Below are 115343 nucleotides of genomic sequence, written 5' to 3' on the forward strand. Positions count from 1 at the left end.
CTTACCGAGACATGGGTTGGATTAGTCAGTGATACGTCCGACCCGCTGAACGAACTCTCCCATGAGCGCTCGGGGGGTTCCACGAAACTCGTCTCGGTACTGAAGGCAATTCCAGGTTTGTTCTCTCAAAGGACCTTCAGTAGAGGGTCTATGTGGCGCATTCACTCTAAACTCCGCTCTATCGATGCTTGGCGGCGGTCAACGATATGGATGCCATCGTCTCGGCGGTCAACATGTTTAACGATACGGACAGGGTGAGCGAGCTCGATAGAGCAATCGCCGGTGTTTGCTTTGAGGCGGCGGCACTCGGGAACGGTACTGTTCTGAACTCGATCGATACGAGGAACTTGCCGGCGAACTTGCAGCATTTCAATAACAGGCTGCATGTGGTTAGTCAGAGGGCAAATATGGCGGTCAAACAAGGGGTACGATCGGTTTAGATTGTCGGTTCCTATGACTGTGAAACATCAGTGGCGCACTATACACGATTTTATCGCCCTTTGAAGGGTGCAGGGCGATCAGACCAATGCCAGAGAGTAACACCGAGTACCTCGGCTACTATCCGCCTGGTTGGACCGAGTACTGTATCGACGACCGACTCGTTGAGTGGGCCCTTGATCGAGATGTGGCAATCCGTATCCGCGTCGATGGTACCCTCGAAGCAGACCGATTCACTGTCCAATCGGTTACAGGCGTAAACGAACACGGTGAAGAATTCATTGTGGGTTCGTTTGACACCTCGTCGGAACAAATCGCGTACCAGATCGCGAGGCTATTGCTGTATGCAATGAACGGCACGGTCGGACGGATTACCGGTGATGATCAGTATCGAGGAGATCAATCGTAACGAGGGAGATTTTATCGCCCCCGAGAGGGGTGCGGGGGATTCCGAACTCCCGCGGAGTACTAATGGCACATCGCGCACTCATCGCCTACGAACGACCGGATAGTACCTACAACCTGCACTACTCGCACATGGGCGGCCGGAACCTCCGTCTCAAACGAGCCATCAGCGAGGAGACGCCGTTCGGGAGCGACAACCCGTCGGAGACGCTCCGGACGGTACACGATCAACTCCTCGAATCGAATTCACACGGAGAAGCCGGTCGCATCCTCGAACGACACGACTGCCCGTCGCCCCAAGTCGACATTGAACCGCGCGGGCTCGACTGGACGCTCGACGAGATCGTCACCGACCTGCTGGACTATCAGCACTACGACGCGTGCTACGTCGTCGACAGCAACTACCGGGTGACCGCCTACCGCACCCACTGGTTTGGCCTGCAGCACGACTGCGAGACGATCGACGACTCACCTGCAGTCGGCCACGGTGCCCTTCGAACCGTCCGGTGGCACGACGGCGAGCCGGTCGGTGACGGATTCGCACAGGGAGAGTTCCACGGGCTCCGCGCGACGGTCGGCGACATGCTCGATCGCGGTGTCTTCACCCACCTCGAAGCGGTCGTGTACATGGCCCGGAAACTCGACGAGTGGACCACGGAGACACAGGCACTGATCGTTCGACATCCGCATCTGAATCTGTAACGCAGGCGGCTTCAGCGGCTCACCCGTCACTTGAGCCGTTGGGTACCCTATTCGAACAGACCCACTTTTGATCCCTTCGACGGGGCAGTTCACCGAAAGACATAGACAGAACATGCACGTACATGCATACATGGGGACGACGACGATCTCACTCAAGGACGAAGCGTACGAACGGCTCAAGGAAGCCAAGCAGGAGGGCGAAAGTTTCAGTGATGTCGTCCTTCGACTAACCGATTCGCCGAATACCGAAGCACAGATCGCCGAACTCGCGGGCGGGCTCGGTACCGAGTTCGCCGAGGCGGTCGAAGGCTCCTCGGCCGAGGTACGCGACTCACTCGACATGGAGTCGGGTACCGACGAATGAGACTCTTGGATACGAACGTCCTCGCCAAGTGGGGGAATCCGGAGGCGAGCGACGAGGTCGTTCCCTACCTGCAGGACCACGCGGACGAGCAGTTCGTCACCTCGTCGTTCGTCCTGTTCGAGTTTTTCCGGCCCGCGAAGCGGCGGGACAACTCCCGCGAAGTCCACGCGTGGCTGGGCCGAGTCTTGGACGGCGTCGAGCCGTTCACTCAGAGCGCGAGCCTCACAGCGGCGAGCGTCGAGGCGCAACTCCAGACACAGGACAGGTCACTCCCGATGCGGGATCTCCTGATCGCGTCCCACGCCAAGGACCTTGAAGCGACGTTCGTCACCGTCGACAAGGGGGACTTCGCGAACCAGCCCGTCCAACAGCTGCTCGATATCGACATCATTCGGTAAGTCGCCGGCCGATGGCTACCGGTCACGCTCGACGACTGTCGTGCGTAGCGCGATACCAACCTGAACGACCGAGAGCCAAACAGCATGGGAACTGGGCAACCCGATTCACTCGGAATCCGGTGTGCGACGACCCGGTTCGTTTGTCGCCCCCGAGAGGGGTGCGGGGGCTCCCGAACTCCCGCGGAATACAATGGGACATCGCGCACTCATCGCCTACGAACGACCGGACAGTACCTACAACCTGCACTATTCGCACTGGGGTGCCCAGGACCTCAGACTCAAACAGGCCATCACCGAGGAGACCCCTTTCGGTGGCGACTACCCGGACGAGACGCTCCGAAACGTTCACCGACGACTCCGTGAAGCGACGACCGACAGCGGTGTTGACCGCGTTCTCGCCGCTTCCGATTTCCCGTCAAGACAGATCGACATCGAACCGTGGACGATCCGCCTGACTATCGACGAGATCATCGCCGAGTATCTGGACTATCTGCACCACGAAGCCATCTACGTCGTCGACACCGACTTCCGAGTTACCGCGTACCGGACCCACTGGTTCGGCCTGCAGTTCGATTGCAAGGCCATCGAAGGCGCTCCCACGGTCGGCAACGGCGCACTCAGAACCGTGCGCTGGTACGACGGCGAACCAGTCGGTGACGGGTTCGCACAGGGCGAGTTCCGGGCGCTCAAAGACGTCGCCGGCGACCTGATCGACCGCGGCGTGTTCACCCACGCCGATGCCATCGACTATCTGGAGACGAAGCTCGGCGAGTGGGTCGAAGACCAAGAAGAACTCATCGTCCGCAGACCGCAACTCGTCGAATAACGGTCGACAATTCACTCGAAACCCGGTGTGCGAGGTCACGTGATTTTGTTTCCCCCTGAGTGGGGTGCGGGGGGCATTAAACGAGGCCTCGCGCTGACCTTCGATGACAACGATAGAATGCACAGTCATCTATGTCATACGGATTATAATAGCTGTAAAATTACTGTGCCACTGTCTGCTCGGAGAACGACAGTGACGCGATGCCATCTTCTGCAGGCCGGGCTATCGTCCCGAGGTACGTATAATATCCACTCGGATTCAAAAACATTGGTTACGTCGGAATTACAACGGATGGCGCACGGTCGATTCTCTAGCGACTCTCAGACGCGACGGTGATCGGTATCGACCACCCGAAGCACGATTATCTTCCTCCGCATGGGAGTCGACGTGGGATGGGTGAGGTCCTCGTTCGCGCTTCGACTATACCGTTGCAGCGCGATATCTCGATAATTCAGAGAAGAAGGTACAGGAGCGGGACGCACATTTTGAAGCAGAAGAACTCGGGGACGTCGCGACGGAGGCACTCAACGAAATCGAACCACGATCTCAGGGTTACCCAACTGAAATTAGCTTTCACTTCTTGTTCGACGAGACCCCTCGTAGAGGGCTGGTAGGCCGAGAGGGAGGGCTAGTATGCCGAAGCCGATGAGTGCATACTTGGTTCCGCGTGTTCGCTGGACGATGAGAATCGTTGCGATGGCACCGAGGAGCGCGATCACGTACGCTGCGTTACTCCAGATGACATCGTAGGTCGAACAGTACAGCCAGCAAACGAACGTGTAGGCCGGGGCGTTCCAGGTCGGGGGATACAGCTTCGGCCAGAGGAACCGGCAGTACGTAGTCCAGCCCAGCATCGCGACCGTCGGCAACCCAACGAGCCAAACCGCTGCCCCCTGATGCAAGTCGCCGTATCGCCGGTATCCAGCGAGGAAGAGGACGGGAAAGCAGAAGACCAACAGCCAGATGCCGATGGTGTAGGTTACCGGCCAATGCTCGATTCGAGGCTGTTCAACGGGAAGCCGTAATGACGCGGGAAGCGTCGCCCACGGAAATGAGGGGTCAGGAACTGGATTCGTGAGGAACGCGACTAGACAAAGTGCCGTTCCGACAACGAGGCCGTGCAGTCCCAGCGTCGTGTATTGGTCGAGCCAGGCTGGAAGTGACGGACGCGCTGTCCAGTGACGACGGTCGGAGATTCTGGTCATTTCTCAGTGTCGTCGGATCGTGATTAGGTATCCCCTTCGAGCGCCTCGCGTCGCTGTTCGTATTCCTCGTCGGTCAACTCTCCGCGAGCGTAGGCGAGGCGGAGCTCTTCGAGTGCCTGGTCCGCGTCACTCGAATCACTCATGACTGTGCGGTAGATGAGGTAGCCACCGCCGACGATGAAAGCCAGGAATAGGGCCTGCATCACGATTCCGACGATGAACATCCACCCCGACATCGTTCCGCCGCCCCACATTCCTCCGCTCCACATCCCGCCCATCATCGACCCGTATCCCATCATCCCGAAGCCCATGAAGAACATCGGGAAGATGACGAACGCACCGATGATAATGAGGAGAATCGTAACCAGCCGTGTGTCGTCAGTTTGTTTTGGCATATGTGTGCCCTCCGTGAGTCCGTCTCTAGTATCAAGTACGTAATTATGATTCAATGCGATTTCGCCTTCGAACCATCTAGAATCGAACTCTGTGAGTTTTGAATCCATCGGAATTAGTCCTCTGAATGGCTTCATCGTAAGGAATGTCGCAATAGATAATCCTTAGATACTGTTTCGTCTCCGGGGAACAACACGTTAGCAGTTCAGAATCAGGGCCAAGCCCTTGCAGTTGCAGACTGATTGTTAATCCAGCTATCGAACCATCCCTTGAATAGAATGTCTCTCTCAGAAACTGTCTCGAAGATCGAGAGTCTGAACGACGAGCAACGCGACTGCATAGAGAACTGTAACGAGGCCGCCCAGGTCTGTGAATGGTGTGCGGACGAATGTCTCGGGAGCGAGGAGATGGAGGAGTGCGCCCGGCTCTGCCGGGACGTCGCCGACCTCACGTCGATGCACGCGCGCTTCATGGCACGGGACTCGAACTACAGTTCGCAGCTCGCCCAGGCCTGTGCCGGCGCCTGTGAAGAATGCGCTGAGGAATGTGAACGTCACGACGCAGAACACTGCCAGATCTGTGCCGAGGTACTCCGCGACTGTGCGGAGACCTGCCGAGAGATGGCTTCGTAAACGCAGAGTTCTGTAACTACCCCTTTTTGCTACACCAGTTTTCATGGATACAGCAACGAAATCGATTACAGTCCTCACGGGGGCCCTCGGAGTCTGGCTCATGGCGTTCCCGTTTATAGTGGAATCTCCATCTCTTGACACATGGAACGACGTCGTCGTAGGTGGAATGATCGTCACCTTAGCGGGGTATAATTACTCCCGTGAGTGGATACAGGGTGGGCCCAGCAAGGGTATCTCTGGGATACTTGTGCTACTCGGCGGGTGGCTTCTATTCGCTCCGTTTATCACCGGAGTCACTGGAGGCCTTCTTTGGAATGACGTGGCCATCGGCGTGCTTGTGACAGCGTTTGCAGGATACAACGTGTACGTAGCTCCGTCTGAAGAACAGACGGTTACTCATATGCCAACCAATGATACCTGAATTCCCAGCTACAACCTGTAGTGCAGATACCTTTCAGACAATATTCACCCACACTGGTGGCGTTCGAAAGCAGTGGGGGGTGAGTTAGTGCAATGAATATCTGGAAATCAGTAGCGGTTGTGACCGCTGCCATTGTCGCGATTCTCGTGGCTACGCAACCGGTCTTCGTCGCCGGACTGACATTGTTCGATTACGGACAGGCGCCGAGCGAATCGTACACCACGATGCAGACCAAAGACGTGAGCAGATTCCCCGTTGATGACCCACAGCGCCAGAGTGAACTCACTGCCCGGGCCGCACGTCCGCCTAACTCTGGATTAAACTACTCAACTGTAGTTCGTGTTCCCGAGAATAACTGGCAGACAGCTATGGCGGCATCTCGCCTACGGGCAAGCGAAGACGCCCTTCTCCTCTTCGGGAACGCCACTCCGCCCAATAGCGCAAATGGAACAAATACGTCTAGCGTCTCTACTGTCGATATCTCTGGTGGGAATCCCGCCGAGACAGCTGCTTCTGTCGCCACCCGTGGGAACGGATCTGATGACATTAGTCCGAACAACGTCATCATTGTGAATTCTGACGAACCTCAGTGGGCACTACCCGCTGCCGCCTGGAGCGCCTACTCTGGTGACCCGATTCTATACGCGAACGAAGACGGAGTCCCAGATGCCACGCAAGAGGCAATTGAGGAACTGAACGCCTCTCACGCCTATGTCCTCGCACCACCTGGCCTTGTGAGCGACGATGCGCTCTCTGAGCTAGATGTCAAGTGGACACGAGTCTCAGGAGACACACCGCAGGACCACGCCATTGAGGTCGCAGAGTTCCGTGACGAATCGCGAGATTTCGGCTGGGGAATCCATGAACGCGATAAAGTCGGTTATTACAACTTCATGCTCGTCAACCCCAGTGAGCCCGAGCACGCAATCTCATCGACAAATCTTCAGTGGGGGAAAGCTGGCCCGATCCTACTCGTCAACGATGATGGGAGCCTGCCAGCTGTGACTGAAAACTACGCGTGGCAGTCTCAGCCAGCCTGGTTCTCGACCCCCGCAGAAGGGCCGTTTAACCACCTCTTCGCAATGGGGTCGACGGATCAGGTTTCCTGGGTTTCCCAGGGCCGCCTCGACTATGCAGTTGAGATCACACAGTACCGTCATCAGGGGGCTGGCCTCAGCCCGCTCGAGTCGCTCGCTGCGGTCTGGGCCGGGTTCAGCATCCTCGGGGCGTCGTTCGTGTTCGCCCATGCACGTCACCGACTACCTGAGATGAACGACTGGACGACGATGGTCTGGCCACTATTGACCCTTGTTCTGGGCCCATTTGGGCTGACACTCTACTGGCTCTCCTACAGGGGGAGGCAGATCGTTACAACTGATCAGGGACCACGCGTCCTCCGCCCGTACTGGCTTCGAGCAGCCACAGCGACTGCGATGGGTGTTGGATTCGCAGGAAGCACGATGATTGCGACGGGATTCCTCCTCAACTACCTCGGTATCCCGATGTTCGTCTTCAACGGACCACTATTCTGGTTCGGGAATGCAATGACGATTCTCATCGTGCTCGTATACATCATCGCGTTTCTCGTGTCGTGGCTCCTCTTCCACATTCCAATGTTGAAAGACTCCCAAGGTCTTGACACCGGATCGGCAGCGAAGAAAGGTGCGAAGATCGTCGCCGTGAGCATGACGAGCGTTTCTGTCGGGATGATGGGTGGAATGTGGGTAATCATGATGCTTAACCTGCCAATGATGCCAGGAGACGACAACATCCTCTGGTTCGGCGTGATGGTGTTCGCTACGCTGATCGGGTTTCTCATTGCCTGGCCAGTGAATGGACTCCTCGTTCGGAAAAACCTCAAACCGGGTGGTGCGCTATGAGCGACCGTAGTCGTCGGAAGTTCCTGCGTGATCTCGCCGCGCTACCGGTTGGAGCGACTCTTGGAGGGGCCGCACTCACGTATCGAGAAGTCCGATCATCCAGTCAGCAAACCCAAGGTGGGCCAGAATCGGCTGATTTCGACGAGGGGACCGTCACGAGCATGACGACTCGTCTTGCCGGGAGTAACGACTACGAGACGGCGACCGCGTTCACACAGAACGTCTATCCTGCCATTAACGATCACACTCGGCCGGGTGCAGCGATTCTCATCAACGACAGCGAGCTCGCTGCAGCACTCCCTGGCGTGACTTTCATCCATCATCCAATCGACGGCGCGCTCCTCCTGACGGAACAGGGCTCCTTGCCAGCGGTGACGCGTGAGGAGATCGAGCGACTTCATCCAGAAGGTGTTCACGTCGACGGAAATATGCAGGTGTACATCGTTGGTGGTGAGCGATACATCAGCAATGATGTTCAGCAGACCGTCGAAGAGATGGGTCTGAAAACCAGACGTATTCAGGGAGACACACCGGTTGAAGTCGCGGCCAACACAGATCAGTACCTCAGTACGATTCACGCGAATCACCGGGACACCACATTCATCGCCGACCTTGGCGATCTCCAGACTGCCATCCCGGCACAATCCTGGAACGCTCACGGTGGCGATGGTTTCCTCTACATCGACGGTGATCGCATCCCAGAGGCAACCCAGCAACAACTCGAAGCTCGCTTCGACGAGGCGTACATGTATCTCCTCGGCGATGAAAGCAAGGTTAGCGAACAAGTAGCCCGTAATCTCGCACGGTTCGGCCACGTACAGCGAATCCCGAGAGGATCTGATCCATACGAACTAAGCGTCGGGTTCGCTGGGTACAAGGACATCGGCCGGAATCAGGGCTGGATATTCGGCGAGTGGCCCCGTAACATCGGTTGGGGCATCGCTGAAAGCGGTCACAACTTCATCTTCGCGAACCCGGACAACTGGCAGACGGCACTCCCTGCATCCGTCGAAAGTCATCGCGGGAAACACGGTCCGATGCTCCACGTCGAGCAGGACACGGTTCCGGACGCTGTCGAGAACTATCTCACGAATCTCATTCGCCCACACGACGCCGCACCCTACGACCGGAAGTACAATCATGGGTGGATCGTTGGTGACACAGATCAGATTAGTCAGCGAGTCCAAGCCCAGCTCCACGCAATGCTCCAGGAACCACGAGGTGACCAATGAGACGTATCGTCGCTACATTCGATGACACTGAGGAAATAGGAGAGGCCAAGCAAGCGCTTCGTGACGCGGGCTTAGAACCCGACGAACCGGATATCGACAATCCATTCTTCGATCCAGCGACGACGATGCCAGAACGGCGGGGACTCCTCTGGGGTGGATTAGTCGGCGGACTAATTGGCGCTGTACTGCTATTCATGATGGACCAGAATATATTCTGGATTCCTCGTGTCAGTCCAATCATGACCGCTGGCCAGTACATGCTTATGTTCCTCGGGTTCGGGCTCGGTGCCGTAATCGGTGGTTTTCTTGGAGGTGTGATTGGCACGTCTCACCAGGTTTCTGAACTAGATCAACTCAGAGTCGTTGTCATGGTCCCGGATAACCGTGTTAGTGAAACGGAGGATATCCTCCGTGCGCAGGGTGCGACAGCAGTCGATAGTACCGTAACCCACCACGAGCATCCTCACCGGACAGAAGTGACTGGAGCTAATACACCTCCTGAATAAACTCACCAATATAATCAGAACTCCAACATGGTACCTTGGTTACGTTCCTGATGGGTCAAATTAGCGCCTAAGCAGCCAATATATGGATAACCACGATCACTCCAAAGACACCGAGAAGTCGTCGGATCAACCACTCGTTCGCGGTGACCACCACGACCACAATCGTGAAAGTGATGCCACCTCCGATGAGGTGGGATCGAGATGCGGTCGGTGCGACGGGCCTCGAGCGCTGTTAACGAGCTGGCGAAGCTGATGCCCGACACCGCCGAGCGGATCACCGAGTCCGGTGATACCGAGGAAGTCCCTATCAGTGAACTCTCCGAGGGCGACCTCGTACTCGTCCGGCCGGGTGCGAGTGTCCCTGCTGACGGCATCGTTGAAGAGGGTGATTCAGATGTCGAGGAGTCGATGATCACGGGCGAGTCGAAACCGGTCTCGAAGGAACCCGGCGACGAGGTCATCGGCGGGACGATCAACGGCGACGGTAGTCTCCACGTGAGTGTCGGGGCAACAGGCGAGGAGACGACGCTCGCAGGCATCATGCGGCTGGTCGAGGAAGCCCAGCAGAGCAAGTCTCAAACGCAAGTGCTAGCCGACCGGGCTGCCGGTTGGCTGTTCTACGTCGCCCTCGCGGCGGCAGTCGTGACAGCAATCGCCTGGACGATTGCAGTCTCGTTCAACGCAACGGTTATCGAGCGCGTCGTAACGGTACTCGTCATCGCCTGCCCGCATGCCCTCGGACTCGCGATCCCGCTGGTCGTCGCGATTAACACGTCACTCGCCGCTCGGAACGGAGTGCTCGTCCGCGACCGCATCGCGATGGAAGAAGCGAGGAATTTGGACGCCATCATCTTCGACAAGACGGGGACGCTCACCGAAGGCGAACACGGCGTCGTTGACATGGCGACCGTCGACGGTGTCGACGAGGACGAGGTGCTCACACTGGCGGCGGCCGTCGAGAGCGACTCCGAACACATGATTGCACGAGCCATCCGCGAAGCCGCTGAAGAGGGAGACCTCACCGCTCCTGACGCGACTGGCTTCGAGGCGATCAAAGGCAGGGGCGTCCGAGCAAACGTCGATGGTAACGAGGTGCACGTCGGCGGCCCGAATCTACTTACTCAACTCGATCTGAATGTTCCCGATCATCCCCAGCGCTTCGCTGACGAAGCTGGCCAGAATGCCCAGACTGTGGTGTATCTCGTTCGCGAGGGAGAGCTGATCGCCGCGTTTGCGATGGCCGACGTGATCCGGGAAGAGAGTTTCCGTGTCGTCGACGCCCTGCACAACCTGAGCATCGAGGTAGCTATGCTAACTGGTGACTCCCAGGACGTCGCTAACGCCGTGGCGGCCGAACTGGGAATCGACACTGTGTTCGCGGAGGTCCTTCCCGAAGACAAGGACAAGAAAGTCCAGGAACTCCACGACCAGGCTAAACTCGTTGGAATGGTCGGCGATGGCGTGAATGACGCACCGGCGCTGACACGATCAGACGTTGGAATCGCTATCGGGAGCGGCACCGACGTCGCGGTCCAATCGGCCGACGTCATCCTCGTCCAGAACAACCCGATGGACGTCGTTCGCCTGGTGAAGCTGAGCAAGGCAAGTTACCGGAAGATGCAGGAGAATATCGTCTGGGCGGCGGGATACAACGTGTTCGCGATCCCCCTCGCAGCGGGCGTCCTCGCCCCGTTCGGGATCCTGCTCTCGCCTGCCGTCGGCGCGCTCCTGATGTCGCTAAGTACGGTTATCGTCGCGATCAACGCACAGTTACTTCGGCGTGTTGACCTCTCAATACCCGACCTTCCGGGGATGTCACAGCCCGCCGACGTACAATCTGCGGATTGAGAACCGATCGGAGAGATTGCGAACGGGGGCACTCCAGTATGATCGCCTGCGAACTGTCTGATGGAACTGTCTGACCGCTGGGGAGACATATCCGCGAGGATCAGCCGCCGTCGAAGCTGCTTGGTTTTACCTCCTCAGTCGACGGGTGAGTTCTCTGTCAGTGCGAGTTTCACTGAAACTCCGGTGTGCGCTACCGTGTGATTTTGTTTCCCCCTGAGAGGGGCGCGGGGGGCAACAAACAGAGCCTCGCGCTGACCTTCGATGGCGACGACAGAACCCTACCAGAGCGACTTTGACGAACAGCCCGACCAAACGATCCCTGCCGACCAGTGTCCCGAGTGCGAGGGGCGACTCACCACGGACGGCGGCGAAACCCGGTGTACGGAGTGTGGCCTCGTCGTCGAGGCGTGTCGCCTCGATCGACGTGGTCCACGCATCTTCGACGAAGACGAGACGAACCGGAAACGGACGGGCGCGCCGCTCACCGAAGCCCGTCACGACCGCGGGCTCTCCACAGAGATCGGGAGCAAAATCGACGGGCAGGGGAACGAACTCTCCGGACAGAAGCGACGGCAGCTGGGCCGCTTACGCCGCGAACACACTCGTGCGAAGTGGCGCTCGAAAGCGGAACGCAACCTCGCCCACGGCTGTACGGAGATCGCGCGCATGACTGGCGCGCTCGACCTCGATCAGGACGACCGCGAGCAGGCCAGCGCGCTCTTCCGCTCGGCCCAGAACGAGGACTTACTCCATGGTCGGTCGATAGAGGCATTCGCAGCGGCCGCAATCTACGCGGTCTGTCGCTGTACGAACGCGACTCGGACACTCGGCGAGGTCGCGTCGGTCGCGCAGGTCGACCGCGAACGCGTCACCAATGCCTACGACGTGATTAACGATGAACTCGGTCTCCCCGCGCCACCACAGCGACCGCGGGAATTCATTCCCGGCCTCGCATCAACGATGGACGTTCCGACGGACACGGAGTGTCACGCTCGCGCACTCGCCGAGCGGGCCTGGCAGGCCCAGGAGAGCATCGGCGTCCATCCAGCGGGCTTCGCCGCGGCGTGTCTCGCGGTCGCTTGTCGCGACCACGGCGTGGACATCACACAACTCGACCTCGCCGCAGCAGCGGACGTGAGCCCGGCGACGGTCCGCGACCATCGCGATACGATCGAGGCCGAACGGGAGGCGTGGGACCGATGAGATTCGTCTGGTTTCGTGGACGCGTCCCCGGTCTCGATCCGAATATCGAGCGCGTTCACGAGTGTCGCCACTGCGGGACGTCCGTCGAGTCAGCGGCGGAGTCGTGCCTAGCCTGCGGACGGTCGACCATCGCGACATACGAGATCGGATAGGTACTGTGGGTCTAGAGAGATTCGGACGGACAACTGGCTCAGCCGAGCGCGATCAGTCGTTCCCCAGTGACGTCCCCGTCTGCCTGACGGTCAGAGACGACGGTCAGATAGACCGTTCCCCCGGCGATCACGAGCCCTTCGGCGTGGTCTTCGAAATGCAGATCCCACAGTCGATCCCCGTTCGTGAGGTCGAATGCAGCTACTGTTGCGTGTTCGGCCCCGGTCGTCTCGACAGACGGGTCGTGGGTAGCTGCGAGGACCGTCTCACCGGCTCCGACAAGTTCCATCACGTCGTAGTCCAGTTCCGTCGTCCACTCCGCTTCTCCCCCGTGTGTGACCGCCTGGATGCGCCGGTCACCGAGCGATGTCACGACGAGATCCGGAGTCACAACAGGTGCAACAGGCTGTCCAACCGGGTCCGGAGCGTCTTCGGGTTCCTCCCCGATCTGCCGCGTAGGTGGTGATGCAATCGCCCACCGCTCTTCGCCGTCAGTCCGAGCTAACGCCCGTAGTTCTCCACCAGGTCGGCCTTCGTATTCGAGAGTCGCGTAGATGGTTGCACCGGCGACGGCTGGGCTCTGGTATATCCGCGGTCCGGTAATCCGTGACTCCGGTGGAACCGACCACTTCGTCGCCGCATCCTTGTCGGCGTGGGCCGGTTCGTCGTCGTCACGGTCTTCCCACGGCCATTCTGTTGCGTTGGCCGACAAATCGACCGCCTCGACGGTGAACGCCGTGGCGACGTAGGCCGTCTGTTCGGTGACGGCCGGTGACCCGTGAGCATCATGGGTCGATGCCCACGTGATCTGTCCCGTCTCATCGAGTGCCGAAAAGTATCCCCCGTACTCTAGATACAGTCGTCCGTTCGCGAGCGTCCCGCTCGCCGTGTTTGCCCCGTGACAGGGCCGACCGTGCCAGGTTTCCTCGCCGGTGTCGAGGTCGACACCGAAGACGCAGTCCGTGCCGGTGGCGTACGCCCGATCGGTTCCGAGCGTCGGCGTTTCGTATCCCCAGGGTTCGGAGTCGGACTCCCAGAGGCGGTCTCCGTCGGTTGCTCGGAGCCCGACGGTCGAATCGTCGGTGTTCACGACGACACGCGTACCACGAACGACTGGTTGGTGGCAGAACGAAAATTCCCGGGTCCACCGGGCGTCCGGTGCCGACCGGGGTGGTGTAGCGTCGGTGTTGTACCGGGTATTACGGGCGTCGTAGCCGCTCGACGGCCAATCGTCCGGGCCTGGGGATCCGTCCGAGATGGGATCCGCACCGGAATCTTCCCGGAGTGCCGAGCACCCCCCAACTCCGACTGCCGCAGCGACGGCAGTCCCCTGGAGTAGGCTACGTCTCGAGTATCGTGTGGAGGGCATCGGCCAAACTGCGGATGGTTTTCACAAACCAGTTCCGGATCGTGGAGTTTCGGCGTCGGTGAGGCGATGCCACGAAGTCGAGCTACGGTCCAAGATTAGAGAGACGCACCGCGTGGTCGTTTTTTCCGCGCCCTGAGGGGCGGGGCGCTCGTGTCCGGGCGCTCCGGAGACCCATGCACCCACTCGAACAACTCGACTTTCCGACCCGAGTCGCCAGGCGCGCTCAGTACGAAGCCTTCGAGTTCGTCCTCATGACAGAGGGCATCCTCGTCCGGAACTGCAGTCATCCCGACCCCAGCGAACACGAGTATCTCGTGACTGTCGTGGATGGACTCCCGACCGAGTGTGAGTGCCCGGCAGACGAACACTACGAGAGTGCGTGCAAACACCGCGTCGCAGTCGCGATCCGGCGGCCACTCCTCGATGCGATGTCGCCGACCAGTCGGCCTGTCGTCACGGATGGTGGACGGGTCGAATCATCCACGACGCTGTCGGACTTCGAGGAAGTGACGGACCAGCGCAGTGGAACAGATAACTCAGACGAGTCGAACGAGGACTGCGAGGAATGCATCGGCGAGTTCCCGTGCTGGGAGTGCGTGCTGTCCGGTCGCAAAGAACTTCCCGAGTAGCAGCCCTCTACTGTGGATCCGATGGCGGAGATCGCGAAGAAGCGAGCGTTGATTGCAGCCAATCCTGATAGTCCGAATCGTGTCTTGCAATCGTCCGAGTAACTGCCTCTACTGCTTTCGATGCTCGACAAGACCGGCAATTCCTTCCCAAGAGTGAAAACACATACTCGCCAATGACAGTAACGAGACTTGTAGATAATGAGAGTAGGACGAAAAAGCTCAGATCACGACTGGCACGCTTTAGACGATGAGTTTTGTGGACACTCTTGGCAGTATCAGAAAGACGACGAGATCTCGAAAACGAAGGAGGTAGATGATCCGAAGGACCTGAAAGACGCGTATTGCGGACAATGCGAAGCCCAGCGGCGTGCCCAGGGTGTAGAGCCATAGTGCTCACTCGTATCACCGTCTGGTAGAGTGAACCGTTTGAAACCCCGTTGATTGGCGCGGTATTCTCCATAATATGCCCGAACAGAGTGGTCGTTCGGATGCCGTTTCACTCGCCGTTTGATCGGTTACCGTCGTACTGTTCTAGTATTTCTGAGCCAATAGACCCCCGCCGTTCTGCACTCAGATCTACTCGGACGTTAACTATTATCGCAACAAAGTAACAACCAAAAGTAAAGTATATGTAACGAGGCATTTCAACCAGGCAATAGACACTGGCCGCGGCCTCGTTCCCGGGGGGGAACGGGGGCACGGCGAGTGGCAACACTGGAAATATGCACCCAGTTGGTGATATCGACGACGCGGGGGAATCGATTCACAAAGCAGTCCGGAGCCTGCGGGGGGCCGTCCCGAAACTCGGTGCCCTGACGATCGCACTCGCCATGTTCGCCGTCGAACCAGCGAGCGCGCAGTCCGTCGGCGAATCGTTCTGTGAGACGGACATGGCCACGACGATCAAGAACCTCTTCACGCTCATCCAGTTCGGCGGCCCGCTCGTTGGTGGCCTCGTCGCCCTCGGGGCGACCGTCGCGCTCCCGCTGTTCAGACGGGCAGATACGAAAAAGGAGTTGAAGTCGATGCGCGGACAGGCGCTCGTCTGGGGCGTCATCGCGGCGCCGCTCGGGACGACCATCCTGCAGTTCCTGCTCACGTCCGTCGTGGCGGGTGGGTCGAGTTGCAGCTTCTGATCCGGCCGCTGGGCGTCACCACGGCGGTCGCGCTCGCCATCGCCGTGGGTGCGCTCGTCGCGACGCAGTCGGTCGCACGCCCAGTGGCCGATCAGCGATTCGGCCCGAACGAAACCGGACACCACCACGACAGCGACAGGAGCCTGTGGTCGCGTGACCGTGACACCGTCAACCGGTCGACGCTCCGGAACTGGACGGGGAGCGGCGCGACGGAGCGGTCGCTCGCCGCAACGACCGACGTTCCGTTCAATCGGCCGCCCGGTGCCGTCGAGGAATGGAATCGAGACATCGTGTCCGAGTTCCCGCAGTTCAGGACGGACAGGTCGGTCTACCCCGCTACTGCGTCGCCGAAAGACGGGACGTTCATTCGCGACGCCTACATCGAGATTTTCACCGTCCAGCCGTCGACGATCGTCCGAGCGACGTCCGATCAGCAACCGCGGTACGTAGCCCCGGAGGGCGACCTCTTCGCGACGCTCGACTATCGGCTCGTCGTACCCCGGAATTCGAGTACACCGAATTCGACCGAAACCTGGCAGCTACAATCGCACAACGTCACGGCGGTCGAGCTGCTCGTCGACGGTGAATCCGAAGCCGAGCAGGGGGGAACGAGTGTGCCAACACTGGAATTCGACCTCGCCGATCATGCTGGGACAGACCACACGCTCACGGTCGAGACCACCGTCACCGCCTCGCTCCAGTACCGCCACGAGTGGTGTTCGAACTTCTCAGCAGCAGCGGGCAACTGCACGTCGTGGTCGTCCGAGACGACGACGCTCACGGAGAACGTCACCGTCTCGGACTCGATCGACGTAACGGAGTACAATCTCGACGTATCCGGTTCCTACGCACGGTTCCCGGACGGCGACCTCGGTATCTTCGCGTTCAAGCACGATCCCTGGTTGGGTTACGAACTCCCCGGAGGTCGTATCAACGGCATCTGGCGCTTCTACTCCGCCCGGGATCCCGGATGGGACAATCTCGTGACGGCGACGGCCGAGGGCGTGTCGGTCAACCATTCGACGGTCCACCCGTTGCAGGTCTCGGCGTACCCGATCAAAACCGGGCCGACTGCGTCGCCGGCTGACACAGTCTCGATCCAGGATGCATACGGCTGGGAGTACGACCCACCGTCGCTGCCGTCGACGGTCCACCTCGACGTCCTCGACCAGCCGTACCAGGGGAGTTTCATGATCGCAGCGCGCTTCCAGACGCCCAACCAGACTGTCGCGGATCTGACCGCCTACGGGCTCGTCAACGGTGTGAAGACCGAGACCGATCCGGACGCGTACGACGAGATCCCGATCCACCGGAGCAATCTCACGCTCGACGTGCTGAACACGACTTCGAAGAATGCGACCGTTCGCGTCACGCTCACCGATGCACAGACGGGCGCTCCTATCGCGACCGAGGAGCGTGAAGGGTACGTCGTGCTCGCCGGCGAGCCCGTCCAGACTGGTTCCGATGGGACGCTCACGAAGACCATAGACCGGCCTGCCGGTGCCATTAACGCTCGCTACGAGCCCAAGAGCTGGTGGCTACATTCGACCGGCTACGTCGGTGACTCGGACGCCTCGTCCGTCCAAGGGACAGTACTCACGCTCGTCCGGTGGTTCTACCGGGCTGGCGTGCCGGTGGCGCTGTTCTTGCTGGCGGTCTTCTTCATCGACCGGATTGCTGGGATGCCCGTCTGGCCTCCATGGAGGGGACTATGACGGGTGAACGCTTCTCTCGACGGCGATTCATCCAAAGCGGACTGGCGCTTTCAGGAATCGGTGTTGCGGGGTGCGCGAAACTCGGTTCAGTGGGCAGTACCGGGAATTCCGTCATCTCGGATACGTCGATCTCTGGTTCGAAGTTGGTCGTGGAACTGCAAGACGACCACAACGTCTCGAAGATCAACTTGATAGATTCATCGGGGAGTTCATTCCAGTCGGCCCAGGTTTCGACCGGCGCGTCCAGAGTCTCTATCGAACTTTTCAATCTCAGTCGGGGTTGGAGCTATCGACCTGGGGAGTATTCTATAGTCGCAGTAGCTGATAATGAGGAAGTTGCATCAACCACAGTCCATCTTCAACCAGATCTGAAGATAACGGGTATCCAGCAATACACCAATGGTCGTCCCACCCCGTCAAACAGAGCAAATCTTCTTGTCACGGTTGAAAACGTCGGAACAGGGCCAACTTGGGTATACTACGTCGGGTACAAGAATGCGCTTCATCCGCCAGCAAATCGGATTCCCACAAATGAGTATGCTCGAACAAATCCGTTACTGAACTTTGATAGGCCTGAATCAAAAGAAGACCTTATTCTAGATCCAGAAGCTTCGGTAACACTCCTTGGAACAGACTCGCCATTACTACTCTCTGAGGACGATCACTGCGAAAACCTCCAAGTTGAAATGTCAGTCATTGTCTCTGCTGGTATTGGTGAAAGCGCTCAAAAAGAGTTCCAAGCGGTACTTGATGGAGAACCTGAACGAGCAAACTTTCGGGGAACATGTAGCGAAATTCAGCTTCAATCTGATGGGGGTGAGTAGTGATGGTTGGTCGGTCTCGATGGGTTTCGATCTTCGGTCTCTCTATCGGTCTTCAATACTGCGTAGGCGTCGTTTCTGCTCAAAGTGGCAGTGATGGTGGTGGCGCTCTCGGCGATACCATTGTCTGGGCCATTAAGAAAGCTGTCAGGGTCCTCTTTCAACCACTCAAAGGAATCATCCAGAATCACGCAAACGACGTAGTTAGAGTGATAATTGGGACTCCCCACCCGAATGCGGTGTTTGCGGCGCCTACAAACAGCACTTGGCCGAGTCTCTATGATTATTTTTGGGACGAGATGGTGCCGTTAGCATTGTTGCTATGGGCATTATCCGTTGGTATCGTGATTTTTCTAGAGTCTACTAGTTACCTCTTCAGTAGCTACCACCAAGCGAAACTCAAGCGTAGGGGATTTTCTGGGTTACTCGGTATCTTGGCATGGTGGTGGATGGACGCGCTTTCTAGACAGTTCACTAACGAGCTTGCGATCTTTATTGCCCCTGACCTCTCAACGATATCTCTGTTTGAGACTCTATCAATTGGGAGCGTAGGTGCGTTAATTACAGCAATCACCTACTCTGTCGACTTCTTCTTGCTTGCACTTGTCGTGCTTATCTACTTTATTCGAGAGATAGTTCTGTATCTCTTCACACTCTTGATGCCGGTCTTGATTGCACTGTGGATTCCGGGAGTAGGTCCATTTAGTCTCGTCTCGAAGTTCATGAAACGTCTCGCTGGATTCTACGTCCCGTTTTTGTTTATGACTATACCTGTAGCAACGCTATTCAGGTTGGGTCAGCTTCTCGGCGAGAATTTTGGTTTTTCTACACAAGGGCTTGGTCTCTGGCTCACAGCCCTAATCATTCCTGTTGTCGCTATCGTCTCACCATTCATCCTCTTCTGGCAGGCCGGGTCGATCTTCTTCATGGCCCAGAGTGCCTCGCGGCACGCATCAACACGGCGAGCCCGGTCGCGGGTAAACCGTACCAGGGACACCGGGAGTTCCGCACTCCACAGCGGGCGGAACTTCGTCCGGGGTGTCCGCGGCCAAGCCGCAATCAGATCTGACGGGCAAGCGGTCTTCGACTCCGGGAATTCACGGGCACACGCCGCTGGATCGCGGCTCAACGACACGGGGTCGCGCCTCCGTGGGACATTCCGTCGCACTACCAGCACGGATGCCCGTTCAGACGGTGGCTCCACGGGTAGACCGGGGAGTTCTGACTCGGCCGAGTCCACGAACAGCCGGGCCGATTCGGACGATGGGGACGACTCTGCCCGTCAGTTCGACGCTCTCCGTGATCCAGCGCGGACTGGCAGCCGTTCGAGTAGCGAGTCGAGTGACGACAGCAAGCGCAGTGCGATCGACGACGACCCACGGTACATCCGCTAACCATGGACGACGAGGCAACGAAACGGATTCCGAAGTCGCTCGGTACAGACACGAAACTGCTCGGGCAGTACACGATGACTGACCTCGCGGTTGCCCTCTTCCCGGGCGTACTCACCGTGCTCATCCTGCAGCTAGTTCTACCCACAAAGGCCACCGTTTTCGGCTACCAAATTGACTCACTAACGCTCCCGATCGCTGGCGTAATGATCGCGCTCGGTGCCATCTTCGTCTACCTCACGCCGGCTTACACGACCAGCATCGACTGGGTCACGTCGATGCTAACCTTCCATCGCCGCTCGGACCAACTCGGCCACGAGGAAGCCACGGAGTACACCCAGATCGAACGGGTGTATCCCGACCGCGGTGCGATCGAGCGCACCGATGGCGCGGTCATCGGCATGGTCCAGGTCATCCCACCGACGATGGCGCTCGCGACCAGCGAGGAGTGGGCGACGAAGGCCGAAGCGTTCCAGGACTTCCTGAACACGACCGTCGAGTTCCCCATCCAGATCTACTCGACCACCCAGCCGTTTCCCGTCGACGAGCACCTTGCCCAGTACGAGTCACGCCTCGACGATCCGGACGTCGAGGCGAACCCACGGCTGGAATCGCTGATCGAGAACTACGTCCAGTGGTACGAGGCGGAACTCGAAGAGCGCCGGATGACGATCCGCGACCACTACGTCGTGGTCCCGGTGACGCCGGCCGAAGTGCAGTTCGACGAGACGAGTATCGCGCAGAAACTCGCGGAAGTGCCGATACTTGGCCTGTTCATCCGGGAGCTGTACGCACCGCGGAAGGCTGTCGAACGAGCGGCACTCATCGACGAACTCGACGACCGCCTATCCCGGGTCCAGTCGGGACTGCGGTCGATCGACGGCTGTACGGCTCACCGCATCGACGCCACTGAGGCGACGAAGATCGTAGGCGAGTACTGGAGCGACGAGTCACAGAACTACGGCCAGCTTGACCAGGTGCTTCGCACTCGCGGGATCGTCAGAGGTGGAGAGGCATGATCGAATCACTTCTGTCGGTCCTTCCAACGCGAGAGCAAGCCGACGAGGAGGCGGACTCAGACGAAGAAACTGGCCAGGAGACGACCGAGACCGATACAGCCGAGGAAGAAGACGCAGCCCGACCAGCCGAGAGTCCCACAGCGGGGGTCAGTGTCGAGTACGACGGCGCGAACTCGGAGCTACCCTCAGTCCCGGATATCCATCAGACGGTGGTCACACCGTCGAGCATCGAGCGGTATCCCGACGCCGTCCGGACGGGCGACCAGTGGACGCGCACCCTGTGGGTCGGCGAGTACCCGGACACGCCGATGGACGGGCTCTTCGAGACGCTGTATTCCACGGCGGATTCACGGCGGACGGACATCAGCCTCCACATCAGCCCGCGGGATACGAACGCGACGCTCGACACCCTCGAACACAAGATCGAGGACCTGGAGGCCGACCGAGAGTACTTGACCGAAAAACGACGGGCGGGCGCCCGCGGCGTCGAGAAAGACCTGCAGGACTACCAGGACCTCTACGACGCCCTGCGGAACACGTCGATGCAGGCCTTCGACGTCTCGATGTATCTCGCGGTGCAGGGCGACGCTCGCGACGACCTCAACGCGAACGACGTAATGAACACGGCCCGGCAGTCGCCGACGAACCTGACGCCCGTGATGCCGCGGTGGACACAGCTCGATTCGTTCATTTCGGCCAGCCCGGTCGGCATCGACAAACTCAACGAATCGCTGGACACGACGACGCCGATGCTCGCCCGTGCCGTCGGCGCGATGTTCCCCTTCGTCGCCGGCGCCTTCGCCGAACTGGGCATCGAGTACGGCACCTACGCGCTCAACGAGAGTCCGCTCATTCTCGACCGATTCGAGCGCGAGACGGGCTACTGTTCGATGGTCATCGGCCAGCTCGGTGCCGGGAAGTCATTCTCGACGAAACTCCAGTTGCTTCGGCGGGCGATGTACGACCGGGATACGGTGATCATCATGCTCGACCCGCTGGAAGGGTTCGCCGGCGTGAACGAGGCGCTCGGCGGGGAGCGCATCACGGTAGGAGGCACGCGCGGGTTCAACCCGCTCGAAATCAAGGCCACGCCCGCGGATATTCTGCGAGCGGTCCCCGACCTCGATCCGTGGTCCGAGCAGATTTCGTGGGTCCTCTCCTTCTTCGAGACCTTTTTCGCCCACGTCGCGTCGAACCCGCTCGAAGAGCGCAAGCAGACGCTTCGGCGGGCGATTCAGGAAGCATACGAACGCCAGGGGATCACGCGGGACCCGTCGACCCACGACCGAGAGTCGCCGACGATTCGTGACGTGATTGCCGTCCTCGAAGACCTGCTGGAGGGCCCCGAGGAGTTCGGCTACGCGACCGAGGGCGAACAGGAGAAAGTCCAGAGCGACGCCCAGACATTGCTGACGGACCTTCGACCATCGTTCCGCGAGGGCGGCGAACTTGCGAACCTCGCCCAGCCGACGGAGTTCGATCTCGACTCGCCCGTGCTGTATCTGGACCTCCACCAGGAAGAGGGGGCGACCGGTCGCTCGGAGACGAGTCTCATGATGCAGGTGCTGTTCAACGCGGTCTACGAGCGCGCCAAAGGGACCGACAAGAAGGTCGTCTTCGCCGTCGACGAGGCCCATTACCTGTTGAACGATGCGACGTCGCTGGAGTTCCTGGAGACGGCGGTGCGCCACAGCAGGCACTACGACCTATCGCTGCACTTCATCACGCAGACTGGCGGCGAGTTCGCGCTGACGCCCGAGGCACGGACGATCGCGAACCTCTGCTCGCTCACGCTGATTCACCGGGTCCAGGAAGAGGCCGAGAAGCTATCCGAGTGGTTCGGCCTGACCGAGCGCGAGGTGGAGTGGATCCGGACGGCGAAAGCCGGCAACGATGAGGACGGATTCTCCGAGGCGTTACTCGGGATCGACGAAGAGGGGTGGTTCCCGCTTCGAGTGCGGGCGAGCGAGTTCGAGGTTGATTCGATTCACATGCGAGAGCGGTAGCTCACTCCTTTGTCGTAATCAACTACGAACAGACGGTGTAACACTGATAGTGTTTTGTGGTATGTCGGCAGTGACTGAGGTGAGTGCGACTTTTAGCCTCTGTTTCGGACGATCAGAAGAACAGCAAAGAGTAAGAGAATCGGATTTAGACTACTTGTGTGAGTCTGCCCGTCTCCGAGTGAGGAGAGAGCGTCACCAAGCACTGCTAGATCGGTATCTGCGAACAGTTGGTTCGCCTCTGTCGGTGCAGGTTCCGTGGCGGTCGCCATTGGTGTCGGCGTGGAAGTCGGAGTCGGAGTCGGTGTTGGGGATGCAGTCGGCGTCATTGTTTCTGTTGGGGTCGGAGTTGGCGTTGGTGTTGGTGCGGGTGTAGGAGTTGGTGTCGGTGTGGAAGTTTGCGTTGCAGTCGGCGTAGGTGTAGCTGTCGGCGTCTGGGTCGGAGTTTGCGTGGGAGTCAGAGTTGCTGTTGGCGTGGCTGTCGGTGTTGGAGCGGACGTCGGGGTGGGTGTTGGAGCGGACGTCGGGGTGGGTGTTGGAGCGGACGTCGGGGTGGGTGTTGGAGCGGACGTCGGGGTGGGTGTTGGAGCGGACGTCGGGGTGGGTGTTGGAGCGGACGTCGGGGTGGGTGTCGGTGAGGGGCTTGCCGTCAATGTCGCGCTCGCCGTTTGAGTTGGGCTACTGGTTGGAACCGAAGTCGGCTCTTGAGTCGGTTTGGCAGTCGGGGTTGGTGATGCAGTGGGGGCGGGAGTTGCAGGCGATGTAATTACCGACTCTGGTTCCGTGACTTGGATGTTCCTCACCGTGGTATAATTTTCAGTCCGGAAGGTGAGATTGAGGCTCCCGATATCAGCCATCGTCGTGTTATACGACAGGGTTACTGACTGAGAGTCGTTGCCGGGGAGCGTTACCGAGTGCGAATCAACGCTACTGTCGCCATCTACATCCAGCGTTACAGTTCGTGTGACCGAATTCGCGAATGGATTCTCAACTGTAACCGGGACGTTCACCGACTGTCCAGCTGTGACCGTCTCGTTGATCTCTCCAATTTTCAGCGAGACCTGACTCACTTCGACAAACCATCCAGGAAGCCTCGCCAATGCACCATTTTCATCGACGACCCAGGCCCCGACGTGACCGGTGAGGAATCCCTCTTTCTCGATTGATTCTCGAACAGTACTACCGCTAATATTCGTCATCCCGAGAATCTCGTCGTTGTGGAAGTCCCACCAAATGATTCGGTGGAGATCCCCGTTGGTATCGCTCGCTTCGAGCGTCATGGTTCGGGTAGCTTCGCTAGGGATCACGATTCTGGACTCAGACGGACTCTCTCGACTCGCAGTTGGTGCGTCGTTCGCCCCTTCTTCGACAGTTACGGTCCACTCGGCGGTTCCCAGTTCTGAATTTCCATCCGCCCCATAGACGGTTACTTGGATATCGTACGTTCCGGACGATGAGAAATTGACGATATTGTAGTCCATCCCTTCTTGGTGATAGACCGCCCGATGTGGTCCATATTGGGTATCCCCGAGATTCCACTCGGTTTCGAAGAATTCTCGTGATCCGTTTCGAAGCGCCGCTTCGAAGAGGACCTCCGTTCCAGGTGAAACCGTAATGGAGCCATCCGCAGGAGTCACTCGTTCAATCGATGAAGTTGAATCGTGGACGTTAACGGATCTCGTAACAGTCTCATCTTCACTGTGGACAGACAGATCAAATGTTCCATTCAGATTCTCGGGAACTTGATAGGCGAGATCGACGACTCGCGATTCCCCTGATGCAAGTGCGATGTCCCAGGTTTGTTCGCTCTTATTTCCGATCCCGACGGCTATTTCCTGTGAATCCGTTCTCGTTCCTGCATTTTTGATATCCAATCGGATATCCACCGTTTCACCGGCCTGAAGAGTCCTGTTCAGAGAGACGGAACGGATGTTAAACTCATGAAGTGGTTCAGAGCGACCTGCATTCAGATCGGCGATCGATGTCTCATTCCCATCGATCTGGATACTCACATTTGCATCACCGGAGATACGAGTAAAGTTCACGATGGATCCATCGAATCTATAGGCATCTCCGTAGCCTCTATTTCCGGTGTAACCCTCGATTATCGTCATTCCATCCTCTGTCCGGCGAATCTCATCATTTGCCGCGGCCTTGATCCGATCGGAGACGTTTGCCTTTTCGACAGTGCCGTTCACCGTGATTTCGTACTCGAACTCACCGTCCTCGGTAGCGATAATCTCGAGTAGGGACTTCCGGGGCGTCTGGACTTCAGACGGCTCTAAGACTCGGAAATTATCGTAGATCCACCGATCGCCTTCGCCATGACCAAACATACCGATCCCGCCGCTCGTAGGTGCAGAATCTGGTTCAGGCGCAATAATCGTCCCCAAGGGAGAACTCGCATTCGCGATCGGCTCTTCGTACACTCGCAGTTGGATATCGTCACTTGAGGCCGCCCAGTCCACTTCAACGGTGTAGAAGGTATCGTGCTGGAAGTCCACAGTAGTCGTTCCCAGAGTCTGGTCAGAGCCATCTGCCGGGTCATACTGTAGTCGGACTGTGTCTGTGTCTGGATCCAACTCAACTTCATACCGTTCGTGAAAGCCACTGTTTGGTTGTTGCCCGAACTGGAACGTTGTCCGGAATTCCCAGTCTCCGAACGTCCCGACATCAAATCGGAGTACATCCCCCTTCTCGGGGTACGACGAGAGTCCTTCCATCGAGGTGATCTCAGATGCGTCAGAGCTGCCCGAATACTCCAGTGCAGTGGACCCTTCAGTCGAAACCGTTGAGTTCAGTTTCCAGACGTCTTTTGAGCCCGCGAGAGCGAGATATTCGGAAAGGTCTCCGTCCTCGAAGCCGTCGACAGTTTCCGGGTCAACTCGATCGGAGGCATTCGAGATATCGATCTCTTCCGTGAGAACATCAGTTGCTCCACACCCCTTCTCAACGGCGAGTCGCGCCTGGTACGTACTACTGTTTCCATAGGAATGCGTTGCATTCTGTCCAACTGCATCGACAACGCCATCGTTGTCGAAGTCCCAACGGTACTCGACGATCGCGCCACCGTTGGGCCGGCTTGGGCTCCCATCGAACGAGACCTGTTCTCCAGACCCAGGGGAACTCGGTGTGTAGTTGAATGCGGCGTCCGGAAGTGGAGCGCAGGGTGCCTCATACATCCCGGTTCCGGATCCAGTTGTTCCATTGTGCGCTGCGATGAGCCTGACCGACCGATTCGTACCATCCGTAGCCGTGTTAGATGTTCGATACGTAATCCTGTATTCGTCAGTGAGACTTTGGCGAATATCCTCGTAAATTGCCGCGAGATCGGAACTGTCTGGAGATTTATAGTAGCTCCCGCCGGTTTCCTCTGCAAGACGCCGAAGATTCGCAACATCTACAGCTGGCCCCAACCCGATGGTATAAACAGGGACTCCAGCAGCCTGTGCCTTCTCAATTGCTGCATCGACGTTTGGCGGTGGTTCGTTATTCTTCCCATCCGTGAGAACGATCACTGCCGACCGACCGAGTCTTGATTCGGCTTCGGTGACACCGGTTTCCGTCGCACGCCAGAGGGCGGTGTTTCCAGTGGTTCTAATCCGATTGATCGCGTTCGTGAGTCGTTCCGAATCAGTCGTCCATCGTTGTCGAAACGTGATCTGGTTCCCGAATTCGATGACTAGCCCCTCATCCTCTGCACTGAGCTGGCTGATGAATTGCGTAGCGGCCCCTCTAGCATTCTCGATTTTTGTTCCATCCATACTTCCGCTTCTGTCAATCACCAATGCAGTACTGACATTTGATCCGCCAGTAGTGGACGCGGGTTCTATGGATTCGATCGTCTGATTCGTCGTATTTTCAAGCACGTTAAACGCATCAGCAGAGAGGCCTGTGAGCGGCTCACCGTCAGCATTTTGGACGCTAGCGTAGACGCTTACTTCCGGGAATTCTGGTCGATTAACCTGTCTGACAGTGGTTTGTAACTGCCCGTCAGTGGATTCTGACGTGTTTGTAGGCGAAGTGACTGTAATTGTCTTCGCGACGGTACGTTCACGACCATTGACATCAGTTATCGAATGAACGATCTGGTACGACCCCGGCTGATTGAAGGAGGTGGTCGCCGATCTCCCACTCTTCTCGTACGTTCCATTGCCACCAATATCCCACTGATATTCGACGATCGACTCGTCATCATCTACTACTGAATTTAGGGTGATCGACTCGCCGACGACAGGATCCGAGGGTTGGTATGTCCAGTCGATCGGTTGCTGATCCGATCCCTCTGGGTCCGTGCGATTTGGAGTATTGGATTCATCTCCGCCGTTTTCAGGAGGAGTTGCCAGTACGAGATCGATAGTTGGGGGATGATAGAGAGTCGTAGGCGCTTCAGCCGCTGCATTCGCCAGTTCTACGTACTGGGTTCGCTGGTCTTCTATTGTAGTCCCTTCGCGTCGATTAAACTGATCCGCAAACTCATCGACCCACGTCGCGTTCAGCAGTTCGCTATTTGCCTCCCAGTATACACTATATGCTGAATGATGGAGTGAATCGATCGCGGCGTACTCATTGATATGGGTGAACTGTCGGTCTCCAACGTTAGTTCGTCGATATGTATCTGCAAACTCGTCAAATTCTTGGGCAGTCCTGTGGGCGTACTTGGCCTTCACTGCTGCTTTGTACATCCCGCCCATGTTATACAGAAAATCACTTACAACGAGTCCAGAAAGGATTCCACTCGCTGCACTACCGACGGCTGTGGTCATCGCTGAGGCGGAACTTGCACCGACTTGGGCGCTTGCCGTCTGTGAGAGATAGCTACCAAACTTATTAACGAGTATCTTTGACGAAGCTGTCGCTGCATCGAATGTTCCTTGCTCAATTTGGTCTCTGAGAAAGCTCTGGAGTCGATTGATAACCTTCTGATTTGTCTCTTCATGTTCGTCAATAACTGTCTCCATCGCTCGCCGGAGATCCGGATTCAGGTTTACATCCGGATCTGACGCCGCCAACTGAAGCGTCCGATTGAGTCGTGCTACTCGCCGATCTGAGTAAACCTGATACTCCGAGAATCGAAGTACGAAGTCCAAGATCTTTGTAGTCCGAGATCCATACTCAGAAACCTCATCTAGTGTTTCAATATTGTCGCTATATTTGTTGAGCACTCGTCGGACTCGCTGTTTATCCGAGGACTGTATGGCTTCGTCAACAACAGAGAGTGCTTCGTCTGTCGTATCAGCAGTAGTAAGACCCTCTCGTAGGTTCTCAGGGATAATTGATTCGTGACCCGTACTAACCATTGCTCGAACAGTGACTAGATACCGGTCATACGGCGTCTGTGCCCACGACTCTTCAATCCGCTGCTTCACAAACACCTCTCCATTTATCACTTCCTCAATGTTGTCATAGGAGTCATTTGAGGGAGTATAGTAGTCGTTATAGCTGTCGTTGTAGACGAACGAATGTTGTTCCATCCCATTTGCAAATGGTGTGGTCCCCGGCGCATACATCGATACGACGCGGCGCGCTGTCTCTTCCTTGGTAACTGCATCGTACTCACTACCGGTTGCTCTGAAAGCAATGACCTTGTTCAGATTGAACTTCTTGATGCGTCGCTCAAGCCGTAGAATGAGACTGAGGACGTTCTTTTGCTCGATCCCTTTCCAATCGAGATATTCTGAAGAATTGAAATATGCTGCCACGTAGTATCGGTCACCCTGATAAATTGCCGGCTCCGAAACAGCGACAGTAGTTTCGTTGTTGAGTTGGAATTCCTCTACCGCCTCAGTGAGGTCAGTAGTGAGACTGCCACTAGCCGTTTGGACCACACGAAATACACCGGTCTTCCAGGAGGTCCTATCGATCGCCGTATCACCGGTTGAGGGACGCTGGTACCAGACCGCGGAGATTATATCGTACGTCCCGTTTAGCGCATGCTCTGGGACAGTCCACGAAAGCGGTACCACTTCAGTCTCTCCTGCTTCCACCATGACATAGCCACCAGTCGACCCATCGCCGGAGTACGTTACTCCATTGCTATCTCGAACGGAGAATCCAATAAAGAACTCATAGTCTTCCTCCCCGGTGTTCTGTACCGTGACATTTGCGACTATCTTTTCATTCGGTGATAGCGTCCGTGTCTCGTTTTGGACGCGGATTTCGTCTTGGACAATCTCAGCGCTTACGTTCGGTAGATCACTTGTGTTTGGCTGATCGATAGCCACTTCAGCATCTCTCGGAGATGGATCCGTACTCGCGGTCTCTTTTGAGAGGTCCGATGAGATTGATGCCCCGACAACTGGTGCGATGGTTCCCACAATCAGTAGAATTGAAGTGCTGATGACTGCACACCGGTAAATTATCGAAATACTGGTTTGATTCTGTGGAGAGAGTTTGTCGAGTACTTTCATCCCGATACTCCCCCCACTCGCCCACCTTGCCATGACATAACTTACCTAGGGAAGTTGTGGTTGAAGAGTATAATTTCGAGAAACGATTCTTGGGACCAATTTCACTTGCCACCTACGGATACGATTTGTTTCCCTTGAACCCGGCAATGCTATCGGTTCCAACGAAGGGTCTGATCAGAAAGATGCGCTCCGTTTCTGCGAAGAAAAACTAACGAGTTTCGGATTTCGGGGTAAGCCCAAGGTGTCCAAGAAAACTCTGTTTGAGCACACTCATCCGTCGGGTCCAAGAAGAGACAGAGAAGCGCTCCGAGTGGTTCGGTCTGACAGAGCGCGAGGTGGAGTGGATTCGGACGGTGAAAGCCGACAGCGACGACGATAGTTGGTTCCCGTTGCGGGCGAGTGAATCCGAGGTCGATACTCTTGACCAATCGGATGGTTACCGTCCGGTCGCGCGTTTGACCCGACTTACGAATCGGTACCTCTCTTCAATTGTAGCCGATTGACGCGGTACCTCGACTGTGCCGGCTCACGAATGAGACTCAATACCGGGACACAACCCTATTCACCGATGCTACCGTACGTTTCCCTGTGACTCGCGGGCACTCATTTACCATCGCTGCGGTCGTCGTCCTTGTCGTCTTCGCCGGCTGTACAGGCGTCGTCGAGAACAATGCTGCGCCACTTTCGACGGACGCGCCGGAGGCGACTGCGAGTGACTCGCCTACCACCGAGGACACAACTGCTTCGTCCCCGTCGCCAGCGACTGACGACTCCACTACAACAGGGACAGCGGCGTCAGTAAACGGAACCGTCGAGGTCCACTTCATCAACGTCGGCCAATCCGTGAGTACGCTAATCGTCGGTCCGACCAACGAGACGATGCTGATCGACTCGGGTGACTTCACTAACGACGGTGAGTACGTCCTCCAGTATCTCGAACGGCACAACATAACCCGGATCGACCACTTCGTCGTCACCCACGCCGACGCAGACCACATCGGTGGGAACGCGGCCGTCATCGACTACTACGAGACCGAGGCGAACGGGATCGGGGCCGTCTACGACCCCGGGATCGCTGCGAGTACACAGACCTACGAGGAGTACCTCGACGCCGTCGAAACACACAACGTCACGCTGTACGAGACACGCGAGGGTGACCCGCTGCCGTTCGACGGTGCCGATGTCGACGTGCTCGGCCCACCAGAGCCGTACCTGGAGAATCGCGACCGGAACGAGAACAGTATCGTCCTGCAACTCAGCTACGGGAATACGAGCTTCCTGTTCACTGGCGACGCCGAGGACGATCAGGAGGCGTACCTCGTCGACACGTACGGGGCAGCGCTCCAGTCGACGATCCTCAAAGCCGGCCACCACGGGAGTAAAAGTAGCACCAGCAGTGCCATCCTCGATGCGGTCGGTCCGAAGGCGGTCGTGATCTCCAGCGCGTACGATTCGCAGTACGGCCATCCCCAGGAAGAAGTCCTCCAACGGCTGGCTGACCGGTCGATTCCGGCCTACTGGACGGCGACCCACGGCAACACGGTCCTCGTCAGCAACGGGACGCACGTCACCGTCGAGACGCAGCAAGCCGCGCCCACGGACCCGACCGAACTCCGGACAGGGTCGTCGATAGAACCTGGCACGGCAGACCCAGTGGAGGCCCGGACGACGATCGCCGGGTCAGGGAACGGGTCCACGCAGACGCCTGTCGCGACTGACGGCGGAACCGAGACTGCCTCTGAGGGTACGTCACTCGTCGTCGACGAGATTCACGCCGACGCCGAGGGTGACGACCGGGAGAACCTGAACGACGAGTATGTCGTCTTCAGAAACACCGGGACCGAACCGCTCGACCTGAGCGGCTGGACCGTCGCAGACGCAGCCGACCACACGTGCACGTTCCCAGATGGATTCACGCTCGATTCCGACGCGACCGTGACGCTCCACACCGGCAGTGGTTCTGACTCCGACACCGATCTCTACTGGGGTTCCGGGAGTCCGATCTGGAACAACGGCGGCGATACCGTGATCGTAACTAACCGGGCCGGTGACGAAGTCATCAGGGAGGAGTACTCGTGATCCCCGACGGAACCTACACGGCGGTCGTCGACCGCATCGAAGACACGCTGGCCACGTTGCAACTCGAAGACAACGACGACCTGTACAATCTCGTCGTCGGCGAGGAGGAACTCCCGGAGCCCGCTCGCCATGCTGATGCGATCCTCGACGTCGAACTCGAAGACGACGAACTCGTTCGAGTTGAGTATGATGAAGCCGAGACCGAGGCGCGCAGTGATGAGGCACAGCGCCGGTTCGACCGACTTTCGGAGCGTCCCTCTCGTGACGATAGAGAGAATCGTTCCAACTGATTGATCCCGAGTAGGGCGCTCTCAGATCTGCCGAAGGGCGTTCTCATCTCAGTGATCACTTGATCTCCGAGATGAGCTCCACGTCGGGACTCAGACAGTTTGTCTTGGTTCTGAGGTCAGCGATCGCCACTCGGTTGTACTCGTACTGGTGTTCCCGGGTCGTCAGCGAGATGCCCGTCTCGTGGGGCAGCCAGACCCCCCGATCCCTCGTCGATGCTTACGGCCGGTCGCGGAAACCGACGAACGACATGTGGGCGTTCCACATTCAGTTACTACTAGTAGGACCCATTACACCCAAACCATCAAAACTGAATAATTTACAAATAATAATGATATGACCCCCTATCATAGATGGTAGGATTGTTGAATACAAGGGATTCGTTCGGCAGAACAGCCCCTTATCTCAAGGTAAGATTGCTGAACCGGTGGCCACTATACTTGATGATAAATGCGACAATCTATTGGTATACGGACATATAAGTGTCAAATAGCACTATTTGGAATCGGAGAATTCGTATTGCTTGTTCACTTCCTCATTGGCAGTTTGATAAGTGAAATTAAATCCGTTCAAAGCAGACGGAATATCGTCTGGATCATTAGCATTTTCGCCGATTTGTTTTATCAGCTCATCAGCTTCCGACGTTATTTTTGAGTTGGGTCCATCGGGTTCATTCTTCACGTCTAAAAACAGACCTAAAAGTTTTGAAGTTACACCACTTGTTGCCCCCGTAACTATGGAATATATCGCGTCTATCATGATTCACCACCAGTTTGATTGTATTCTTGAATGAGCGTAGATGCAATTACATTTGCAGTAGCCTCTTTCATCTCGTTACTCATGGTCATCTTTTCATTTTCGAGCCGAGTTTCAATCAGTTCAGAAATGAGGTTTCTTAGCATACTGACCTCATCTTCTGGCATATCTAGCTCGTCGCTCATTCTCTCAAATTCACCTTCCAATTCCGAATCTGTTACGTTAATATGTACAGTTTCAGCATCATCCGGAGCGTGTGTCTGAAGAAAACTTGTTATCTCAGAAGTTGTTTCCTCTACAAATGCATCGTCAGCGCCTTGTTCCGGAAGAGAACCCGCTGATACAACATTTGCCGCTCTTATTCCTCCTTCACTACTTTGAGTAATATCGAATTCTACCTCTTGCCCCTCTTCTATGTCCCGTTCACTGACATCTTCCATGTGGAAGAAAACATCGTCCTCTGTATCATCGGTGTCAATAAATCCGTATCCACCTTTATCATTAAAGAAGTCAACTTTACCTTTGGCCATTTGGCTGATGATCTGGTACGAGGGCATTTAATCCTTTCATACATACCAGATTTTACTCGTGTGACGAAAGAAGCGAATTGTGTAACGGTACTCTGCCAGCTAATTCAGAAACTGAAGCGCGAATTAAATTGACTCTGTATAGCCGCTGAATTCTCCTTATTTCGCACGTCGTTCTTGCTAGGTATTCAATACGCATCTGATGCGTCGCCGGTGGTGACCTAATAGTGGTTTTCAGGTATCGTGACTACCATCCTTGGAGAGAGACTTCTCGGGAAACGGCGTTCCACATTCCGAAACTACTAGTAGGCTCTATTGTGTCGAAAACCGCTATGCGACAGACGACTACATTAGTGTAGTGTCATATAACTGATTGTGTATGTCAGAACTGCTGGATTAGAGTGGATCTCAGTAGAGCATCCTTTATTTCACGTCGAAGTTACTGAATCCGCCGGTCAATTCATACTGCGATCTGACCACTAAAATCACTACCAGATGCAGAGGTTGTTCGTAGGATCGTGCAAGATCCAGAGCGCATATTCAGCAGATTGTAGTCTGTAATCTTGTGCGTATTGAAGGCAGGAGAACGCCTGATAAGATCACTACCGCAAAAACATATGCTGAACTAGTCTTGAGCAACTGTTTTGATCGGTTGCTCTGCAGCAGGTTCGGGAGGCTCGTGCGTCCCGAAGTCTGGGTGTGTCTCTTCCATCCAGATATAAACGACTGCACCAGAGACGAACATCAGGATTGCAGTCATGTAGAATGCGGCTTCGGCGTTCACGAACTCCATCGAGAGTCCGATCAGGATCGCGCCGACAGCGTAGCCGGAATCGCGCCACATCCGGTAAACACCCATCCCCGCAGATCGCCACGTCGGGTGAGCGGCGTCGCTCGGCACGGTCATCAGGTTCGGATACAATAACGCCATGCCAAGACCGGAGAGAGCGGCCAATATAGCCCACGCCAGATACCCTTCCACGAGTACCATTCCGAGGACACCGGCTCCTGCGAGGAACATCCCCCAAATGACGGGCGGTCGGCGACCAATACGGTCAGCAAGTCCACCGGTCGCAATCTGGAGGAAGTACATCGCGCTGTGGACGCCGACAACGACACCGACAGCCGCAATACCAAGGCCCTGGCTTATCAGATACAGCGGGACGGCGATCCAGAACAGCGTGTCCACGAAGTTTTCGATGTGACCAGCCTGAGCCGCAGCGAACAGCGTCCTGTCACCGTAGGTCGCTCGCTTTACTACCTCGTTGAATGGCAGGTTCGCGTCGTGGTGGTCGTCGTCACCTTCGGCCTGGGCGTACTGGACGGTCTCTTTGATCAGGAAGATCGAGATGAGGAACGCCAGTACGACGACGATGGCGAGGAAGTAGAACGGCTCCGGCCGGAGGCTCCACTGACCGGCAATAACGCCTGTAATCCATGCCCCGACGGCAACGCCAGTGTAGCCGAACGACTCGTCGATGCCGACCGCGAGGCCACGCTGCTCAGGTCCTGCGAGATCGATCTTCGCGTTGATCGCCATACTCCACGTCAACGCTTGGTTGATACCCAGCAGGATGTTCCCAACCGTGATCCAACCCCAGCTGGGGGCGAAGATGAGAATGAGCGGCAGGGGAAGTGCCGTCGCCCACCCGGCGACGAGTACTGGCTTGCGGCCGTACTCCTCGCCCCATTTGCCAGCGTAGAGATTGAGGATTGACTTCACGATTCCGAACGAGACGACGAACGAACCGATAACGAGGAACGACTTGACGCCGAGGACCTCCTCTCCCAGAACGGGGACGACGGTCCGCTCGGACCCGATTGTCAATCCGGTGGCGAACACGAGCAGGACGTGCAGCGAGAACTGCCTGAGGTGTTCGCGGATTCCCTGTTTGATTTCAGTTCCCGTACTCATGGATTCATTCGGCAGCGCAATTGTTGGGGCCCAGTTCTAGCTCAGCCACCTCATCTGCAGGAACCGACTCTTGGCCAACATTCGTTCGCTTGACGCGCTCGAAGTTCGGGGGGTGATCCGGGATATCCGACGCGAGTTCTTTGACGAACTCCTCGCGGTCGCGGCCGAGATCATCATTCCAGTCTCTGACTTCTGCAAGGCTCGCGGTCACAGGCGGTTCAGGCGAGCCAGGGTCATGAGCTGGCAGGACTAGCGCGTCTTCCGTCCTATCCAGCAGCCGCTGGAGACTCTCGTAGAGCGTCGCGGCGTTCTGTTCAACGTCAGAGTCTTCGATTCCAGCTTCAACGCCGAGTTCGACACGCCCCACGCTCTCATGGAAGAGCGTATCTCCCGTGATCAGCGCTACGCCGTCGATGTCGAACGAAACACTCCCCTCGCTGTGTCCTGGCGTGTGGATGACCTCGACATCGAGACTGCCGACCATTACGGTCTGTCCATCCTCGGCCGGCGTCGCGTCGATGGCGAGCGCGTCTTTCGGGTGGAGGTAGTAGGGGACGCCGTGTCGGTCGGCGAGCTCCGCAGCGCCGGAGACGTGGTCGGCGTGGGCGTGTGTGTCGAAGACACCGACGAGTTCGGCCTCATATTCATCCAGAATCGCCTCGTACTTGTCGAGGTAATGTGACGGGTCGAATACTACGGCTACCCCGTCCGAGATGAGGACATGTGAGAGGCAGCCCTTCCCCGGTCGTGCGACCTGAATGAGTGTGCCATCAAGGTCGGCTGGCACTTCTGCGTGCCGGTGGACACGGCTCCAGCCGTTCATTCCGTCCGTGAGTGTCACCGCGTCGTAGTCCAGTTCTTGGAGCACTTCCGTCGCGGTCTCCGAGACGACACCGGCAGCACAGACAGTGACGATCTGTTCGTTACGGGGGAGATCTGAGAGGGGTCCCTTGGCTTGGTCAGAGCCTTCGGTTAGTTCGTCGTAGACATCGACGTTGATACTACCCGGGATATGCCACTCTTCGAAATCCTCTTCGTGGCGAATATCGAGGACGAGCGGGTCCTCGTCGCCATTTTGTAACTGTTCGCTGAGTTCCTTCGGCGTTATCTCCTGCATCGGTATTCCTGAATAGCAGGTATATTCGCATATAGGCGCTGCCGGACATGACCGGCACTGTTAATTCTGACCAGTTCAAAGTTATTCGTATGAGTCTGTACGAGGCCTCGATTCGGGTCAAACATGAGTGTCCATACCGGGAGATCTCGGAACGGCACCCTGATTTGACTATCCGTGAGTGGCCGCTGAGCGACTGCCAAGTGCTGGAAATCACATCAGAGGCAACACCGACGGACGAGTTGCTTGACGACATCAACCAACTCGGAACCATTCTACACGAATCGAAGGACGACGACGGATATCACGTCGTCACGCAGTCCTGTCTCTGTTCACTTGAACAGTCGATCATCGACCGCTTCGAGGAACATAACTGCCTGTATCAGTCGCCAACGATCTACCGCCAGGGCTGGGAGCACTACACGGTGGTCGCGTTCGACGGTGAAGACATTCGAGACTTGCTCGGTGATCTGCGATCCGACAGAGAGATCGAGTTGCTCTCGAAAACCTCGATTTCGGAGAAGCAGATCCCCCACAGTATGCTGGCTCCGGCGAATCAACTGTTCGAGAACATCACTGACCGGCAGTTAGCAGCACTCCAATTAGCACTGGAAAATGGGTACTACGAGCAACCACGGAAGACATCGCTGCGGGATCTGGCCGATCAGACTGCTGTCGCTCGCTCGACGTACGAAGAACACCTCCGGAAGGCAGAGAACAAACTCCTCACGAACGCGGGACAGTTCTTGCGCCTAGTCACTGCGACATCAACGGCTGATCCGTTGCAAGTGGAAAAGACAGGGCAGGCTGAACAGGTTGCTGATTAACTGCCAGTACTCCACTGGGAATGGGTCCGAAGTTTGTACCGGAGCTTGGTCAGTTGGTGACTTGTATCTCGTGGGGATTCTCCAATAGAAAGAACCACGACCACTGATTATGGTAGAGGCTCGTTTCAGTTCGATTGACGCGTTTGATAACTGACGTTGCGTCCCGAGGACTACGACACATGATCTACTTGGACCACGCCGCTACAACGAAACCGCACGAGGAGGTTACCGCATCGATGCAGCCGTATCTCGAAGACCACTACTGCAACCCATCGGCAGTCTATGCGACCGCCGAGGATGAGGCGGTCCGCAACGCCCGGGCGGCCGTCGCTGATCTTCTCAATGCGAGCGCCCAGAACATCGTGTTCACTGGTGGGGGAAGCGAAGCAGACAACCTCTCACTCAAGGGGGCTATCGAGGTAGCTGATGGACAGCACGTCGTCACCACGACTATTGAACACTCGGCGGTGATCGAGACGGCCAACTGGCTCGAAGACCACGATACCGACGTAACGCGAGTAGCTCCCGGTCAAGACGGTCGCATCGATCCAGCTGACATCGCAGATGCGATTCGCCCGGACACGGCGCTCGTTTCAGTGATGCACGCCAACAACGAAACCGGGATCATCCAGCCGCTCGAAGCCATCGGCAAGATAACCGACGAGTACCATGGTTTGTATGAGCCGTGACTCTCTCAAAATCAAAGAAACAACTCGGGACACATGGACATGGTCTATTAGATCTACTCGGTGGAGAGTGTGTGCTGACTACAGAGAATATACTGAGCGAACTACTCTCCACTAGATCAGCCGAATCGCTGCTAGTAGAAACTCAGTATTGTGACTGCATAGCTGTAGAGGGACTTCTTGGGAAACGGCGTTCATCAATGTCGTCTTCCCCACACCGGTCGGGCCACAGAACAGGACGGCGCCGTGGTTCTTGTAAAGCTGCCACAGCAGGGCGGCGAGTTCGGTCGGGAGACTGTTCCGTTCGAACAGGTCGACAGGCGTCATGACGTCGGGGGCCTGCTTGCGGATGGAGATGTGCAGGCGTCCTTACTGATGGTGAACCACACGAACAGGGAGTTGATGGTTTCCGTACTCCGCGGCAGACTGGGTTAGTTTTCGCGGTACGACTGGCGAACATTGAAGTACCAGAGTGGGACCAACCAGTCTCGGAGTAATGACCCGAAGTACAGGGTTTCGACCACGGTTGTGTTTTTCGCGCCGGCGAAGGGTGCCGGCGCTCCAATCGGAGGTTCCGGGAATCAGGAGTGAATAGCCCATGCACTACAACTACAAGTATCGACTCGCTCCCTCAGAGTCCGTCCAAATAGAACTCAGCTGGCACATTGATACGTGCCGGCAGCTGTATAATCACGTCCTCTACCTGCTCAACGAATCCGACGACATTCCTGCCCGGAGTGAGGTGCAGGGACGACTCCCCGACCTCAAATCGTGGTGGGACGATCTCGGAAAGGTCCACTCGAAGGTGTTGCAGATGGTCGTCAAGCGCGTCTACGACAATCTCGCCACGCTCAAAGCACAGAAAGAGAACGGACGTGCCGTGGGGATGCTCAAGTGGAAACGTCCTCGGGATTTCCGATCGCTGACCTACAACCAGTCCGGCTTCGAACTCAAGAATACGAGTGGTCGGCCGACGTTGTGGGTGAGCAAAATCGGAGAGATGCCGATTCACCTCCACCGCGATATCCCCGAGAACGGGACCATCAAGCAAGTCAGCATCAAACAGGAACCCACGGGGGAATGGTTCGCCACGTTCAGTATCGAAGTTACCGAAGAGACTCCCGACAAGCCCGAGACGCCTGAGAAGGTCGTCGGCATCGACGTGGGGATTCTCACGTATGCTCACGACACCGATGGCTGCGCTATCGAGAGTCCCGATTTCAGCGAAGAACGCGACCGCATTGACCGTGCTCAACGTGCCCTCTCACGAAAAGAACACGGCTCCAAGAGTTGGGAGCACCAGCGGATAGTCGTTGCTCGACGGTACGCCGAACTGAAGCGAAAGCGTCGGGACTTCCTGCACAAACTCTCGAACTACTACGCTCGGGAGTATGACCTGGTGGCAGTCGAGGACTTGGATGCAAAGGGATTGGTCGAACTCCCCGGCAACTCCCGGAACCGAGCAGGAGCGGCATGGGGAACGTTCCGTCAGATGCTCGAATACAAGTGTGAGCGAGAAGGAACGCACTTCGTCGCCGTGAATCCGCGGGGGACCACCAAGGAGTGCGCGTCGTGTGGCGTCGAGACAGACAAGCCACTGTGGGTTCGTGAACACTCCTGTCCTTCGTGTGGATTCGAGGCGGACAGGGATGCGAACGCGGCGTGGAACATCCTCTCTCGCGGTCTTGAGAAACTAGGAGTGGGTCACTCCGAATCAACGCCTGTGGAGACTGCGCTCCCTGTGGACACCCCTGTGTCTGCAAAGCGCGTCATGGAATCAGGAAGCCCCGCCCGCAAGGAGCGAACTTAGCCAGCGGTGAGCGAGTAGGGCAGGGTAGTCCACAGTATTGCACGGTCTCTCTCCTACCTGGTGCTAGCGGCGAGCCATACACCCTCGAGATTACAGGTGACGTTCGCCTCCCTGAAAGGTACACGACGCTCTCGTCAGTGGCCAGGTCGTTCTGACTCTCGCCGTCGGGTTCGTGGACCCACTGCGACTCACTGGTCGACCGGTCGCGTGCGACGAGCGTTAGATCCACGCTCGGATATCGGTTCGGGGTGCGTCGTTCGCGGCGGCGTTCTCATCTCGACTCGACGTCGTCGTTGGGTCGCTCCGATGACTGGGGCCCCGGAGTCCGTCCAATTGCGCACGGACGAGTCCGTACGGGCTCAGAGTAGCGTCTCGATGTCGGTGCTCCGGTCCGACATATTCCGATTCACTTCGATGATGTTTGCGGTCTCCATGACGCGGTCGGGGAGGGCTTCGGAGAACGTGTCCCCGTCGATCAGGCTCGTGGGGCCGGAAATACTGATCGAGCCGAGGACGCCGCCGTCGCGATCTCTGATCGGCGCGCCGACCGCGCGGAGGCCTTCGATCTCTTCTTCGTCGTTGACGGCGTACCCCCGTTCGCGGACGGTCGCGAGGTGGTCGAACAGTTCCTCGCGGTCGGTGATCGTGTTCGCAGTCCGCCGGGGGAGCCCGTGGCGATCGACTATCGCTTCGACGCGGGTCTGCGGGAGGAACGCGAGGATCGCTTTCCCCGAAGCGGTGATGTGAAGGAAGTCACGGTGCTGTCGTTTCGCTCGCTGGTAGTCGTCGCCGACGGCCGCCTCGCCTTTCCCCTTGTACAGGTTGATACCGCGGCCGTTCTCCTCGGTCACGAAGTGGGTGTAGTGCTCCGTCTCGGCGGCCAGGTCGTCGAGTTCCCGGATGATCATCTCGTCCAGGACGCTCCGGTTTCGGACGTACTCGCCGAGCACGAAGAACATGAGCGAGAGCTCGTATCGGCCGTCTCGGCCGACGAGAAAGCCCGACTGTTCGAGCGTCGCGAGGTAGGCGTGGGCCGAACTCTTCGAGATGTCGAGTCGGTCGGCCAGCTCAGTGACTCCCGTGCCGTCCGAGGCCTCGATCGCCTTCACCACCTCCATCGCGGTCGAGACGGTCGACAGCGTCCGTGGAGAACCGCCCTCGGAGTCCCCGGTCATGGGACCGCGTAGTCGCTCGTGTGTCTTCAGTGTTCGCAACGCCGCAATTGACATCCTGGGCATAAATATGCACAGAGTTGAATATATTGGGGGTCCGACGCCATTGTGTTTCGGGATCGGGCGCAGAATCGGGGAGTTTCGAAACAGCGGTGACGACCGTCTGGTCCGCGAACACGATGGGCCGTTCGGGAAACGAGAACGGTCGGCCCGTGGTTCGGTTATCGTTCGTCGGCGCGTCCGCTCTGGTCCAGCCGGCCGATCGCATCGCAGACGAGGTCGACGGCCAGCGGGATCGTCTCCTCGTCGACGTCGAATGTCGCGGTGTGGTGGCCAGTCGGGTGGTCGGTGCCGACGATGGCGTAGGTCGCGGTTCCGCCGGCGGTCTGGACCGCCCGCATGAGGTGGGAGTAGTCGTCGCTCGCGCCGAACGCCCCGCGTTCCCGCGGGGTATCGACGCCGTCGGTCGCTCGGGCGGCCGCGTACACAGTCTCCGCGAGTTCGGGGTCGCTGTCGGCCCGCGGGGCGTCGGTGACCGTCTCGTACCGGACGTCACAGCCGTGCATCGCGGCGGCGGCTTCGAGGCGGTCACGCACTTGCGACCGCATCCACTCGACGAGGTCGGTGGTCTCGCCGCGGACCTCCCCCTCCAGGTGGGCCTCGGCGGGGACGACGTTGTGTTCGGTCCCGCCCGCGACGGTCCCGACGTTGATCCGGGTCATGCCGTCGGCGTGACGCGGGATCGCCGAAAGGCTCCGGACCGCCGCGGCGAGCGCCTGGACGGCGTCGCGACCCTCGTTCGGTGCCTTCCCGGCGTGGGCAGGCCGTCCGCTGAACGTCGCCTCGAACCTGGCTTTGGCGAGGATCTCGGTCGCGCCGGCGACGACCGTCCCGTGCGGGTGGTCCAGCCCCACGTGGATGCCGAGGAGGTGGTCGACGTCGTCGAGGTGTCGAGAGGCGGCCATCGCGCGCGCGCCATGGCCCGGTTCCTCGGCCGGCTGGAAGAACACTTTCAGCGTGCCCGAGAACTCGCTCGCTTTCACGGCTGCGAGGACGCCGAGGGCGACGGCGACGTGGGCGTCGTGGCCGCAGGCGTGCATCACGTCCGGGTGGGCAGACGCGAACCCCTCGGCGGCGGGCTCGTGGTTCGGGGCCGTGGACTCGGCCTGAAACAGCGCGTCGATGTCAGCGCGGTACCCGACGACGGGGCCGTCACCGCGTTCGAGGACGGCGACGGCACCGGTCTCGCCGCCCGCGGTCAAATCGAGCACGTCCGCACGCGCGCCCGCGGAAGCGGCGCGCTCGCGCCAGGTGGCCAGCTCGTCCTCGCTCGGAACACCACGGCACTCCGACGCGGGATAGGCTTCGGGGCCGACGGCGAGTCGGTCGACGCCGATGCGTTCGACGGCGTCGACGATGCGACTGGTCGTGTGGAACTCGCGCCAGGCCGGTTCCGCGCGCCGGTGAACGTCGCGCCGGACGGCGATCAGGTCCTCGTCGGTGAGGTCAGCCATTGCGCATCGCCTCCCGGCGATCCAGGGTGGCCTGCCGGTCGAGGTCGCCCCCGGGCGTGACGACGACACCGTAGGTCTCGCGCGCGGCCGCGCGCGAAAGGTACCCGTCACGCACGTCTTCGCGGACGGCTTCGGGCGGGCGGTCGAGGGGGTCGCCGTATCCGCCACCGCCTCCGGAGCGGACCGAGATCGCGTCGCCGGGCTCGTACTCCCCGCGGTGGAGCGCGGTCCAGTGGCGCTCGGCGTCCGGTTTCCAGTCCGGGACGGTGTCGAGGTAGGTGTCGGCGAGGTCGTCGTTGTCGACGAGCAGGTCGATCCGGTCGTCCAGGTCGCCTCGCTCGGGGTCGCCGTAAACGACGACCACGTTCTTCGCGCCGGGCTCGCCGCCGCCGATGCCCCAGTTTTCGGTCTTCGTCTTCTGCATCGTGGTGAGGGCGCCGACGGGCTCCGTGAACTCGATGTCGCGCCGCAGGCCGAGCCCGCCCCGGTATCGTCCGGCCCCGCCCGAGTCCCGTCTGATCCCGTAGCGCTCGACCCTGAGGGTCCCGGTCTTCGACTCCAGCACTTCCACGGGCGTGTTCTGCGTGTTGGGCTGGTTCGGGTGCAACAGCGCGGTGTTGCCGTCTCGTTCGACCGCGGCGCCCCAGCCGACGGCCTCGTTGCTGGCTTCGACGAACGAGTCGCCGGTCCGCGGGTTGGTCCCGTAGACGAACACGTTACACAGGTCGCCGCCGGTCGCCGCGATGACCCGCTCGGGGAGGCCCTTCGCGAGCGCCTTGAACGTCAGGTCGATCCCGAGCGTCGCCGGCCAGAGCGTCCCCGTGGCGGCGGGTGGGGTCGGCTCGTATATGCTTCCCGCACGCGTGCGAACGGAGAGCGGCGCGAACTGGCCGTCGGTCGAGTCGCGGCGCGGTGTGGTCAGCGCCTTGAACGTCAGTTTCGAGATGCTCTCGGTCATCCCCCGGGGCACGTTCAGCGGGCCGTCGACCTGGTCCGCGGAGTCCGAGAAGTCGACGACCAGTTCGTCGCCGTCGATGCGCACGGTCACCGCCAGTCGCAGGCGCTCGTCGGTCAGCCGCGCGCCGTCGGCGCGGGCGACCGCGCTCCAGGAGCCGTCGGGCAACTCGGCGACGGCCTCCCTGGCGATCCGCTCGCCGTGTTCGAATATCGACCGCGAACACTCCCGGACCGTCGCGGCGCCGTACCTGTCGTAGAGCGCACGGAGCCGCTCGCGGCCGGTGCGAAGCGCAGCGACCTGCGCCTTCAGGTCGCCGATCACCTTGTCCTCGTGACGGACGTTGTACCGGACGAGGTCGAGGATCTCCTCGTCGGGTTCGCCGCGCTTGTACACCTTCGTGGCCGGGAAGACGATGCCCTCCTGGTAGATGTCCTCGGTGTCGATCATGTACGCCGGCCGTTTCGAGCCGATGTCGAGCCAGTGCGCGCGGGTGACCGCGTAGCCGACGCGCTCGCCGTCGTACTCGACGGGGGTGAACAGGCAGACGTCGAAGGTGTGCGCCGAACTCCAGTAGGGGTAGTTCAGCATCACGACGTCGCCGGGGTCGATGTTGCCGGCACCGACCCGTTCGACCCCCTCGCGGATGGCGTAGTCGTTGGCGCCGAGGAACACCGAGACGCCCGGCGAGTCAGCGAGGAGGTTGAACGAATCGTCGTAGATAGACAGCCCGAAGTCGAGGACGTCGTAGATGAGCGAGTTGTACGCCGTCCGCACGAGCGTGCGCTGCATCTCGCTGGCGGCCGACGAGAGGTAGTTCCGCACGACTTCGACGGTCACGCCGTCGACCGCGTCTGCGTCGGTCCCCATCGGTCAGGCCTCCGTGATCACGAGGTGACCGAACTCGTCGGCGGTCGCGACCTGGTCCCCGTGGACGACGGTCGTAGTCGTCGGTTCGGACACGATCGCCGGCCCGTCGACGGTGGCCCCGGGGGCCAGCCGGTCGCGTTCGTGTATTTCGAACGGACGCATCTCGTCGCTCGCGAAGCAGTACGCCTCGCGGGTCCCGACTCGCGAGTCGCCGTCCGGATCGCCGTCGGAGACGCCGAGCGAGGGCTTGTCGGTCACGCCGACGGTTCGCAGTCGGAGGTGGACTGTCTCGACGGGGTCGTCCATCCTGTGGCCGTACCTGTCGGCGTGGCGGTCCGCGAAGCGCTCGCGGAGCGCGGCGGTCGAGGAGACCTCGTCGACCGGGACCGAGAGCGTGTGTTCCTGGCCGCGATAGCGCATGTCGACGCGCCGTTTGGTCTCGATGTCGTCGGGGCCGAACCCGTCGGCGGCCATCTCGGTCGTGGCCGTCGCCTCCATCTCGGCGAACGCGTCGTCGACGGCCGCCGCGTCGAGGTCGCCGAGCGAGTGGACGAACGTCCGCGCGTCGTCGGCGACGATGTCCGAGCCGAGCATCCCCCGGGCAGAGAAGACGGCGGGGTCTCGCGGGACGACCACGGCATCGACGTCCAGTTCGCGTCCGAGAAGCGGGACGAACATCGGCCCGGCGCCCCCGAACGCGAGGAGGCCGAACGATCGGGGGTCGTGACCGCGTTCGACGGTTATCTCGCGGAGGGCGGTCGCGGCGTCGGCGAGTAGCACCTCGAAGACGCCGGCGCTCGCCGCGGGGGTGTCGAGGTCGAGCGGCGTCGCGAGCGCTCGCTCGATGCCCGCGGCGGCGGCGGCGACGTCGAGCGACAGCGACTCCCCGAGGGACGCGTCCGGACGCAGGTACCCGAGCACCGCGGCAGCGTCGGTCACGGTGGGTCGGGTCCCGCCGTTGCCGTAACAGATCGGGCCGGGGTCGGCGCCGGCGGACTTCGGGCCGACCTTGAGCAGGCCGCCGTCGACCCACGCCACGCTGCCGCCGCCCGCACCGATGGTCCTGATGTCGTAGACGGGTATCTTGAGCGCGATCCGATCGACGGTCGACTCGTGGTCGACGATAGGTGTGCCCTCCTCGATGACGGAGGCGTCGAGACTCGTGCCGCCCATGTCGGCGGTGACGAGATTCGCGCGACCGGTCTGTTCGGCGACGCGCTGGGCGCCGATGACGCCGCCGGCGGGGCCCGAGAGGATCGTGTCGACCGGGGCGTCGGCGGCGTCGCCGGCCGTGACCGCGCCGCCGCCAGACTTCGCGATGACGAACGAGCCGTCGAAGCCGTCGGCGGCCAGCGCCGCCGACAGGCGTTCGACGTACGACCCGAACGGCGGCTTGATGTACGCGTCGACGACCGTCGTACTCAGCCGTTCGTACTCGCGGTACTCCCGGGTGATCGACGAGGAGAGCGAGACGGTCGTATCCGGAACGGTCTCGCGGAGTACCTCGCCGGCGCGGACCTCGTGAGACGGGTCGCGATAGGCGTGCAGGAAGCAGACGGCGATGGCGTCGACGCCGTGCTCGTCGACGAGCGTTCGCCCGGCGGCGGCGACCGCCGCCTCGTCCAGCGGCTCGACCACGTTCCCCTCGGCGTCGATCCGCCCGGGGACGCCCAGGCGACGGCGGCGCGGCACCAGCGGGTCCGGTCGCTCGTAGCCGAACGTGTCGAACATCTCCTCGTCGCGAACCCGCGCTCGCCCGATCTCGAACACGTCTCGGAACCCCTCGGTCGTGACGATGCCCGTCCGGGCGCCGTCACGTTCGAGGACGGCGTTCAGTCCCAGCGTCGTCCCGTGGACGACGGTCTCGATCCGGTCGATGTCCGCCTCGGTTCGGTTGAGGGCATCGAGGACGCCCCGACTCGGGTCGTCGGGCGTCGTCGGCGCCTTCTCCACGGTCACCGTTCGGTCCCGGCGGTCGAAGACGATCGCATCGACGAACGTGCCGCCGATATCGATCGCCACGGTCGTTCCAGTCATCCCGACGCTCTTTCGCGAACCCCCACTTATCGTTTCCCGAATATGGGATAATATCCGTTAATACTGTATCTCCCGTCGGTCTCCGGCGCCCTTATCGACGCCCGCGTGCGTCGGCTCGCTCCGCCGCCCGGCTGATCCCTTTAGGACCTATATGAGAATGGGGTACACTCCCGTAACGATTCGATCATTCCACCGGAAATCTTTAATATAGGTCTCAGATATCACTCAGTAGCCGAAAGATGGTTGAAGAACTAAACCAAATGCAGATTAATGTTGGACGACTTCAAAATAATGGCGTGCGTGCGAGCGCGTGGGGCTCGCCGGCCCGGTCGGCGGCGAGGAGCGGGCTCGTCGACGGCGACGAGGTGACCGCCGATGAGTGACGAGCGGTCGCCGGCGGACGGGTCGATCGAGGTTCAGGACCTGCTGACTGACCGGTCGCGGCGGCGGTTCCTCGCCTCGCTCGGGGCGGTCGGCGCCGCCGGGGTCGCCGGGTGCGGTGGCGACAGCGGCGGCGATGGCGGCGACGGAGGGAGCGGCGGTGACGGCGGAGACGGGAGCGACGGCGGCGACGGTGGATACGGCGGCTCGACCGACGCACAGAGCGACGACACGTCGACCCGGACCAGCGGGGCTGGGTCGACGCTCACCGCGAACATCGGTCAGCGACTCGGGACGGTCGACCCGGCGAAGGGGACCGACTACGTCCAGGCGATGGCGCTGGTCAACCTCTACGACCCGCTGGTGTTCCCGGACAGCGAGGGGACGATCCAGCCCAACCTCGCGAGCGACTGGTCGGTCTCCGAGGACAACACGACCTACACCTTCACGCTGCGGGAGGGGGTCACGTTCCACAGCGGCAACGCGCTGACCGCCGAGGACGTCAAGTTCACCGTCGAGCGGTTCATGGACATCGGCCAGGGGTACGCCTCGCTGTTGACGGGCGTCCTCGACAAGGAGAACATCACCGTCGAGGACGAGCGGACGATCTCCTTCGAACTCGACAAGCCGTACTCCCCGTTCGTCCCGATCATGGTGCTGGTGTTCATCATGGACAAGCAGCTGGTGATGGACAACCTCGCCGACGGCGAGTACGGGGACCGCGGCGACTACGGTCAGGAGTACATCAACGACAACGACGCCGGGTCCGGGGCCTACGCGCTCGATGAGTTTTCCCGCGGGTCGGGTATCGTCTTCTCGAAGTTCGACGACTACTTCAAGGAGTTCCCAGAGGGCTCGTTCGACACGGTCGACGTCCGGATCATCACGGAGAACTCGACGGTCCGTTCGCTGATGAACTCGGAGGAGCTGGATATGACCGGGCAGTACCAGAACGAGCGGACCTACAGCGCGATCGACGAGATGGATCACGCCCGGGTCGAGAAGATCCCGACGTTCGGGCTGCTGTACTTCAAGATCAACACCCAGAAACCGCCGACCGACGACCCGGCCGTCCGGGAGGCGATGGCCTGGGGCTTCGACTACGAGCAGGTCGTCTCCGAGATCATGCCGGACATGCAGCGCGCTCAGGGACCGCTCCCGCCGACCTGGGGTTCGCACAACGAGGACGTGATGCAGCCCTCCTACGATCCCGAGCGAGCCAAACAGGTGCTCGAAGACGCCGGCTACTCCGAGGGCGAGATCACCGTCCAGAACACGTTCACGTCCTCCTACGGCTTCCAGGAGCGCATCGCGCTCCTCTTCCAGGAGAACATGGCCGAGATCGGCATCGACGTGGAGCTCAACCCCCAGACCTGGGGGACGATCACCGAACTCGCCACCTCGCCGGAGGACACGCCCCACACCAACCAGGTGTTCTACGTGCCGACGTACCCGTCGGCGGACTCGATGTTCTACAATCAGTTCCACTCGGAAGCCGCGAGCACGTGGATGAGCATGGAGCACCTCGAGAACGACGAGGTCGACTCGCTGATCGAGGAGGCGCGGGCGACGCCTGACCCCGACGCCCGGGCGGAGATCTACCGCGAGCTGCAGTCGGTGCTCGCGGAGCTGTACTGCGACATGCACATCTACCACACGGTGAAGAAGATCGGGTTCCAGAACGACGTCGAGGGGCTGACCCTCCGGCCGGCACAGGGGTTCGAGTACACCTTCCGCGACCTCCACCACACCGGATGAAGCGGATCAAGGTCGTGCTCTGGCGGTTCTCGGGGATGGCGGTCAGTCTCCTCGGGCTCTCCGTCCTCGTGTTCGTCATCTCCCGGGTGCTCCCGGGGAACCCGGCGCGGATGGCGCTAGGTGCGATGGCCAGCGAGGAGCAGGTCGACCGGCTGGCGGCGGAGATGGGCCTCGACCAGCCGCTCGCGCTCCAGTACGGCGACTACATGGTCGGCCTGCTCGCGGGCGACCTGGGCCGGAGCCTCCAGACGAAAAACCCCGTCGTGCAGGACATCGCGACCAAGCTCCCGGCGACGCTGGAGCTGATCTCCCTGGCGACCGTGTTCATGGTCGCGATCGGGATCCCGCTGGGCGTCCTCGCGGCGCGCAACCGCGGCGGGCGGCTCGACGACGCCACCCGCGTGTTCGCGTTCTCGACGGTGAGCGTCCCGAGCTTCTTCATCGGGATCGCCCTCCAGCTGGTGTTCGGCTACTACCTCCAGCTGTTCCCGATCACGGGCCGCATCTCACGCGAGCACGCCGCCGAGGTGACGCGGGAGACCGGCTTTCTCCTCGTGGACACGCTGCTGTCGGGCGCGTTCGCCGCGCACCTCAACGCCTGGGCGCACCTGCTGTTGCCGGCACTGGCGCTGTCGTTCGGCGGAATGGGCCAGGTGATCCGGATCACGCGGTCGAGCATGATCGACGTCGAGGGCAAGGAGTTCATCGAGGCGACCGACGGCTACGGGCTCCCGCGGTGGCTCGTCTCCTACAAGTACACGCTGAAAAACGCGTTCATCCCGACGCTGACGATCCTCGGGCTGCTGTACGCGTGGCTGCTCGGCGGCGCGTTCATCATCGAGATCGTCTACTCCTGGCCCGGGCTGGCCAAGTACGGCGTCCAGTCGGTACTGACGAGCGACGTCAACGCCATCGTCGGCGTCACGATGACCATCGGCCTCGCGTTCGTGCTGACGAACCTCGCGGTCGATCTCCTGTTGAACCGGATCGACCCGCGGATGGACCTGGCGGGTGATGCGACGTGAGCACCGAGACCGGCACGCTCGACCGGATCGTGTCGCCCTCGCGGCGCGAGCTGTGGTATCGCTCGTACAGGCGGTTCGCGGCCCAGCCGATGAGCCTGCTCGGCCTCGCCATCGTCGCGACGGTCGTCTTCCTGGCCGTGTTCGCGCCGTGGGTCGCACCGTACCCCCAGCACGCCGCCATCTACACCGACTTCGCGAACGCCTACCAGCCGCCGAGTCTCGCCCACCCGTTCGGCACGGACAGCAGCGGCCGCGACGTGCTCACGCGAGTCCTGTTCGGCTACCGGCTCTCGCTGAAGCTCGCGGTCGTCATCCTCGGGATCGGCGTCCCGGTCGGCGTGACGCTCGGCCTCGTCGCCGGCTACGTCGGCGGCCTGGTCGACGCGGCGATCATGCGCGTCACGGACACGTTCCTCGCGCTCCCGCCGCTGGTGCTGGCGCTGGCCATCGCTTCGGCGTTCGAGCCGACGCTGGAGATCGCCATGTTCGCCATCGCGTCGCTGTGGTGGACCTGGTACGCGCGGCTCACCCGCGGACTCGCCGCGAGCCTGCGCGACGAGCCGTACGTCCAGGCGGCGAAGCTCGCCGGCGCCGGCCCGATCCACGTCATGTTCCGGGAGATCCTCCCGAACTGTCTCTCGCCGATTCTGGTGAAAGTCACCCTGGACGCCGGCATCGTGATCCTCACCGGCGCCTCGCTCTCGTTCATCGGCCTCGGGGTCCAGCCGCCCCGGCCCGGCCTCGGGACGATGGTCGCCGGCGGGACGGAGTTCCTGCCCGGCGAGTGGTGGATCAGCATCTTCCCCGGCCTGGCCATCTTCGTCCTCGTGCTCGGGTTCAACATGCTCGGCGACGGGCTGCGCGATCTGTTCGACGTGGAGGTGGAACAGTGAACCCGACCGAGCCGGTACCGGACGACCCGATCCTCTCGGTGTCGGACCTGTCGGTCGGCTTCGAGGGGTTCGACGGCTACGCCGACGTGGTCGACGGCGTCGACCTCTCCGTCGGCCGCGGCGAGGTCGTCACCGTCGTCGGCGAGACCGGTTGCGGCAAGTCGGTCACGACGAAGGCGGTCACCGGCCTGCTCGACGAGCCGCCCGCGAACGTCTCGGGGACCGTCGCCTTCGAGGGGACGGACCTGTCGACGCTCTCGGCCGACGAGCGCCGCGCGCTCAACGGCGACCGGATGGGCATGGTTTTCCAGGACCCGATGTCGAGCCTGAACCCGGTGTTCACCGTCGGCGAGCAGCTCGTCGACACCCTGCAGTTCGGCGGCGAGGGTTCGGCCGGCATCGTCGAGTACCTGCGGCGACGCTACTCCCGTTCGGACCGAGCCCAGGCCAGAGAGCGCGTCCTCGACATGCTCCGGGAGGTGCAGATGCCCGACCCCGAATCCGTCATGGACAGCTACCCGACGGAGCTGTCGGGCGGCATGTGCCAGCGGGCGCTCGTCGCCCAGGCGCTGCTCAACGAGCCGGACCTGCTCATCGCCGACGAGCCGGGGACGGCGCTGGACGTGACCGTCCACGACCAGATCCTCACGCTGCTCTCGGAACTCATCGAGGACCGGGACATGAGCATCCTGATGATCACGCACAACCTCGGCGTCGCTCGGCAGCTAAGCGACCGGGTGTACATCATGTACGGCGGGCGCATCGTCGAGACGGGGTCGACCGACGAGATCTTCGACGACCCGAAACACCCCTACACGCAGGGGCTCATCGCGTCGATCCCGCAGCTCTCGGGCGGGACGATGGCCGACGGGATCGACGGGTCGGTCCCCGAGTACACCGACCCGCCCGAGGGCTGTCGGTTCCACCCCCGCTGTCCCTACGCCGACGACGCCTGCCGGGCCGAGCGGCCGGCGTTCGAGCCGTCCGGCGACGCTCGCGGCGTCGAGTGCGTCCGGTTCGCGTCGGGCGACCCCGGGCCGGAGCCGACGCTGGCGGAGACGAAACGACGGCTGAACGCGGCGGCCGACGCGCCCGGTGCGACGGCCGAGGCGGACGGCGGGACGGTCCGCGACGGGGACGGCGAGACGGTCCGCGAGGGGGACGAGCGATGACCGCTCCGGTGCTCGACGTCGACGACCTGGAGAAGCACTTCGGCGGCGGTGGCTGGTTCGGCGACGATCCGCCGGTGCGGGCGGTCGACGGCGTCTCCTTCGAGATCGACCGCGGCGAGACGCTCGGGCTCATCGGCGAGTCCGGCAGCGGCAAGTCGACGATCGCCAAGACCGTCATCGGGATCCACGAGCCGACCGACGGACGGATCCGCTTCGAGGGCGAGGACGTGACGCCCCAGACCCGCAAGCAGTTGCGCCGGCTCCGCTCGGAGGTCCAGATGGTGTTTCAGGACCCGACCTCCTGTCTGAACCCGCGACGCACGATCCGCAAGTCGCTCTCGGTGCCGCTCAAGGCGACCGACGTGCCGAAGGCCGAGCGCGGCCGTCGCGTGAGCGAGTTGCTCGACCGCGTCGGGCTGAACGACGAGTACCTCACCAAGTACCCCCACGAGCTTTCTGGCGGGCAGAAACAGCGGGTGAACATCGCCCGCGCCATCGCGGTCGAGCCGACCCTGCTCCTGCTCGACGAGCCGACCAGCGCGCTCGACGTCTCGGTGCAGGCGAAGATCATCGGGCTACTCGAAGACCTGCAGGACGAACTCGGGTTGACCTACCTGTTCATCACGCACGACCTCTCGCTGGTCCGGAACTTCGCCGACGAGACGGCCGTGATGTACCTCGGCGAGATCCAGGAACGGGGACCGACCGACCGGATCTTCGAGCGGCCCGGCCACCCCTACACGCGGGCGCTCCTCTCGGCGATCCCCGTGACCGACGCATCCGAGGAAGCCTACAAGCCCCGGGAGGGGCCACTGGAGGGCGAGATTCCGAGCCCACGGGACGTGCCGAGCGGGTGTCGGTTCCACCCGCGCTGTCCGCACGCCACCGAGGAGTGCGCACAGCGACATCCCGAGCCGCGCGAGGTGGACGGGGCGTCCGTGCGGTGTCTGGCCTACGAGGACGAGACGAGCGGCTTCTCGGCGCTCCCGAGCGAGCCACGGCGGCTCGCTTCTGACGGGGGGACCGACCGATGACGGTCGACCTCGCCGTCGTCGGAGGGACGCTCGCGACCGCCGACGGCACGGCCGAGGCTGGCCTGGCGGTCGACGACGGCCGCATCGCGGTGATCGGCTGCGAGCGGGACCTCCCGTCGGCCGATCGGACCGTCGACGTCGACGGGAAGGTCGTCATGCCGGGCGTCGTGGACCCGCACGTCCACGTCGACGGGTTCAATTCGATCGACACGTACGAGACGGGGACCGCGGCCGCGGCGCTTGGCGGCGTCACGTCGGTGATCAACTTCGCGTGGCAGACGTGGACGGGCGAGCGTGAGAAACACGCTGCGGGCTCCGTCTGGGCCGACACGGGCGCGCTGCGGGACGCCGTCGCACGCCAGCGGGCGAAGGCGAGCGACGCCCTCGTCGACTACGGCCTGCACGCCACCGTGACGGCCGACGACCGCTCGGTGTTCGACGAGTTCGCCGAGCTGGCCGACCTGGGCGTCACGTCGGTGAAGTTCTTCACCGCCTACGACATCGGGCTCTCGAACGGGTTCCTCCGGCTTGCCTTCGAGCGACTCGCCGAGGAGGATCTCGTCGCGCTCGTCCACACCGAGGACGCGTCGGTCTGCGAGGCGCTCACCGAGCGCCAGCGGGCGGCCGGGACCGGCGAGCCGACGGCGTATCCGGCGGCGCGCCCGGACTACGCCGAGGCGATGGCGCTGTCCGACGCCGTCACCGTCGCCCGCGAGACCGGCTGCAAGTACTACGGCGTCCACACGTCCTCGGCGGCGGCGGCCGCCGAACTCGACGACGCTCGGGACGACGGCAGCCTGATCCGCGGCGAGACGTGCCCGCACTACCTGACGCTGACCGACGAGGCCTACGCCGAGCAGGGCGCGCGGGCGCTGCAGTCGCCGCCGCTGCGCTCGGCGGACGACGCCGACGCGCTGTTCGAATTCCTCGCAGACGGCACGCTGAGCACCCTCGGGACGGACCACGTCGCCTCGACGGCTGCCGAGAAGGCCGTCGAGCACTGGTGGGATTGTCCGTTCGGCGTCAACAGCCTCCAGACGAGTCTCCCGGTGATGCACGACGAGGCGGTCGTCGAGCGGGGCTGGTCGCTGTCGGCGCTCGTCCGGCTGATGTGTCGCAACCCCGCCGAGACGTTCGGACTGCCCCGGAAGGGACGGCTCGAAGTCGGCGCCGACGCCGACTTCGTCGTCTTCGATCCGGTGGCGACCCACCGGATCGACGCCGCCGACAACGCATCGCGCGCCGACTACTCGGTGTACGACGGCCGCGAGGTCACGGGCCAGGTGGCGGAGACCTGGGTCCGCGGCGAGCGCGTCGCGGCGGACGGCGAGATCGTCGGCGAGCCCGGGCACGGTGCGTACCTCCATCGCGAGGTTCCCGACTGGGGGCCGCGAGGAGGATGCGTGTGACGGCGGATATCCCCGTCGACGGGGACGCGCTCCGGTCGGACCTCGAACGCACGGCGCAGTTCGGCGCGATCGACTGCGAAGACGGCATCGGGCGGACCGTGCTCCCGGGGACGCCGGCCAACGCTCGGGCGCGCTCGTACCTCGTCGACCGGATGGTCGCGGCCGGCCTCGAAGTGCGCGTCGACGCGGTCGGTAACATCGCCGGCCGGTGGACGCCCCCGAGTTGCGACCCCGACGCGGCGCCGGTCGCCGCGGGCAGTCACCTGGATTCGGTCCCAGAGGGCGGCATCTTCGACGGACCGCTGGGCGTCTACGCCGCCCTGGAGAGCGTGCGCGCCATCGCGGCGAGCGACCTCGCCGTCGACCGGCCGGTCGAGGTGGTGTCGTTCACGGGCGAGGAGGGGACCCGCTTCGCGGATGGCGTCCTCGGGTCGTCGGTCGCCGCCGGCAACCGGTCGGTGGACGACGCGCTCGCGCTCTCCGACGGGGAGGTCACGCTCGAAGCCGCCCTCGACGACATCGGCTTCCGCGGCGACGGACGCTTCGACGCGAGCGAGTGGGACGCCTGGCTCGAACTCCACGTCGAGCAGAGCGGGACGCTCGAACGCGCCGACTGCCCGGTCGGCGTGGTCGACTCGATCACCGGGACCACCCGGTGTCGGGTCACCATCGAGGGCGAGGCCGACCACGCCGGGACCACGGCGATGGCCGACCGGACGGACGCGCTCGCGGCGGCCAGCGAACTCGTCCTCGCGCTCGAATCGGCCGCGACGGAGATCGCGGCCACCGACAGCGAGTCGGCCGTCGCGACCGTCGGCTCGCTGTCGGTCGAACCGGGCGCGACCAACGTCGTCCCCGGCCACGCGGAGCTGTCGGTCGACATCCGGGACGTCGACCCGGCGTCGATCGAGCGACTCGCCGACACCCTCGAAGCGACCCTCACGGACCTGCGGGAGGACCGCGGCGTCGCAGTCGAGTGCGAGCGGCCCTACGATATCCCGCCGCGGCCCATGGCGGACCGGGTCCACGGCGCGCTGCGCGACGCCACCCACCGGCTCGACGTGGCGGCGCCGTCGCTGCACTCCGGCGCCGGTCACGACACGATGGAGGTCGCCGACGCGACCGACGCGGGCCTGCTGTTCGCCCGCTCGCGGGGCGGTCACTCCCACAGCCCGCTGGAACACACCGACTGGCGCGACTGCACGCTCGCGACGCGAGTGCTCGCGACGGCGCTCGCCGACCTCGCCGGAGCGACCGGCGCGTGACTCCGTTGTCCGCGGTCGGCAACGAGCGGGGTCCAACGAACTACATCACGAACACCGCGACCAGCGGGTTGCGGGCACCACGACGAAGCCGCGGAGCGGAGACGATCCGCGGACCACGGACGAGATCACAATGAGCGAGTTACTGTTCGAAATAAACGAACGGACGTACGCGGCATCGATCCTCGAATCGGAAGCACCGGAGTCGGTCGCGGCGATGCGGGAGTTCCTCCCGTTGCGCTCGGAGTTGCTCCACGTTCGCTGGAGCGGGCACGCGACCTGGGTCGAGATCGACGAGATCGACCTCCCGGCGCTGCCCCGCGAGAACCACACGGTCTACCCCTCCCGGGGGGATGTGCTCCTCTACCCCGGCTACCGCAACGAACAGGAGATCCTCCTCGCGTGCGGGCCGACCTGTTTCAAGAGCCCGGCCGGCGAACTGGCGGGTAACCACGTCGCGACGCTCGACGCGTCGCGCGAGGAGTTGCGCGAGCTGGAGGAGCTGACACTTCGCGACGGCGCACAGGATATCGCGGTGTCGATCGCGGAGGACGAGCGATGACCGACATTCTCGTCCTGCCCCACAAGATCCACGGGCTCTCCGCGGCCGAGTACGCCGAGACGCTGCGCGAGCGGTTCCCCGAGTTCGACGTGGCCTTCGCGGAGACCCCGGCCGAGGAACGGCGACTGATCCGCGAGGCGCGAGTCGTGACGGGCTACGAGATCTCCGCCGACCTGCTCGCAACGGCCGATCACCTCGACCTGTTCGTCTGCACGTTCGCCGGGACCGGGCACCTCCCGCGAGAGGCGCTGGACGACCACGGCGTCGCCGTCGAGAACGCCTCGGGCGTCCACGGGCCGAACATCGCCGAGCAGGTGCTGGGGTACGTCCTGACGTTCGTCCGTCGCCTCGACAGGGGGTGGCGACAGGAGCGCCGGAATGAGTGGCGCCACTACCAGGCGGGCGAACTGAAGGGGTCGACGGCGACGGTCGTCGGCCAGGGCCCGATCGGGCGGACGATCGTCGATCGGTTGCGGGCCTTCGACGTTCACACGATCGGTGTCCGATACACGCCCTCGAAAGGCGGGCCTGCGGACGAGGTTATCGGGTTCGACGACGAGGACCTCCAGGCGGCGTTCGCCGTGACCGACCACCTGATCCTGGCCTGTCCGCTCACCGATCTGACCGAGAGACTCGTCGACGAGCGGGCGTTCCGCACGCTCCCGACGGACGCGACGCTCGTTAACGTCGCCCGGGGCGAAGTCGTCGACACCGACGCGCTCGTCGAGGCGCTGCAGACCAACCAGATCCGCGGCGCGGCGCTCGACGTGACTGCCCCCGAGCCGCTCCCCGCGGACAGCCCGCTCTGGTCGCTGGGGAACTGCCACATCACTCCCCACAACGCCGGCCACACGCCCGAGTACTGGAACCGCTGTGCGGACATCCTCGAACAGGCCATCGGTTCCTGAGTCGGGTCTTCCGTCCACAGTGTGCGTATATTCGGGTTCGCGTCGTCGAGGGATGCGAGCACGCGGCCGAGTTGCTCACGCTGGCGGTCGGCGAGTTCGGTAGTCTGTCAAAATCTGCTCCGGCTTGGCTGCGTTTTCTGACGCAAATTCTGTGCGCTTGCGCCCGTCTCGGCCGCCGGGCACTACCGAATCGCCGTCGCTAACCGCTTCGTCGGACGTCTCTACGGACGTTCGGAGTACTGCTGCCTATAGATGGAGACAGCGGGACCCCGAGTCGGTTCGGATTCGTCGCTGGTAGTCGCGGTGTTTGAGAGAAATCATTCCGGTACCGAGGAGGCGGCCGACTTCGAGGACGGCGGTGAGCACGAAATATTTTCACGGTAACCGAGGCGGTCGTCGTCGGCCTCGGGTTCGGGATCGGCGTCCTCGCCACCTTCGGTGCCTATATGGGCTCGATCTCGGGCCCGCGGTGGTACGTCTCCGCGGTCCGCATATGGGGGCTGGCCGGTCTCGTCGCGGCCCTGATCAGCCTCTTTCTACCTGGCTAGAGTCGCCGGTGACCGGATCCGCGTCGTGTATCGAGCCGACGACGAGCACGAACGCCGCCGGCGTCCGCATCGCTGGCGGACGACGAGCACCAGCGAATGTAGTGACGCTCGCGCGCACTCGGTCCTCGGCCCGGATCACCAATCGCTACGCTCGAAATGAGAAGATACTCTATCTATCACTTCTAGATAGACGTTTGAAGTCTTATGTTAATCGAATCAGTTTATCTGCGTTCGGGTACTGTAGTCAACTACGGTACGGTTTCGGATATCTCATTCCCACTTGTATGGCCATCCCCGGAAAATCATGCATAAATCAATTCCTCTGGGGATATAAATGAATATTTGTAGGAATCTGGTAGGGGGCCAGGTCGAAATCTGTCTCGTGCTGTATTTCCAAAGAAGGCGCAAGAGGCCTCGAAACTCTGTGGTTAGTCACAGTAGTGGCCGCTCGGTCGTTCGTCGTTAGGTCATCGAGCTTCAGTATATTTCGGATATAACTACAAAAAAGATATCTATCATATACGTTGGGATCTACCCGATCTGCCCGCTTCCAGCGACCCGACTCTCGCGAGTTCGTGCCGACGAAGAGTTCACACAGCGACCGTGGATCCCGGGGAGAATCGTTACTTGATCGACGAATTCCGCTCTGGCGAACGGTCCCGTCGACAGCTGCACGGCGGAATCTCAGCTAGCGGGGGGATACAGTGACGCTCCGACAGCGTATTACCTCCGCCATTCCGGTCACTCGCCGTCGGTTCCGCCGTCGTCACCGTGACGAACCGGGCTGATCTATCTGCCCTCGCACACCTCGCTCCCACTCCCCACTACTGCTGCGTTTCTGTAGTCTGTCGGTTCCCCGTACGTGCCAGTCTGCGGCGCAGATACCCGGATCTCGTCGAGGTCCGTCATGATCGCGGTGCCTCTGAATCGGACTCCATCGCGGCTGTGAGCTGTTGTTCCTCTGTGCGGAATTTTCTTGCAAAGTTTGTTATCGTGTGCCCCTGTCGCCATGGGGCCACTGCCTTCCATACCTCGTCCGTTGAGGGCCTCCAGAATGGCCGACGGCGGGGTTTAGTAAGTTCCAACTGATACCCAACTACAACGAATTACAGAGTTATCACTGTAATCTTGGGTAGGGGCTCCGGGCCGTATCAGGTCACCGTCCGGCGACAATTTCGCAAGACGGGGACTGTTTTGTTCCGGCCGCCGAAGTCGTTCCCATTGCGGGAACGATATTCTCAGTAGTGGGGCGATTTATTGCCGTAGGGACGTGCCTCGATCCGGATACCGTCCTCTGATAGCTCAGGAAGCTTCGATAAACGGCTTGATACCGGCTCTCGACCCCGATTCGCTAGACGGGAACTTATAGGATCCGCTACCGGAGTTCTGGCCGCGGACTTCGTCCCGTGCGACCGACGTATTCCGGTTTCAGTAACGCCTCAGTGTCCCGCCCACAGCCGCCGAGACGGGTTCCCTCGGCTGCCGAGCGGGCTACTCGGCGAGCGGGTCGGGGAGGTGCGTTTCGATGTCTCGGTCGACGGCGAGTGCGGACAGTTCGTCGGCGACGGTCGTCTGGATGGGGATTCCCTCCTCCCGACGCTGGCGTCGAGCGCGGTACTCGGGTTCGCCGGGGAGGAGCACCGCTTGGTCGTCTTCGATGGGCTCCGCCGACCGGAGATGCGCGGCCAGTTCGGCGACGCGCTCGGTGACGTCGTCGCGGGTCGAGAACACGGTCGGGTCGATGGCGACGAAGGCGGCGCCGTTGCCGTTCCAGTCCTGGCGCTCCTCGCTGGAAACGGGACCGTCGCCCACGACCGAGGCGACGAGTTCGGCCATCGTCGCGAGGCCGAACCCCTTGTATCCGGTCGCCCGTCCGCCGAGCGGCAGGAGCGCCCCCTCGCCGTTCTCGAAGTCGGCCGCGTGCACGACCGGTTCGCCGGAGTCGGTGATAGTCCATGCCTCGGGAAGCCGTTCGCCGGACCCGTCGCGTTCGATTATCTTCCCGTGGGCGACCTGGCTCGTCGCGCCGTCGTAGATCAGGTCGAACGGGAGCGCGTCGAACGTCGGGACGCCGAACGTCGTCGGGTTGGTCCCGAGTCGCCTGTCGGCCGTCCCCGGCGGTGCGATCCGTTGCGAGCCGCCCTGGAGGTTGACCCACGACGAGAACAGCAGCCCCTCCCCGGTGACCCGTTCGGCCCACTCGCCGATGCGGCCGAGGTGTCCCGAGTCGCGGATCCCGACCGCCGCGACGCCGAGTTCGCCGGCCGTCTCGACGAGCAGGTCGACCGCTCGCTGCCCGGTGAGCTGGCCCATGGCCGCACCGCCGACGACCTGGTGGAACGACCCGGCCGACTCCACGGTCGGTTCGGCCGTCGGGTCGATCGTCTCGGAGCGGAAGTCGTCGGCGTAGTAGGGGATCCGGACGACGCCGTGGGAGGAGTGGCCGACCAGCTCCGCGTCGACGAGCGACGACGCGACGATCTCGGCCGTCTCCGGTGGCGTCCCGTACGATTCGAGCGCGCGCCGGGAGAACGATTCGAGGCGCTCTGCTTCGACGACGGGCATGGTTCCTCCAACGAGGCGAACGGCCATTAAACGTGAGGTGCCGGACGGCCGTCGGTCCGCGTGGTCGGGTCGCCCCGATGCGCGCGCTCTCCCCCGCGGGCTTCATCGGTCCGCGGGCCGGCTCACTCGAAGTCGACCCAGCCGAAGTGTCCGGGCGAGTGGAACTGCTTCTCCTCGGTGCCGATCGGGTTCCAGCTCGCCTCCTGGGAGCGCGAGGCCACGCCGGTCCGATGGAAGTTCGCGCGCCAGCGGTCGCCGCTCTCGGGCGCCAGATCGAGCCCCGTAAACGCCGACAGCGCCTCGAACGGGAACCGGACGGCCAGCCACCACGACTCGTCGTCCGCGGACGGCTCGCGGGTCGGACCGGGCTCGGAGGTCGCGACCGTGATCGCCTCGGCGAGTTCGGGCGAGACGAGGTCACGGCCGATCCCCCGGACGGACCAGCCGGGCTCCATCCACGCCATCTTGAACACGCCGCAGGGGTTCGCCTCGAAGTTCAGGTAGCGGGCGTTGCTGCCCGGGTCCGGCGTCGCGAAGAACTCGACGCAGCTGTCCTCGTAGGTCGGCCCGTTCAGCTCCGTCGTCCGCGAGGTTATCTCGTCGTCCGCGACCAGAAACTGGAGGTAGAGGGAGGTGTCGTCGTACAGCCCCCGGACCGACGTCTCGGGTTGCGGGCCAGACTCGTACCAGTTGAACTCGTCGATGCTGGCGACGTCGGCGGCCGTCCACGGTCCGTCGACGTCGCCGGTCAGCGGCACGTCGGCGTCGGCGCGGGCGATGGTGTACGTCTTCACACCACCTCCGTCTCCGTTCTCCGAGAAGAGTCTCACGGAACTGCTGCGACCCCCGTTTTCGGGCGCGGTCCGATCGAATCGTTCCGCTGAGGTGCGAGCGACGTCGGCCGGTTACCCCCTCAGACCGCGAATCGCTCCAGCACCTCCTCGTCGATCTCGATCCCGATGCCGGGCTGGTCGCGGATCTGGACCGCGTCGCCGTCGTTGGTGATCGGGTCGGCGGCGAGGTCCTCGCGGATCGGGTTCGGCGTGCGGTCGAACTCCAGCATGGGGTCGCCCGGCGTGGCGGCGATGACCTGCAGGCTGGCCGCGAGCGCGACCGCGCTGCCGAACACGTGGGGGACGCACTGGACGTTCGCGCTGTCGGCCAGCGTGGCGACGCGCCGGGTCGAGGTGATCCCGCCGGCGCTGGTCACGTCGGGCTGGAGGTACTCGACGCCCGTCTCGCGGGTCACGCGCTCGAACTCGTGCTGGAACGCCCAGCACTCGCCGCCGGCGAGCGCCACGTCGACGCCGTCTGCGAGGTCGGCGTAGTAGTCGACCGCCGGCCGGACCGGTTCCTCGAAGAAGCGGACGTCGTACGACTCGAGCCCGCGCGCGACGCGTCTCGCGTCGGCCAGGTCGTAGGCGTGATTGGCATCGACCATCAGCTCCACGTCGTCGCCGACGGCCTCGCGGACGGCCGCGACCAGTTCGAGGTCCTCGTCGGGCCCCCACGGGAAGTGACGGGCGAGGCCGATCTTCTGCTTGAGCGCCGTGAATCCAGCGTCGACGTGGCCTTGCGCCTCTTCGGCGACGATCCGTTTGAGTTCGGAGAGGTCGTCGACGTCGCGGAAGAAGTGGCCCGTCGCGTAGGCCCTGACCTCGTCGCGGCGCCGGCCGCCCAGCAGCCGGGAGACCGAGCGCCCGACGGACTTCCCGTAGGCGTCCCAGAGCGCGATGTCGACGCCGCTGACGACGCTGGCCGGGACGTACGAGTGATACGACGACCGGAGTTCGAACACCAGGTCGTCGTGGATCTGCTCGACGTCGTCGACGCGCCGACCGACCACCCGCGGCGCGACGTACTCGTCGATTATCTCCCGGTTGCCGGCCGCCGGCCCCCAGCACTCCCCCCAGCCGACGACGCCCTCGGCCGTCTCGACCCTGACGAGACAGTACTCGCGGCTGTCGATCCACTTCTGGGCGTTGGCGAAGCGCTCGTCGAGGTCGCGACGGAGGACTCTCGTCTCGATGTCCGTGATCTCCATGTGTTCGGATGTGGTTCCAGGGGCCATAAACGCTGGTGCGACAGCGCGCCTCTCCCCGGGTCGCACGGTGGGGACGCCCCGGAACGCCGGGGCGACCTGCGACGCCGGGACACCCGGAACGCCGGGACGATATGCGACGCCGGAGTCGCGCGGCGGCGCCGGCGAGGAGTAGTTATTTGCCGGTGTCGACGTAATCCAGAGCCGATAGATGATTCCCACCGCCGATGGGTCGTCGGCCCGTTCAGGCAGCGTCCAGCTCTACGAGGCACTGGTCGACGCGGGTGTCGGCCTCCTGGTCGGCCTGCCCGGGACGCAGACGCTCCCGCTCGACCGGACCGTCGAGGCCCGAGACGAGATCCGGTACGTGATGGCTCGCCACGAGACCGCGATTCCGCACGTCGCGTGGGGGTACTACGAGGCCGGCGGCGGCGTCGCCGCGACGCTGACCGTCCCCGGCCCGGGCGACACGAACGCGATGCACGGACTGAAAAACGCCCTCGACGACCGCGTGCCGCTGATCCACGTCGCCGCGACCCCCGACCCCGACGACCGCGGCAAGGCCCCCATCCACGAGATCGAACCGGACACCTACGACAACGTCGTCAAGGAGAACGTCTCGGTGGATCGACCGACCGAGTTCCACCGGAAAGTCCGGTCGGCGATCGAGTCGGCCCTGTCTCCACCGCGGGGACCGGTCCGGCTGGGCGTCGCTCGCCCGCTCCTCGACGCCGAGTTCAGCTCGCCGCGGATCGTCGATACGCCGTCCACGAGCGCGTTCGACGGTGACGCCGAGTACCGCACCGCGGCGGCGGCGCTCGCCGGCGCGGAGCGACCGGTCGTTTACCTCGGACTCGGCGCCAGTCGGGCCGGCGATCCGTCGGCGATCCAGGCGCTCGTCGAACGGCTGGACGCGCCGGTCGTCACCTCCTACAAGGCGAAAGGGCTCTTCCCCGAGGACGACCCCCGCTGGCTCGGCGTCACGGGGAGCCACCTCCCGGCGGGAGGGAAACGGGCGCTCGCGGCCGCCGACGTCGTCCTCGCCCTCGGGACGCGCTTCGACGGCGTCACGACGGCCGACTGGTCGCTCCCGATGGGAGAGACGCTCGTCCACGTCACGCGGGACACGAGCCGGATCGACGTCGCCTACGACGCCGACGTCGCCATCGCGGCGAGCGTCGCCGAGGCGGTCGAGGAGATCCGGGACGCGCTCGGCGACGCGGCGCGGCCCGAATCGATGTGGGACGGGGCGGCCGTCGCCGAGCGCGTCCGCGCGGAGTACGAAGCGCAACTCGACGACCGCGGGCTGTTCGCCGACGAGCCGCCCGTCGCGACTGCCGGCGTGTTACGGACGCTCCGAGAGGCCCTGCCGCGGGAGGCGGTCGTCGCGACCGACATCGGCGGGTTCAGACTCTGGGCGAAACAGACCTTCGAGAGCTACGAACCGGGGACCTACGTCACGGCCGGGTCGTGGGCGGGGATGGGCGTCGGCCTCCCGGCCGCGCTCGGCGCGAAACTGGCCGCGCCGGACCGACCCGTCGTCGCCCTGACCGGCGACGGGAGCCTCATGATGTGCCTGCAGGAACTGCACACGGCTGCGGCGGAAGACCTGGACGTCGTCACGGTCGTCCTGAACAACGCCGACTACGGCGTCATCAGCAAGTCGCCCGACATCGACCGCTACGCGGACGGCCACCGATTCAGCTGGAAGTCTCCGGACTTCGCGGCAATCGCGGAGGGATTCGACTGCCGCGGGACCACCGTTCGGACGCTCGATGGCGTCCGATCGGCCGTCTCGGAGGCGCTCGGACGCAGTGACGGCCCGGAGCTGATCGACGTCCGCGTCGACCCGGAGGAACCGACCGCGGCCGCGGCCGCCGACTACGACTCCGAACTGGAGTTCTGAGGACGGAATTCCGCGTTACCGTCAGCGGTCGTCAGCTTCGGCCGAGGAAGGCGGACAACCGCTCGTCAGTCGTCGGCGGCTATCGCCGACTCCTCGTGGTCCAGCACGGGCGACGAGAGGTCCCAGTCGTCGAGATAGTCGCGTTCAGCGTCGACGAGGCGGGAGAACAGTTCGCGGGCCTCCTCGGTGCCGACCCGGACGAGCGGGTCGGTGAGGAACGCCCGGTACGCGCGGTCGACGTCGCCAGCGAGTCCGGCCTCGACGAGCGTCTCCTGGTTCTTCACGTGCGTCAGGACGACGTCGTGCAGCTGGTCCGGCAGTTCGCCCGCGGTCAGCGGCGTGACGCCGTCGCCGTCGACCAGCACGTTCGTCTCGACGACGGCGCCGTCCGGCAGGTCCGGGCACTGGCCGCGGTTCGGGTAGTTGGCGTGGGTCTTCAGCGGTTCCATCCCCAGGAGCGCGCGCATCCAGTCGACGGCCTCCTCGCCCGACTCGGTGAACTCGAAGGGCTCGTCGCCCTCCAGCAGGGCGCGGCGTTCGTCCTCGCCCTCCGGCCAGTGGTCGACCCGGTACTCGCTCGGGGTCTGACGGATCCCCCATCGCTGGACATCCTCGCCGGAGTCGACGTCGAGGTACCAGGGGACGAACTCGACGAGGTGACGGTCGCCCGCGGCGGGCAGGATGCCGAACTGCTCGTAGAGGTCCTGCGTGACGTCGCGGTGGTTCACGAAGAACGACTCGTCGTCCAGGTCGCCGGGTTCGAAGCGGGGGACCGGCTCGCGGTCCGCCATCCACCTGTCGACGAGGTCGTAGACGTTCCGGTCGCCCCAGTGGGCGTCGTCGACCCAGGTGAAGTGGTTGATGCCCTTCACGTTCACGCTGATCTCTTCGCGGGCCACGTCGTCGGCGTCGAGGTACTCCTCGACGAGGTCGGCGAACAGCTCCTGGACCTTGAACACCTCGTGGCAGAGCCCGACGGCGTTGATGTCGGGGTACTCCGCGTAGAGCGTCCGCGTGCAGACCGTCATCGGGTTAGTGTAGTTGATGACCCAGGCGTCGGGGCACTGCTCGCGGACCGCCGCGGCGATCTCCCGGTACTGCGGGACCGACCGCATCGCCCTGAGCGTCCCGCCGGGCCCGACCGTGTCGCCCACGGTCTGGTAGATGCCGTACTCCGCGGGGAGTTCGAGGTCGTTCACCATCGTCTCCCCCGGCGGGTCCTGGGTCGACAGGATGACGAAGTCGGCGCCGGCGAGCGCCTCCGAGAGCGTCTCGGCGACCGTGTACTCCCAGTCGCCGACCGCCTCGTCGTGGCCCTGGATCCACTCGCCCAGTTCGGCGTTCGTCCGCGCGCTCTCCCGGTCGACGTCGTAGAGCGCGACTTCGCCCGCGAGGTCCGTCGTCTGGGCGAGGTCGTTCATCAGCGTCGTCGCCCACGACCGGCTCCCGCCGCCGACGTAGCCGATCTTCACCTGTACGCTCGACTGGTCGTCGCGTCGTAACTGGTGCATCTACAGACGCTTGTGATACGATAACTAATAGATTTGGGCTGTCGGAGAAGAATTCCTCGATGCGGGTGTCAGTCCGCGCCGGCCGAGCGCGGATCGCTCTCGCTCTCGCTCCCGCCCTCGCTCTCGAGGCCCGGAAGCGGGTCGCTGTTCCAGTACTCCTGGTCGTCGCGCGCGTAGTAACAGGCCGCCTCGTGTCGGGCCGTCTCGCCCACCTGCGTCAACTCGGGGCTCTCCTCCGTGCAGGCCTCGCGCGCCTCCGGACAGCGCGTGTGGAACCGGCAGCCCGAGGGCGGGTCCTCGGGGTCCGGGACGTCGATCTCGCGGATCGGCGGGCTCTCGATGGGCTCGTCGATCTCCGAGAGCCCGGAGGTCGCCCAGATGAGGCTCTTGGTGTAGGGGTGCTGGGGGTTCTGGATGATCTCGTCGGGCGGACCGATCTCGACGATCCGACCGAGGTACATCACCGCGATCCGGCCGTCCGCCTTGCCGGCCAGGTAACGCGCGTTGGACATGTTGTGCGAGATGAACACGAACGACGTGCCGAACATGTCCTGCAGGTCCAGGAGGAGGTTCATCATGTTCACGCGGAGCGAGACGTCGAGCGCGCTGACGGCCTCGTCGGCGAGGATCAGGTCCGGCTCCAGCAACATTGCACGGACGACGACGGTCCGCTGGGCCTCGCCGCCCGAGAGCTGGTGCGGGTACCGCGACGCGTAGTCGCTGGCCGGCGTCAGCCCGACGGTCTCGAGCATCGTCTGGACGAGTTCGCGCCGTTCGACCAGGTTGAGCTCCGGCCGCCACTTCTTCAGCGCCGGGCTCAGGTTCTCGAAGACCGTCCGGTTGGGGTCGAGCGAGTTCCCGGCGTCCTGGTGGATCATCTGGAGGGAGCGGCGGATCTTCGAGTAGGGGATCTCGCTCTCCTCGGTCCTGGCTTCCCAGATGTCCTGCCCGCGGTAGCGGACTGACCCGTTCGTCGGTTCCTGCAGTCCGATCATCGCCTTCCCGAGCGTCGTCTTCCCGCAGCCGGACTCGCCGACGAGCGCGACGACGTCGTCTTCCCCGATCTCCAGGGAGACGTCGTCCACCGCGCGGACGACCGAGTCGTCGCCGAAAAAGCGGCCGAGCAGTCCCTGTTCGGTACCGAAGTGGACGTCGAGGTCTTCGACTTCGAGGAGCGGTTGTGAACTCATTGCTGTGATTTCTTGAGGGGGATCGTTTCACGCGACTCTTCCCAGTAGAAGCAGGCGGCCCTGTGCTCGTCGGTGACGCGTTCCAGCGGCGGGTTCTCGAGCGTGCACTCCTCCTTGGATATCTCACAGCGGGGGTGATACGAGCACCCCTCCGGGACGTTCAGCGGGTCGGGGCTCGTCCCGACGATCGACTCCATGCTCTCGAGGGGGGCGTGCACGTCCGGGATCGAGTTGAGCAGCCCGCGTGTGTACGGATGCGCCGGGTCGTCGACGATGTCCTCGGTCGGGCCGATCTCGAGGACGTCGAAGGCGTACATGACCGCCAGCCGGTCCGCGATGCGGGCGACGTGACTCAGGTCGTGGGTGACCATCATGATCGTCAGGTTGTACTTCTCCTTGAGGTCGGACAGGAGCTTCAGGATCGACTGCTGCATGAGCAGGTCGAGCGCGGCCGTCGGCTCGTCCATGATGAGCACCTCGGGGTCGAGGACGAGCGAGAGGGCGATGAGCGCCCGCTGTTTCATCCCGCCCGACAGCTCGTGGGGATAGGCGTTCAGGATCCGCTCCGGGTCCAGGTGGACGTCCTCGAGGAGGCTGCGCGCCCGGGCCATGCCCTCGTCGACGTCGTGGTCGTGGGCTTCCAGCGTCTCCTCGAAATGGCTCTGCAGCGAGAGCGTCGGGTTGAACGAGTCCATCGCTCCCTGGACGACCATCGAGATGTGCTCCCACCGGAACTGCCGCATCTCCTCCTCGTCCAGTTCGTTGGTGACGATGGGTTCGCCGCCGTCCGGCGGGTAGTACGTGATCTCGCCCGTCAACTGCCCAGGCGGGTCGATCGCGTCGAGGACCGAGTCGGCGAGCATCGACTTGCCCGAACCCGACTCGCCGACGATCCCGATCACCTCGCCGCGGTGGACGTCGATCGAGACGTCGTCGAGCACCTTCGACGTCCCGCGTCCCATCGCGAACCCGACGCTCGCGTTCCGGATCTCGAGGACGTTCCCGTGTGCCCGGGTCGCGTCGACGCCGGACCGGTCAGCGTTTTGCGATGCCATCGTCCCTCCCGGAGTCGTCGTCTCCTGGCCGCTCGGCGCTCCCAGTGCCGACCACTTCCGAGAGTGATACTCCGACGCACATGTCTGGTAGAGATGACCTCACCCACATACTTAACAGTTGTCCGTGATCGACGCCGCTGGCCCCCCGTCCACCCGCAGATATAAGGGGGATCCGAATGCATGCAATGACATGGCACAGGCGAACACAGTCACGCGTTCGATACGGCGACACTGGCCCATTCTCGGGGGCGCGGTGTCCTCGACGCTCCTCGTGATCGGGCTGGTGATAGTCACCGTGGGGGCAGCGCTGAACACCGGAGTCTGGGCCGGTATCCTGGGTATCATCGGGATCCTGCTCGTGCTCGTCGCACTCGTCTCCCGCGGGCTAATCCTGTTGTACCGGAAACTGTAACCTCGGCGCGATCGGTGTCGCCGGGCCGCGCCGTCGTTTCTCCGTCCTCGTCCGTCCGAGCGGCCGGTCCGGCTCACGGCGCCCGACACCGACCGTCACGGTCAGAAGGCCACCGTGAACACGTAATAGGTGCCTAACAGGAGGAGGACGATCGCGATCAGTCCGATCAGATACCGGGTCGTACTGCCTTCTTTCTCGACTTGCATCGGTCCATCACGAACGTTCGATACATGCTGTGTTAACAGTTATTATAATATATCTGTCGAGAAGCGGGTCCGTCGGAACCGCGCTGCGGGAGAAGTCGTCGGCCGGTCGGACGAAAGCGTGGGGGGTCGTCAGTCGTCGGCCGGGGTAGCCGGCGGCGCGCCCTCGTCAGATTCCAGTTCCTCGCTCGAGACCGTCTTCGCGTGGCGGGCCCGCAGGCGGGGGTTGAACAGGCGGTCGGTCCCCTGGGCGAACAGCTGGAGCCCGTAGGTCATCGTGGCGATGAACAGCATGGGCGCGAGGATCCAGTGGAATCGGTCGGCGCCGGCCAGCGCGCCGCCGTTTCGCGCGACGTTGAGGATGACGCCCCAGTTCTGGTTCGTGAACGGCAACACGCCGATGAAGTACAGCCCGACGGACTCCATCAGGACGCCGCGCATCGCGCCGGCCGACCCCATCATCAGCAGGGGCATGAGCCGCGACATGATGTTCTTCGAGAGGATGCTCCGGGTCGGTAGGCCGAGGACGCGCGACGCCTCGACGTGGGATTCCCCCCGGATCGTCAGCACCTGCGACCGGAGCTGGCGGGCCAACCGTGGCCAGTTGTCGATCGCGAGGATTGCGCCGACGAACACCGGGCTCTTCGGCTCGATGATCACCGCCAGCACGATCACCAGGGCGAGCCCGGGGATGTTCATCATGATGTCCGTGAGCGTCATCGCGATCTTGTCGAAGAGGCCGCCGAGGTACCCGCCCCCGACGCCGAGCAAGATCGCGAGCCCGAGCGTCACCAGCGCGCCCGTCCCCATCATGACGAGCATCGGTCGGGTCGCGTAGATGTTCATCGCCAGCAGGTCGCGACCGATGTCGTCGGTCCCGAGCGGGTAGCGCATGTTCTCCCACATCCCGAGTATCGGTTCCGCCTGCATCGGCCGCGGTTCCGGGACGATGTAGGGGCCGAAGATCCCGAGGAACGCGAAGACGGCGAGGATGATACCCCCGACGCGGGCGCGCGGCGACGTCCAGAGGATCCGGAACGGCGTCAGGAGGCTCTTGTCGACCCGCTCGCGGGTGTGTTGTTTCCAGGTGTACTCCGTCTCGGAGACCTCGAAGTTCAGCGCGGAGTCGTCCGTTCGGGGGCGGTCTCGATCGAGACGGTTCTCGAGTGCCGCGTCGTCGGCCCGGGCCTCGTCGTCCGAGCGCAGGTTGCGGACGAACTGGCGCAGCGACTCACGGAACGACCGGGAGTACGACCTGCGATCGGTGTGACCAGCGCGGGGGTCGATGAACCCGTAGGTCAGGTCCGCGATGAGCAGCCCGATGACCGTGACGACGGTGAAGAGGATGACCGCCGCCATGACCGTGACGTAGTCGCGGGACAGCGTCGCCTCGTAGAAGTAAAAGCCCATCCCGCGGTAGCGGAAGATCTGTTCCATGATGATCGACCCGCCGAAGATAGTGGCGAGCCCGGCCATCAGCCCGGTGTACATCGGGAGCGTCGAGTTCCAGCCGATGTACCGGAGCTGTATCCGCGACTTCGGGAGCCCCCTGAGTTCCGCGACGTCGACGTAGTCCTCGCCGATGATGCGGGTGCAGTGGGCGCGGAACTCGAGACCGCCCCAGGCCGTGACCGCGAACGACATGATCGGGAGCGCGGCGTGTCTGAGCACGCTGGCCATGAACGCGGCGTTGAACCCGGGGGTCAGGTCGTGATTGTACCGGCCCCCGCTCGGGAAGAATTCCGTCCCGAACCCGAACACGAACAGCAGTATCAGCGCGACGATGTAGTACGGGACGGAGTCGGTGAAGATCACGAAGTAGCTCCCGGCGACGTCCCACTTGTCGCCCTCGTGGACGGCGAGGAACCCCCCGATGAGGAACACCATCATCGTGCCGATCACGAGAGAGAACAGCGAGATGAACATCGTCCAGGGGATCGCCGGTCCGAGCACGTCCCAGACCGGCTCCGCGTAGAAGATCGACCGGCCGAAGTCGCCCTGGAGGATAGACGTCATGTAGTCGATGTACGCCTGCCACATCGGCTTGTCGGGGTTGACGTTCGTGTACAGTTCGACCATCCGGTTGAGCTGCTGGTAGGACACCTGCCCGCCCGACCGCTGGCGTATCTGCGACGCGATGTAGTCGGCCGGGCCGCCCGGGATCAACCGTACCACGACGAACGAGAAGGTTATCGCCGCCCAGACGGTGATGATCGACTGGGCTATTCGTCGGAGATAGTAATTCTTCTCCGGCATACCGGGAAGATGCTAGCACATACACTTAACGGTTGCGGGGATAACGATCGTTGATTAGGGAAGCGCGGTGCTGGCGGCGACCGGCGTGACCGGAGAAACGGGAGTGAGGTGGTGGTCGACGAGACTGTCGGGTGCTCGATCCGCGATTCAGCGTATCAACCCTGGGGCCACTGGTCGGCCTCGCTCTGGGGGACTGGGCCGAACCACTCGTTGCCCATCTTCCCCATGTAGTGGGCGTAGGAGTACTGGCCAATCTCGATGATCTCGTAGCGGAAGGCCGGGTTCTCCTGTCCCTGGGGCGGGTAGGTCCGCCAGCGGGACTTGTTGACCCAGTAGCCGCCGGAACCGCCCTCTTCGTTGACGGTGAACCACGGGACCGTCTGGTTGAAGATCCAGGCGAGTTCGTTGACGCGCTCCTGGCGCTCCTCGTCGGACATCTGCCGCCGGAGCTGTCGTCGCTTGTCGTTGATGTTGACCGTCTGCAGGTCGCCCTCGGGGTCGCCCACCGGGTACGGGACTTCGACCTCGGGTTCGAGCGCCCAGGCGTCGGCGTTGGGAACGTCCTCGCCGCCGAGCGTCTGCGTCATCTGGAACGTGGTGTTCCAGTCGAGCGTCGGCGGGGCGCTCTTGGCCCCGCCCCACGCGTCGAACATGATCTCCCAGTCGCCCGAGTCGAGGGTCTCCCCGGCGCGGATCGTCGACTCCTGCGCGGTGACCTCCGTGTTGAGACCGAAGCTGTCCAGGTACTCCTTGGCGATCTGGGAGTAGCGCAGCGCCATGGGCTCCTCGTCGGAGGTCGCCGTGTACAGCCGGAGCGTGACGTTGTTCCCGTCGGGGTCCTTCCAGCGACCGCCGCTCTTCGAGAACCCGGCGTCCTGGAGTAGCTGGGTCGCGCGGTCGGTGTCGACGTCGGACTCCGACGCCGCGTAGTGTTCGAACGACTGGAGCGTCTCGTTCGGCCAGTTCTCCTGGCCGCCGAACCACGGGACCTCCTTGTCCTGACCGAGACCGGTGACGTAGCGGTCGTGGATCCAGTAGTTCCCGTAGTCGGTGTGCCACGACATCATCTGCTGGCGCGGCACGACGTGCATGATCGCCTGTCGGACCCGGCGGTCGCCGGTGAGCGTGTCCGACTGGCAGTTGAAGAACAGGCCGTTCCCTCCGGCCCGCATCGTCGGGACGATCTGATTCTCGGTGAGGTCCTTCGCCGGCCGCCAGCCGAGTTCGCGGATGTCCTCGCGGGCGGACTCGGAGTTCGGCGGGTAACTCACGTCGATGATCTCCTCCTGCATCGCCTGGGTGCGCTGCTGCTGGTTGGGATAGCGGCGCCACCGCAGGTCGTAGTCGATCATGTCGCCGGTGATCTCGCCGTCGGCCCATCCGTGCTCGCTGAACGGGCTCCAGTAGTCGTCGTGGGCCTCCATGAGAGCGGTGTTCGAGTCGCCCTCGGTCATCTCCCAGAGGGAGTTGCCCGGGACCTGTTCGTTGTCCCAGGGCGGCCGCTTGACGGTCCCCGTGAGGTCCGAGCGGACCTCGTCGCGCTCGCTGCTGCTGGACGCGTCGGTGAAGCGTTCGGCGAACTCGCCCCAGATGTCGCGGTGGGCCCAGACCCAGCCGCGGCGCTTGAGGTGACCGAACTCGAATATCTCCCGGCTGATGTCGGCATTCGTCAGGTCGAACTGGAGCTCGTAGTCACCGGTCTGCTGGACGTTCTCGTACAGCGGCTGCGCGCCGTACCCCTTGTTGACCGTGTTCATCAGCTGCCCCAGTTTGAGCTGGGTGACCGCGTCCTCGGCCGTCAGATCCGAGCCGTCGTGCCACGTGTACGAGTCGCGGATGGTGAAGACGGTCGTCCCGTCGTCCTGGTACTCCCAGTCCTCGAGGATCATCCCCTTCGTCGCGTTGTCGTACTTGTCGTGGACGGCCCACTGGTCGAACATGCCCCAGTACCACCGGAACGACCAGTTCGCGGAACTCCCGTACGGATTGAAACGGGCGTTGTCCGGCGCGATCCCGATGATGTGGTCTAACGTGCCGTCGACGTATTGCCCACCGGCCGTATCGGTCGCCTCGTCGCCGCCGTCGCCGCCGTCACCACCGTCGCCTCCGTCGCCGCCGTCGCCGCCGTCGCCGCCGTCGCCTCCGTCGCCCTCGTTGCCCAGCGGCGTGACCGTGCCTTCTCCGTCTTCACCGTCGCCCTGACAGCCGGCGATGCCCGCGAGCCCGGCGGCCGCGGCCCCACCCAGTGACTGCTTGAGCAACCGCCGCCGCGTTGTCTCCGGGAGATCTGCCCACTCGCCGTCGCTTACCCACTCGTCGGATTCCTCGCTACTCTCTGATTCCATCATAGTGAATCCATTTCTCCAATTTTCACTTCTGGCATATATAACTATTGTAAATGTAGTTATCTATTGGCCGCTGTGGCGACTCTCGGCACCCGGGAGCGGCGGCGGGCGCTCGTCACGCGTCGCGAGCGAAGACGTTCGTTCCGACCACCGGAACCGGTGAGTCGGGGCGCGGTGACGAGAGAACGTGCCCGCAGGCCCGTTACCGCCGGTGTCCCGAACCATTATTGGCCCGCGGCCGCTTTTGCGAGCAATGGCAGAAGACACGACGAGATCAGCGTTTATGGACTGGATCTGTCGCCGACAGTTCCTCTGGATAAGCCTGCTGGCGCTTACGCTGGTCCACCTCGTCATCGCCGTGATGGCCGCGACCGCCATCGAGCCGGGGTCCGCCAACTACTACGTCCTCCTCATGGACTTCGGGCTCATCGCCGTCCTCCTGGTGGTCATCGGGCTCGTCTTCTGGCGCTGCGGTTACCTCGGCGATACGCCGATGCACTGACCGGTTCCCTGTGACGCCCGCGCCCGAGAGCCGCGAGTGCCCGTCCCGGTGAACACGGAAGTAAACTTAATAGTGTCGGTGTAATTGCACCTCATATGCAGCCACAGCGACTTCGCCGGAATTTCGAGACCGTCGCGTTCACGACCGCCGTCCCGTTCACCGACGACAGGTCCGAAGTCGACACCGCCGCGCTCGCGGACAACGTCGAACGGCTCTACGACCGCGGCGCGCGCCTGTTCATCCCCTGCGGGAACACGGGGGAGTACTACGCGCTCACGGATGAGGAGCGGACCGCGGTCGTCGAGACACACGTCGAAGCGACCGGTCCGGAAGCGACCGTCGCCGGCGGTGTGGTCGGCAACGTCCCGGAGGTCTCCCGCCTGGCGTCGAGGTACGAAGCCGTCGGGGCCGACGCGATCATGGTGATGCACCCGGACCACACGTACGTCCACGAAGAGGGACTGAAAACCTACTACCACCGCATCTGTGACGAGACCGACCTCGGGGTGGTCCTCTACAAACGCGGCCACGACCTGCCGCGGGGAGTGATCGTCGACGTCAGCGAACGCGAGGAGGTGGTAGCAGTGAAGTTCGGGGTCGACGACGTGAAGGAGTTCGCCCAGACCGTCCAGGACGCCGACGGGGAGGTCACGTGGGTCAACGGGATCGCCGAGCGGTACGCGCTCGCGTTCGCCGTCGAGGGCGCGTCCGGCTACACGACCGGACTCGGTAACTTCCTGCCCCGGACGACCCTCGCCCTGTACGACGCTATCGAAAACGAACACTGGGAGCGCGCCCGAAGGATCCAGCGGTCGCTCCGGCCGCTCGAAGACCTCCGCGACAGACCGGGCGAGGGAAGCGCCATCGACGGGGGGAACAACGTCCCGGTCGTCAAGTACGGGATGGACCTGGCCGGGTTCGAGGGCGGCTCCGTTCGCGAACCGCTGGTCGACCTCGATTCGCGTGGCCGAGAACGCGTCGAACGGCACTACGACCGGATCGAGGGCACGTTCGGGAACCCCACGTGAGAGGGCGCATCCGGCCCCTGGCGCCTCGGCGGTCGGGTCTCCTCGATCTGGGCAGCGGATCGAACCGATCGGCCCAGTGTCCGTCGAGCCCGGTACCGCGCCGAATCCCCGACCGTATCGAACTTTCTGTACGTAATCGGCGGCGTCCTGTCGCTCGCCGCCGGTTCCGGGATTCGGCAGGAGACACCGAAGGCGGCACGTGACCGACTCTTCGCGGGCTTGCGAGAATGAACCGTCGAGCGGTGCCACCGGGAGACGGTACACGGTTGCCCACCGAACGCTCACCCCGTCGCCGTTCGGCCGACTACCGACCCGCCGCGTCGCACCAACTGGTACTGTCCCCTGTCACGAACGAACTTTCGAGCGGTACCCCCCGGGTTCGCGTTGAGATTTCCGCGCCCTCCCGCTCGTTCGGCCGTGTTATCGCCGTTCGCCTCTCGCGACAGTATGGGGACTCCCACGTCGAATGAGGCTTCCAATGTTATGGCTGTAATTCAATTCGCACCTGATCGCCACGCCGACCCGGACATTGGTAACAATACCCACGGACGGGGCCAGAAAACGGCCACGAACTACCAGTTCGAGAACCGCCCGCGATTTCGCAGCAAGTGTTGCCTCAACTGTTCCGCTGTAGCGAACCGCACGATTTCTGTTCCCGACAGCGGAACTACCGACGCGTGCTCCGTTCGGTTCCGGACACGGGCCGCCGGGAATGGGCCGCTGGGCGACAGCGAGATCGGTCGTTCGGCGCACGGCGCCCCTCTATTCGGGGCGGGAAAATCATTAAGGTCTGGTAGTGAGGCATTGACAGACATGGCGAAGGCGTCAGAGGACGGAAGGGGTCGAACCGTGCGGTCGGTCGGGATCGCGTTCGAGATTCTGGACGTCCTGCAGGAGCGCGGGAAGTCGAACGTGACCGAGCTGGACGGGGCGCTCGACTACTCTCGAAGCACGATCCACAGCCACCTGCAGACGCTCGAGAAACAGCGAATGGTCGTCAGGGAGGGCTACGACTACCGGCTGAGCCTCCGCATCCTCGACATGGCGAGAGGGGTCAGAGACCACGTCGGGAACTACGACGTTATCCGGGACGAGGTCGACGCCCTGGCCGCGGAAAGCGGCGAGACCGCACAGTTCGGGATCGAAGAGCACGGGCAGGTGTCGTATCTGTACAAGACCAGCGGCGAGAACGGCATCAAGAGCGCGTCGGAGATCGGGACCAAGCAACCGATTCACTCGACCGCGCTGGGGAAATCGATCCTCGCGTATCTCCCGGACGACCGAGTCGAGGAGATCGTCTACTCGTGCGAGTACGAACGTCGAACGCCGAACACGATCTCCGGCCCCGGCGAACTCCTCGAGGAACTGGACCGGACCCGTGAACAGGGGTACGGGCTCGACGACGAGGAGAACGTCGAGGGGATCCGCTGTATCGCGGCGCCGGTCAAAAGCGACGGTCAGGTCCTCGGCGCGGTGAGTCTCACCGGTCCCTCGGTCAGGTTCACTACCGACCGGATCCACGGCGAACTCTCCGATCTCGTCCAGTACACCGCGAACATCGTCGAGATCAACACCAAGTTCTCCTGATCGTTCTCTCCGCCGTTTCCCGCGACTCAAACCGGCACGCCACTTTGCAACGTGAATCGGATCCGGTCCCCGAAGGTATCACCCCAGTCGGAGTCCCACGGGCGAACCGGTTGCCCGCGGTCTCGGCGATACCTCCGTCCGGCGCTGTCGGGGACGCTCTCCCAGAGCGAATGCGCGTCGCGCACCCATCTCACGAGGATTGCCCGATGGGCGTGTGTCGAGTCGCCACCTCGCTACTTCCGAGGCGAGAATTTCAATATATTATGGACTAACCGATTTTTATCAGATACTATATCTAACTATGCTCTCTTCTCCGACACATACTTCAGTGGTGCAGATATGATCGTATTTTGCTTCGAAACATACCACATATTTGCGCGCAATCGGCCGAGTGGACTTATATCCTCGACATAAAAGTAAAATCTGAACTACAATCTAATTTCTGACTCGGATGGCTGACTATCTGATATGTACCGACAGATCGTCTTTTCCCCGCGTCTTCGGGGCGTAACGGTTCTAAGAGATCTCGACAACTCATCTGATCGAACCGCGAATTCGGATTCTGTCACCTCAGTACGTCAGTAGTATAAATATACTATAATAGTATGAAAATCGTTATTATTTGGCCGTAGAGACGCGCAGCCGAACTTCGGAGATGGGGGTTCGGTCGGCAGGCCAGCGGCTACACCGTGACTGTCGCAACGATATCGCCGCGGTCCCGCTGGCGGCGACGTATCGGTGCTGGCAAACCGGCAGAGAGGGCCACCGGAATCCGGTCCCGGATCGCGGTCTCCGAGAATCTGCAGACGTGTCCCGTAGCACGCGTCGCTTTTGTGTACAGAGCCGCTAGCTCGGGCAACTGATCGCATGGAACCCGAATCCACGCCGAAACTCCACAAGGCGCCGCGTAGCGACGTCACCCAGGACCAGGGCAAGTTCCGGATCCGCTTCAACTTCCCCGGTCGGAACCACCCGAACCACGACGACCACGGTTACGGCCCGCTATCGACGGTCGTCGAGTCGTTCATGGACCCGGACACGCTCATCGCGATGCACCAGCACCGCAACGAGGAGATCGTCTCGTGGGTACCGGCGGGCGTGATGCGCCACGACGACCGGGAAGGGAACGAACTCGTCACCGACTCCGAGCACCTGCTGGTGATGAACGCCGGCAACGGGTTCTGGCACGAGGAGCGCACGCTCGCCGACGACCCGCCGCTGCGGATGCTCCAGATATTCGTTCGACCGCACAGCCTCGACCTCGACCCGGGCATCCAGCACGGACCCACCGAAGACCCGGTCGACAACGAGTGGCGCCACGTCTTCGGCCCCGCAGAATCGGACGCGCCGTTCACCGTGCGCAACGACGTCCACTGCTACGACGCGCGACTGGACGAAGGGGCGAGCGTCGACCTCCCCGCGGTCTCGGGGTGGGATACGTACTTCTACGTCTTTGAAGGGGCAGTCGAGGCCGGCGAGACCCACTTCGACGAGACCGAGAGCGGGCTACTCGTCGACTCCGACGGCCTGGCCGTCACCGCGCGGGAGGACTCGGTGCTCGTGGCGTTCTGCATCGACCCCGACGCACCGGTCACGCGGCAGGGCACTATCGGTCGATGAGCCGACCAGTCGGTAGACTCGACAGACAGTCGATCGGGGCGGTCCCCACGCGACCGAGCGATCCGACGGTCCCTCCCGGCGCATAAGTTCGAACGAATGGCTATTGGTGTGGGCGGACGACGTTCGTGTGATGGCCCGTCTCGAACGACTCAGGGTGTTCCCGGTGAAGGGGCTGGACGGTATCGACCTCGAAGCGACCGAGATTCTGGAGGGCGGGACGCTCCGTCACGACCGCGAGTACGCCCTGTTCGACACGGACGGGGAGGTCCTCAACGGCAAGCGGACCGACCGGGTCCACGACCTGGCGACCGACTTCGACCCGGTGTCGGGCGAACTGGCGGTCGAGACGCCGGACGGCGAGGAACGGGAGTTCGACCTCGACGCCGAGCGCGAGCGCGCCGCCGAGTGGTTCGGCGACTTCTTCGACGCGGACCTGGAACTGCACCGGGATGACTCGCTGGGCTACGTCGACCGGCGGGAGATGGGGCCGTCGGTGGTCAGCACGGCGACGCTGGAGGCGGTCGCCTCGTGGTTCGAGGAGATGACCGTCGAGGGAGCGCGCCGCCGCCTCCGCGCGAACGTCGAGATATCGGGCGTCCCGGCGTTCTGGGAGGACCGGTTCGTCGGCGACGGTGCACCGGCGTTCGACGTCGACGGCGTCCGCTTCGAGGGTATCACGCCGTGCGGACGCTGTGTCGTCCCGCAGCGGGACCCCGGCACCGGCGAGCCGACCCCGGAGTTCCGCGAGCGGTTCGTCGAGCGGCGCGAGGCGACGTTCCCCGAGTGGGCCGACTGGGACGCGTTCGACCACTACTACACGCTGATGGTCATCACCCGGATCCCGGAGGCCGACCGCGGCGCGACGCTCGCCGTCGACGACGAGGTCGACGTGGTCGAGTAACCAGTGGTCGCGAGCGGCACCCCGGCCGCGGCCACACCGAACGTTAAGAATCTGGGACGAGTGGCTTCGCGTATGATAGACGGCGTCCAGACGCGGGAGCTACAGGTCAACGCCGACGAACGCGGCCACCTGGTCGAGGTCTTCAGGGAGGACTGGGAGGAGTACGACCCCGAGCCGGCGATGAGCTACTACTCGCTGAGCTACCCGGGCGTCGTCCGCGCCTGGCACCGCCACACTCGCGGGCAGGTCGACCACTTCGTCTGCCCTAGCGGGCGCATCAAGGTCGGCGTCTACGACGACCGCGAGGACTCGCCCACGCAGGGGGAACTGGACACGTTCGTCGTCGGCGAGCACGACCATCGGATGATCCGCATTCCCGGGGCGTGCTGGCACGGGTTCAAGGTAGTCGGCGACGAGCGGGCCACGCTGATCAACTTCCCGACGAACCTCTACGACTACGACGACCCCGACGAGGAGCGGCTCCCTCCGGACACCGACGAGATCCCGCTGGACTGGGACGAGATGCCGCACTGACCGAGACGGTCGCTCTGTTCCCCGACGGATCGGTGGTGAAGCCGCCGGCGAAGACCGGCGGTGAGGTCGCCGGCGAAACGACTATCGGTAATACCCTCGTATTACGCCCGTATGTCCGAAGCAACCACGGGAAGTGACGGCGACGACATCGTCACGGTGAACTTCAAGCTCACCGAGTCGTTCCTCGAAGAGATCGACGACACGTGGCAGGGACGCGGCTTCAACAGCCGAAGTGAGTTCATCCGATACACGCTCCGGGACGCCGTCGAGTTCCCGACGTTCGACCGCGACGAACTCGTCGCGCTCCTCGAAGCAGAGGAGGACGTTCGCGAGGGACGGACGATGAGCGCCGACGAGGCGCGCGACCGGTTCGGGACGGATGAGTGACGACGGCTGGGTCTGGGAACTCTCCTCGAAGGCAGAAGACGATCTCGCCGCGCTTTCCCCCGAGGAACAGGACCGCGTCGTCGAGAAACTGGACGACATCGTCGACTCGCCGTGGCGCGATCCGCCCGACTACGGAGAACCGCTTCAGAACAGTCCTTACAGAAAGATACGTGTCGGAGGATTCCGCCTATCCGTGGCCTTCCGAGAGGACGACCAGCGACTGATCGTCGCCCGAATCAAACGTCGCAGCGGTGCATACACTGCCGACGACGATTGATCGGTCATCTCTCCACCGTGGTCGACGCCTGTCTCGTGTTCGTCGCTAATCGCGATCGAGGGTCCTCGGATAGATCAGGGATGCCGATAAGCGGCGACTAACTGACTGTCTGCGGCCCAATCGCCGGACCATGAAGGGACTCATCCTCGCGGGCGGGACGGGCTCGCGGCTCCGGCCGATCACCCACACGGGGCCCAAGCAGCTCATCCCGGTCGCGAACAAGCCGGTCCTGGAGTACGCGGTCGAGGACCTGCGGGAGGCCGGGATCACCGACATCGGCGTCGTCCTCGGGCACAAAGGCCGCGAGGGAATCCAGTCGTTCCTCGGCGACGGGTCGGCCTACGGGGTCGACGTCACGTACATCGTCCAGGGGAACCCGCTCGGGCTGGCGCACGCGGCGGGCTGCGCCCGGGAGTTCGTCGGCGACGACGACTTCGTGATGTACCTCGGCGACAACCTCTTGAACCAGGGGGTCGGGCGGCTGGTCGAGAACTTCGAGTCGGGCGACCACGGCGCGGCGATCGCGTTACAGCACGTCGACGACCCCGGGGCGTTCGGCATCGCCGACGTGGACGAGACGGGTGAGGTGCGTCGGCTGGTCGAGAAGCCCGACGACCCGCCGAGCGATCTGGCGCTCATCGGCGTCTACGTGTTCTCGCCGGCGGTCTTCGACGCCATCCAGGACCTCGAACCGTCCTGGCGCGGGGAGCTGGAGATCACCGACGCCATCCAGTCGCTGCTCGACGACGGGCTGGCGATCAGCTCCCACGTCGTCGACGGCTGGTGGAAAGACACCGGGAAGCCGGGCGACATCCTCGAAGCCAACCGGCTCGTCCTCGCGGATCTGGACCCGGCGGACGACGGCACCGTCGAAGACGGCGCGGAGACCACGGGTCGGATCGACCTCCGCGAGGGAGCGACCGTCGAGTCCGACGCGGTCGTCAGGGGACCGGTCTCGCTCGGGGAGAACGTCACCGTACGAGAGGGCGCCTACGTCGGGCCCTACACCTCGGTGGGGGCGGACTCGACGGTCGCGAACGCGCACGTCGAGAACACCGTTATCATCGGCGGCGCGGACATCGACGCCTCCGGCCGGATCGTCGACAGCCTCGTCGGGAGCGACGCCTCGATAACGAGCGCGAAGGGGCTGCTCCCCGAGGGCCAGCGGCTCGTCGTCGGCGAGAACTCCGACATCAAACTCTGACCATGCGCGTCATCACCCTCACCTGCTCGGACTGCGGGACGGTCGTCTCGGCGAACGAACTGGAGTCGAACCGCGTGATGAAGTGCCCCGGACTGGACTGCGAGGCGGTCCTCCGGTTCGCCGACCTCCCCGAGAGCGACCGCGAACACTTCGTGGCTCACCGGGAGCAGTATCGGCTGTAGCCGCGGGTTCCCCCGGTCGGGCGGGAGCCGAGACCCGCTCCGGTATCACGGTCGGCCTCGAACTCCGAGAGAGGTGTAAAATAGACTATATTTACGGCGGCGGCCCAACAGGCTTAATTAACAGTAGGTCATTGTATCAGATGACGCTTCGTCTTGGAGGGCCGAAGCGTCAGCGGGGACCAATTCAGAGCGACACACGGCCGCTTTTCGGCCGTGGTCCGCTCTGTTCGCTACAATATCGCCGAGTCACGTCTATCTCGTTCACAGCCGTTTACGTGATCGTGTAACCCGCGTCGTCCAGCGCCTCGTATACGGCCGCTTCGTGCGCGTCGGCGATCTCGGGTGGCCGCAGCCCCGCGTCGCCCGAGTCGTCCCTGAACACGTACGATACCGCGTCGAACTCCCCCTCCGCGGTTTCTCCGTGGAGTTCGACGATAACGTTCCGCTGGTAGTCGAACACTCTCACGTTCTCGACGTCGAGGGGCGGCGTAGACTGGTCAAGGCTCATCGTGATCAGGTCGACGTATGGGACCAGTGGGCATACGCCGCCTCCCAAAACAGAAAGGGTCGATAGGCGGCGGTGAACCGACCGGTTTCCGGACGCGACCGCCGCCGGACGCACCGATCAGACGGTCGAACGGGCCGCGGAACAGGCCGAGCAGTCAGCCGAACGGGTCGAGCAGGCCGCTGAACAGTCGAATCGGCGAGCGAGGGCGGCGACGCGCCCCGGCAGACCGGCTGAACGCGTTCGCGGCGCGTTCGACGCCGGACCGGCACTTGCGCGCAGCGGTATTAACCGGTTCTGGCTCGATCCCTCCGCTATGCCATCGAACGGATACAGTCGCGTACACGGGCGGCTCAAACTGGAGGGGTGCCGGTGAGCCTCCTCGGCCGCATCTCGTTCACGATCGAGTCGTGGCTGAACGCGCTCCTCAATCGCACGTCGGACCCGGCAGCGGAACTCGACTACTCCTACGAGCGACTGCGCGACGAACTCCAGGAGATCAACCGGGGCATCGCGAGCATCACTACCCAGAAGAAGCGGCTGGAGATGCACCGCGAGCGCCTGCAGGCGGCCGCCGAGAAACACGACGAGCAGGTCCGGGAGGCGGTCCGTCAGGACCGCGACGACCTCGCGCGGCGCGCGCTCGAGAAGAAACACGCGACGGTCGACCAGGTGGGCGACCTCGAGGAACAGATCGACCGCCTCCAGGCGACCCAGGACCGCCTGACGGAGCGGCAGGTCACGCTTCGCGGCCGCATCGAGGGGTTCCGGACGCACAAGGAGACGCTGAAAGCCCGCCACGAGGCGGCGCGAGCGTCGGCGCGCGTCGCGGAGGCGTTCACGGGCGTCGGCGGCGAGATGGAGGACGTGAGCCGCGCGATCGAACGGGCGACCGACCGGACCGAGCAGATGGAAGCCCGGGCGTCCGCGCTCGAAGAACTCGAAGCGAGCGGCGCGCTCGACGACGTGCTGGCCGAGGGAGACGAGATCGACCGCGAACTCGAACGCCGCTCGACCGAGCAGCGGATCGACCGGGAACTCGAGGAGATGAAGACGCGAGTCGGCCGGGAGACGCGGGACGAGACCGACGTCGAACTCGAACAGGAGCCCACGGGGAGCGGGACCGACTGACTCCCCGGGGGCCGGCGATCAGGACGTGAGCGCCTCGTCGATCGCGGCGAGGTCGTCGTCGGTCGTCGGCTGCTGGCGGCCAAGAGCCGCTTCGACGGCCGACACGTCCAGACAGGTACGGCGCGGTCGCGTCGCCTCGCGGTCGACGTCGTCCATCGCCCCTTCCACGACGAGGGCCGGGTCCGCGCCCGAGCGGTGGGCGAGCAGGCGGCCGAACTCGTAGGGGGTCAGACACGAGCGACTGGCGACGTGGACCGTCCCCGACTCCCCGCGGTCGGCGAGGTCGAGGAGCGTCGCGGCCGCCTGCCCGGCGCGGCTCGGCGTGACGTGCTGGTCGGTGAACAGCGGGACCGACTCGCCCGCGGCGAGCTTCCCGCGGATCCAGGCCGGGAACCCAGTCAGTTCGCCCGTGAATCCGTGGGTCCCGTAGACGAACGAGAGGCGGGCGACCAGCGAGTCGGCGCCGGCGTCGCGCACGGCGCGCTCGCCGGCCAGTTTCGACTCGCCGTACACCTGGAGCGGGTTCGTCTCGGCCGACTCGTCGTACGGCGCCTCGTCGCGCCCGTCGAACACGTAGTCGGTCGAGACGTGGACGAACGAGATCTCCCGCTCTGCACAGGCCGCGGCGAGCGCGCCCGGCGCCTCGGCGTTGACCGCGTGCGCTCGCTCGGGATCGGCCTCGCAGCCGTCGACGTCCGTCATCGCGGCGCAGTTGACGACGAGGTCGGGCCCGCGCTCGTCGATCAGTGCGGCCGCGCGGTCGGCGTCGCGGACGTCCAGCCGGGAGCACTCCACCGGCGCGCCCCCGGGCGGCGACCGGACGGTCCCGTGGACGTCCCAGCCGCGGTCGAACGCGGTGGCGACGACGTTGCTTCCGAGTTGCCCGTTCGCGCCGAGGACCAGCGTTCGCATGTCTCGGCACACGCCGCGGAAACACAAATATGCCGTCGACTCGTTGACTCGACCGTGCGAACGCTCGTCACCGGCGGCGCGGGATTCATCGGCTCGAACTACGTCCGCCACCTCCTCGCGAACACCGACGACGAGGTGGTCACGCTCGACGCGCTGACCTACGCGGGCTCGAAGGGCAACCTCGCCGGCGCGCTCGCGGACGACCGTCACGAGTTCGTCGAGGGCGACGTCCGCGACGAGGACCTGGTCGCCGACCTGGTCGCGGACGTCGACGCGGTGGTCCACTTCGCGGCGGAGTCGCACGTCGACCGATCGATCGACGGTGCGGCGCCGTTCGTCGAGACGAACGTCGACGGCACGCGCGCGCTCCTCGACGCCGCCCGCGACGCGGATCTGGACCGGTTCCTGCAGGTCTCGACCGACGAGGTGTACGGCCAGACCGTCGACGGGGCGTTCGCCGAGGACGACCCGCTGGACCCGCGGAATCCCTACGCGGCGACCAAGGCCGGCGCCGACCACCTCGCACTGAGCTACGAGCGGACCTACGGGCTGCCGGTCGTCGTCACCCGGTCGTCCAACAACTTCGGCCCGCGCCAGCACGAAGAGAAGCTCATTCCGAAGTTCCTCGCCCGCGCCGCCGCGGGCGAGTCGCTGCCCCTCTACGGCGACGGTTCGAACGTCCGCGAGTGGACCTACGTCGCCGACAACTGCCGGGCCGTCGACCTGGTGCTCCGGGAAGGCGTCGCGGGCGAGGTGTACAACGTCGGCAGCGGCGACGAGCGGACCAACCTCGAGGTGACCGAAGCGATCCTCGACCAAGTGGGAGCGTCGCGGGACCTCGTAGAGTTCGTCGAGGACCGGCCGGGCCACGACCAGCGCTACGCCCTGGAGACGGCGAAGATCCGGGACCTCGACTGGGAACCCGAGTACACCTTCGAGGAGGGACTGGAGCGGACGGTCGAGTACTACCTGGGCGACTGAACCGAACCCTCGGCGCGGTCGGCCGGTAACTCCGGCTTACCGACGCGACAGCGAGTATATCGAGGGTATGACTTTCCGGGCCTCCGCCGAACGCAATCGCATGCGCCCAGTGGCCGGTGGGCTGATCGGACGGGCGAGGCGCTGCCTCCGGGAGGACTTCGAGTCGGACCCGTACCTCCCGTACCTCCTCGGGCTGGCGACGCTGCTCGCGGGCTTCTGGTTCTGGCACCGCGTCCCGAACTTCGCCACCCGGGACGAGCGCTGGCGGATCGTCGACCCGATGTCGTTCGTCGGTACGTTCGCCGCGGACCCTGGGATCGATTCGGCGCTCGCAGGGATGCAACAGGGGCGGGCGTTCGGCGCGACGTTCTACCTGTTCGGGCTGGCACTCCTGCCGGTCTTCGTCGTCGCCTTCCTCACCGGGCAGATCGACGCGTTCGTCCAGTTGCCCGAGCACGCGTCGGTCGACCTGTGGGCCCACTGGCAGCGCACGCCGGCGTGGATCTGGACGTGGAGCGTCCTGCTCGGTCGACTCGTCGTCGTCGCGCTGGCGGTCGGGTGCGTCTACGTCACCTACCGGATCGGGACGGTGATGCGCGACCGGGCGACCGGCCGGCTCGCCGCGCTGTTGCTCTCCGTCACCTGGGGCTTTCTCGTCCTCGCCCACGAGGTCGGCGAGGACGTGCCGGCGCTGTTTTTCTTCCTGCTGGTCGTCTACTTCTGCATCCGCTACACCGAGACGGGCGACGCCGCGCTCTTCCTCGCCGCCTCCCTCGCCGGCGGGATCGCCATCGCGCTGAAGCTCACGACCGTCGTCTGCGTGCTCGTCATCGCGAGCGCGTTCGTCCTCCGAGTGGGCAACGCAGGCGACGAGTGGCGGTCGGCGCTGCTCCGGCCGCGGATGCTCGCGGTCGGGGCGGCGCTCGGCGCGGGGGCGATCTACCTGGGGTTCCCGACCGTGGTCGCCGGCGGGCTGGAACCGCTCGTCGCCCGCATCGGTCGGGGGACGACGGGCAAGACCGACCCGCACGGCTGGCGGATCGAACCCACCTGGTGGTGGGCTCTCCGGGGGTACCTCAACGGCATGGGGCTACCCCTGTTCGTCGCCTCGGTGGGAGGACTGCTCGCGAGCATCCCCCGAGTTCTCCAGCGGTCGACGGAGGCCGACGGCGTCGCGCTGACCCTGATCGTGGTCGCCGCGTACGCCCGACTCTACGCCAGTTGGGCGTACATCCGGACGCACCACCTCCTCCCGACGATGCCGCTGCTGGTCGTCGTGCTCGCAGTCGCGCTGATGCGGCTGTACGACTACCGTCGGACGCTGGGCGGGCCGCTCATCGCGGTGCTCCTCGTGACGAGCGGGCTGTACGCCGGCGTCGGCGACCTGGGATACGCCTCCCAGTCCCGGGACCGGGCGACCGGCTGGCTCGACGCGAACGCGGCGTCCAACGCGACTGTCGAGACGTACCCGAACGACCCCCAGGAGGCGGCGGTCCCCCACTGGATGACCGTCTACCGGCCCACGAACAGGAACGCGACGCCCGGCGGCGCGAAGGACTCGGGCATGGCGTGGCTACTGGCCATCGAGGAGCGCTGTCCCGACTACGTCCAGTTGCACTACTACGAGAGCGTCCTCGTGCTGGCGCCCGACGACTGGAGCGAGCGGGCCAGCCGGATCTCCGGTGACCGCCGGGAGCGGTTCCTCAGGGACCTGCTCGCCGGGGACACCTACCCCTACCGCGTCGCGGCGACGTTCGGTCGCCGCCCGGCGTTCCTGGGCGACCGAGCCCGATCGGCGGGACTGCCGGAACTCGTCGAGGTCGGGCTCAGACCGCGGATGCACCAGTACGGGGACCCACAGGACGTGGGCGTCGACCAGTACACCGTGATTCTCGAACGGGACGGGCCGTGTAACGCGTCCGGTTGACTCCCGGTTCGCGGCGTCGTCCGTCCGGCGAGGCCGTTCGCTCGGACCCCGCTCGGCCGACGACGCTTTCCGGAAAATTCGCCGCTCTGGCGGCGTCTGACCCGGGCTTGAGTGTGCAACATGACTCGTTAACCGCCGTTCGCCCTATCGATCGGACGAGGGGGACCGAGAATGTCACCGCCCGTCCGCCGCTGGGTCCGACCCGGAAGAGCACCGCACGGCGCGATCGGGGCGCATCCCGGACGGTCCGTCGCGACGGGGGCGCGCCCCGGACGGTCGGTCACGTCGAGGTCACGCTCCTGTCGGGCCGTCTCGACCCGCCGGCGGAGGTGGGTCGGATGACGAGCGCGAGGGCGCGCCCCACGTTCTCGCTGGTCTTCCTGACGTGGGACCCCGGCGAGGCGATCGTCGGGGCGATCGATTCCGTTCGCCGTCAGGAGTTCGACGACTACGAGGTCGTCGTCGTCGACAACGACAGCGACGACGGGACGCCCGAGCGAGTGCGCGAGGCGTACCCGGACGACGCGCCGATCCGGGTCTTCGAGAACGAGGAGAACCGCGGGTTCAGCCGCGGGATCAACCGCGGGATCCGCGAGAGCCGCGGCGAGTACGTCTGCTGTTACAACCACGACACGCTGTTCCCGCGGGACTACCTGCGGACGCTCGCCGACCGCGTCACGCCCGAGGCGGTGTGGACGACGGCCCGGCGCAACTTCCGCGTCGACCCCGACCGGACCTACGTGCGGCTCCTCTCGCCGTACCGCTTCACGATCCCGTACGTCGTCGACTCGCTGTCCGGGACGGCGGACGTGAACTACATACCGGGGGACGGGGCGATCATCCCGCGAGCGATCTACCGGGAGGAACTCGACGGCGAGGTGTTCGACCCCTCGATGCCGATCCGCGGCGAGGACGTCGACCTCTCGCTCAGGCTGGCCGACCGCGGCGTCCCCATGCGGGCGGTGCTCGACACCTATTCGGTCCACCCGGACAAAGGCGAGATCTACGCGCCGTCCGTGGAGAACTTCCGGACGCTCCTCCGGACGATCGCTGCACGGATCGCCGCCCACAGCAACAACTCGGTCCCGCCCACAGCGGTCGCCCTCTCTGCGGCGAGCCTCGTGACCCAGCCGCTGCAGGTCTACTTCGCCCAGTACCCTCGGTCGGCGGCGGACTTCCGCGACGCGACGACCGTCCGCGAGCGCGAGGAGCCGCCCGCACAGAGCGAGTCGGCGCCGCCGGAGGTGCACTGACGTGGCGACTATCGACCGCCCGCGATGCCTCGATACACCGACCACTGCCCGCCCGCGGCCGACCACTTTTCGGGCCGGCACTCCACTGTCAGATCATGGGGGGAAGTGATCTGTTTCACCGCTCGCTACGGCGGAGCGGCGCGCTCGACCTGATCCACGGTGGCATCGATCGCTACAACGAGGTGCGGGGGTCGGAGGCGTACGAGCCGCCGACGGACCTGCCCGAGTTCCGGGCCGTCCAGCGGCGCGCCCGGACGTACACGGACACCAGCGACCACCTCCAGCGGCTGTTCGTCGAGGCGCTGCAGGCCGACCCGGACACCGTCGTCGAACTCGGCGTCAGGGGCGGCGAGTCGACGTTCGTCTTCGAGCGGGTCGCCCACCTCGCCGGCGCCGACCTCGTCAGCGTCGACGTCGACCCGACGACCTACGACGGCGACTACGACCGCTGGCAGTTCGTCCGGTCCGACGACGTGGCGTTCGCGGAGCGATTCGAGGACTGGTGTGCCGACCACGACGTGGACCCGGACATCGACGTGCTGTTCGTCGACACGAGCCACGAGTACGAACACACCGTCGCGGAGATCGACGCGTGGTTCCCGCACCTGGCCGACGACGCGGTCGTGCTGTTCCACGACACGAACATGCAGCGCGTCTACCGGCGCCAGGACGGGACGGTCGGCCTCTCGCGGCGCGCCGACCGGGGTGTCATTCAGGCGCTGGAGACGTACTTCTCCTGCGCGTTCGACGAGACGGAGTCGTTCGTCACCGTCAGGGACGGGTTCGTCTTCGAACAGCGCCCGTACTGCAGCGGCCTCGCCGTGCTCCGGAAACTGTCCGGCGACGTCGCCGAGAACTATCCCGAGCCGTGACACTGACACCGACCGCCGACGCCGCGGGTACGCCGGCGGGACCGACGACCGACGGGAGGCGTCCGTGAGCGACTCGGGGCGACGGGCGCGGGCGGTCCGCGCGGTCCAGTACCTCGTCGGCGCGCTCGCGCTCGGGTGGGTCGTCCGCCAGGTCGAGTGGGAGCGCGCGGTGGCGCTGCTGGCCGACGTCTCGGCCGGGACCGCGGCGGCGCTGGTGGCCGTGAGCGCCGTCGGACTGGTCGCGTCCCTGTACATGTGGCACGTCCTGCTCGACAGCGCCGCGCCGACGCGGTTCCGCGACGCCGTCCAGACCGGGCTGGTCGTGCTGTTCGTCAACCAGCTGCTCCCGTCGCGACTGTCGGGCCGCGCGGTCGCGCCGTTCGTCGCCCGCGACCGCACCGGGATGCCCTACGCCGACGCGATCGCGGTCTCGGGCGTCCACACCGGGCTGTACGCCGTCCTCTACGGCGTGACCGCACTGGTCGGCGTCGCGCTGGGGCTGGGCCGACTCCCCTCGGCGCTCGTCCTCGTTCTTCTGCTCTCGACGGGACTGTACGTCGCCGCCGGGACGGTGGTGTTGCTCGCCGGCGCGCACATGCGGGCCGTCAATCGCGTGGCCGGCGCGGTCGACGCCGTCGCCCGACGCGTCCCGGTTGTCGGGGGGCGGCTGGGGACGCTGACCGGGAAGCTCCCGGAGTTCACGGCCGACTCGGCGGCCGCGTTCCGCGCGCTGCTCACCGACCCGTCCGCCGTCGGCCAGTACGTCGCGGGCTACGCGCTGACGGTGCTGCTGGTGCCCGGGCTGCGCGTCTGGCTGCTGTTCGAGAGCCTCGGCGTCGCCTTCGAGCCGCTGGTCGCGCTGCCGCTGTACCTCGTCGCGGCCTACAGTGTGACGCTGCTCCCGCTCACGCCCGGGAGCATCGGCGTCTCCGAGGCGAGCGCGACTGCGGTGTTCGTGGCGCTTGGGATGCCGGCAGAGGCGGTCGTCCCGGTGGTGTTCGTCGACCGCCTCCTCGGCTCGTACCTCCCGGCGCTCGCCGGTTGGTACCCCTCGCTGCGGATCGACTTCTCGGACCTGACGTCGAACACGCCCAGCGGGGACTGATTCCCGGGCGGCGCTCCGTCTCGGACGCTGATCCGCTCCGCCGGCATCCCAACGTTCTTGGCGCTCAGCGCGGTCGGTACGACCGATGACGGAGCCGTCCGAGTCCGAGGCCGACCGCGTCACCGAGCGGGTCCAGGCGATCGAGCCCCACGGGATCCGCGAGATGTTCGAACTCGCCGCCGAACACGACGGCGACCTGGTCCACCTGGAGTTCGGCGAACCGGACTTCGACACGCCCGGGCACGTCGTGGAGGCCGCCCACGAGGCGGCGTCTGCCGGCCGGACGAAGTACACCTCCAACGCCGGCATCCGCGAACTCCGGGAGGCCGTCGCGGCGTATCTCGGTCGCGACGGCGGGCCGACGCCTGACCCCGCCTCGGAGGTGGCTATCACGACCGGGGGCGTCGAGGCGCTCCACCTGGCGATCCACACCGTCGCCGACCCCGGCGCGGAGGTCGTCGTTCCCACGCCAGCGTGGCCGAACCCCATCTCCCAGGCGAAACTCGCTGACGCCGTCCCGGTCGAGGTGCCCATGCCCGCCGAGGAGGGGTTCGCGCCCGACGCCGAGCGGATCGTCGACGCCATCGGCCCAGACACCGCTGCCGTCCTGCTGACCTCGCCGTCGAACCCCACCGGGCAGGTGTTCCCGACCGAAGCCGTCGAGCGCGTGGTCGCCGCCGCGGGCGAGCACGGCGCGTACGTGCTCGCCGACGAGGTGTACCGAGAGCTGACCTACGGCGAGCGGCCGCCGCGGACCGCCGCGGTGGCCGACCGGCTCGACCGCGAGGAGTGGGTGCTGTCGGTCGGATCAGTCTCGAAGACGTACGCGATGACGGGCTGGCGCGTCGGCTGGCTCGCCGGCCCCGACGACGTCCTCTCCCAGGTGACGAAGATACGCGAGAGCACGACGTCCTGCGTCAACACGCCGGCCCAGTACGCGGCGATCGCTGCGCTGACCGGCCCGCAGGAGCCCGTCGACGAGATGAAGGCCGCCTTCCGCGAGCGGCGGGAGTACGTGATGGACCGCATCGAGGATATCCCTCGGATCTCGGTCGCGCGGCCGGACGGCGCCTTCTACGCCTTCGTCGACGTGAGCGCGCTCGACGGCTCCAGCAGCGCGGTCGCCGAGCGCCTCCTCGCGGAGCACGGCGTGGTGACCGCCCCGGGAGCGGCGTTCGGTGCCGGCGGCGAGGGGCACCTCCGCCTGAGCTTCGCCAACGGGCTGGACCGGCTCGAACTCGGACTCGACCGCCTCGAAGCGATGGTCGCGGCCGACGCTGACGGCGACGAATAGGACTCCACAGCTGGCTCTCCGGGCGATTTCCGGTGTTCCTCGATCAGAGATCGCCGAGCCGGTCGGCCAGCCGACGAGCGATCTCGGTCATACCGTGGTCCATCGGATGCAAGAGGTCGGTCGAGAGGCCGCCCGGATCCTGGAGCAGGTCGGGGCCCTCGATCAGGTGGAGGTTGTCGCGGTCGGCGGCCGCGACGGCGTCGCGCAGCTCCTGGCGGTACTCGGTCGGCGTGGCCGGCCACTCGTCCCCGTCGCTGATATCGGGACACAGATCGGCGAAAAAGGGGTACAGCGTCACCGCGGCGACGGGTTTGTCGGGATGGGCGCCCGCGACGGTGTCGACCAGGTAGCGGACGCGCTCGCCGAACTCGTCGGCGTCGAAGTCGGCGGCGATCATGTTGACCGAGACGGCGAGCACGGCGCAGTCCCAGTCGTCACGCCCGGCGACGTAGTCCGCGAGGGCGTTCTCGCAGAAGGCGGACCCGCCGGAGCCGAGGTTCAGGTGGTCGGCGCCGAGGTGTCGCGCGGCCTGGTGCCCGTAGGTCACCGGGTAGCGACTCGCGCAGGCGCCCTGGGTGATCGACGTGCCGTAGGTGAGCAGCGTCCGGTCGGGGCGCTCGGCCGGTTCCGGCGGTCGGACGTCGCCCGACACGTCGTGGAGAACGACCGGGTTGCCGAAGAGCACGAGGCGGCCGACCGTCGGGTCGAAGTAGCGGTCGTCGAGGCGGTCGCGGTCGACCGCCGCGACGCGCTCCGGGAGCGACAGTTCGATAGTCGTCGGCTCGGCGCCGAGGGTGACGTGCTCCTCTGGCCGACCCTGGAAGGGGCCCCAGAACGGCGTCGCTTCGCACGACCCCTCGGGACAGGACAGCGTGATCTCGGCGGACTCGCCGACGAAGCGGATCTCGACGCCGTCGGGGCGCTCGTACTCCTCCTGCGAGCGGTCGTTGAACGGCTTCGTGACTGCGGGCGGGAGTCGATCCAGCCGGACGCCGTCGTCCGCAGGGAGGGGCTCTGCGACGTTGTGCAACTCGACGTTCTCGCGTGACATACGGCCGCAATCGGAGACCGCCGATATAGGCGTGGCCCTCGCGTCCCGTGCTTCCGGAGTGTCCCCGGACAGCGGGCGAGTTTTCCCGTTCCCGAACGGACGGTTGCGCATGAACGACGACGGCGACGGCGGTGGTGACGACGACCGCGTCGACGGCGCCGACGGCGTGGCGCTCGCGCTGCGCCTCGCCGCGGCGGTCGAGGCGGGCGAGCGCGAGACCGACGCGCTCGGGGTCGTCGACGAGGCGACGGGGGTCGAGCCGACCGCGGACGGCGCGTTCGCGTACGCGATCGACCGTCACGAGACCCGACTCGCCGAGGTGGCCGTCCACCCGGACCGGATCCACGTCGAGTTCCTGACTGCCCCCGACCGTGCGGCCGGAGCGGCGGCGGACGCCGACTTGCGCGTCCGGCCAAAGGCGGTTCGACCCCCGCGGACGCTCGTGTTTGTCGAATCACCGGACGAGATCGAGGCGGCGCTGGACGTGCTCGACGCCGTGGCCGGGACGCTGGAGTGACTCGTCAGCGCGGAACCGCACTCGATCACTCGCTCTCGGCGGATGCACCCTCTGCCCGCTCTCGGGCGTGTTCGATGCAGAGGATATCGCCGCTCTCGGTGTCGAAGGCGAAGGGGTCGCCCGGGCGGATGCGTCGGCCGTCGACGCCGCAGCCGTCGGCGTGCTTGAGGAAGTACCGCCCCTCTTTCCGGCCGGTCTCCAGGCGGCCGGCCTGGACGGCGAACCGGACCAGTCCCTCGCCGATCTGCGTCCGCTCGGGGGAGTCGGCTTCGAGTCTGATGACCGGCATCGTGAGCTCTGGAACGTCCTACCGGAGCCACCGGAATAAATCGGCGCCCGGCCGCTGCAGGGGACGGGCGCCGTCGCCGATTCCGACGCATCCGTCCATTTAGGGGCGTTCCGCCCCAACCCCGACCCATGGGCGTCCGAGACGTGACCGACATCCACGAGGAGTTCGACGGCGACCGCCTGCCACCGGGCCAGCGGAAGACCGAGCGATTCCCCGTCCTCTCGCTGAAAGACACTCCCGACTTCGACCCCGGCGAGTGGGAGTTCACCGTCCACGGCGCCGTCGAGGACGAACTGCGCTACTCGTGGGAGGAGTTCCAGGAGCTACCGACCGACACGCAGCGCCAGGACTTCCACTGCGTCACCGGCTGGAGCCGCTTCGACAACGAGTTCCGCGGCGTCACCTTCCCGGAACTCGCCGAGCGCGCGGGCGTCGAGGACGACGCCGTCCACGTCATGTTCGGCGCGATGGACGGTTACACGACCAATCTGCCGCTGGACGAGTGCATGCGCCAGGAGGTGCTGTTCGTCCTCGACTTCGACGGCGACCCGCTCCCCTCGGACCACGGCGGGCCGCTCCGCGTGGTCACTCCCCACAAGTACGCTTACAAGGGCGCGAAGTGGGTCGACAGCGTCACCTTCCTCACCGAGGCCGAACGGGGGTACTGGGAGAAACGAGGCTACTCCAACACCGCGAACCCCTGGAACGAGGAACGGTACACGACGCTGTGAGCGACGGGGCCGAACTACTTTGCCGCGGGGGCGGTATCGTCGGGCACGACCGACGGCGGGCCGGACGACCAGCCGGGGCCGAGCCGCCAGCGCGACGTGTACATGCAGGGGCTTGCCGACGTGACGCCGGACTTGCCCATCAGATACGAGGACCTGGAAGCGGCGGCGCTGGAGGCACTCGACGACGCGGTCGGCCACCTCGGAACGACCCCGTAGCGCGGACGCGTCAGTCCTTGAAGTGCGACCGCGCGACGGAGACCGAGCGGTCGCCGAGCGCGAACGACTCGACGAGTCCACGGATCAGCCGCGAGCGGGGGACCGCCCATCCGAACGCCGACGCCGACCCGCGGACGAGCCGTCCGGGGAGATACTGCCCGTAGTCGAGCCAGAACGCGAGGTTCCGGGCGGCGCGTCGCTGGAGCCCGATGACGTGCTCGACGGTCGGGCGCCGCCGCCGCTCGAACGCGTCGAGGCGCTCGCGCGAGATCGGTTCCGCCCCGTCCGAGAGCGCGCGGACGAGCACGTCGTGGGCGACGACGGCGTCCTCGACCGCGAGGGGGTTGCCCTGCGCGCCGATGGGGCTCGCGGTGTGGGCGGCGTCCCCCAGGAGGAGGAGACCGTCGCGGGTCCACGCGTCCGCGAGGCCCGGCGCCACGTCGAGGAGCGTGGTGTCCCGGAACCCGTCGAGGTGCGCGTCGATCGCGGGGCCGAGCTGCGGATCGACGGCGGCGACCCGATCGCGAAACGCCCGGAATCCCGCGTCGCGGACCGCGCGCCACTCGCCCGTGCGGACCAGGTAGCCGACCTGCAGGTCGCCGCCGCCCAGCCCGAAGTAGACGAGGACGCCGTCGCGGTCGAGCCGACCCTGGGTGGCGGCGTCGACGGCGCCGCGCGGCAGCTTGAACCAGACGAGGTCGATCGGCGAGTCGAACAGGCCGGCGTCGATGCCCGCGCTCGAACGGACCGTCGAGTACCGGCCGTCGGCGCCGACCACGACGCGGCACTCGAACGCGACCGTCTCCGGCGCGCGGCTCGCGGTTTCACCGCTCGCTCGGTCCGAGGTCTCACTCCGTTCGCCCTCGCGGCCCCCGGTTTCACCGCTCGCTCGGTCCGCGCCTTCCCGCCGGTCAGGCGAGCGGCTCCCGGTTTCACCGCTCGCTCGATTCGCGCCTTCCCGTCGGTCAGGCGCGCGGTCCCGTGCCATCACCCCCCGTATCACCCCGGACTCGTCCGTCCGGAGGTCGGTGACGGTCGTCGCGGGGTGAAAGGAGAAGGTGTCGTACGCGCCGGCGCGCTCGACGAGTCGTTCGAGCAGCGCGGGCTGTTCCATCATGAGCGCGTAGGGGTAGTCGGTGTCGAGCAGGTCGAAGTCGAGGACGGTCACCCGCCGGCCGTAGAGCGAGAACGCGCCGTCGGTGACGGTCTCGTGAGCGAGGTCGAGCACGTCGCCGAGCACGTCCATCTCGTCGAACAGGCGGACGACGCCCGGGTTCCAGCCGAAGCCGCGATACTCCCGCTCGAATGTCGCGGCCCGCTCGACGAGCGCGACGTCGACGCCGCTGCGTGCGAGGAGGTAGGCGAGGACGGCGCCGCCGGGCCCGCACCCCACCACCACGGCGTCGGCCTCCTCGGTCCGGTCGGGCATACCGGCCCTACGGTCGCCGGGCACGTAGCGGTACGGGTCCCTATCGACCGATACCGCCGCGGGAGTTCCTCGTGGAGGGGCTCACTCACCCGAGAACGCAAACTGCTCCGACTGCGACGGGTTCCGTCGTCGGCCGTCTGGTCGACGAGCGTCGCGCGCTCGTCGACGGCGTCGAAGTCCACCTCGTCATCCCGGTCGAGATTCGGGAGGGCCGTCGTCCGTATCCGGTCGGAGACCGCCCCCGAGCGGTGGACGGACGAAACTGGATTCAGGACCTGTTCGGCGCCGCCGCCGACTCCATCCCGACGTCCGTGATCTCGAATCGAGCGCCGTCGACGCCCTCCGTGACACCGATCTCCCAGCCGTGCGTCTCGCAGATTCGGCTGACGATCGCGAGCCCGTATCCGGGGTTCCCGTCCTCGGTCGAGAAGCCCGACTCGAAGACGCACTCGCGGTCCGCCGGCGGGATGCCGACGCCGTCGTCCGCGACGTAGAATCCGTCACCGTCGGTCACGCCGACGCGCACCGTCGAGGCCCCGCCGTGGTCGAGCGCGTTCCAAAATAGGTTCTCGAACAGGCGGCGGAGCTGGCTCTCTCGCGCTTCGAACGCGGCCTCGCCTTCGATGACGAGGTTCATCTCCTCGGACGACACCGTCGCCCAGGCCCGTTCGGCGCTCCCCGCGAGCGACACGCCCGTCGCCACCGACTCCTCGCCGCGTGCGACCTCCAGGAGCTCGTCGATGAGGTTGCGCATCCGGTTGTGGGCTTCGGCGACCGCGTCGAGGTGTTCGAAGTCGCCCGTCTTCTGAGCCAGTTGCACCTTCCCCTCGGCGATGTTGAGCGGGTTCCGGAGGTCGTGCGAGACGGTGTTCGCGAACGATTCGAGAATGTGGTTCCGACGCTGGAGCTCCTGCTCGCGTTCTTTCTCGCCGGTGATCTCCCGCGAGTGGACGAACAGCCCCTCGTCGACGGGATAGACGCGAACGTGCAGCCAGTAGTCGTGGGGCTCGAAGTAGGTCTCGAAGGCGACGTCCGCTCTGGTAGTCATCGCCTCCCGGTAGGTATCGTAGAGCTCCGTTCCGTCCGCTTCCGGAAACTCGTCGAGCAGCGATCGACCGAGGATTTCGTCCGCCGTCCGGCCAGTCCGCCGCGCCATCTGCTCGTTCCAGTAGGTGATCGTCCACGCGGAATCGACGACGAAGAAGCCGTCCGTCTGCTCGTAGAGCTCGAGCAGCCGGTTGCGCGTGATCTCCGCGCGGCGCACTGATCGCCGGTGACCGACCGCATTTCTGATGCGGTTGACGAGTTGCTCGTACACTTCCGTCCCACCTTTCTGGATGTAGGAGGTCACGCCGGCGTCTATCGCGTCGGTAGCGATCTCCTCGCTCCCCCGTCCCGTGAAGAGGAAGAAGGGCAAGTTCGGGTAGTCCTCGCGGACGGTCCGGAGGAACTCGATGCCGTTCGTGGCCGGCATCTGGTAGTCGCTCACGACGGCGTCGACCTCGCCGTCGCTGAGCGCCTCGAACCCGTCGCGTGCGTTGCGCTCCGTGACGACGGTGAAGCAGTCGTCCAGACGTTCGAGCTGCAGCGCCACCAGTTCGGAGAACTCCGGTTCGTCGTCCACGTGAAGCACGGTTATCTGCGGTTCGTCCGCGCCGTCGAACTCAGTGTCTGGTAGTGCCATCGTGTCTCGTTACTCGTGCCGAACGGCGACCGAGCGGCGACTGATGCCGGCGAGGCCACCGTCGTCTTTTGGACTCTCGATACCGGGTCTCGCGCCGGGGCGGGTGCGTCTACCGGTCGACGTTCGCTCCGACCCCACTCACCGCTCACCCCCCGACTCCGCGATGTCCTGCTCGGAGGCGAGCCTGCTCATTGCCTCGTCGGCGTCGGCGATACGGTCCGTCTGCGCGTCGAGTTCCTCGGCGATCACCGCGGTCTCGGTGGCGATCTGGTCGGCGGCGGTCGTGGTCTGTTCGACCATGCTCGCGACTTCCTCGGTCGAGGCCGCCTGCTGGTCGGTCGCAGCCGCGACCTCGGTGATGCCGTCGCTCACTTCCGAGACAGCGCCGTGGATGTCGTCGAGGATCGCGACGGCGTCGTCGACCGACTCGATGCCGCGGTCGATCCGCTCGTTGTTCGCGTCCAGCGAGTCCACCGCGCTCGCCGTATCGTCCTTGATCGCGCCGACGACCGACTCGATCTCGCTGGCGTAGCTCTGGGACTCCTCGGCGAGGCTCTTGACCTCGTCGGCGACGACGGCGAAGCCTTCGCCTGCCTCACCCGCGCGAGCGGCCTCGATGGAGGCGTTGAGCGCGAGCATGTTCGTCTGGTCCGCGATGTCGTTGATCACCTCGACGATCTCGTCGATCTCCTGAACGCTTCCGTGGATCTCCTGGACGTCCCGGGAGACGTCCCCAGCGGCGTCCTGGATCTGTCCCATCGCCGCTCGCACTTCCGTGGCCGACTCCTGTCCCTCGTCGGCGAGTTCCTTCGCCTCTCGGCTGGCCGAGGACACCTCCTCCGAGGACGACGCGATCTCCTCGACGGCCGCCGAGAGGTTCGATATCTCGTCGGAGACCTGCTGCATCCCCTCGTACTGCTCGGCCGTCCCGTCGCGGATGTCGCCCAGCCGACGAGCGATCTCGATCGACGACTCGTGCAGCTCTGCGATCGACGTCTGGACGTCGTTCGCCGCCTCGTGATCGTACTCCTGGTCGACGTCGATGTCCTCGTCGACGTCCGCTTCGACCTCGTCCAGGTCGTTCGAAACGGCATCTCCGAGATTCCGCTCGTTCAATGTTTCCGACCCCGGACCGTCTCCGGGCCGCCCAGTGTTCGGTGACATAGGCGATGCTGAGGAATTGGTACGTATAACGTTCAGCGTCCAGTTATGATCCCTGATACTCTGGAAATTATTTATATTCTCTCAAAATTTTGTGTTTATTATCGTAACAAACGGATGCGAGTTTACATCTGTGTGGTTTATATCGATGTAGGCTAACGTTGTGATAGATGGGTGGCGCCGGTGACAGACGGAAGGCAGTCGAAGCGTTTCAGAAAGCCGGACTGACGGAGTACGAGGCGGGGTGTTTCGTCGCGCTGTCGCGGTTCGGGGCCGGGACGGCGAAGGGCGTCGCCGAGATCTCCGACCTGCCGCGAACTCGAGTGTACGACCTCGCGGAGCGACTCCAGGATCGCGGGCTCGTGGAGATCCGCGAGGGGAACCCTCGCGAGTTCCGCGCCGTCGATCCCGACCTCGCCGTCGAGAAACTCCGGCGGGAACACAGCGAACACCTCGAATCCGCGGCCGGCGCGCTCCGGGCCGTCGCGACTCCCCAGCGGAGCGATTCCACGAGCGGCCCCTGGCGGATCGAGGGGCAGCAGGACGTGATCGAACGAGAACAGTTCGTGGCCGCACGGGCCGAGACCGAGCTGTTCGGTTTCTTCACGTCGGTCGCGTCGTTCGACGACGACTGCTTTCGTCAGGTGCAGTACGCGATAGACCGGGGGGTCAGTGTCGTGCTCGGCGCAAGCGACGAGGACCTCCGCGTCGACCTCCGGGAACGCTTTCCGGACGCGACGGTCTGGAGTCCGTCGCTGGACTGGCAAACGCTGGAGACGGACGGCTCTCAGCTGAGTCGCCTGGTGATGGCCGATCGATCGGTGGTGTTACTCGCGTCCCTGCGGGAGAACGGAGGAACGCTCGAGGAGACCGCCGTCTGGGGCGAAGGCGACGACAGCGAACTCGTGATATTCTGCCGGAACCTCCTCGGGGTGCACCTCGACGAGGTGACGGACGACGGCTCACCGGGTCTCCCGCTCTGAGGTCCGTCGCCGCGGTAGCTGGGGGCTGTCGCCTCGTGACACCGGGACGCCGGCGAGCGAGTGGCCGGTCGGCTCCGCCCCGTCGTCGAGCGCACGCGCGGCGGCTTCGGCGGCGCCGCGAGTCGGTGGCACCGTCCGGAACCGATGGTGGGACCTCCCGCCCGGCACGCGATCACCCGTTCGACTCCTCGCCGAGGTTGAGTGCGGTGGCGAGCCGCGTGGAGATGACCTGTTCGACCATGGCGAGCAGATGCTCGTCGTCGGCCGTGTAATCGGCGAAGATGCCGAGCGGTATCTCGCCGCCGGCCATGTCGTAGTGGCCGCCGGCCGTCCCTACGTCGCCGAACGCGTCGTCGAGCGCGTCGCCGAGGTGGACGCGCGGGTCGGGCGAGCGGCCGCTGAGATGGATCGCCCCGTCGACGATCCCGAAGACGATAGCGGTCTCGACGCCTTCCAGCGTCGAGAGATAGTCGGCGGCCTGCGGGAGCGCGTCGCGCTCGGTCGTCCGGCCGGCGTGCGAGATGAGGACCGCGCCGCGCGTCCGCCGGTTCTCGATGGCGGTCGCGATGGCGTCGAGGGTCGCGCCCGTGACCGACGACGAGGAGAGCTGGCGGAGCAGGTCGAGGTCGGCGTGCTCGTGGAGGAACCCGGCGGCGTCGTACTCGGCGCGGGTCGTCCCGCGGAGGAACTCCAGGGTCTCCCGTCGGATGGCGAACAGGAGCGCCGTCGCGAGCTCGGCGTCGAGGTCGACGTCGAGGTCGCGGACGTACTCCGTGAGGATGGTGGCAGTCGCGCCGATGTCCTCCCGGTGGTCGACGAAGCGAGCGTCGATCGCCTCGGCCGGGTGGTGGTCGACGACGACGTCGACGGGCGTCCCCTCGGGGACGCGGTTGTTCCGGCCGGGGATGGAGTGGTCGACGAACGCGAGCAGCGCTCCCTCGGGCCGGTCGCGGACCATCGCGGGGTCGAACGGCTCGAGTTCGATGTCGAGGAGGCTGACGAACGCCCGGTTCTGCTGGTGAGAGATGTCGCCGCTGTAGAGGATGCGCCGCTCGTCGATGCCGGCGGCGGCGGCGATCTGCACCAGCGCGAGCGCGCTCGCGAGGCAGTCCGGATCGGGGTTGTTGTGACAGACGATGGAGATACTGTCGCCCTCGACGAGGCGGTCGTGGAGCTGGCGGGCCTTGCTCATGGTCTTCCGGGGCCGACTGTCTCCGGACGTCGGGGATATGCGGGCGAATAGCGGCGCGGGCGGCAAAACCCTGTGGCCGGCACACTCAGCCGACGCGGCGACTGCCGCGCCGACGGACGTCCCGTTCACGGACGGGTCGGCCTTCACGTTCATGCAGAACAGAGTTGCTGAGCCTGACCGAAGGATCGGTGGTGAAGACACGAATGGACACGGATCCGGAGCGCCGGCGGTACTACCCCGAGGCGGAGAACGTCCCCCTCAGCGAGGCCGTCCGCGAGGCGATCGCCGCCCACGACGACGCGTCGCTGTCGACCACCGATCTGGCGCTCTACGACCACGTCGACCCGGACGCGCTCGACGGACTGTTCAGGACCGACGGCGACGTGGACGTCTCCGTCCAGATACGTCTCGAAGACGTGACCGTCAGCGTCTGGAGCGACGGCGGCGTCGACATCCGCGTCACGGACACGATCGAGTAACCCCTCGGCGGCCCGCCTCCGTATTAGGTGTTTCAGGCTTACAGCAGACCCCTAATAGGTATGTAGACAACCTCTTTCAGGAACCGGTCGCGCTATCCGGGTGTGAACGCACGACGCCACGCGAACGACGCGGATCGAACGGCCGGGGGTCGATAGCCCGTGAGTGACGCGGCGCGACATCCACGGGTGTTGGACCTCCCGCGCGACGAGCGAGGGCTCGCGACGACGCGGGTCGCACTCCGTCGAGTTCAGGAACTCCTGCCCGAGTTCCTCGTCGACCTCGTGACCGGGGCCGACGCGGACGGGCTCGTCGTCCCGCTAGACGGCGGAGTCGACGCGGCAGCGGCCGCCGCGCTGGCCGTCGACGCGGTCGGCGCCGAGGACGTGCTCGGCCTGATCACGCCCGCTGGGCTGACCGACGAAGCGACGGCGAGCACGGCCGAGGCGGTCGCGGAGATGCTCGGGATCGAGCACCGGCGACTCCAGCTGCAGCCGGTCGTCGCGGCCTTTCAGGAGGTGGTCGGCGAGGCCGGCGGGCCCGCGGACGACCTCGTCGCGACGGACAACGCGGTCGAGCGCTTCCGGACGGCGGTGGCCTACTACGTCGCCAACCGGCGGAACGCGCTCGTCGTGGGGCCGGTGAACCGGACCGACCGCCTGCTCGGGTCGGCGACGAAGTACGGCGAGACGGGCGTGGACTGCTTCCTGTTCGGTGACCTCTACCGGACGGAAGTCCGCGCGCTCGCTCGGGCGATGGACCTGCCGGTCGAGATGCTCGACGGGACGCCGCGACGGGGGCCGCACGAGCCCGACGACGCGGCCGAACTCGGCGTCGACGCCGAGGCGGTCGACCGGGCGCTCAGGCTGCACGTCGACGAAGGACGGGACGCGGGGGCGGTGGCCGACCGGCTCGGGATCGACCGATCGGTGGTCACCCGCCTCGCCGACTGGTGCGCGGCGACCCGGCACAAGCGCCACCAGCCGCCCAAGCCGTCGACGAACCGCTGACCCGGGTCGAAGCGCGACTGAGCGGCGTTCGCCGGGATCCGGGCGGTAGCCATAAGGTTCGGACTTCCCAAACACGGGTGTGGACCCGTCACGCGTGAGTCCGCGGACGGTCGCGCTCGCCCTCCTCTGCGTCGCGGTGATCGCCTTCGCGGCGGCGACGCTGGACACGACGACGAACCCGAATCCGGACTTCGGGATGGGGTACACGGGGGTGGCCGACGACCGGGGAGGCGAGCGGACGCCGACTGACGAGCCCTCCGGCGACAGCGAGCAGGGGGACGCCCCCCTCGACTTCGACACCGATCCCGGAGCGCCGTTCCAGTTCTGCGTCCAGTGGCTCCAGCAGCCGCTGGTCCAGCTGCTGCTCGTGTTCGGGCTCGTCGGCGTCTTCGCCGTCGGTCGCTGGCTCGACGACGCGGCGACGGGACTGGCCGGCGTGTTCATCCTCGGCTATCCCGGCTTCTTCCTCTACCTGCTGCTCACGTCGTGCCAGCCGGCCCAGCGCGGGTTCCTGGGCCTCTCCGACCAGGGGCGACCCGCTTCGGAAGGCGGCGGGCTGATGGGCGGCCAGACCACCGTCGCGCCGCCGAGTCTGTCGACCAAACTACTGCTCGTGCTCGTCGTCGGGACGCTCGTCGCCGTCGCGGCGCTGGTGCTGACCGGGAATCACGACCAGCGCGACGAACAGGTGACGGGAGAGGAGGACGACGAGCCCGAGCCCGAACCGGCGACCGACGTCGGGGCCATCGGCGCGGCGGCCGGTCGGGCGGCCGACCGCATCGAGGAGACCGACGAGTTCGAGAACGAGGTGTACCGCGCGTGGGCGGCGATGACCGACCACCTCGCGGTCGACCATCCGGAGTCGAGCACGCCGGCGGAGTTCGCGACGGCCGCGACGGCCGCGGGGATGGACCCCGACGACGTAGCACGACTCACCGAGATATTCGAGGAGGTCCGGTACGGCGGCGAGGAGCCGACGGCCGACCGCGAGGAGGCGGCCGTCGAGACGCTGCGACGGATCGAATCGACCTACGCGGAGGAGGGCGACGACGCCGACCAGGGGGCGAGCGGGGCGTGAGTGGGCGGATAACTGCGACCCTCGGGGCACTCCTCGGCGTCGTCGGGCTGGTCGCGATCGCCGCGCCGGGGATCACGACGCCGCTCCCGGCGGGCGACGGGGTCGTCGTCGCGGTCGGCGCGGTACTTCTGCTGGGTGCGCTCGGTCAGATCCAGCGGCGCCGGACCACCGAGCCCGGGTACGCCGAGACGGCGGACGCGGAACTGGCGGTCGACCTGCCGACGCCGGGCGACGACCTGGACCGGCGACTGGACCGGCTGGCGCTGACGCGGTTCAACGAGGCCGAGCGCCACCGGCTCCGCGAGGAAGTCGGCGAGGTGGCGGTGGCGACGCTCCAGCGCCGCGAGCGCTGCTCGGCCGAGGAGGCCGAGCGGGCGCTCAGCGAAGGGACGTGGACCGACGACCCGTTCGCGGCGGCGTTTTTCACCGGGCGGGCGCCGGAGGCCGACGCGACCGACCGAGTGCGCGAGCTGCTCCACCGGGAGTCACCGTTCAAGCGCCGCGCGATCCGCGCAATCGGTGAGATCGAGCGCCTGCTGGAGGGGGAAGATGGCTGACGGCGCGCCCGAGCGGTCCGGCGACGAACCCGAGCGTCCCGACGGGGGCACGGCGGTCGATCCGCCGACCTCCGTCGACGACGACGACGTCGCCGGTGACGCCGTCGAACGAGACCGTTCGGCGGAGACGGGGGGAGACGATCGGGCGGGCGGCACTGCCGCCGATCAGGCGCCCGAGGCCGACGACGGGTCGCAACCGACGACTGCCGCCGCGGGGCCGGCGGCGACGACGGTCCGGTCGTCGACGCTTCGGTCGACGAACCACTGGGTGGGGTTCGCGGCGGTCTCGTTCCTGTCCGCGGGCCTCGGCGTCGCGCTCAGTTCGCGCCCGCTCCTGCTCGCGGCGGTCGTCGGCGTCGGCTACCTCGCCTACGCGAACGCGACCGAGGCGCCCGAGCCGCGGCTGGCCGTCGAACGGCGGCTCTCGACCGACCGGCCGGAGCCGGGCGACAGCGTCGAGGTGACGGTCGTCGTCGAGAACGTCGGCGACGCCGTCCTGGCGGACCTGCGGGTCGTCGAGCAGGTGCCCGAGGCGCTGGCGGTCACCGACGGACCGGCGCGGGCGGCGACCGCGCTCCGACCGGGCGCGCGGATGACCTTCTCGTACACGGCGCTCGCGCGCCGCGGCGCGTACCGTTTCGACGGGTTGACCGTCCTCGCGCGCAACTCGAGCGGGAGTCGCGAGCGCGAGCTCGACCTCGGAACCGAGTCGGCGTCGATCAGATGCATGGCGCCGATCGACGCGACGGCGGCGGTCCCGCTCCGCGGGCTCACGTCGCCGTACACCGGTCGCGTCTCGACGGACGCCTCCGGGGAAGGCGTCGAGTTCGCCTCGCTGCGGGAGTACGAACACGGCGACTCGCTGAGCCGCATCGACTGGAACACCTATGCCCGCGACGGGACCCTGGCGACGATGGAGTTCCGCGAGGAGCGCATGGCGACGGTCGTGGTCGTCCTCGACCTGCGGAGGGCGGCGTACCTCCAGGCCGGCGACGACGGACTCCACGCGGTCGACCGCGGCATCGACGCCACCCGGCGGATATTCAACTCGCTCCTGGACACCGGCGACCGCGTCGGCCTGGCGGCGTTCGCGAGCGACACCGTCTGGCTGGCGCCGGGCGCGGGCGCGACCCACCAGGCGCGCGCCAGGGAGTTGCTCTCGACCCATTCGGCGCTGTCGCCGACGCCGCCCGAGGGCAGGGTGTACATTCGGTGGCAGCTTCGACGGCTCCAGCAGCGCCTCGACGACGACGCGCAGGTGGTGTTCGTCTCGCCGATGCCCGACGACACGAGCGCGCGCATCGCCCGCTCGCTGCATGTTCGGGGCCACCCCGTCACCGTCGTCAGCCCCGACCCGACCCTCCGGGATACGCCGGGGCGGACGCTCGCGGCCGTCGAGCGGTCGAACCGGCTGAACGACCTGCGGGGGAGCAGCGTCCGCGTCGTCGACTGGGACGCCGACGAGCGACTGGCCGAAGCGCTCGAACGCGCGCGCAGGCGGTGGTCGACGTGATCACCGTCCCGCCGGAGCGTCGCGTGCGGGGGTGGCTGGCGTGAGCGGGACCGAGATCACTCGCCGGCCGGGCGGTCGCTCGCTGCTGGTCTCCGGCGTGGCCGGCGCGACGGCGGCGGCGACGGGACTGGCCGGCGGCGTGACCGGGGCGGGCGTGACCGCGCTCGGAACGCTCGTCCTGCTGGCGGGCGTGCGGACAGCGAACCACCGGGTCGTCGACGTCGGCGGGTTGCTGGCGTTCGTCGGCGTCGTCTTCGCCGCGCTGGGGAACGCCGCGGAACCGGCCGTCCTCGTGGGAACCGCGGCGTCGGTCGTCGCCTGGGACGCCGGCGGGAACGCCGTCTCGCTGGGCGAACAACTCGGCGCCCAGGCCGACACCGCCCGGGCGGAGACGCTCCACGCTGCCACTGGCGCCCTGGTCGGGCTCGTCTCGGCGGGGATCGGACTCACGCTCTTCGAGGTGGGCCCGACCCGCCAGCCCGTCACGACGCTGTTCGTCCTCCTCGTCGCCGCGGCGCTGCTCGTCGTCGCGCTGAATAGATGAACTGATCGGCACCGACGCCACTCAGACGCCGGGGATCGGAACGAACCGGAAGGTGAGATAGGCACCGATCGTCGCGACGGCCGGCACGACGTTCTGCATCAGGACGACCCGCGCAGTGGTCGCCGGGTTGAACAGGTCGCCAGCGGACGGGATGTCCTCGGGGTCTTCCTCGCCGATGGGGGGTAACTCCTCGCCCGCCTCGTCGGCGGCCAGCGCGTCGACGGTGACCGGCGGGGCCTTCTCGCCGGAGACGGCCTCGGGCGCGGTCACGGGTCGGGTCGCCCGGCCCCACCCGAGGCCGACGATGCTCATCGTCGCGATGATGACGAAGCTCGCGGGGATACCGAGCGCGGAGAGGAAGACGACGAGCGTGGAACTGACCGCGGCGACGACGATCGCGGCCGTCAGCGGCAGTTCCGTGATGTCGCTGCCCATGGTCTCCAGCGTCCGTCGGGCGATCGTGAACGCGCCGATAGTGACGGCGATGCCGCCGAGGACGATGGCCGGGTCCATCTGCAGTTCGCCGCTGCCGACCAGCGGCGCGACGGCGTTGGCGATGTTGGACGTCCCGGAACTGAATGCCATCAGACAACCGATGGCGATCACGGTGATCGTCCCGCCCAGCTCTCGGCGGTTGGTCGTCTGGTGGACGCTCGGGATCGGGACCAGGCCCGAGCGGTCGACGTCTAACAGCGGTCCCTCGCTGCGCTCCATGGCGACCAGGCGGTTGAGCCGCGCGTAGAAGTACCGGCCGATGATCAGCGACACCCAGAAGCCGATGATGGGCGAGACGACCCACCAGGTGACGATCTCGCCCATGACGGCCAGATCCAGCACGCCGCCGGCGAGGCCGAGGCCCGCGATGGCGCCGACGGCCGTCATCGAGGTGGATGCCGGCACGCCGAAGACGTTGCCGATCAGCAGCGCGACGCCGATGAAAAAGAGGACGACGATGGACGATTCGAGCGTGAACACGCCGCTGTCGACCACCAGTTCCGAGCCGAGCTTCGTCACGACGTTGCGCCCGATGGTCCATGCGCCGAGGAAGAAGAACACGCCCATCAGCGCCGCCGCGGCCGTCTTCGAGATGGCGTCGGCACCGACGGCCGGCCCGAACGCCGGCCCCGTCGTCGATCCGCCGATGTTGTACGCGACGAACATCGCCACGAGCACCCCGACGACGAGCAGGAGCTGGACCATCAGTTCCCCCCGTCCGCGTCCTCGGCGTCGCCGTCCGCCGCCTCTAGCTGTTCCTCGACAGTCTCGCTGACCTTCTCCTCGACGGTCTCTTCTACCGTCTCTTCGACGGTTTCGCCCACCGTCTCCTCGACGGTCTCTTCCACCGTCTCTTCGACAGTTTCGCCCACCGTCTCCTCGACGGTCTCTTCCACCGTCTCTTCGACAGTTTCGCCCACCGTCTCCTCGACGGTTTCGCCGACGGTCTCCTCCACCGTTTCTTCGACGGCTTCCCCGACTTTCTCCTCGACCGTCTCTTCGACGGTTTCCTCGACGGTTTCGCCCACCGTCTCCTCGACGGTCTCGCCGACTTTCTCCTCGACGGTCTCGCCGACTTTCGCTTCGACCGTCTCGCCGACCGTCTCCTCGACGGTTTCGCCGACGGTCTCTTCGACGGTCTCCTCGACCGTCTCGCCGACCTTCTGTTCGACGGTCTCGTCGACGGTTTCGCCGACGGTCTTCTCGACGGTCTCGCCGACCGTTTCCTCGACGGTCTCACCGACGGTCTCTTCGACGGTTTCCTCGACCGTTTCGCCGACCTTTTGCTCGACGGTCTCGTCGACGGTCTCCTCGACCGTCTCCTTGACCGCGGTGGTCATCCAGTCGGGGTCGAACCGGGCCATCTTCCAGACGACGTGGATCAGGTAGGATATCAGGACGCCGAAACCGAACGCCAGCCCGACGGCGTTGTTGACCACCATGATCAGCCCCACCGAGAGCGCGATCAACAGCCCGTACGCGAGGTCGACGACGGAGTCGACGCGGCTCGGATTCACGGTTCACCCGGACCGTCTCCGAGCGATGTAGTTGCGAGAGCCCGCCGCTGCCGACCGGATTGGAGAGAAAACACGTGTATCTCTATAGAGTGATCCTCGACCCAAGTACTTTGCCAAAGACGACCGGCAGCGTTCGAGCGGTGAGGCCGCTCGAGACCGCCGGTGGTTCCCGGGGTTCACCCCTCCGTGATGAACGAGTTGCGCACCAGCGCGCCGTTCGCGTGCGTCGAGCGGCGCAACGCGTCGGAACGGAGGTGGGAACGCGGCGTGAACGCGAGTGCGCTGAAAACCCGCCCGGGGCAGTCGCCTCACGTCGATGACCGGCCGACCGTCGGAGCGCGCCTCGCCCCGGGCGCGTCGGGTCCCGGTGCGGTACCGTCGCCGAATATCGTCCCGTCGCCGGTCAGTGGCTCGGATCCGGCCGCGGGGCCCTCGGAGACCTGCTCCTCGACGAAGCCGACGCGGACCACCATCTCGCGGTCGAACTCCGCGGTCAGCTGGTCGTCCCATCGCTGAGCGAGGCCGGGCGGTGCCGTCGCGTCGCGCGGGAGGCCGACGAGCACGTTCACACGCGGCTGGTCTCCCAGGAGCAGGTCGATGGGTTCGTAGTCGACGCCGACCGAGAGGAGTTCGACGCCCTCGATATCGGCCTCGTCGAACCGCTGTTCGAGTTCGTCCGTGACCCGCTGTTCGAACGACTGGGTCTGATAGGTCGTCCAGGTGACGGCGCCGAGGCCCAGCGAGAGGACGGCGATGGCGATGGCGATGACCGCGATGCGGGAGAACACGGACGCGCGCACCCCTTCGAACCGCCCGGCATCGAGCGGTTTGAACCCGGCGAGGTAGAACAGGACGAGCGCCGAGACGTTGATCGCCAGCAGGTTCACGACCACGAGGACGGCGGCCGCGAGCGCCACGGGCGGCAGTCCGAACGCGATGCCGAGCCCGGCGGTCGCCGCGGGCGGGACGAGCGCGACGGCGATCGCGACGCCGACGAGCGTCGAACCCGAGCCGCGCATGATGCTGATCGACCCGGCGATCCCCGAGCCGAGGGCGAGAAACAGCGACAGGAAGTTCGGGCTCGTCCGTTCGGCGATCTGCGGGATTGTCGTGATGTCGAGTCCGGGCGGGAGCAGGATCGTCCGCTGGAGGAGCCACCCCATGACGGCCGCCGTCAGGACGGCCGCGACGAGGCCGGCGGCCTGGAGCGCGACGCCCCGGCGAGCCATCTCGGGCTCGTCGAGGATCGTCCCCACGGACGCGGAGATTGCTGGTCCCATCAGCGGGGCGACGACCATCGCGCCGATGATAGTCGCCGCCGAGTCGAGCAGCAGACCGGTCGTCGCGATGACGGTGCTCAACAGGATGAAGGCGAAGAACGTCGAGTTCGCCGGTGCGAGTTCCTCGGCGCGAGCGTACAGCTCCTCGCGGGAGATCCGGAGTCCGGGGAATCGCTCGACGAGCGTCGAGAGCCGCTGGGAGACGACCGTCTCCGTCGGCATCACGATGGTGTAGGAGTCCTCGCGGATCCCGGCAGTCACGAGGTCTTCCAGCACCGGTTCGACCCCGCCGGGCGGGACCGGGAACTGCACCATCGCCTCGAAGTCGCCGCGGCCGACCTCGTCGAACACCGCGTAGTCGATCCCCTCCTCGTCGAGCGCGTCGAGGACGGGCGAGCGATTCCCCTCCGGGATCAGGACTTGAACGAGTCGCATGGCCATATCGGGTGGTATCGTCGGCGGACCGAGTCGAGACCCTTCGAACGGGGGTACCCAGGCGACGACCGCCGGGAGTCTGTGTGTGTCGCGATCCGAAGGGACGGCGGCGCCCGACCAGTCGCGCCGCGGCGGGGTGGCGTTACCCCGCGACCTCTTCGGCGGCGAACGTCTCGCGGAGCTGCGTCTCGTCCTCGGGCGAGAGGTTCGTCTCGATGATCTGGAAGTCCGTGTCCTCCGTCTCTTCGGCGATGCGATCCAGGTTGGCGTCACGCGTGAGGAGGAACAGCGCCGAGTGGCCGGGCTCGACCGTCTCGCTGACCTCTTTGATGAACGAGTCGTCGATACCGATGTCCCCGAGTTTCCCGGAGACCGCTCCGCCGGCCGCGCCCGCGAGCAGACCGAGCCACGGGGCGAAAAAGAGCAGTCCGATCAGCATGCCCCAGAAGGCACCCCCGAGGGCGCCCGACCCGACGAGACTGTGGGCCTGTTTGACCTTCGCGCGGCCGTTCTCCTTCCGGACCATCACCGCGGCGTCCTCGAGTGTGATCAGCTCGCGACGCTGGAAGTCGTACATCTTCTCCCGCATCTGTTCTGCGCCGTCCATGGTGTCGAACGCCAGTACTACGAGCGAACTCATGCGTTCGACCGTGCCAGCGGTTCCCACGTAGTAATAGACAGGCCACCGCCGAGAAGCATCAGTGTAATTGAGTGTAATATCAATTGTCACCGCGTAAGTCGGGCTTTCGTCGAGGGCCACTGCTCTGGCCATCCAGTAGACGCAACCGAGCACGGGCGCGTTCCCGTCGGTACGTTCGTGCTATCGAGACGCCACGGACCGAAAAAAACCGCCGGTGCGAGCCCGCTCACCCGCTCCTGAGCTCGCCCATCGCCTCGCTACCGCTCGCGACGCCGCCGCGCCGGCCGACGTAGCCGACGTACACCAGCAGGAGGCCGGTCGACAGCAGGTGGAGCCCGGTCAGGAGCCCGACGGCCCACGCCGCGGTGCTCGGGAAGCCCGCCCAGAGCAGGCCGGCCAGCACGAGCGAGACGGCACCGCTCGCGACGTACCAGAACCAGTGTGGCTCGGCCCGTCGCTGGACGCCCACCGCGATCTCGATGAGTCCCTCGACCGCGAAGTACACGATGAGCAGGAGCGTCACCGTCGTGAGGCCGATCACGGGGTTGGCCAGCAACGAGATACCCGCGACCGCGTAGAGGATCGCGAGCGCGAGCTGCCAGAGCGTCCCGGCCAACCCGCCGACCGTGAACGCGTTGACGACGTGCCCGAGCGCGCCGAACACGAGCAACGCGCCGAGCAGGATCGAGACCGTGACGCCGGTGACGAACGGTGCCGCGACCGCCAACACGCCGAGCACGGTGATCAGGACGCCGACGCCCATCAGGTACCGCCAGCTCCGCCGTGAGTTCGCCGAAACCATCGAGGATGTGTCTGTGCTCATTGTCTCTCGCTAGCACGTAGGCTACATCCCGTCATAACCGTATTCGTGATGCTGTGTTGATATTGTTGCCCGTTCGAACTGTATTGCCGAGAGTTGCATACGGCTACCCGAGAAGGGGAGGCTTTCTCGGCCGCTGCCGGAGTTCGGTGACGGCGGACGGGACGGGGTCGTAGTGCGCTGCGGCGGGCTGGGCCGGTCGGCGGGGTACCGTCGGCCAGCGCTCGCGCGGCTGGCCACCGATCGGGTTTCAACTGGGAACAACAGATTTGTCGCGCCCGGCCCTCTCCCGGAACCGAGATGGGACGAGATTCGTCGCCGCCAGCGAGCCCCGCGGGGGTCCGGAGACGGGCGAGCGCGGCGCTCCGAGGCCGGTCCGACGACCACCTCGCGGCTGGTGTCGACTCGACGGTCGAGCGGGGGAGGGGGAGCGAGTGACCGACGCGTACTACCTCGTGAGCGACCTCCACATCGGCGGCGACGAGCAGTTGCGACACGTCGACTTCCGCGAGGAACTGATCGAGTTCCTCCGAGGGCTGGAGCGAAGCGACGAGGACGCGGAGCTGCTGATCAACGGCGACGCGTTCGGGCTGTGGGAGTTCACAGAAGTAGAGGGGACGGAGAAGTTCGACGCGCTGGTCGCCGACTATCCGGAGTTGTTCGCGCAGTTGCGGGCGACGGGCGAGCGGGTCCCGATCACGCTCATCCCGGGAAACCACGACTACGAACTCGCCGCCCACGACGAGTACGTCGAGCGCCTCGCGGCCTACAACGTCACGCTCGACCAGTCGGTGTCGCTCACGCGCGAGGTCGGGGACGCCGTCGTCCACGTCGAACACGGGATGCAAGAGGACCCCAACAACCGGATCCCCGACTTCGGGAACCCCTACGCGAACCCGCCGGGGTACTTCGTGAACCGGCAGATCACGAGCCGAGCGGGGCGGCTCTCGGGCCGCGGCAAGTACAACTGGCTCAGGGACATCCAGGCGGTGACGCCGATGACGCAGATCCCGGACTGGTTGATCTCGAACTACTTCTACCGGGAGATGAGCACCTGGCTCCGGTTCGCGGTCGTCCCCTTCCTCCTCCTGTTCAACGCCGGCGTGCTCTCAGTCGGCGTCTACGCGCTCGACGTGACCGGCATCTGGTCGCTCCCGATGCGAGCCGTCGAGGACGTGCTCGGGCTGTTCGGACCGGTCGGTCGGCTCGCCGACTTCCTCCTCGCGGCCAACCTCGTGGTCGTCAGTCTGCTGCTCGTGATATCGGTCCCGCTGTACGTCTTCTTCAGGGACGTCCGGAAGACGCTCCGGCGGTTCGGACTCGTCCGGGAGGGCCCCGGCGAAGATCCGGTCGAGAAGTACCTCGACCGGGCCAGAGACGTGTTCCGGGCGGACCCGACAGTGGCCGTGTACGTCTACGGCCACACCCACCGGCCCTCGACGACCGAGGTGGGCGACCGGCTCGTCGTCAACACCGGGACGTGGTTGAAACGGCTTCACCGAGTCGACCCGGTCGTCGGCACCCTCCCGCCGGTCTACTACTCGTCGTTCCGGCTCAACTACTTCCGGCTCACCGCGGCCGACGGCGGCGGCGTCCGCGTCGAGTACGAGGTGATCGACAAACCGGACCCGAACGACGAGACGCTGCTCGAACGGCTCGTCACCCGACCGCCGACGCAGCAGCCGGCGATCCCCGAGCAGACGGTCGTCGACCCGCCGCGTGGACGGGAGGCGGCGCAGTGGCAGTCGACGACGGACGAGTGACCCCTCGGGCGAGAGGTGACCCCGTTGAGACCCGTCGGTCCGCCGCCCCAGATAAGTCGCTGGGGCGTCACGTTCACGTATGCCCATCGACACCCTCGCCGGCGAGGCCCGCGCCGTCGACACGCACGCTCACCAGCCCACGTCGGTGTTCCTCGAAGACGCGGGCGGCCAGCTGATGCGCGACGCGGCCGGGAAGTTCGGGACCGACCTCGAGACCTGGAGCTACGAGGAGATGGTCGCCGAGTACCGCGAGGCGGGGGTCGGCCGTGCCGTCCTGCTGGGGTGGGACGCGGAGACGAACACCGGGAACCCGCCGGTCCCGAACGAGCACGTCGCCGAGGTGCGCGACGACTATCCCGACTTCTTCGTCGGGTTCGGGAGCGTCGACCCGCACAAGGACGACTGCGTCGACGAGGCCCGCCGCTGCGTCGAGGACCTGGCCCTCTCCGGGTTCAAGTTCCAGCAGATCGCCCAGGGGTTCGACCCGAGCGACCCCGCCCACGAGGAGCTGTGGGCGACCATCGAGGAGCTGGGCGTGCCGGTCGTCTTCCACGGCGGCAACTCGACGCTGGGGGCCGGCACGCCGGGCGGACGCGGCCTGCGGATCAAGTACGGGAACCCGATGCTGATCGACGACGTGGCCGCACGCCATCCCGATCTAGAGATCCTGATCGCCCACCCCGCGTTCCCGTGGGAGCGAGAGCAACTGGCGATCTGCCAGCAGAAGGGCAACGTGTACATGGACCTGTCGGGGTGGCTGCCGAAGTACATCGACGAGCAGGTGCTCCACTACGCGAAGACGATGCTGCAGGACAAGGTGATGTTCGGGACGGACTACCCGATGATCCGGCCGGAGACATGGCTCGACCAGTTCGAAACCCACTGCGATTTCTCCGAGGAGGTCCAGCGGAAACTGCTCTGGGAGAACGCCGAGCGGTTCCTCGGGTTGTGACGGTGCGTAATGGACGCGCGTCCACGCCGCGGCGGCGACGGGCCACGTTTATCGGCACGCCTGTCCACTGTCGATTATGAACGCGAACGACGCGGCTGCCCGGGGGGCTCGGCTCGGCGTCGACGTCGGCGGGACATTCACCGACGTGGCGCTGCTGGTCGACGGCGATCTCACGACCGCGAAGGTCCCAACCACGGAGGACCAGAGCCGCGGCGTCGTCCGCGGGATCGACGTCGCCTGCGAGGCGGCGGGCGTCGATCCCTCGGCCGTCGAGGGGTTCCGCCACGCGACGACCGCCGCGGTCAACGCCGTCCTCGAAGGCGAGGGGGCGCGGACGGCGCTCGTGACGACCGAGGGCTTCGGGGACGTCCTCGAGATCGGCCGGCAGGACCGCCCCGCTCTCTACGACCTCTCGGCGACCAAACCCGAGCCGCTGGTCCCGCGCGAGCGGCGCTTCGAAGTCGCCGAACGTGCGACGACCGAGGGAGTCGAGACGCCCGTCGACCCCGACTCGGTCCGCGACCTCGCCGAACGGCTCGACGGCGACTGCGAGAGCGTCGCCGTGTCGCTGCTGCACGCCTACGCTCACCCAAAGAACGAGCAGCGGGTGGCTGAGATACTCCGCGAAGAACTCGACGTGCCGGTCTCGGCGAGCCACGAGGTGCTCGCCGAGTTCCGCGAGTACGAGCGGACGGCGACGACGGTCGCGGACGCCTACGTGACGCCCGTGATCGACGACTACCTCGCGCGGCTGACCGAGCGGGCAGCGGAGATGGACGTCCCAGCGCCGCGCGTGATGCAGTCGAACGGCGGCATCGCCGATGCCGGCACCGTCCGCGAGCGCGCGGTCACGACGCTCCTGTCGGGGCCGGCGGCGGGCGTCGTCGGCGCGGCGCGCTTCGAGCGAACGGACCACGAGGGGCTCGTCACCTTCGACATGGGCGGCACCTCCTCGGACGTGAGTCTCGTCCGCGAGGGGAGCGTCGAGCGGACGACCGACGCGACGGTCGGCGGCCACCCCGTCGGCGTCCCGATGGTCGACGTGCACACGGTCGGCGCGGGCGGGGGCTCCATCGCCTGGGTCGACGAGGGCGGGGCGCTTCGCGTCGGGCCGAAGTCGGCGGGTGCCGACCCCGGTCCCGTCTGCTACGGCAAGGGCGGCGAGGAACCCACGGTCACCGACGCGGCGGCCGTGCTGGGGTACCTCGGCGCGGACACCACGCTCGGGGAGGATCTGCAGATCGACCCCGACAGGGCCGAGGCGGTCATGGAGGACCTCGCCGACGAGGCGGGGCTGGACACGGTGATCGACGCCGCACAGGGAGTGTATCGCGTGGCGAACGCGACGATGGCCCGCGCCATCCGCGGTGTGACGGTCGAACGGGGCCACGACCCGCGACCCTTCGCGCTCGCGGCCTTCGGCGGCGCCGGGCCGATGCACGCCGCAGCTCTGGCGGACGAACTGGGGATCGAGACCGTGCTCGTCCCGCCCGGTAACGGCGTCCTGTCGGCGCTGGGCCTGCTCGCCGCCGACGAGCGCCACGACGCGACCCGCACGCACCGCGGACCGCTCGCGGCCCTCGACATCGAGGCCGTCGAGGCGGTGTTCGGCGAGTTGACCGAGGAGGTGCTCGCGGACGCGAGCGACCCCGACGCCGTAACCGTCGAGCGGCAGGTCGAGTGTCGCTACGAGGGCCAGAGCTTCGAACTCCCCGTCGACGCACCCGACCCGTTCGACGCCGACACCGTTCGCGAGCGGTTCCACGCCGAGCACGAGCGCGTCCGGGGCTATCGTATGGACGATCCGGTCGACCTGATCACCTGCCGGGCGACGGCGACTGTCGCGGGCGAGCCGCCCGAAATCGCCTACGACCCCGAAGGCGACCCGCTGCTGGGGAAGCGCGACGTGTTCTCCCCCTCCGGATTCTACCGCGCGCCGGTGTACGACCGCGCCCGGGTGCCCGTCGACGTGAACGTGGACGGCCCGGCCGTCTTCGCCGGCGGCGAGAGCACCGTGGTCCTCCCCCCGGACTGGTCGGCCCACGCGGACGCCGACGGCACGCTCGTGCTGGAGGCGAGCGAGGAATGACTGTTCCTACTCTGACCAACCGAATGGCGCGCGCTGGAGCGCGCTTTCATGCGCGCGACGTAGCCGTGCGAGGGGCGAGGAGCGCAGCGCAGCGAGCACCGCAGTCGGTTGGGGAGGCGTGTGGCTGCTGGCGGTGGCGTCCGCGGGGTGGGACTGAAAGGGGCCGACTGCTGCGGGAACCCGGGCGAAGCAAGCACCGCAGGGAAGGAGCGAAGCGACTGACCGAGGAGCGCAGCGAGCCCCGGGACCGCAGCAGTCGGGGGCTTTCAACGCTCGTTGCCGTCGCTGCTGCCACGCTCGACACCACTCCCGACTCAAACACCACCAGATCCGAGTACACCGACACATGAGTACCCAGACACACGACCTCGATCCGGTCGAACTGGAGATCCTCAGAAACCAGCTCGAAAGCGTCGCCGAGGAGATGGGACAGGTCCTCATCAGGGGCGCGTACTCCCCGAACATCACGGAGCGGCGCGACTGCTCGACGGCGCTGTTCGACGCCGACGGACGAATGGTCGCGCAGGCGGAGCACATCCCGGTCCACCTCGGGGCGATGCCCGAAGCCGTGGACGCGGTCCTCGACCACGACCCCGAACCCGGCGACGTGTACGTGCTCAACGACCCGTTCGCCGG

Annotated in this window: 96 protein-coding genes and 4 pseudogenes (1 of these 100 cut by a window edge); 66 read left to right on the forward strand and 34 right to left on the reverse strand. The window is 64.6% G+C overall.

Annotated elements, in window-relative coordinates; genetic code table 11:
• Positions 1-526: 526 nt before the first annotated feature.
• The 6 genes and pseudogenes from ACMGFH_RS20740 to ACMGFH_RS20765 all read left to right on the forward strand — a co-directional run.
• Positions 527-847, forward strand: coding sequence for a hypothetical protein (locus tag ACMGFH_RS20740; protein ID WP_415380510.1), 321 nt, complete (start codon positions 527-529; stop codon positions 845-847).
• 62 nt (positions 848-909) lie between these two features.
• A complete protein-coding gene (locus ACMGFH_RS20745) occupies positions 910-1545 on the forward strand; it encodes a DUF6735 family protein (RefSeq protein ID WP_415380511.1) in 636 nt (211 codons plus the stop codon).
• A 130-nt stretch (positions 1546-1675) separates the two neighbouring features.
• The gene (locus tag ACMGFH_RS20750) at positions 1676-1909 is read left to right on the forward strand and encodes an antitoxin VapB family protein (RefSeq protein ID WP_415383291.1); all 234 of its coding nucleotides are present in this window, start codon (positions 1676-1678) and stop codon (positions 1907-1909) included.
• A complete protein-coding gene (locus ACMGFH_RS20755) occupies positions 1906-2307 on the forward strand; it encodes a type II toxin-antitoxin system VapC family toxin (protein ID WP_415380512.1) in 402 nt (133 codons plus the stop codon). Before ACMGFH_RS20750 ends, ACMGFH_RS20755 begins: the two co-directional genes overlap by 4 nt.
• A 190-nt stretch (positions 2308-2497) precedes the next feature.
• Positions 2498-3133, forward strand: a complete 636-nt coding sequence (locus tag ACMGFH_RS20760) for a DUF6735 family protein (protein WP_415380513.1) — start codon at positions 2498-2500, stop codon at positions 3131-3133.
• A 281-nt stretch (positions 3134-3414) separates the two neighbouring features.
• Positions 3415-3671: pseudogene (locus ACMGFH_RS20765) on the forward strand (site-specific integrase); the annotation flags it as partial.
• A gap of 28 nt (positions 3672-3699) precedes the next feature.
• Here ACMGFH_RS20765 and ACMGFH_RS20770 read toward each other — a convergent pair.
• Complete coding sequence (locus ACMGFH_RS20770) at positions 3700-3987, reverse strand: hypothetical protein (protein ID WP_415380514.1); 288 nt, start codon at positions 3985-3987, stop codon at positions 3700-3702.
• A 374-nt stretch (positions 3988-4361) separates the two neighbouring features.
• Positions 4362-4733 carry an SHOCT domain-containing protein gene (locus ACMGFH_RS20775; RefSeq protein WP_415380515.1) on the reverse strand — a complete coding sequence of 124 codons (372 nt, stop codon included), beginning with the start codon at positions 4731-4733 and terminating at the stop codon, positions 4362-4364.
• 276 nt (positions 4734-5009) lie between these two features.
• Between ACMGFH_RS20775 and ACMGFH_RS20780 the strand changes: the two genes are divergently transcribed.
• The 7 genes and pseudogenes from ACMGFH_RS20780 (at position 5010) to ACMGFH_RS20810 (ending at position 12453) form a co-directional block, all read left to right on the forward strand.
• Positions 5010-5363 carry a four-helix bundle copper-binding protein gene (locus ACMGFH_RS20780; protein ID WP_415380516.1) on the forward strand — a complete coding sequence of 118 codons (354 nt, stop codon included), beginning with the start codon at positions 5010-5012 and terminating at the stop codon, positions 5361-5363.
• A 43-nt stretch (positions 5364-5406) separates the two neighbouring features.
• Positions 5407-5784, forward strand: a complete 378-nt coding sequence (locus ACMGFH_RS20785) for a hypothetical protein (protein ID WP_415380517.1) — start codon at positions 5407-5409, stop codon at positions 5782-5784.
• 92 nt (positions 5785-5876) lie between these two features.
• Positions 5877-7664, forward strand: a complete 1788-nt coding sequence (locus ACMGFH_RS20790; RefSeq protein ID WP_415380518.1) for a DUF4396 domain-containing protein — start codon at positions 5877-5879, stop codon at positions 7662-7664.
• Positions 7661-8896 carry a cell wall-binding repeat-containing protein gene (locus ACMGFH_RS20795; protein WP_415380519.1) on the forward strand — a complete coding sequence of 412 codons (1236 nt, stop codon included), beginning with the start codon at positions 7661-7663 and terminating at the stop codon, positions 8894-8896. The genes ACMGFH_RS20790 and ACMGFH_RS20795 overlap by 4 nt, the downstream gene beginning before the upstream one ends.
• Positions 8893-9402: a hypothetical protein gene (locus ACMGFH_RS20800; protein WP_415380520.1), complete on the forward strand. Its 510-nt coding sequence runs from the start codon at positions 8893-8895 to the stop codon at positions 9400-9402. Before ACMGFH_RS20795 ends, ACMGFH_RS20800 begins: the two co-directional genes overlap by 4 nt.
• A 195-nt stretch (positions 9403-9597) precedes the next feature.
• A pseudogene (locus ACMGFH_RS20805) lies at positions 9598-11250 on the forward strand (heavy metal translocating P-type ATPase); the annotation flags it as partial.
• Between the two features lie 261 nt (positions 11251-11511).
• A complete protein-coding gene (locus ACMGFH_RS20810; RefSeq protein ID WP_415380521.1) occupies positions 11512-12453 on the forward strand; it encodes a transcription initiation factor IIB in 942 nt (313 codons plus the stop codon).
• Between the two features lie 190 nt (positions 12454-12643).
• Here the strand turns inward: ACMGFH_RS20810 and ACMGFH_RS20815 are convergent, their stop codons facing one another.
• Positions 12644-13972 carry a PQQ-binding-like beta-propeller repeat protein gene (locus ACMGFH_RS20815; RefSeq protein WP_415380522.1) on the reverse strand — a complete coding sequence of 443 codons (1329 nt, stop codon included), beginning with the start codon at positions 13970-13972 and terminating at the stop codon, positions 12644-12646.
• Positions 13973-14223: 251 nt separating this feature from the next.
• Here ACMGFH_RS20815 and ACMGFH_RS20820 point away from each other — a divergent pair, with 251 nt between their 5' ends.
• The 7 genes from ACMGFH_RS20820 (at position 14224) to ACMGFH_RS20850 (ending at position 22689) form a co-directional block, all read left to right on the forward strand.
• Positions 14224-14601 carry an SWIM zinc finger family protein gene (locus ACMGFH_RS20820; RefSeq protein ID WP_415380523.1) on the forward strand — a complete coding sequence of 126 codons (378 nt, stop codon included), beginning with the start codon at positions 14224-14226 and terminating at the stop codon, positions 14599-14601.
• Between the two features lie 722 nt (positions 14602-15323).
• Complete coding sequence (locus tag ACMGFH_RS20825) at positions 15324-15737, forward strand: hypothetical protein (protein ID WP_415380524.1); 414 nt, start codon at positions 15324-15326, stop codon at positions 15735-15737.
• Entirely contained in the window at positions 15725-17452 is a 1728-nt protein-coding gene (locus ACMGFH_RS20830; RefSeq protein ID WP_415380525.1) for a hypothetical protein, read from the forward strand. Before ACMGFH_RS20825 ends, ACMGFH_RS20830 begins: the two co-directional genes overlap by 13 nt.
• On the forward strand, positions 17449-18276 hold the full coding sequence (locus tag ACMGFH_RS20835) for a hypothetical protein (RefSeq protein ID WP_415380526.1): 828 nt from the start codon (positions 17449-17451) through the stop codon (positions 18274-18276). The genes ACMGFH_RS20830 and ACMGFH_RS20835 overlap by 4 nt, the downstream gene beginning before the upstream one ends.
• A 2-nt stretch (positions 18277-18278) precedes the next feature.
• Positions 18279-19667 (forward strand): hypothetical protein, encoded by a 1389-nt coding sequence (locus ACMGFH_RS20840; protein WP_415380527.1) that lies wholly within the window; start codon positions 18279-18281, stop codon positions 19665-19667.
• Positions 19668-19669: 2 nt separating this feature from the next.
• Positions 19670-20683 carry a hypothetical protein gene (locus tag ACMGFH_RS20845; RefSeq protein WP_415380528.1) on the forward strand — a complete coding sequence of 338 codons (1014 nt, stop codon included), beginning with the start codon at positions 19670-19672 and terminating at the stop codon, positions 20681-20683.
• The gene (locus tag ACMGFH_RS20850) at positions 20680-22689 is read left to right on the forward strand and encodes a VirB4 family type IV secretion system protein (protein ID WP_415380529.1); all 2010 of its coding nucleotides are present in this window, start codon (positions 20680-20682) and stop codon (positions 22687-22689) included. Before ACMGFH_RS20845 ends, ACMGFH_RS20850 begins: the two co-directional genes overlap by 4 nt.
• A gap of 92 nt (positions 22690-22781) precedes the next feature.
• Here the strand turns inward: ACMGFH_RS20850 and ACMGFH_RS20855 are convergent, their stop codons facing one another.
• Positions 22782-29096, reverse strand: a complete 6315-nt coding sequence (locus tag ACMGFH_RS20855; RefSeq protein WP_415380530.1) for a VWA domain-containing protein — start codon at positions 29094-29096, stop codon at positions 22782-22784.
• A gap of 588 nt (positions 29097-29684) precedes the next feature.
• On the opposite strand from ACMGFH_RS20855, the gene ACMGFH_RS20860 reads away from it, so the two are divergent.
• Positions 29685-31175: a lamin tail domain-containing protein gene (locus tag ACMGFH_RS20860; RefSeq protein WP_415380531.1), complete on the forward strand. Its 1491-nt coding sequence runs from the start codon at positions 29685-29687 to the stop codon at positions 31173-31175.
• A complete protein-coding gene (locus ACMGFH_RS20865) occupies positions 31172-31465 on the forward strand; it encodes a DUF3006 domain-containing protein (protein WP_415380532.1) in 294 nt (97 codons plus the stop codon). Before ACMGFH_RS20860 ends, ACMGFH_RS20865 begins: the two co-directional genes overlap by 4 nt.
• A 493-nt stretch (positions 31466-31958) precedes the next feature.
• On the opposite strand, the gene ACMGFH_RS20870 is transcribed toward ACMGFH_RS20865, so the two are convergent.
• From ACMGFH_RS20870 to ACMGFH_RS20885, 4 genes and pseudogenes are all read right to left on the reverse strand, one after another.
• Positions 31959-32222, reverse strand: coding sequence for a hypothetical protein (locus ACMGFH_RS20870; protein ID WP_415380533.1), 264 nt, complete (start codon positions 32220-32222; stop codon positions 31959-31961).
• 341 nt (positions 32223-32563) lie between these two features.
• Positions 32564-32749: pseudogene (locus tag ACMGFH_RS20875) on the reverse strand (cold-shock protein); the annotation flags it as partial.
• A 622-nt stretch (positions 32750-33371) separates the two neighbouring features.
• Positions 33372-34661, reverse strand: coding sequence for an MFS transporter (locus ACMGFH_RS20880; protein WP_415380534.1), 1290 nt, complete (start codon positions 34659-34661; stop codon positions 33372-33374).
• A gap of 4 nt (positions 34662-34665) precedes the next feature.
• Positions 34666-35778, reverse strand: coding sequence for an MBL fold metallo-hydrolase (locus tag ACMGFH_RS20885; RefSeq protein ID WP_415380535.1), 1113 nt, complete (start codon positions 35776-35778; stop codon positions 34666-34668).
• Positions 35779-35867: 89 nt separating this feature from the next.
• On the opposite strand from ACMGFH_RS20885, the gene ACMGFH_RS20890 reads away from it, so the two are divergent.
• Both ACMGFH_RS20890 and ACMGFH_RS20895 read left to right on the forward strand, forming a co-directional pair.
• Positions 35868-36602 (forward strand): helix-turn-helix domain-containing protein, encoded by a 735-nt coding sequence (locus ACMGFH_RS20890; RefSeq protein ID WP_415380536.1) that lies wholly within the window; start codon positions 35868-35870, stop codon positions 36600-36602.
• 179 nt (positions 36603-36781) lie between these two features.
• Positions 36782-37291 (forward strand): aminotransferase class V-fold PLP-dependent enzyme, encoded by a 510-nt coding sequence (locus ACMGFH_RS20895; RefSeq protein WP_415380537.1) that lies wholly within the window; start codon positions 36782-36784, stop codon positions 37289-37291.
• Positions 37292-37459: 168 nt separating this feature from the next.
• Here the strand turns inward: ACMGFH_RS20895 and ACMGFH_RS20900 are convergent.
• Positions 37460-37657: pseudogene (locus ACMGFH_RS20900) on the reverse strand (ATPase, T2SS/T4P/T4SS family); the annotation flags it as partial.
• Between the two features lie 229 nt (positions 37658-37886).
• On the opposite strand from ACMGFH_RS20900, the gene ACMGFH_RS20905 reads away from it, so the two are divergent.
• Entirely contained in the window at positions 37887-39098 is a 1212-nt protein-coding gene (locus ACMGFH_RS20905; RefSeq protein ID WP_415380538.1) for an RNA-guided endonuclease InsQ/TnpB family protein, read from the forward strand.
• 359 nt (positions 39099-39457) lie between these two features.
• Here the strand turns inward: ACMGFH_RS20905 and ACMGFH_RS20910 are convergent, their stop codons facing one another.
• From ACMGFH_RS20910 to ACMGFH_RS20925, 4 genes are all read right to left on the reverse strand, one after another.
• Positions 39458-40273, reverse strand: a complete 816-nt coding sequence (locus ACMGFH_RS20910) for an IclR family transcriptional regulator (protein WP_415380539.1) — start codon at positions 40271-40273, stop codon at positions 39458-39460.
• Positions 40274-40491: 218 nt separating this feature from the next.
• The gene (locus ACMGFH_RS20915) at positions 40492-41784 is read right to left on the reverse strand and encodes an amidohydrolase (protein WP_415380540.1); all 1293 of its coding nucleotides are present in this window, start codon (positions 41782-41784) and stop codon (positions 40492-40494) included.
• Positions 41777-43609, reverse strand: coding sequence for a hydantoinase B/oxoprolinase family protein (locus tag ACMGFH_RS20920; RefSeq protein WP_415380541.1), 1833 nt, complete (start codon positions 43607-43609; stop codon positions 41777-41779). The genes ACMGFH_RS20915 and ACMGFH_RS20920 overlap by 8 nt, the downstream gene beginning before the upstream one ends.
• Positions 43610-43612: 3 nt before the next feature.
• Positions 43613-45646, reverse strand: a complete 2034-nt coding sequence (locus tag ACMGFH_RS20925; RefSeq protein WP_415380542.1) for a hydantoinase/oxoprolinase family protein — start codon at positions 45644-45646, stop codon at positions 43613-43615.
• A gap of 375 nt (positions 45647-46021) precedes the next feature.
• Between ACMGFH_RS20925 and ACMGFH_RS20930 the strand changes: the two genes are divergently transcribed.
• The 9 genes from ACMGFH_RS20930 to ACMGFH_RS20970 all read left to right on the forward strand — a co-directional run bounded on the left by ACMGFH_RS20930 (position 46022) and on the right by ACMGFH_RS20970 (position 56050).
• Positions 46022-47785 (forward strand): ABC transporter substrate-binding protein, encoded by a 1764-nt coding sequence (locus ACMGFH_RS20930; RefSeq protein WP_415380543.1) that lies wholly within the window; start codon positions 46022-46024, stop codon positions 47783-47785.
• Positions 47782-48810 carry an ABC transporter permease gene (locus tag ACMGFH_RS20935; RefSeq protein ID WP_415380544.1) on the forward strand — a complete coding sequence of 343 codons (1029 nt, stop codon included), beginning with the start codon at positions 47782-47784 and terminating at the stop codon, positions 48808-48810. Before ACMGFH_RS20930 ends, ACMGFH_RS20935 begins: the two co-directional genes overlap by 4 nt.
• Complete coding sequence (locus ACMGFH_RS20940) at positions 48807-49703, forward strand: ABC transporter permease (RefSeq protein ID WP_415380545.1); 897 nt, start codon at positions 48807-48809, stop codon at positions 49701-49703. The genes ACMGFH_RS20935 and ACMGFH_RS20940 overlap by 4 nt, the downstream gene beginning before the upstream one ends.
• Positions 49700-50875: an ABC transporter ATP-binding protein gene (locus tag ACMGFH_RS20945; RefSeq protein ID WP_415380546.1), complete on the forward strand. Its 1176-nt coding sequence runs from the start codon at positions 49700-49702 to the stop codon at positions 50873-50875. Before ACMGFH_RS20940 ends, ACMGFH_RS20945 begins: the two co-directional genes overlap by 4 nt.
• Positions 50872-51909 (forward strand): ABC transporter ATP-binding protein, encoded by a 1038-nt coding sequence (locus ACMGFH_RS20950; protein ID WP_415380547.1) that lies wholly within the window; start codon positions 50872-50874, stop codon positions 51907-51909. The genes ACMGFH_RS20945 and ACMGFH_RS20950 overlap by 4 nt, the downstream gene beginning before the upstream one ends.
• Positions 51906-53318: a dihydroorotase gene (locus tag ACMGFH_RS20955; RefSeq protein WP_415380548.1), complete on the forward strand. Its 1413-nt coding sequence runs from the start codon at positions 51906-51908 to the stop codon at positions 53316-53318. Before ACMGFH_RS20950 ends, ACMGFH_RS20955 begins: the two co-directional genes overlap by 4 nt.
• Positions 53309-54583, forward strand: coding sequence for a Zn-dependent hydrolase (locus ACMGFH_RS20960; RefSeq protein WP_415380549.1), 1275 nt, complete (start codon positions 53309-53311; stop codon positions 54581-54583). Before ACMGFH_RS20955 ends, ACMGFH_RS20960 begins: the two co-directional genes overlap by 10 nt.
• A gap of 130 nt (positions 54584-54713) precedes the next feature.
• Positions 54714-55142, forward strand: a complete 429-nt coding sequence (locus ACMGFH_RS20965; RefSeq protein WP_415380550.1) for a DUF3830 family protein — start codon at positions 54714-54716, stop codon at positions 55140-55142.
• The gene (locus ACMGFH_RS20970; protein WP_415380551.1) at positions 55139-56050 is read left to right on the forward strand and encodes a D-2-hydroxyacid dehydrogenase; all 912 of its coding nucleotides are present in this window, start codon (positions 55139-55141) and stop codon (positions 56048-56050) included. Before ACMGFH_RS20965 ends, ACMGFH_RS20970 begins: the two co-directional genes overlap by 4 nt.
• Positions 56051-58089: 2039 nt before the next feature.
• Here the strand turns inward: ACMGFH_RS20970 and ACMGFH_RS20975 are convergent.
• From ACMGFH_RS20975 to ACMGFH_RS20985, 3 genes are all read right to left on the reverse strand, one after another.
• Positions 58090-59163 carry an Ldh family oxidoreductase gene (locus ACMGFH_RS20975; protein ID WP_415380552.1) on the reverse strand — a complete coding sequence of 358 codons (1074 nt, stop codon included), beginning with the start codon at positions 59161-59163 and terminating at the stop codon, positions 58090-58092.
• Between the two features lie 122 nt (positions 59164-59285).
• Positions 59286-59957, reverse strand: a complete 672-nt coding sequence (locus ACMGFH_RS20980) for a carbohydrate-binding family 9-like protein (RefSeq protein ID WP_415380553.1) — start codon at positions 59955-59957, stop codon at positions 59286-59288.
• A 119-nt stretch (positions 59958-60076) separates the two neighbouring features.
• Positions 60077-61207 (reverse strand): mandelate racemase/muconate lactonizing enzyme family protein, encoded by a 1131-nt coding sequence (locus tag ACMGFH_RS20985; RefSeq protein WP_415380554.1) that lies wholly within the window; start codon positions 61205-61207, stop codon positions 60077-60079.
• 208 nt (positions 61208-61415) lie between these two features.
• Between ACMGFH_RS20985 and ACMGFH_RS20990 the strand changes: the two genes are divergently transcribed.
• On the forward strand, positions 61416-63110 hold the full coding sequence (locus ACMGFH_RS20990; protein WP_415380555.1) for a thiamine pyrophosphate-binding protein: 1695 nt from the start codon (positions 61416-61418) through the stop codon (positions 63108-63110).
• Between the two features lie 65 nt (positions 63111-63175).
• On the opposite strand, the gene ACMGFH_RS20995 is transcribed toward ACMGFH_RS20990, so the two are convergent.
• The 3 genes from ACMGFH_RS20995 to ACMGFH_RS21005 form a co-directional block, all read right to left on the reverse strand.
• A complete protein-coding gene (locus ACMGFH_RS20995; protein ID WP_415380556.1) occupies positions 63176-64621 on the reverse strand; it encodes a glycoside hydrolase family 4 in 1446 nt (481 codons plus the stop codon).
• Positions 64622-64689: 68 nt separating this feature from the next.
• On the reverse strand, positions 64690-65811 hold the full coding sequence (locus tag ACMGFH_RS21000; protein ID WP_415380557.1) for an ABC transporter ATP-binding protein: 1122 nt from the start codon (positions 65809-65811) through the stop codon (positions 64690-64692).
• On the reverse strand, positions 65808-66866 hold the full coding sequence (locus ACMGFH_RS21005) for an ABC transporter ATP-binding protein (RefSeq protein WP_415380558.1): 1059 nt from the start codon (positions 66864-66866) through the stop codon (positions 65808-65810). The genes ACMGFH_RS21000 and ACMGFH_RS21005 overlap by 4 nt, the downstream gene beginning before the upstream one ends.
• Before the next feature lie 190 nt (positions 66867-67056).
• On the opposite strand from ACMGFH_RS21005, the gene ACMGFH_RS21010 reads away from it, so the two are divergent.
• The gene (locus ACMGFH_RS21010) at positions 67057-67278 is read left to right on the forward strand and encodes a hypothetical protein (protein ID WP_415380559.1); all 222 of its coding nucleotides are present in this window, start codon (positions 67057-67059) and stop codon (positions 67276-67278) included.
• Positions 67279-67613: 335 nt separating this feature from the next.
• Here ACMGFH_RS21010 and ACMGFH_RS21015 read toward each other — a convergent pair whose 3' ends face one another.
• On the reverse strand, positions 67614-69737 hold the full coding sequence (locus ACMGFH_RS21015) for an ABC transporter permease subunit (RefSeq protein WP_415380560.1): 2124 nt from the start codon (positions 69735-69737) through the stop codon (positions 67614-67616).
• Positions 69738-69892: 155 nt separating this feature from the next.
• On the reverse strand, positions 69893-72082 hold the full coding sequence (locus tag ACMGFH_RS21020) for an ABC transporter substrate-binding protein (RefSeq protein ID WP_415380561.1): 2190 nt from the start codon (positions 72080-72082) through the stop codon (positions 69893-69895).
• Positions 72083-72335: 253 nt separating this feature from the next.
• Here ACMGFH_RS21020 and ACMGFH_RS21025 point away from each other — a divergent pair, with 253 nt between their 5' ends.
• The 10 genes from ACMGFH_RS21025 to ACMGFH_RS21070 all read left to right on the forward strand — a co-directional run bounded on the left by ACMGFH_RS21025 (position 72336) and on the right by ACMGFH_RS21070 (position 80304).
• Positions 72336-72584, forward strand: a complete 249-nt coding sequence (locus ACMGFH_RS21025; protein ID WP_415380562.1) for a hypothetical protein — start codon at positions 72336-72338, stop codon at positions 72582-72584.
• A 95-nt stretch (positions 72585-72679) separates the two neighbouring features.
• Positions 72680-73612 (forward strand): dihydrodipicolinate synthase family protein, encoded by a 933-nt coding sequence (locus tag ACMGFH_RS21030; protein ID WP_415380563.1) that lies wholly within the window; start codon positions 72680-72682, stop codon positions 73610-73612.
• Positions 73613-74425: 813 nt separating this feature from the next.
• Positions 74426-75199 carry an IclR family transcriptional regulator gene (locus tag ACMGFH_RS21035; protein ID WP_415380564.1) on the forward strand — a complete coding sequence of 258 codons (774 nt, stop codon included), beginning with the start codon at positions 74426-74428 and terminating at the stop codon, positions 75197-75199.
• A gap of 867 nt (positions 75200-76066) precedes the next feature.
• Positions 76067-76819: a pirin family protein gene (locus tag ACMGFH_RS21040; RefSeq protein ID WP_415380565.1), complete on the forward strand. Its 753-nt coding sequence runs from the start codon at positions 76067-76069 to the stop codon at positions 76817-76819.
• Between the two features lie 130 nt (positions 76820-76949).
• Entirely contained in the window at positions 76950-77720 is a 771-nt protein-coding gene (locus tag ACMGFH_RS21045) for an MOSC domain-containing protein (protein WP_415380566.1), read from the forward strand.
• Positions 77721-77792: 72 nt separating this feature from the next.
• Positions 77793-78254 carry a dTDP-4-dehydrorhamnose 3,5-epimerase family protein gene (locus ACMGFH_RS21050; protein WP_415380567.1) on the forward strand — a complete coding sequence of 154 codons (462 nt, stop codon included), beginning with the start codon at positions 77793-77795 and terminating at the stop codon, positions 78252-78254.
• A gap of 111 nt (positions 78255-78365) precedes the next feature.
• Positions 78366-78641 (forward strand): ribbon-helix-helix domain-containing protein, encoded by a 276-nt coding sequence (locus tag ACMGFH_RS21055; protein WP_415380568.1) that lies wholly within the window; start codon positions 78366-78368, stop codon positions 78639-78641.
• Entirely contained in the window at positions 78634-78918 is a 285-nt protein-coding gene (locus ACMGFH_RS21060) for a type II toxin-antitoxin system RelE family toxin (protein WP_415380569.1), read from the forward strand. Before ACMGFH_RS21055 ends, ACMGFH_RS21060 begins: the two co-directional genes overlap by 8 nt.
• Before the next feature lie 130 nt (positions 78919-79048).
• Positions 79049-80122 (forward strand): glucose-1-phosphate thymidylyltransferase, encoded by a 1074-nt coding sequence (locus ACMGFH_RS21065; protein ID WP_415380570.1) that lies wholly within the window; start codon positions 79049-79051, stop codon positions 80120-80122.
• Between the two features lie 2 nt (positions 80123-80124).
• On the forward strand, positions 80125-80304 hold the full coding sequence (locus tag ACMGFH_RS21070) for a hypothetical protein (RefSeq protein ID WP_415380571.1): 180 nt from the start codon (positions 80125-80127) through the stop codon (positions 80302-80304).
• 271 nt (positions 80305-80575) lie between these two features.
• Here ACMGFH_RS21070 and ACMGFH_RS21075 read toward each other — a convergent pair whose 3' ends face one another.
• On the reverse strand, positions 80576-80926 hold the full coding sequence (locus ACMGFH_RS21075; protein WP_415380572.1) for a hypothetical protein: 351 nt from the start codon (positions 80924-80926) through the stop codon (positions 80576-80578).
• A gap of 255 nt (positions 80927-81181) precedes the next feature.
• Here ACMGFH_RS21075 and ACMGFH_RS21080 point away from each other — a divergent pair, with 255 nt between their 5' ends.
• Entirely contained in the window at positions 81182-81940 is a 759-nt protein-coding gene (locus ACMGFH_RS21080; RefSeq protein ID WP_415380573.1) for a PspA/IM30 family protein, read from the forward strand.
• An 18-nt stretch (positions 81941-81958) separates the two neighbouring features.
• Here the strand turns inward: ACMGFH_RS21080 and rfbD are convergent, their stop codons facing one another.
• The gene (gene rfbD, locus ACMGFH_RS21085; protein WP_415380574.1) at positions 81959-82852 is read right to left on the reverse strand and encodes a dTDP-4-dehydrorhamnose reductase; all 894 of its coding nucleotides are present in this window, start codon (positions 82850-82852) and stop codon (positions 81959-81961) included.
• A 54-nt stretch (positions 82853-82906) separates the two neighbouring features.
• On the opposite strand from rfbD, the gene rfbB reads away from it, so the two are divergent.
• The 6 genes from rfbB to ACMGFH_RS21115 all read left to right on the forward strand — a co-directional run bounded on the left by rfbB (position 82907) and on the right by ACMGFH_RS21115 (position 90284).
• Complete coding sequence (gene rfbB / locus ACMGFH_RS21090) at positions 82907-83833, forward strand: dTDP-glucose 4,6-dehydratase (RefSeq protein ID WP_415380575.1); 927 nt, start codon at positions 82907-82909, stop codon at positions 83831-83833.
• Between the two features lie 100 nt (positions 83834-83933).
• Positions 83934-85760, forward strand: a complete 1827-nt coding sequence (locus ACMGFH_RS21095; protein ID WP_415380577.1) for an ArnT family glycosyltransferase — start codon at positions 83934-83936, stop codon at positions 85758-85760.
• A 338-nt stretch (positions 85761-86098) separates the two neighbouring features.
• Positions 86099-87013 carry a glycosyltransferase family 2 protein gene (locus ACMGFH_RS21100; RefSeq protein ID WP_415380578.1) on the forward strand — a complete coding sequence of 305 codons (915 nt, stop codon included), beginning with the start codon at positions 86099-86101 and terminating at the stop codon, positions 87011-87013.
• Positions 87014-87108: 95 nt separating this feature from the next.
• On the forward strand, positions 87109-87885 hold the full coding sequence (locus ACMGFH_RS21105) for a class I SAM-dependent methyltransferase (RefSeq protein WP_415380579.1): 777 nt from the start codon (positions 87109-87111) through the stop codon (positions 87883-87885).
• Between the two features lie 64 nt (positions 87886-87949).
• Positions 87950-88990, forward strand: coding sequence for a lysylphosphatidylglycerol synthase transmembrane domain-containing protein (locus tag ACMGFH_RS21110; RefSeq protein ID WP_415380580.1), 1041 nt, complete (start codon positions 87950-87952; stop codon positions 88988-88990).
• Between the two features lie 85 nt (positions 88991-89075).
• The gene (locus tag ACMGFH_RS21115) at positions 89076-90284 is read left to right on the forward strand and encodes a pyridoxal phosphate-dependent aminotransferase (RefSeq protein ID WP_415380581.1); all 1209 of its coding nucleotides are present in this window, start codon (positions 89076-89078) and stop codon (positions 90282-90284) included.
• 43 nt (positions 90285-90327) lie between these two features.
• On the opposite strand, the gene ACMGFH_RS21120 is transcribed toward ACMGFH_RS21115, so the two are convergent.
• On the reverse strand, positions 90328-91335 hold the full coding sequence (locus ACMGFH_RS21120; RefSeq protein ID WP_415380582.1) for an SGNH/GDSL hydrolase family protein: 1008 nt from the start codon (positions 91333-91335) through the stop codon (positions 90328-90330).
• A gap of 109 nt (positions 91336-91444) precedes the next feature.
• On the opposite strand from ACMGFH_RS21120, the gene ACMGFH_RS21125 reads away from it, so the two are divergent.
• On the forward strand, positions 91445-91852 hold the full coding sequence (locus ACMGFH_RS21125) for a hypothetical protein (protein WP_415380583.1): 408 nt from the start codon (positions 91445-91447) through the stop codon (positions 91850-91852).
• A gap of 25 nt (positions 91853-91877) precedes the next feature.
• On the opposite strand, the gene ACMGFH_RS21130 is transcribed toward ACMGFH_RS21125, so the two are convergent.
• On the reverse strand, positions 91878-92141 hold the full coding sequence (locus tag ACMGFH_RS21130; RefSeq protein WP_415380584.1) for a hypothetical protein: 264 nt from the start codon (positions 92139-92141) through the stop codon (positions 91878-91880).
• Between the two features lie 128 nt (positions 92142-92269).
• On the opposite strand from ACMGFH_RS21130, the gene ACMGFH_RS21135 reads away from it, so the two are divergent.
• On the forward strand, positions 92270-92872 hold the full coding sequence (locus ACMGFH_RS21135; protein ID WP_415380586.1) for a sulfite oxidase-like oxidoreductase: 603 nt from the start codon (positions 92270-92272) through the stop codon (positions 92870-92872).
• A 226-nt stretch (positions 92873-93098) separates the two neighbouring features.
• Here the strand turns inward: ACMGFH_RS21135 and ACMGFH_RS21140 are convergent, their stop codons facing one another.
• The 3 genes from ACMGFH_RS21140 to ACMGFH_RS21150 all read right to left on the reverse strand — a co-directional run bounded on the left by ACMGFH_RS21140 (position 93099) and on the right by ACMGFH_RS21150 (position 97365).
• Positions 93099-94517, reverse strand: coding sequence for an FAD-dependent monooxygenase (locus ACMGFH_RS21140; protein ID WP_415380587.1), 1419 nt, complete (start codon positions 94515-94517; stop codon positions 93099-93101).
• Positions 94518-94785: 268 nt separating this feature from the next.
• Complete coding sequence (locus tag ACMGFH_RS21145; protein WP_415380588.1) at positions 94786-96201, reverse strand: response regulator; 1416 nt, start codon at positions 96199-96201, stop codon at positions 94786-94788.
• Positions 96202-96339: 138 nt separating this feature from the next.
• Positions 96340-97365, reverse strand: a complete 1026-nt coding sequence (locus tag ACMGFH_RS21150) for a methyl-accepting chemotaxis protein (RefSeq protein WP_415380590.1) — start codon at positions 97363-97365, stop codon at positions 96340-96342.
• A gap of 167 nt (positions 97366-97532) precedes the next feature.
• Between ACMGFH_RS21150 and ACMGFH_RS21155 the strand changes: the two genes are divergently transcribed.
• On the forward strand, positions 97533-98345 hold the full coding sequence (locus ACMGFH_RS21155; RefSeq protein WP_415380591.1) for a TrmB family transcriptional regulator: 813 nt from the start codon (positions 97533-97535) through the stop codon (positions 98343-98345).
• Positions 98346-98517: 172 nt separating this feature from the next.
• On the opposite strand, the gene ACMGFH_RS21160 is transcribed toward ACMGFH_RS21155, so the two are convergent.
• On the reverse strand, positions 98518-99537 hold the full coding sequence (locus ACMGFH_RS21160) for a DHH family phosphoesterase (protein ID WP_415380592.1): 1020 nt from the start codon (positions 99535-99537) through the stop codon (positions 98518-98520).
• Positions 99538-99740: 203 nt separating this feature from the next.
• On the opposite strand from ACMGFH_RS21160, the gene ACMGFH_RS21165 reads away from it, so the two are divergent.
• The 6 genes from ACMGFH_RS21165 to ACMGFH_RS21190 all read left to right on the forward strand — a co-directional run bounded on the left by ACMGFH_RS21165 (position 99741) and on the right by ACMGFH_RS21190 (position 104716).
• Positions 99741-100016: a HalOD1 output domain-containing protein gene (locus ACMGFH_RS21165; protein WP_415380594.1), complete on the forward strand. Its 276-nt coding sequence runs from the start codon at positions 99741-99743 to the stop codon at positions 100014-100016.
• Positions 100017-100175: 159 nt separating this feature from the next.
• Positions 100176-101024 (forward strand): NAD(+) synthase, encoded by an 849-nt coding sequence (gene nadE, locus ACMGFH_RS21170; protein ID WP_415380596.1) that lies wholly within the window; start codon positions 100176-100178, stop codon positions 101022-101024.
• 94 nt (positions 101025-101118) lie between these two features.
• Complete coding sequence (locus tag ACMGFH_RS21175) at positions 101119-102102, forward strand: DUF4129 domain-containing protein (RefSeq protein ID WP_415380597.1); 984 nt, start codon at positions 101119-101121, stop codon at positions 102100-102102.
• Complete coding sequence (locus ACMGFH_RS21180) at positions 102099-102659, forward strand: hypothetical protein (protein ID WP_415380598.1); 561 nt, start codon at positions 102099-102101, stop codon at positions 102657-102659. The genes ACMGFH_RS21175 and ACMGFH_RS21180 overlap by 4 nt, the downstream gene beginning before the upstream one ends.
• Complete coding sequence (locus tag ACMGFH_RS21185) at positions 102652-104172, forward strand: DUF58 domain-containing protein (RefSeq protein WP_415380599.1); 1521 nt, start codon at positions 102652-102654, stop codon at positions 104170-104172. The genes ACMGFH_RS21180 and ACMGFH_RS21185 overlap by 8 nt, the downstream gene beginning before the upstream one ends.
• Before the next feature lie 40 nt (positions 104173-104212).
• Positions 104213-104716 (forward strand): hypothetical protein, encoded by a 504-nt coding sequence (locus tag ACMGFH_RS21190; protein ID WP_415380600.1) that lies wholly within the window; start codon positions 104213-104215, stop codon positions 104714-104716.
• A 21-nt stretch (positions 104717-104737) separates the two neighbouring features.
• Here the strand turns inward: ACMGFH_RS21190 and ACMGFH_RS21195 are convergent, their stop codons facing one another.
• The 5 genes from ACMGFH_RS21195 to ACMGFH_RS21215 form a co-directional block, all read right to left on the reverse strand.
• Complete coding sequence (locus tag ACMGFH_RS21195; protein WP_415380601.1) at positions 104738-105916, reverse strand: inorganic phosphate transporter; 1179 nt, start codon at positions 105914-105916, stop codon at positions 104738-104740.
• Positions 105916-106728: a hypothetical protein gene (locus tag ACMGFH_RS21200; RefSeq protein ID WP_415380602.1), complete on the reverse strand. Its 813-nt coding sequence runs from the start codon at positions 106726-106728 to the stop codon at positions 105916-105918. The genes ACMGFH_RS21195 and ACMGFH_RS21200 overlap by 1 nt, the downstream gene beginning before the upstream one ends.
• A 308-nt stretch (positions 106729-107036) precedes the next feature.
• Entirely contained in the window at positions 107037-108443 is a 1407-nt protein-coding gene (locus ACMGFH_RS21205) for a TIGR00341 family protein (protein WP_415380603.1), read from the reverse strand.
• A gap of 142 nt (positions 108444-108585) precedes the next feature.
• Complete coding sequence (locus ACMGFH_RS21210; protein ID WP_415383292.1) at positions 108586-109050, reverse strand: DUF1269 domain-containing protein; 465 nt, start codon at positions 109048-109050, stop codon at positions 108586-108588.
• A 259-nt stretch (positions 109051-109309) separates the two neighbouring features.
• Entirely contained in the window at positions 109310-109906 is a 597-nt protein-coding gene (locus ACMGFH_RS21215; RefSeq protein ID WP_415380604.1) for an HdeD family acid-resistance protein, read from the reverse strand.
• A 431-nt stretch (positions 109907-110337) separates the two neighbouring features.
• On the opposite strand from ACMGFH_RS21215, the gene ACMGFH_RS21220 reads away from it, so the two are divergent.
• The 4 genes from ACMGFH_RS21220 to ACMGFH_RS21235 all read left to right on the forward strand — a co-directional run.
• Positions 110338-111666 (forward strand): metallophosphoesterase, encoded by a 1329-nt coding sequence (locus ACMGFH_RS21220; RefSeq protein ID WP_415380605.1) that lies wholly within the window; start codon positions 110338-110340, stop codon positions 111664-111666.
• Positions 111667-111745: 79 nt separating this feature from the next.
• The gene (locus ACMGFH_RS21225; protein WP_415380606.1) at positions 111746-112618 is read left to right on the forward strand and encodes an amidohydrolase family protein; all 873 of its coding nucleotides are present in this window, start codon (positions 111746-111748) and stop codon (positions 112616-112618) included.
• 76 nt (positions 112619-112694) lie between these two features.
• Positions 112695-114707 (forward strand): hydantoinase/oxoprolinase family protein, encoded by a 2013-nt coding sequence (locus ACMGFH_RS21230; protein ID WP_415380608.1) that lies wholly within the window; start codon positions 112695-112697, stop codon positions 114705-114707.
• A gap of 346 nt (positions 114708-115053) precedes the next feature.
• Positions 115054-115343 carry the 5' portion of a hydantoinase B/oxoprolinase family protein gene (locus ACMGFH_RS21235; protein ID WP_415380610.1) on the forward strand. The gene runs 1339 nt beyond the window's last position, so the window shows 290 of its 1629 coding nt (coding positions 1-290); the start codon lies at positions 115054-115056; its stop codon lies off the right edge, out of view.

This window comes from Halosimplex rarum (genome assembly GCF_047715405.1).
Taxonomy (GTDB): domain Archaea; phylum Halobacteriota; class Halobacteria; order Halobacteriales; family Haloarculaceae; genus Halosimplex; species Halosimplex rarum.

What these genes read in the sequence shown, in the direction of transcription:
- ACMGFH_RS21025 (WP_415380562.1), top strand. Translation starts at nt 72,336, where the DNA reads ATGGCAGAAGACACGACGAGATCAGCGTTTATGGACTGGATCTGTCGC.
- ACMGFH_RS21130 (WP_415380584.1), bottom strand. Translation starts at nt 92,141, where the DNA reads ATGCCGGTCATCAGACTCGAAGCCGACTCCCCCGAGCGGACGCAGATC.
- ACMGFH_RS20890 (WP_415380536.1), top strand. Translation starts at nt 35,868, where the DNA reads ATGAGTCTGTACGAGGCCTCGATTCGGGTCAAACATGAGTGTCCATAC.
- ACMGFH_RS20990 (WP_415380555.1), top strand. Translation starts at nt 61,416, where the DNA reads ATGATTCCCACCGCCGATGGGTCGTCGGCCCGTTCAGGCAGCGTCCAG.
- ACMGFH_RS20755 (WP_415380512.1), top strand. Translation starts at nt 1,906, where the DNA reads ATGAGACTCTTGGATACGAACGTCCTCGCCAAGTGGGGGAATCCGGAG.
- ACMGFH_RS20935 (WP_415380544.1), top strand. Translation starts at nt 47,782, where the DNA reads ATGAAGCGGATCAAGGTCGTGCTCTGGCGGTTCTCGGGGATGGCGGTC.
- ACMGFH_RS20850 (WP_415380529.1), top strand. Translation starts at nt 20,680, where the DNA reads ATGATCGAATCACTTCTGTCGGTCCTTCCAACGCGAGAGCAAGCCGAC.
- ACMGFH_RS20975 (WP_415380552.1), bottom strand. Translation starts at nt 59,163, where the DNA reads ATGCCCGTCGTCGAAGCAGAGCGCCTCGAATCGTTCTCCCGGCGCGCG.
- ACMGFH_RS20745 (WP_415380511.1), top strand. Translation starts at nt 910, where the DNA reads ATGGCACATCGCGCACTCATCGCCTACGAACGACCGGATAGTACCTAC.
- ACMGFH_RS21205 (WP_415380603.1), bottom strand. Translation starts at nt 108,443, where the DNA reads ATGCGACTCGTTCAAGTCCTGATCCCGGAGGGGAATCGCTCGCCCGTC.
- ACMGFH_RS20780 (WP_415380516.1), top strand. Translation starts at nt 5,010, where the DNA reads ATGTCTCTCTCAGAAACTGTCTCGAAGATCGAGAGTCTGAACGACGAG.
- ACMGFH_RS21165 (WP_415380594.1), top strand. Translation starts at nt 99,741, where the DNA reads ATGGACACGGATCCGGAGCGCCGGCGGTACTACCCCGAGGCGGAGAAC.
- ACMGFH_RS20995 (WP_415380556.1), bottom strand. Translation starts at nt 64,621, where the DNA reads ATGCACCAGTTACGACGCGACGACCAGTCGAGCGTACAGGTGAAGATC.
- ACMGFH_RS20815 (WP_415380522.1), bottom strand. Translation starts at nt 13,972, where the DNA reads ATGCCCTCCACACGATACTCGAGACGTAGCCTACTCCAGGGGACTGCC.
- ACMGFH_RS21120 (WP_415380582.1), bottom strand. Translation starts at nt 91,335, where the DNA reads ATGTCACGCGAGAACGTCGAGTTGCACAACGTCGCAGAGCCCCTCCCT.
- ACMGFH_RS20910 (WP_415380539.1), bottom strand. Translation starts at nt 40,273, where the DNA reads ATGACCGGGGACTCCGAGGGCGGTTCTCCACGGACGCTGTCGACCGTC.
- ACMGFH_RS20795 (WP_415380519.1), top strand. Translation starts at nt 7,661, where the DNA reads ATGAGCGACCGTAGTCGTCGGAAGTTCCTGCGTGATCTCGCCGCGCTA.
- ACMGFH_RS21230 (WP_415380608.1), top strand. Translation starts at nt 112,695, where the DNA reads ATGAACGCGAACGACGCGGCTGCCCGGGGGGCTCGGCTCGGCGTCGAC.
- ACMGFH_RS20845 (WP_415380528.1), top strand. Translation starts at nt 19,670, where the DNA reads ATGGACGACGAGGCAACGAAACGGATTCCGAAGTCGCTCGGTACAGAC.
- ACMGFH_RS20960 (WP_415380549.1), top strand. Translation starts at nt 53,309, where the DNA reads ATGCGTGTGACGGCGGATATCCCCGTCGACGGGGACGCGCTCCGGTCG.
- ACMGFH_RS21045 (WP_415380566.1), top strand. Translation starts at nt 76,950, where the DNA reads ATGGCCCGTCTCGAACGACTCAGGGTGTTCCCGGTGAAGGGGCTGGAC.
- ACMGFH_RS20835 (WP_415380526.1), top strand. Translation starts at nt 17,449, where the DNA reads ATGACGGGTGAACGCTTCTCTCGACGGCGATTCATCCAAAGCGGACTG.
- ACMGFH_RS21035 (WP_415380564.1), top strand. Translation starts at nt 74,426, where the DNA reads ATGGCGAAGGCGTCAGAGGACGGAAGGGGTCGAACCGTGCGGTCGGTC.
- ACMGFH_RS21030 (WP_415380563.1), top strand. Translation starts at nt 72,680, where the DNA reads ATGCAGCCACAGCGACTTCGCCGGAATTTCGAGACCGTCGCGTTCACG.
- ACMGFH_RS20970 (WP_415380551.1), top strand. Translation starts at nt 55,139, where the DNA reads ATGACCGACATTCTCGTCCTGCCCCACAAGATCCACGGGCTCTCCGCG.
- ACMGFH_RS21195 (WP_415380601.1), bottom strand. Translation starts at nt 105,916, where the DNA reads ATGGTCCAGCTCCTGCTCGTCGTCGGGGTGCTCGTGGCGATGTTCGTC.
- ACMGFH_RS21160 (WP_415380592.1), bottom strand. Translation starts at nt 99,537, where the DNA reads ATGAGCAAGGCCCGCCAGCTCCACGACCGCCTCGTCGAGGGCGACAGT.
- ACMGFH_RS20965 (WP_415380550.1), top strand. Translation starts at nt 54,714, where the DNA reads ATGAGCGAGTTACTGTTCGAAATAAACGAACGGACGTACGCGGCATCG.
- ACMGFH_RS20820 (WP_415380523.1), top strand. Translation starts at nt 14,224, where the DNA reads ATGACAGAGGGCATCCTCGTCCGGAACTGCAGTCATCCCGACCCCAGC.
- ACMGFH_RS21070 (WP_415380571.1), top strand. Translation starts at nt 80,125, where the DNA reads ATGCGCGTCATCACCCTCACCTGCTCGGACTGCGGGACGGTCGTCTCG.
- ACMGFH_RS20930 (WP_415380543.1), top strand. Translation starts at nt 46,022, where the DNA reads ATGAGTGACGAGCGGTCGCCGGCGGACGGGTCGATCGAGGTTCAGGAC.
- ACMGFH_RS20760 (WP_415380513.1), top strand. Translation starts at nt 2,498, where the DNA reads ATGGGACATCGCGCACTCATCGCCTACGAACGACCGGACAGTACCTAC.
- rfbD (WP_415380574.1), bottom strand. Translation starts at nt 82,852, where the DNA reads ATGCGAACGCTGGTCCTCGGCGCGAACGGGCAACTCGGAAGCAACGTC.
- ACMGFH_RS21155 (WP_415380591.1), top strand. Translation starts at nt 97,533, where the DNA reads ATGGGTGGCGCCGGTGACAGACGGAAGGCAGTCGAAGCGTTTCAGAAA.
- ACMGFH_RS20825 (WP_415380524.1), top strand. Translation starts at nt 15,324, where the DNA reads ATGCACCCAGTTGGTGATATCGACGACGCGGGGGAATCGATTCACAAA.
- ACMGFH_RS21150 (WP_415380590.1), bottom strand. Translation starts at nt 97,365, where the DNA reads ATGTCACCGAACACTGGGCGGCCCGGAGACGGTCCGGGGTCGGAAACA.
- ACMGFH_RS20810 (WP_415380521.1), top strand. Translation starts at nt 11,512, where the DNA reads ATGGCGACGACAGAACCCTACCAGAGCGACTTTGACGAACAGCCCGAC.
- ACMGFH_RS20840 (WP_415380527.1), top strand. Translation starts at nt 18,279, where the DNA reads ATGGTTGGTCGGTCTCGATGGGTTTCGATCTTCGGTCTCTCTATCGGT.
- ACMGFH_RS21055 (WP_415380568.1), top strand. Translation starts at nt 78,366, where the DNA reads ATGTCCGAAGCAACCACGGGAAGTGACGGCGACGACATCGTCACGGTG.
- ACMGFH_RS20925 (WP_415380542.1), bottom strand. Translation starts at nt 45,646, where the DNA reads ATGACTGGAACGACCGTGGCGATCGATATCGGCGGCACGTTCGTCGAT.
- ACMGFH_RS21040 (WP_415380565.1), top strand. Translation starts at nt 76,067, where the DNA reads ATGGAACCCGAATCCACGCCGAAACTCCACAAGGCGCCGCGTAGCGAC.
- ACMGFH_RS21215 (WP_415380604.1), bottom strand. Translation starts at nt 109,906, where the DNA reads ATGAGCACAGACACATCCTCGATGGTTTCGGCGAACTCACGGCGGAGC.
- ACMGFH_RS21115 (WP_415380581.1), top strand. Translation starts at nt 89,076, where the DNA reads ATGACGGAGCCGTCCGAGTCCGAGGCCGACCGCGTCACCGAGCGGGTC.
- ACMGFH_RS21010 (WP_415380559.1), top strand. Translation starts at nt 67,057, where the DNA reads ATGGCACAGGCGAACACAGTCACGCGTTCGATACGGCGACACTGGCCC.
- ACMGFH_RS21135 (WP_415380586.1), top strand. Translation starts at nt 92,270, where the DNA reads ATGGGCGTCCGAGACGTGACCGACATCCACGAGGAGTTCGACGGCGAC.
- ACMGFH_RS21225 (WP_415380606.1), top strand. Translation starts at nt 111,746, where the DNA reads ATGCCCATCGACACCCTCGCCGGCGAGGCCCGCGCCGTCGACACGCAC.
- ACMGFH_RS21005 (WP_415380558.1), bottom strand. Translation starts at nt 66,866, where the DNA reads ATGGCATCGCAAAACGCTGACCGGTCCGGCGTCGACGCGACCCGGGCA.
- ACMGFH_RS20740 (WP_415380510.1), top strand. Translation starts at nt 527, where the DNA reads ATGCCAGAGAGTAACACCGAGTACCTCGGCTACTATCCGCCTGGTTGG.
- ACMGFH_RS21015 (WP_415380560.1), bottom strand. Translation starts at nt 69,737, where the DNA reads ATGCCGGAGAAGAATTACTATCTCCGACGAATAGCCCAGTCGATCATC.
- ACMGFH_RS20885 (WP_415380535.1), bottom strand. Translation starts at nt 35,778, where the DNA reads ATGCAGGAGATAACGCCGAAGGAACTCAGCGAACAGTTACAAAATGGC.
- ACMGFH_RS21050 (WP_415380567.1), top strand. Translation starts at nt 77,793, where the DNA reads ATGATAGACGGCGTCCAGACGCGGGAGCTACAGGTCAACGCCGACGAA.
- ACMGFH_RS20955 (WP_415380548.1), top strand. Translation starts at nt 51,906, where the DNA reads ATGACGGTCGACCTCGCCGTCGTCGGAGGGACGCTCGCGACCGCCGAC.
- ACMGFH_RS21095 (WP_415380577.1), top strand. Translation starts at nt 83,934, where the DNA reads ATGCGCCCAGTGGCCGGTGGGCTGATCGGACGGGCGAGGCGCTGCCTC.
- ACMGFH_RS21065 (WP_415380570.1), top strand. Translation starts at nt 79,049, where the DNA reads ATGAAGGGACTCATCCTCGCGGGCGGGACGGGCTCGCGGCTCCGGCCG.
- ACMGFH_RS20785 (WP_415380517.1), top strand. Translation starts at nt 5,407, where the DNA reads ATGGATACAGCAACGAAATCGATTACAGTCCTCACGGGGGCCCTCGGA.
- ACMGFH_RS21210 (WP_415383292.1), bottom strand. Translation starts at nt 109,050, where the DNA reads ATGGACGGCGCAGAACAGATGCGGGAGAAGATGTACGACTTCCAGCGT.
- ACMGFH_RS21105 (WP_415380579.1), top strand. Translation starts at nt 87,109, where the DNA reads ATGGGGGGAAGTGATCTGTTTCACCGCTCGCTACGGCGGAGCGGCGCG.
- ACMGFH_RS20870 (WP_415380533.1), bottom strand. Translation starts at nt 32,222, where the DNA reads ATGATAGACGCGATATATTCCATAGTTACGGGGGCAACAAGTGGTGTA.
- ACMGFH_RS21020 (WP_415380561.1), bottom strand. Translation starts at nt 72,082, where the DNA reads ATGGAATCAGAGAGTAGCGAGGAATCCGACGAGTGGGTAAGCGACGGC.
- ACMGFH_RS20770 (WP_415380514.1), bottom strand. Translation starts at nt 3,987, where the DNA reads ATGCTGGGCTGGACTACGTACTGCCGGTTCCTCTGGCCGAAGCTGTAT.
- ACMGFH_RS20750 (WP_415383291.1), top strand. Translation starts at nt 1,676, where the DNA reads ATGGGGACGACGACGATCTCACTCAAGGACGAAGCGTACGAACGGCTC.
- ACMGFH_RS20855 (WP_415380530.1), bottom strand. Translation starts at nt 29,096, where the DNA reads ATGAAAGTACTCGACAAACTCTCTCCACAGAATCAAACCAGTATTTCG.
- ACMGFH_RS21140 (WP_415380587.1), bottom strand. Translation starts at nt 94,517, where the DNA reads ATGCCCGACCGGACCGAGGAGGCCGACGCCGTGGTGGTGGGGTGCGGG.
- ACMGFH_RS21100 (WP_415380578.1), top strand. Translation starts at nt 86,099, where the DNA reads ATGACGAGCGCGAGGGCGCGCCCCACGTTCTCGCTGGTCTTCCTGACG.
- ACMGFH_RS21185 (WP_415380599.1), top strand. Translation starts at nt 102,652, where the DNA reads ATGGCTGACGGCGCGCCCGAGCGGTCCGGCGACGAACCCGAGCGTCCC.
- ACMGFH_RS20790 (WP_415380518.1), top strand. Translation starts at nt 5,877, where the DNA reads ATGAATATCTGGAAATCAGTAGCGGTTGTGACCGCTGCCATTGTCGCG.
- ACMGFH_RS21125 (WP_415380583.1), top strand. Translation starts at nt 91,445, where the DNA reads ATGAACGACGACGGCGACGGCGGTGGTGACGACGACCGCGTCGACGGC.
- ACMGFH_RS20775 (WP_415380515.1), bottom strand. Translation starts at nt 4,733, where the DNA reads ATGCCAAAACAAACTGACGACACACGGCTGGTTACGATTCTCCTCATT.
- ACMGFH_RS21145 (WP_415380588.1), bottom strand. Translation starts at nt 96,201, where the DNA reads ATGGCACTACCAGACACTGAGTTCGACGGCGCGGACGAACCGCAGATA.
- ACMGFH_RS21000 (WP_415380557.1), bottom strand. Translation starts at nt 65,811, where the DNA reads ATGAGTTCACAACCGCTCCTCGAAGTCGAAGACCTCGACGTCCACTTC.
- ACMGFH_RS20880 (WP_415380534.1), bottom strand. Translation starts at nt 34,661, where the DNA reads ATGAGTACGGGAACTGAAATCAAACAGGGAATCCGCGAACACCTCAGG.
- ACMGFH_RS20920 (WP_415380541.1), bottom strand. Translation starts at nt 43,609, where the DNA reads ATGGGGACCGACGCAGACGCGGTCGACGGCGTGACCGTCGAAGTCGTG.
- ACMGFH_RS20895 (WP_415380537.1), top strand. Translation starts at nt 36,782, where the DNA reads ATGATCTACTTGGACCACGCCGCTACAACGAAACCGCACGAGGAGGTT.
- ACMGFH_RS20800 (WP_415380520.1), top strand. Translation starts at nt 8,893, where the DNA reads ATGAGACGTATCGTCGCTACATTCGATGACACTGAGGAAATAGGAGAG.
- ACMGFH_RS20950 (WP_415380547.1), top strand. Translation starts at nt 50,872, where the DNA reads ATGACCGCTCCGGTGCTCGACGTCGACGACCTGGAGAAGCACTTCGGC.
- ACMGFH_RS20915 (WP_415380540.1), bottom strand. Translation starts at nt 41,784, where the DNA reads ATGGCTGACCTCACCGACGAGGACCTGATCGCCGTCCGGCGCGACGTT.
- ACMGFH_RS20905 (WP_415380538.1), top strand. Translation starts at nt 37,887, where the DNA reads ATGCACTACAACTACAAGTATCGACTCGCTCCCTCAGAGTCCGTCCAA.
- ACMGFH_RS21060 (WP_415380569.1), top strand. Translation starts at nt 78,634, where the DNA reads ATGAGTGACGACGGCTGGGTCTGGGAACTCTCCTCGAAGGCAGAAGAC.
- ACMGFH_RS20985 (WP_415380554.1), bottom strand. Translation starts at nt 61,207, where the DNA reads ATGGAGATCACGGACATCGAGACGAGAGTCCTCCGTCGCGACCTCGAC.